This window comes from Acinetobacter sp. LipI_23 (assembly GCF_058243045.1).
The window spans coordinates 1-87,923 of sequence record NZ_JBZAYJ010000002.1; the positions used below are offsets into that span (position 1 = coordinate 1).

At 40.1% G+C, this 87,923-nt stretch carries 74 protein-coding genes, 17 pseudogenes and 1 other annotated feature; of the genes and pseudogenes, 52 read left to right on the top strand and 39 right to left on the bottom strand.

From position 1 onward, the window contains the following. Positions 1-495: 495 nt before the first annotated feature. Positions 496-1,197 carry a VIT1/CCC1 transporter family protein gene (locus tag AC4CVD_RS17160; RefSeq protein WP_002058850.1) on the bottom strand — a complete coding sequence of 234 codons (702 nt, stop codon included), beginning with the start codon at positions 1,195-1,197 and terminating at the stop codon, positions 496-498. 348 nt (positions 1,198-1,545) lie between these two features. On the opposite strand from AC4CVD_RS17160, the gene AC4CVD_RS17165 reads away from it, so the two are divergent. The 3 genes from AC4CVD_RS17165 (at position 1,546) to AC4CVD_RS17175 (ending at position 3,017) form a co-directional block, all read left to right on the top strand. Then, positions 1,546-2,163, top strand: coding sequence for a cytochrome b/b6 domain-containing protein (locus AC4CVD_RS17165; protein ID WP_002054947.1), 618 nt, complete (start codon positions 1,546-1,548; stop codon positions 2,161-2,163). A gap of 265 nt (positions 2,164-2,428) precedes the next feature. Further along, a complete protein-coding gene (locus AC4CVD_RS17170) occupies positions 2,429-2,716 on the top strand; it encodes a BrnT family toxin (protein WP_058870606.1) in 288 nt (95 codons plus the stop codon). After that, on the top strand, positions 2,703-3,017 hold the full coding sequence (locus AC4CVD_RS17175) for a BrnA antitoxin family protein (RefSeq protein ID WP_005098515.1): 315 nt from the start codon (positions 2,703-2,705) through the stop codon (positions 3,015-3,017). Before AC4CVD_RS17170 ends, AC4CVD_RS17175 begins: the two co-directional genes overlap by 14 nt. Before the next feature lie 64 nt (positions 3,018-3,081). Here the strand turns inward: AC4CVD_RS17175 and AC4CVD_RS17180 are convergent, their stop codons facing one another. Beyond that, positions 3,082-4,176, bottom strand: a complete 1,095-nt coding sequence (locus AC4CVD_RS17180; RefSeq protein WP_005245147.1) for a ComEC/Rec2 family competence protein — start codon at positions 4,174-4,176, stop codon at positions 3,082-3,084. Between the two features lie 63 nt (positions 4,177-4,239). On the opposite strand from AC4CVD_RS17180, the gene AC4CVD_RS17185 reads away from it, so the two are divergent. The 5 genes and pseudogenes from AC4CVD_RS17185 to AC4CVD_RS17205 all read left to right on the top strand — a co-directional run bounded on the left by AC4CVD_RS17185 (position 4,240) and on the right by AC4CVD_RS17205 (position 9,549). Further along, on the top strand, positions 4,240-4,989 hold the full coding sequence (locus AC4CVD_RS17185; protein ID WP_005245148.1) for a hypothetical protein: 750 nt from the start codon (positions 4,240-4,242) through the stop codon (positions 4,987-4,989). Between the two features lie 170 nt (positions 4,990-5,159). Further along, the gene (locus AC4CVD_RS17190; RefSeq protein ID WP_490753541.1) at positions 5,160-6,494 is read left to right on the top strand and encodes an ISNCY family transposase; all 1,335 of its coding nucleotides are present in this window, start codon (positions 5,160-5,162) and stop codon (positions 6,492-6,494) included. 203 nt (positions 6,495-6,697) lie between these two features. Further along, a complete protein-coding gene (locus tag AC4CVD_RS17195; RefSeq protein ID WP_490753543.1) occupies positions 6,698-7,048 on the top strand; it encodes a hypothetical protein in 351 nt (116 codons plus the stop codon). An 88-nt stretch (positions 7,049-7,136) separates the two neighbouring features. Continuing rightward, positions 7,137-7,538 (top strand): annotated as a pseudogene (locus AC4CVD_RS17200) (IS30 family transposase); the annotation flags it as partial. A 700-nt stretch (positions 7,539-8,238) separates the two neighbouring features. Continuing rightward, positions 8,239-9,549 carry a replication initiation protein gene (locus tag AC4CVD_RS17205; RefSeq protein ID WP_004758940.1) on the top strand — a complete coding sequence of 437 codons (1,311 nt, stop codon included), beginning with the start codon at positions 8,239-8,241 and terminating at the stop codon, positions 9,547-9,549. A gap of 123 nt (positions 9,550-9,672) precedes the next feature. On the opposite strand, the gene AC4CVD_RS17210 is transcribed toward AC4CVD_RS17205, so the two are convergent. The 3 genes and pseudogenes from AC4CVD_RS17210 to AC4CVD_RS17220 all read right to left on the bottom strand — a co-directional run. Continuing rightward, positions 9,673-10,671 (bottom strand): ParB/RepB/Spo0J family partition protein, encoded by a 999-nt coding sequence (locus AC4CVD_RS17210; RefSeq protein ID WP_004758941.1) that lies wholly within the window; start codon positions 10,669-10,671, stop codon positions 9,673-9,675. Beyond that, a complete protein-coding gene (locus tag AC4CVD_RS17215; protein ID WP_004758942.1) occupies positions 10,671-11,288 on the bottom strand; it encodes an AAA family ATPase in 618 nt (205 codons plus the stop codon). The genes AC4CVD_RS17210 and AC4CVD_RS17215 overlap by 1 nt, the downstream gene beginning before the upstream one ends. A gap of 186 nt (positions 11,289-11,474) precedes the next feature. After that, positions 11,475-11,630 (bottom strand): annotated as a pseudogene (locus AC4CVD_RS17220) (IS5/IS1182 family transposase); the annotation flags it as partial. A gap of 230 nt (positions 11,631-11,860) precedes the next feature. Here AC4CVD_RS17220 and AC4CVD_RS17225 point away from each other — a divergent pair. The 4 genes from AC4CVD_RS17225 (at position 11,861) to AC4CVD_RS17240 (ending at position 16,377) form a co-directional block, all read left to right on the top strand. Beyond that, positions 11,861-12,565 carry an IS6-like element IS1008 family transposase gene (locus AC4CVD_RS17225; protein WP_001067783.1) on the top strand — a complete coding sequence of 235 codons (705 nt, stop codon included), beginning with the start codon at positions 11,861-11,863 and terminating at the stop codon, positions 12,563-12,565. Between the two features lie 137 nt (positions 12,566-12,702). Then, a complete protein-coding gene (locus tag AC4CVD_RS17230; protein WP_000916208.1) occupies positions 12,703-14,379 on the top strand; it encodes a phosphoethanolamine transferase in 1,677 nt (558 codons plus the stop codon). A 1-nt stretch (position 14,380) separates the two neighbouring features. Beyond that, the gene (locus tag AC4CVD_RS17235; protein ID WP_005246441.1) at positions 14,381-15,052 is read left to right on the top strand and encodes a response regulator transcription factor; all 672 of its coding nucleotides are present in this window, start codon (positions 14,381-14,383) and stop codon (positions 15,050-15,052) included. Between the two features lie 5 nt (positions 15,053-15,057). Continuing rightward, positions 15,058-16,377 (top strand): sensor histidine kinase, encoded by a 1,320-nt coding sequence (locus tag AC4CVD_RS17240; protein WP_120385345.1) that lies wholly within the window; start codon positions 15,058-15,060, stop codon positions 16,375-16,377. A 27-nt stretch (positions 16,378-16,404) separates the two neighbouring features. Here AC4CVD_RS17240 and AC4CVD_RS17245 read toward each other — a convergent pair whose 3' ends face one another. The 3 genes from AC4CVD_RS17245 to AC4CVD_RS17255 all read right to left on the bottom strand — a co-directional run bounded on the left by AC4CVD_RS17245 (position 16,405) and on the right by AC4CVD_RS17255 (position 18,509). Further along, the gene (locus AC4CVD_RS17245) at positions 16,405-17,115 is read right to left on the bottom strand and encodes a phosphatase PAP2 family protein (protein ID WP_120385344.1); all 711 of its coding nucleotides are present in this window, start codon (positions 17,113-17,115) and stop codon (positions 16,405-16,407) included. A 39-nt stretch (positions 17,116-17,154) separates the two neighbouring features. Then, entirely contained in the window at positions 17,155-17,541 is a 387-nt protein-coding gene (locus AC4CVD_RS17250) for a diacylglycerol kinase (RefSeq protein ID WP_005404852.1), read from the bottom strand. A 263-nt stretch (positions 17,542-17,804) separates the two neighbouring features. Further along, positions 17,805-18,509: an IS6-like element IS1008 family transposase gene (locus tag AC4CVD_RS17255; RefSeq protein WP_001067783.1), complete on the bottom strand. Its 705-nt coding sequence runs from the start codon at positions 18,507-18,509 to the stop codon at positions 17,805-17,807. Here AC4CVD_RS17255 and AC4CVD_RS17260 point away from each other — a divergent pair. The 6 genes from AC4CVD_RS17260 to AC4CVD_RS17285 all read left to right on the top strand — a co-directional run bounded on the left by AC4CVD_RS17260 (position 18,486) and on the right by AC4CVD_RS17285 (position 23,615). After that, a complete protein-coding gene (locus tag AC4CVD_RS17260) occupies positions 18,486-18,995 on the top strand; it encodes a Tn7-like element transposition protein TnsE (protein ID WP_490753560.1) in 510 nt (169 codons plus the stop codon). The genes AC4CVD_RS17255 and AC4CVD_RS17260 overlap by 24 nt on opposite strands. Positions 18,996-19,281: 286 nt before the next feature. Next, entirely contained in the window at positions 19,282-20,022 is a 741-nt protein-coding gene (locus AC4CVD_RS17265) for an SDR family oxidoreductase (RefSeq protein WP_102077227.1), read from the top strand. 101 nt (positions 20,023-20,123) lie between these two features. Next, on the top strand, positions 20,124-20,960 hold the full coding sequence (locus tag AC4CVD_RS17270; RefSeq protein WP_102077228.1) for an NmrA/HSCARG family protein: 837 nt from the start codon (positions 20,124-20,126) through the stop codon (positions 20,958-20,960). A gap of 311 nt (positions 20,961-21,271) precedes the next feature. After that, the gene (locus tag AC4CVD_RS17275; protein ID WP_490753546.1) at positions 21,272-22,492 is read left to right on the top strand and encodes an alpha/beta hydrolase; all 1,221 of its coding nucleotides are present in this window, start codon (positions 21,272-21,274) and stop codon (positions 22,490-22,492) included. 116 nt (positions 22,493-22,608) lie between these two features. Continuing rightward, positions 22,609-23,274: a TetR/AcrR family transcriptional regulator gene (locus AC4CVD_RS17280; protein WP_490753547.1), complete on the top strand. Its 666-nt coding sequence runs from the start codon at positions 22,609-22,611 to the stop codon at positions 23,272-23,274. Continuing rightward, positions 23,271-23,615 (top strand): efflux RND transporter periplasmic adaptor subunit, encoded by a 345-nt coding sequence (locus tag AC4CVD_RS17285; RefSeq protein ID WP_198080491.1) that lies wholly within the window; start codon positions 23,271-23,273, stop codon positions 23,613-23,615. Before AC4CVD_RS17280 ends, AC4CVD_RS17285 begins: the two co-directional genes overlap by 4 nt. A 570-nt stretch (positions 23,616-24,185) precedes the next feature. Here the strand turns inward: AC4CVD_RS17285 and AC4CVD_RS17290 are convergent. The 5 genes and pseudogenes from AC4CVD_RS17290 to AC4CVD_RS17310 form a co-directional block, all read right to left on the bottom strand. Continuing rightward, positions 24,186-25,334: pseudogene (locus AC4CVD_RS17290) on the bottom strand (type II toxin-antitoxin system HipA family toxin); the annotation flags it as partial. 40 nt (positions 25,335-25,374) lie between these two features. After that, positions 25,375-26,598 (bottom strand): annotated as a pseudogene (locus AC4CVD_RS17295) (IS3 family transposase). Then, positions 26,207-26,323, bottom strand: a sequence feature (AL1L pseudoknot). (Overlaps the previous pseudogene by 117 nt.) Then, positions 26,573-26,767, bottom strand: a complete 195-nt coding sequence (locus AC4CVD_RS17300; RefSeq protein ID WP_490753561.1) for a hypothetical protein — start codon at positions 26,765-26,767, stop codon at positions 26,573-26,575. Before AC4CVD_RS17300 ends, AC4CVD_RS17295 begins: the two are co-directional and overlap by 26 nt. Then, positions 26,767-27,072 (bottom strand): helix-turn-helix domain-containing protein, encoded by a 306-nt coding sequence (locus AC4CVD_RS17305; RefSeq protein WP_000366814.1) that lies wholly within the window; start codon positions 27,070-27,072, stop codon positions 26,767-26,769. Before AC4CVD_RS17305 ends, AC4CVD_RS17300 begins: the two co-directional genes overlap by 1 nt. A gap of 921 nt (positions 27,073-27,993) precedes the next feature. Next, positions 27,994-28,246: pseudogene (locus tag AC4CVD_RS17310) on the bottom strand (hypothetical protein); the annotation flags it as partial. Positions 28,247-28,465: 219 nt separating this feature from the next. Here AC4CVD_RS17310 and AC4CVD_RS17315 point away from each other — a divergent pair. Further along, positions 28,466-28,567, top strand: coding sequence for an AlpA family phage regulatory protein (locus AC4CVD_RS17315; protein WP_419350460.1), 102 nt, complete (start codon positions 28,466-28,468; stop codon positions 28,565-28,567). 27 nt (positions 28,568-28,594) lie between these two features. On the opposite strand, the pseudogene AC4CVD_RS17320 reads toward AC4CVD_RS17315, so the two are convergent. After that, positions 28,595-29,191 (bottom strand): annotated as a pseudogene (locus tag AC4CVD_RS17320) (putative adenosine monophosphate-protein transferase Fic). Between the two features lie 12 nt (positions 29,192-29,203). Continuing rightward, positions 29,204-29,371: a YhfG family protein gene (locus AC4CVD_RS17325; protein WP_457794680.1), complete on the bottom strand. Its 168-nt coding sequence runs from the start codon at positions 29,369-29,371 to the stop codon at positions 29,204-29,206. Positions 29,372-29,645: 274 nt separating this feature from the next. Between AC4CVD_RS17325 and AC4CVD_RS17330 the strand changes: the two genes are divergently transcribed. The 3 genes from AC4CVD_RS17330 to AC4CVD_RS17340 are packed head-to-tail and all read left to right on the top strand — an operon-like array spanning position 29,646 to position 35,667. Further along, positions 29,646-30,110 carry a hypothetical protein gene (locus AC4CVD_RS17330; protein ID WP_000911011.1) on the top strand — a complete coding sequence of 155 codons (465 nt, stop codon included), beginning with the start codon at positions 29,646-29,648 and terminating at the stop codon, positions 30,108-30,110. Between the two features lie 12 nt (positions 30,111-30,122). Next, positions 30,123-32,462: a hypothetical protein gene (locus AC4CVD_RS17335; protein WP_002058482.1), complete on the top strand. Its 2,340-nt coding sequence runs from the start codon at positions 30,123-30,125 to the stop codon at positions 32,460-32,462. 4 nt (positions 32,463-32,466) lie between these two features. Next, entirely contained in the window at positions 32,467-35,667 is a 3,201-nt protein-coding gene (locus AC4CVD_RS17340; RefSeq protein ID WP_151208140.1) for a site-specific integrase, read from the top strand. A 327-nt stretch (positions 35,668-35,994) separates the two neighbouring features. Here the strand turns inward: AC4CVD_RS17340 and AC4CVD_RS17345 are convergent, their stop codons facing one another. The 6 genes and pseudogenes from AC4CVD_RS17345 to aph(3')-Ia form a co-directional block, all read right to left on the bottom strand. Further along, entirely contained in the window at positions 35,995-36,225 is a 231-nt protein-coding gene (locus AC4CVD_RS17345; RefSeq protein WP_150378268.1) for a hypothetical protein, read from the bottom strand. Positions 36,226-36,231: 6 nt separating this feature from the next. Beyond that, positions 36,232-36,387: pseudogene (locus tag AC4CVD_RS17350) on the bottom strand (Tn3 family transposase); the annotation flags it as partial. Between the two features lie 237 nt (positions 36,388-36,624). Further along, complete coding sequence (gene aac(3)-IIe / locus AC4CVD_RS17355; protein ID WP_000557452.1) at positions 36,625-37,485, bottom strand: aminoglycoside N-acetyltransferase AAC(3)-IIe; 861 nt, start codon at positions 37,483-37,485, stop codon at positions 36,625-36,627. Between the two features lie 177 nt (positions 37,486-37,662). Further along, positions 37,663-38,025 (bottom strand): recombinase family protein, encoded by a 363-nt coding sequence (locus AC4CVD_RS17360; RefSeq protein ID WP_052169991.1) that lies wholly within the window; start codon positions 38,023-38,025, stop codon positions 37,663-37,665. Positions 38,026-38,030: 5 nt separating this feature from the next. Then, the gene (locus tag AC4CVD_RS17365; RefSeq protein ID WP_001067855.1) at positions 38,031-38,735 is read right to left on the bottom strand and encodes an IS6-like element IS26 family transposase; all 705 of its coding nucleotides are present in this window, start codon (positions 38,733-38,735) and stop codon (positions 38,031-38,033) included. Positions 38,736-38,891: 156 nt separating this feature from the next. Continuing rightward, positions 38,892-39,707 (bottom strand): aminoglycoside O-phosphotransferase APH(3')-Ia, encoded by an 816-nt coding sequence (gene aph(3')-Ia / locus AC4CVD_RS17370; RefSeq protein ID WP_000018326.1) that lies wholly within the window; start codon positions 39,705-39,707, stop codon positions 38,892-38,894. Positions 39,708-39,836: 129 nt separating this feature from the next. Between aph(3')-Ia and AC4CVD_RS17375 the strand changes: the two genes are divergently transcribed. Further along, a complete protein-coding gene (locus AC4CVD_RS17375) occupies positions 39,837-40,541 on the top strand; it encodes an IS6-like element IS26 family transposase (protein ID WP_001067856.1) in 705 nt (234 codons plus the stop codon). 33 nt (positions 40,542-40,574) lie between these two features. On the opposite strand, the gene AC4CVD_RS17380 is transcribed toward AC4CVD_RS17375, so the two are convergent. After that, on the bottom strand, positions 40,575-41,651 hold the full coding sequence (locus tag AC4CVD_RS17380; RefSeq protein ID WP_044501954.1) for a DUF4158 domain-containing protein: 1,077 nt from the start codon (positions 41,649-41,651) through the stop codon (positions 40,575-40,577). A 125-nt stretch (positions 41,652-41,776) separates the two neighbouring features. Between AC4CVD_RS17380 and AC4CVD_RS17385 the strand changes: the two genes are divergently transcribed. The 4 genes from AC4CVD_RS17385 to AC4CVD_RS17400 all read left to right on the top strand — a co-directional run bounded on the left by AC4CVD_RS17385 (position 41,777) and on the right by AC4CVD_RS17400 (position 45,381). Continuing rightward, positions 41,777-42,391: a recombinase family protein gene (locus tag AC4CVD_RS17385; protein ID WP_000904906.1), complete on the top strand. Its 615-nt coding sequence runs from the start codon at positions 41,777-41,779 to the stop codon at positions 42,389-42,391. A 118-nt stretch (positions 42,392-42,509) separates the two neighbouring features. Continuing rightward, a protein-coding gene (locus AC4CVD_RS17390) for an IS3 family transposase (protein ID WP_223672967.1) occupies positions 42,510-43,642 on the top strand; the annotation gives its coding sequence in 2 pieces (ribosomal slippage) (positions 42,510-42,762 and positions 42,762-43,642; 1,134 coding nt in all). Between the two features lie 99 nt (positions 43,643-43,741). Further along, complete coding sequence (gene aph(3'')-Ib, locus AC4CVD_RS17395) at positions 43,742-44,545, top strand: aminoglycoside O-phosphotransferase APH(3'')-Ib (RefSeq protein WP_001082319.1); 804 nt, start codon at positions 43,742-43,744, stop codon at positions 44,543-44,545. Continuing rightward, positions 44,545-45,381, top strand: coding sequence for an aminoglycoside O-phosphotransferase APH(6)-Id (locus AC4CVD_RS17400; RefSeq protein WP_000480968.1), 837 nt, complete (start codon positions 44,545-44,547; stop codon positions 45,379-45,381). The genes aph(3'')-Ib and AC4CVD_RS17400 overlap by 1 nt, the downstream gene beginning before the upstream one ends. A gap of 130 nt (positions 45,382-45,511) precedes the next feature. Here AC4CVD_RS17400 and AC4CVD_RS17405 read toward each other — a convergent pair. Continuing rightward, a pseudogene (locus AC4CVD_RS17405) lies at positions 45,512-46,498 on the bottom strand (DinB/UmuC family translesion DNA polymerase); the annotation flags it as partial. 218 nt (positions 46,499-46,716) lie between these two features. Here AC4CVD_RS17405 and AC4CVD_RS17410 point away from each other — a divergent pair. Further along, the gene (locus AC4CVD_RS17410; RefSeq protein ID WP_150378074.1) at positions 46,717-47,691 is read left to right on the top strand and encodes an IS110 family RNA-guided transposase; all 975 of its coding nucleotides are present in this window, start codon (positions 46,717-46,719) and stop codon (positions 47,689-47,691) included. A 32-nt stretch (positions 47,692-47,723) separates the two neighbouring features. Here AC4CVD_RS17410 and AC4CVD_RS17415 read toward each other — a convergent pair. From AC4CVD_RS17415 to AC4CVD_RS17435, 5 genes and pseudogenes are all read right to left on the bottom strand, one after another. Further along, positions 47,724-48,044, bottom strand: a pseudogene (locus AC4CVD_RS17415) (Y-family DNA polymerase); the annotation flags it as partial. Positions 48,045-48,058: 14 nt separating this feature from the next. Then, complete coding sequence (locus AC4CVD_RS17420; protein ID WP_000038641.1) at positions 48,059-48,685, bottom strand: LexA family protein; 627 nt, start codon at positions 48,683-48,685, stop codon at positions 48,059-48,061. 111 nt (positions 48,686-48,796) lie between these two features. Next, complete coding sequence (locus AC4CVD_RS17425; RefSeq protein ID WP_002046584.1) at positions 48,797-49,438, bottom strand: SOS response-associated peptidase; 642 nt, start codon at positions 49,436-49,438, stop codon at positions 48,797-48,799. Positions 49,439-49,684: 246 nt separating this feature from the next. After that, a complete protein-coding gene (locus AC4CVD_RS17430) occupies positions 49,685-50,791 on the bottom strand; it encodes an ImmA/IrrE family metallo-endopeptidase (protein WP_150378256.1) in 1,107 nt (368 codons plus the stop codon). 12 nt (positions 50,792-50,803) lie between these two features. Continuing rightward, the gene (locus AC4CVD_RS17435; protein ID WP_001052588.1) at positions 50,804-51,514 is read right to left on the bottom strand and encodes a hypothetical protein; all 711 of its coding nucleotides are present in this window, start codon (positions 51,512-51,514) and stop codon (positions 50,804-50,806) included. An 884-nt stretch (positions 51,515-52,398) separates the two neighbouring features. On the opposite strand from AC4CVD_RS17435, the gene AC4CVD_RS17440 reads away from it, so the two are divergent. The 4 genes from AC4CVD_RS17440 to AC4CVD_RS17455 all read left to right on the top strand — a co-directional run bounded on the left by AC4CVD_RS17440 (position 52,399) and on the right by AC4CVD_RS17455 (position 56,187). Next, positions 52,399-53,085, top strand: coding sequence for a phosphoribosyltransferase (locus AC4CVD_RS17440; protein WP_000484193.1), 687 nt, complete (start codon positions 52,399-52,401; stop codon positions 53,083-53,085). Between the two features lie 393 nt (positions 53,086-53,478). Then, the gene (locus AC4CVD_RS17445) at positions 53,479-54,678 is read left to right on the top strand and encodes a tyrosine-type recombinase/integrase (RefSeq protein ID WP_000059658.1); all 1,200 of its coding nucleotides are present in this window, start codon (positions 53,479-53,481) and stop codon (positions 54,676-54,678) included. A gap of 33 nt (positions 54,679-54,711) precedes the next feature. Continuing rightward, the gene (locus AC4CVD_RS17450; RefSeq protein WP_001986288.1) at positions 54,712-54,933 is read left to right on the top strand and encodes a hypothetical protein; all 222 of its coding nucleotides are present in this window, start codon (positions 54,712-54,714) and stop codon (positions 54,931-54,933) included. 291 nt (positions 54,934-55,224) lie between these two features. Beyond that, complete coding sequence (locus tag AC4CVD_RS17455) at positions 55,225-56,187, top strand: IS30 family transposase (RefSeq protein WP_074947987.1); 963 nt, start codon at positions 55,225-55,227, stop codon at positions 56,185-56,187. A 72-nt stretch (positions 56,188-56,259) separates the two neighbouring features. On the opposite strand, the gene AC4CVD_RS17460 is transcribed toward AC4CVD_RS17455, so the two are convergent. Continuing rightward, a complete protein-coding gene (locus tag AC4CVD_RS17460) occupies positions 56,260-56,511 on the bottom strand; it encodes a hypothetical protein (protein WP_004658363.1) in 252 nt (83 codons plus the stop codon). Positions 56,512-56,705: 194 nt separating this feature from the next. Here AC4CVD_RS17460 and AC4CVD_RS17465 point away from each other — a divergent pair, with 194 nt between their 5' ends. Further along, entirely contained in the window at positions 56,706-56,927 is a 222-nt protein-coding gene (locus tag AC4CVD_RS17465) for a helix-turn-helix domain-containing protein (RefSeq protein WP_326942958.1), read from the top strand. A 206-nt stretch (positions 56,928-57,133) separates the two neighbouring features. On the opposite strand, the gene AC4CVD_RS17470 is transcribed toward AC4CVD_RS17465, so the two are convergent. Further along, a protein-coding gene (locus tag AC4CVD_RS17470; RefSeq protein ID WP_227555100.1) for an IS3 family transposase occupies positions 57,134-58,266 on the bottom strand; the annotation gives its coding sequence in 2 pieces (ribosomal slippage) (positions 57,134-58,014 and positions 58,014-58,266; 1,134 coding nt in all). Between the two features lie 577 nt (positions 58,267-58,843). Between AC4CVD_RS17470 and AC4CVD_RS17475 the strand changes: the two genes are divergently transcribed. The 6 genes from AC4CVD_RS17475 (at position 58,844) to AC4CVD_RS17500 (ending at position 67,056) form a co-directional block, all read left to right on the top strand. Beyond that, positions 58,844-60,082, top strand: coding sequence for an efflux RND transporter periplasmic adaptor subunit (locus tag AC4CVD_RS17475; protein ID WP_092692956.1), 1,239 nt, complete (start codon positions 58,844-58,846; stop codon positions 60,080-60,082). 10 nt (positions 60,083-60,092) lie between these two features. Further along, positions 60,093-63,176: an efflux RND transporter permease subunit gene (locus tag AC4CVD_RS17480; protein WP_092692958.1), complete on the top strand. Its 3,084-nt coding sequence runs from the start codon at positions 60,093-60,095 to the stop codon at positions 63,174-63,176. Next, on the top strand, positions 63,169-63,495 hold the full coding sequence (locus AC4CVD_RS17485; RefSeq protein WP_092692960.1) for a DUF3240 family protein: 327 nt from the start codon (positions 63,169-63,171) through the stop codon (positions 63,493-63,495). Before AC4CVD_RS17480 ends, AC4CVD_RS17485 begins: the two co-directional genes overlap by 8 nt. Continuing rightward, positions 63,492-64,799, top strand: coding sequence for a TolC family protein (locus AC4CVD_RS17490; protein ID WP_092692962.1), 1,308 nt, complete (start codon positions 63,492-63,494; stop codon positions 64,797-64,799). The genes AC4CVD_RS17485 and AC4CVD_RS17490 overlap by 4 nt, the downstream gene beginning before the upstream one ends. 239 nt (positions 64,800-65,038) lie before the next feature. Further along, a complete protein-coding gene (locus AC4CVD_RS17495) occupies positions 65,039-65,701 on the top strand; it encodes a response regulator (protein WP_114837830.1) in 663 nt (220 codons plus the stop codon). Continuing rightward, positions 65,701-67,056, top strand: coding sequence for an ATP-binding protein (locus AC4CVD_RS17500; protein ID WP_016165442.1), 1,356 nt, complete (start codon positions 65,701-65,703; stop codon positions 67,054-67,056). Before AC4CVD_RS17495 ends, AC4CVD_RS17500 begins: the two co-directional genes overlap by 1 nt. Positions 67,057-67,371: 315 nt before the next feature. On the opposite strand, the pseudogene AC4CVD_RS17505 reads toward AC4CVD_RS17500, so the two are convergent. Next, positions 67,372-67,535, bottom strand: a pseudogene (locus tag AC4CVD_RS17505) (IS256 family transposase); the annotation flags it as partial. Between the two features lie 167 nt (positions 67,536-67,702). Between AC4CVD_RS17505 and AC4CVD_RS17510 the strand changes: the two are divergent. Next, positions 67,703-68,407, top strand: a complete 705-nt coding sequence (locus tag AC4CVD_RS17510) for an IS6-like element IS1006 family transposase (RefSeq protein WP_001067784.1) — start codon at positions 67,703-67,705, stop codon at positions 68,405-68,407. Between the two features lie 190 nt (positions 68,408-68,597). On the opposite strand, the pseudogene AC4CVD_RS17515 reads toward AC4CVD_RS17510, so the two are convergent. From AC4CVD_RS17515 to AC4CVD_RS17525, 3 genes and pseudogenes are all read right to left on the bottom strand, one after another. Beyond that, positions 68,598-69,458 (bottom strand): annotated as a pseudogene (locus AC4CVD_RS17515) (IS3-like element ISAba21 family transposase); the annotation flags it as partial. 16 nt (positions 69,459-69,474) lie between these two features. Then, complete coding sequence (locus AC4CVD_RS17520) at positions 69,475-70,503, bottom strand: IS701 family transposase (RefSeq protein ID WP_007116247.1); 1,029 nt, start codon at positions 70,501-70,503, stop codon at positions 69,475-69,477. A gap of 55 nt (positions 70,504-70,558) precedes the next feature. Then, a pseudogene (locus AC4CVD_RS17525) lies at positions 70,559-70,869 on the bottom strand (transposase); the annotation flags it as partial. Positions 70,870-70,943: 74 nt separating this feature from the next. On the opposite strand from AC4CVD_RS17525, the gene AC4CVD_RS17530 reads away from it, so the two are divergent. Together AC4CVD_RS17530 and AC4CVD_RS17535 are read left to right on the top strand one after the other, a co-directional pair. Continuing rightward, positions 70,944-71,774, top strand: a complete 831-nt coding sequence (locus AC4CVD_RS17530; RefSeq protein ID WP_114837615.1) for a DNA methyltransferase — start codon at positions 70,944-70,946, stop codon at positions 71,772-71,774. Between the two features lie 55 nt (positions 71,775-71,829). Beyond that, the gene (locus tag AC4CVD_RS17535; protein ID WP_114837616.1) at positions 71,830-72,069 is read left to right on the top strand and encodes a hypothetical protein; all 240 of its coding nucleotides are present in this window, start codon (positions 71,830-71,832) and stop codon (positions 72,067-72,069) included. A gap of 228 nt (positions 72,070-72,297) precedes the next feature. Here the strand turns inward: AC4CVD_RS17535 and AC4CVD_RS17540 are convergent, their stop codons facing one another. Further along, the gene (locus AC4CVD_RS17540; protein WP_114837617.1) at positions 72,298-72,585 is read right to left on the bottom strand and encodes a type II toxin-antitoxin system RelE family toxin; all 288 of its coding nucleotides are present in this window, start codon (positions 72,583-72,585) and stop codon (positions 72,298-72,300) included. After that, complete coding sequence (locus tag AC4CVD_RS17545) at positions 72,575-72,823, bottom strand: type II toxin-antitoxin system Phd/YefM family antitoxin (protein ID WP_005021145.1); 249 nt, start codon at positions 72,821-72,823, stop codon at positions 72,575-72,577. Before AC4CVD_RS17545 ends, AC4CVD_RS17540 begins: the two co-directional genes overlap by 11 nt. Positions 72,824-72,987: 164 nt before the next feature. On the opposite strand from AC4CVD_RS17545, the pseudogene AC4CVD_RS17550 reads away from it, so the two are divergent. Then, positions 72,988-73,092 (top strand): annotated as a pseudogene (locus AC4CVD_RS17550) (IS3 family transposase); the annotation flags it as partial. Positions 73,093-73,818: 726 nt separating this feature from the next. Continuing rightward, the gene (locus tag AC4CVD_RS17555; RefSeq protein WP_180047190.1) at positions 73,819-74,385 is read left to right on the top strand and encodes a recombinase family protein; all 567 of its coding nucleotides are present in this window, start codon (positions 73,819-73,821) and stop codon (positions 74,383-74,385) included. A gap of 123 nt (positions 74,386-74,508) precedes the next feature. On the opposite strand, the pseudogene AC4CVD_RS17560 reads toward AC4CVD_RS17555, so the two are convergent. Continuing rightward, a pseudogene (locus AC4CVD_RS17560) lies at positions 74,509-75,213 on the bottom strand (IS6-like element IS1008 family transposase). Positions 75,214-75,327: 114 nt separating this feature from the next. Beyond that, positions 75,328-77,106: pseudogene (locus tag AC4CVD_RS17565) on the bottom strand (phosphoethanolamine transferase). A gap of 314 nt (positions 77,107-77,420) precedes the next feature. Between AC4CVD_RS17565 and AC4CVD_RS17570 the strand changes: the two are divergent. Together AC4CVD_RS17570 and AC4CVD_RS17575 are read left to right on the top strand one after the other, a co-directional pair. After that, positions 77,421-78,185, top strand: a complete 765-nt coding sequence (locus tag AC4CVD_RS17570; protein ID WP_218698978.1) for a COG4705 family protein — start codon at positions 77,421-77,423, stop codon at positions 78,183-78,185. A 111-nt stretch (positions 78,186-78,296) separates the two neighbouring features. Next, entirely contained in the window at positions 78,297-79,292 is a 996-nt protein-coding gene (locus tag AC4CVD_RS17575; RefSeq protein ID WP_490753554.1) for a phosphatase PAP2 family protein, read from the top strand. Positions 79,293-79,315: 23 nt separating this feature from the next. Here AC4CVD_RS17575 and AC4CVD_RS17580 read toward each other — a convergent pair. Beyond that, positions 79,316-79,636, bottom strand: a pseudogene (locus AC4CVD_RS17580) (diacylglycerol kinase); the annotation flags it as partial. Between the two features lie 58 nt (positions 79,637-79,694). Between AC4CVD_RS17580 and AC4CVD_RS17585 the strand changes: the two are divergent. The 6 genes and pseudogenes from AC4CVD_RS17585 to AC4CVD_RS17610 all read left to right on the top strand — a co-directional run bounded on the left by AC4CVD_RS17585 (position 79,695) and on the right by AC4CVD_RS17610 (position 87,828). Next, positions 79,695-80,442 (top strand): annotated as a pseudogene (locus tag AC4CVD_RS17585) (IS5 family transposase). Between the two features lie 160 nt (positions 80,443-80,602). Continuing rightward, complete coding sequence (locus AC4CVD_RS17590; RefSeq protein ID WP_489229204.1) at positions 80,603-81,013, top strand: hypothetical protein; 411 nt, start codon at positions 80,603-80,605, stop codon at positions 81,011-81,013. 49 nt (positions 81,014-81,062) lie between these two features. Continuing rightward, entirely contained in the window at positions 81,063-82,430 is a 1,368-nt protein-coding gene (locus tag AC4CVD_RS17595) for a TolC family protein (RefSeq protein ID WP_490753555.1), read from the top strand. Between the two features lies 1 nt (position 82,431). Beyond that, entirely contained in the window at positions 82,432-83,694 is a 1,263-nt protein-coding gene (locus tag AC4CVD_RS17600; RefSeq protein ID WP_490753556.1) for an efflux RND transporter periplasmic adaptor subunit, read from the top strand. Beyond that, positions 83,684-86,842, top strand: a complete 3,159-nt coding sequence (locus AC4CVD_RS17605; RefSeq protein ID WP_490753558.1) for an efflux RND transporter permease subunit — start codon at positions 83,684-83,686, stop codon at positions 86,840-86,842. Before AC4CVD_RS17600 ends, AC4CVD_RS17605 begins: the two co-directional genes overlap by 11 nt. 86 nt (positions 86,843-86,928) lie before the next feature. Continuing rightward, positions 86,929-87,828 (top strand): cation diffusion facilitator family transporter, encoded by a 900-nt coding sequence (locus tag AC4CVD_RS17610; RefSeq protein ID WP_490753559.1) that lies wholly within the window; start codon positions 86,929-86,931, stop codon positions 87,826-87,828. Positions 87,829-87,923 lie beyond the last annotated feature (95 nt).

The following is an 87,923-nucleotide window of genomic DNA, read 5'->3' on the forward strand; positions in this document are numbered from 1 at the left end:
GAATATTTTATGCAGCAGTGAGTTCCGTAATTTTCTTTTTCAACACTGATACTTGTACGGCTGAAGATCGAAAGCTATTTCTGCATCTGCATTGAAGGCTGTTAATACCTCGGCTTTTGGAGCTGTTTTTTTAGCCCCTATGATTAACCACGATTGTTTAACTAATATGAACAAAGTCGTGAAACATTGGTCAAAGAATAGGCGTGAAACATGAAAAATCATAAAAAAAGCCCAATCGGGTGTGATTGGGCTATAAACTAGAAACTACAGCATTGATTTCTAAGGAAAATTATAACACATTTCGTATAAGGTGTATTATGTTAATTTTAAAAATCTTTGAAGCAGATGATTGAGTATCTTAGTTTTGACCTCTAATCAGGTTAGATCATATGTAATATAAGTATCTAAAAGTTAGGAGAACTCATGAATAATAACTACTCAAAACCTATAATAATTTATTGGATTAAAATATTGTGATCAGATACACAAAGTATATTAGGTCACAGCAACATTAAATAGTGATCCGATCCAAGCACTGAATAACATTGCGACAATTCCCCAAATCATAACCCGAACAGAACCTCTCCAGATACTTACACCGCCAGCATAACTCGCCAATGCTCCCATAATTCCGAGAGTTAAAACTCCAATCAGCATGACACCTTTATCTAAATATTGTTCAGGCAGAAGCATCATTGAAATTAAAGGAAATAATGAACCTACAGAAAATGCGAGGGCTGAAGAAGATGCCGCTAGAAATGGCTTGGCAGAGGTATGAACTGAAATGCCAATTTCATCACGAGCATGTGCATCTAAAGAATTATGCATAGTTAGTTGTTTAGCGACATCTTCAGCTAAAGTTGGTTCTAAACCACGTTGTATATAAATATTTTTTAGTTCCTGCAGTTCATGTTCAGGATGGAGTTTTAACTCACGTGCCTCCATTTTCAGATCATTTTTTTCAATATCTTGTTGTGATTTAACGGAAATATATTCACCTGCAGCCATTGAAGCCGCCCCAGAAATTAATCCCGCAACACATGTTACTAATAATGTTTGAGAAGAAGCACCACTGGCTGCTATTCCGACTACTAGGCTTGTTACAGAAATAATCCCATCATTAGCCCCTAGTACAGCCGCACGTAGCCACCCTGACCGTTCAATATAATGTTTTTCGATATGATAAGAATGGCGCACAATATAGTCCCTTGCTGTTATCAGAATGATTATAGTAAATATTTTTTATCTGTAAACCTTAATTGAGCTAGACAATAGAGAATATAAGTCACTACTGATGCATATCCATTACATTTAAAATAACCTTGTTTAATAATGGGTGTTATACGTATTAAAAAAACCGACTCCAATGTTCAGGCTTCGTATAATCCGTATTAAGCTAATTGTAGACAAAATTAATATTCACATGATCTTCCAATTTTAAAATTGCGCTCTAATGAGCGCCATTTTTTTTTGACTGTATTCTTAATATTCACCTCAGCTTGAGCTGCTATTCTGCAACTAAAATACAGTCAACAAAGGTTTTTTATGGCTCAGAACACAGCAACATCTTCTACAGATTTACTGATTCGATTTCTGCATATCGTCATTATTTTGAGCTTTACTGGGGCTTATCTCACGGGGGATGCAGAAGAATGGCATCAAGTGCATATGGCGTTTGGCTATACACTTGGTATTAGCCTGATATTAAGAATTTTATGGCAGTTTCTTGCTTCTCGATTTGCTCATACTCAGCCTTCAGGGGCGAGCCGTCGATTTAATGTGATCAAGCCATTTGTGCAGCGCTATTGGGCGCAACCGCAGCAATGGCTTTCCCCAGCATTTTTAAAAGCAGCCAGTTCCAGCCTGTTTCAGCTGAGCATACTGGGTGCTTTTTGCCTGATGCCCTTAACTGTACTGGCAGGCTTTTTAACAGACTATACGCATAGCCACAGTTTAAAAGAAGTGCATGAACTATTCGCAAATCTGTTTTTAGCTACTGTATTACTACACTTGACAGCACTGACACTGAATAGTGTTCTACTTAAAAAATGGCTAGCAAAGCGTATGTTTTGGGGGACACAATCACATTCATGGTTCACCCTGTTTGCTTCAGTCCTTTCACTAGGCGTGTTGGTCGCTTTCTGGTTTTGGTATTTTAGCTAAGCTTTTATGAGAGCAACACAGATGAAGCTCTATTTAACATAATGGCGGTTACACGAAGTACACTTGTATATTAATATAGATATCAACCACTTAGTAAAAATAGAAAATCCTAAAATGAACAAAAAGCCGACTTTGAAACAAGTCGGCTTTTTTATGATCGATTTTGATAGTTCTTGCCAATAAATTTGACTAAAAATTACGCTTTTCAACTTGAATGATACAATTTTGTGATACATTATTGTATATACAAATTTGAATGTTTTTTATGGAACAGTATTTCGAATGGGATGAGGCAAAGAATCGAAAGAATCAGAAAAAGCACGATGTCTCTTTCGAAACAGCAAGCCTTGTTTTTGATGATCCATTAAGGATCTCAATCCAAGACAGACATACCGATGGTGAAGAACGTTGGCAAACCATTGGAAAAGTAAAAGGCGTACTAATGCTCTTAGTAGCTCACACCATCTTTGATGAAGATGACTGTGAAATCATACGAATCATTAGTGCAAGACAAGTCACTAGGGCGGAGCGAGATAGATATGAGCATGGTTAGATACTCACGCAAAGAACTGAATGAAAAATTCAGCGACAAGCAAGATGCTGAAATTCAACGCTTGCTTGCTAAGGGAACGGTTCCTGACGATCAGCTAGATCTCTCAGATATGCCCGAAATTACCGACTGGAGCAATGCTGTACGCCATAATCAATTCTATCGCCCAGTGAAGCAACAGACTTCCATTCGTTTAGATGCTGATGTACTTGCATGGTTTAAAGCTCAAGGCAAAGGCTATCAAACACGAATGAATGAAATTTTGCGGGATGCCATGCTAAAAGAATTAAAAAATCATCAGTAAAAATGGGAGCTTAAGCTCCCATTTTTAACCTTGTATAAAGTGTATCATGTTAGTTTCAAAAAACTTAATTATCCGTATCATCTACTTCATAAGAAAACTCTAATGGGCTTGCTGAGGTCCAACCAGTTCGTTCAGGCATTCCATGATAGTGTCGTTTTATACTTCCTTTAGTAGCTATAACTTTAAAACCTCTACGCATAAAAGCATTTACAACTCTATCTCTCGGATGTTTTTTAGAACCAGGAGAAGCTGAAACAAGGGCCGTTTTTTGAAAAATACTAGGTTCAGAACCTGAAGCACTACCAATTAAACGATCTAATGATTCTGTGGAAACATTTCGGCGGCTACCATGATGTGGAACTTGCACAAATTTAATGTATTCCTGAATTTGCAAGCCATGATTTTCAGCATATTCAGCAGCTTTAGTTAATGCCTTCACACCACTGTCACCAGTAAGTAGAATTCCTTTATTTAAGATATCCGCATATAAAATTACACTACTATCATTTTCTGCTGATGTTTCAACATTATTAGGTAAATTCTCTTCATTCCATGCTTCACGTAGTATGTTTTTAACGGTTTCAGCGAAGCTTTCCAGACTATCAACAAATTTCTCAATTACTAATTTTGCTTTAGTTGGCGTTTTTGAAAAGTCTGGTACTAATGTGTTTATGTACCATTCTTTATCAGGAGACAAAACCGTAAATGGTCCTATCTGAGCACCAGCATAAGGTTCATATATAGGAATAGATTTTTCTTCAGCCAGTTCATATACGCAATGAGCCATTCTTAGTTTCTCTTTCATACGTTCACTAAGACTATTCGCTGTCATACGTCCATCATGGAATAGATCTAAAATCTCATCACTATATTTCCAAGGCTGATGAATCCAAACTTCCCCAACGTCCATATTTTCTAAGACATAAATTAACCCAGAAACATGGTCACCATCAGGATGTGAATTGATTAAATAATCAATTTTCTGTGTCCCATAATATTTTTTAATATGTGCAACCATAGCTTCACCAGATTTTCTGGTTCCACCATCATAAGCAATAATTTTTTCTATTCCGTCTTCAAAATAATGGAAGAGAATACAATCACCACTCTTTTCACCATTCCCAACAGGTAAAAATTCTATCTCATAACTTGTAATCATTATTAAGTACTCAAATCATTCTGTTAGAATAGATGAGGATACTTTTTTGAATTTCAATTAAAAATGAAAGACTTATTTGGCTATTTTGATGAATACACATTAAAAGCACGATTCTTGCCAGCCTGTATTGCTGGATTACCATTATTAGCTCTTATAGCATCTTATTTTGACTGGAATAAATTTTTAATATCCAATGTCATCGTTGGTGTTCTTATCGGATTTTTGATGGTATTTCTACTATCAAATGTTGCAAGATATATGGGCAAAAAAGTAGAAAAAAACTCATTAGTTGATTGGAAAGTTTTACCCTCAACCGAACTTATGAGACATAGTGATAATTCTTTAAATAAAGTAAAAAAAGATAAGATTCATGAGCTACTTACACAAAAGTCACCTTTCACTATGCCTTCTCCTCAAGAAGAAATTGCTGATCCAAATATGGCTGACAATGTGTACAGTGAAACTATGACTTGGTTAAGAGGAAAAACTAGAGATGAAAAAATATTACTTAATGAAAATATTACCTATGGATTCATGAGAAATAGTTTGGGATTAAAATGGATAGCGCTATTGATATGCTTAATCTCATTCATAATTTTAGTTGCTTTATTTTTCCTCAATTATGAAAGTTCTTTAAAAGATTTTCATCAACTCGGTATTTTTATAAAAAAAGTTAAAATGGCTTTATGGCTAACTTTAGTAGTTAGTCTTTTAATGCCTTTGTATTGGAGTTTAATTATTAATAAAAATAACTTACGTAGAGCAGCAATTAACTATGCAAAGACGTTAATAGACCTAACCTATAAAGTCTGATCCTAGCCAAAATAATAAACAATAGATCCTTTTTAAAAGAATCTATTTAACATAAAATCTCTTATTCGAAATCTGAATGTTAGAACCCATTTAAAGTGTCTATATTCTCACCAATAAAAATGTCTGGTTTATGATGGTTTTTATCACCATGGACTGGATATAAAATATAGATGCTGATCACTATGTCTGACAAAGAAATTCAACGGCTTGCAGTTCTGCAAGACGTTCGAGATCATCGTATTACCCAGGTCCGTGCTGCTGAAATCCTGAATCTTTCCACCCGTCAAATTACCCGGTTATTGCAGAAGCTCAATCAAGATGGTGTCTCAGGTATAGCACATGCCAGTCGTGGTCAACCTGGCCATCGTCGCCATGATGACTTGTTAAAATCAAAGTGCCTTTCCATTATTGCTGAACATTTGCTGGGCTTTGGACCCACCTTGGCGCATGAGAAGCTCAGCAGCATGTTTGACCTGAATATCCCGGTAGAAACGGTTCGTCGCTGGATGACTGCAAATGACCTCTGGATTCCTCGATCCAAGCGCCTGAAACGTCCATATCAGCCTCGATACAACCGTGATTGCTTCGGTGAGCTGATCCAGATCGATGGCTCATATCATGACTGGTTTGAAGGCCGAGCTTCCAAATGCTGCTTGCTGGTTTATATCGATGATGCTACTGGCAAGCTGTTGCATTTGCGCTTTTGTGAGGCTGAAACGACCTTTGACTATATGCTTTCAACCCGAGCCTACATTGAACAATACGGCAAGCCTTTGGCCTTTTATAGCGATAAACACTCGGTATTCCGAGTCAATCAGAAATCGAGCCAAGATAGCAAGATCACGCAATTTGGGCGGATTCTGAATGAGTTAAACATTGATATTATCTTCGCCAACTCACCCCAAGCCAAAGGCCGTGTGGAACGTGCCAACAGAACCCTTCAGGACCGCCTGATCAAGGAGATGCGCCTGGAAGGCATTGGTTCGATTACCGAAGCCAATGCTTGGCTACCCTGCTTTATTGAGCATTTCAATCAGAAGTTCGCTAAATGTGCACGAAACTCAAAGAATTTACATCGACCATTAACCGAATCTGATCTTGAACTGGATGATATTTTTACCTGGCAGGAACCGCGTAAGGTCACCAAGAATCTGACCCTGACCTATGACAAGTGTATTTATATGCTTGAACCGACAGAGCTGAATCATAAGCTTGCTGGGCAATACATTTCATTTCTGGAGTACCCGGATGGAACTATCGCCATCATGTATGAGGGACGGAAGATCAACTACAGCATCTTCAATAAACTGGCTGGACTACAGCAAAATGCAGTGGTTGAGAATAAAAGATTAGGCTCGGTTCTGGCCCATATCCAGCAACAGCATGAAGCATTGGAAAAACAGAATAAACGTTCCCGCCTCAAGAAAAGTATGCCGAGTCGTAAAGCTCAGAAAGCTGTTATTGAACAAAGAAAGTTGAATCCTGTACTTGACTCTTGTCGTTAAAAACACGACATTTTAAATGGTTTATCGCATAGACATTTTAATTGGTGAATAACACTGAATGTAAATCCAAAATAGAAATATAATTTTGGACAATTAACTCTAATATTTTTCGGTCAATATTTTATGTTGATAAAAAACAATAGCTTGAGCTTTTTTAATTTTTGAATTAAAGTTTTATTTAACGAATTATTACTCTGAAATTAATGACTATTATCAAGAACGTTACTGACTTTCCAGAAAATTTTTTTGGCTTTCACCCTGAGGACTTAAGTCCAGATGAAAAAAATAGACCTCTAGGAAAAATTTTCATAAAATTACAGAAGCTTAGAAATGATCTTGGCCTAAAATGTATTCTCATACCAGGATTCGCATTTAAATCAATTTCGATTATCAATATTGAACAAGATGAAAACTATCAGCCAATCACACAGTCCAGCACCATCCATCTTCCAACACAGCAAGAATCTTGTGAAACGAAAGACCAGCTGCAAATCGAACTGGAACGTGTAGAAAACAGTATTGTTCAACTCAATCACGAAATCAGTATTTACTAACGCTATGCCGATCAATTCCCACGGCTGTCGAATGCTCTTCATTATTCCTGCATGAATCACAGCCAAAATAATTTAGAACTACTCGAATGTGAAACGTAAGAGTCTATATGTACATATCGTTCATTTGTGGCAAATGAGAACCTCAACTAAAACGATCTCGTGTCCTTTAGAATGTTTGCGTAGCAGTCATGCTTATAGTGTGACTTTTGATAATGGTAAGGAGTTTTCAGAGCATAGTAGGATAACAGATGCATGCATAGACACTTACTTTGTGGATCCATAAAAGTCTAATCAACGCGCTAAAAATGAAAATACGAATGAATATTTGCCAAAATCCTTATCGTTTGATGATGTATCAAAAGAGCGAATAGAATAGATAGAGTTTGGTCTAAATAATCGTCCTAGAAAGATACTATGTTGGTATACACTCAGTGAAGTGATCGCTGGTTTTTATAGTGTTGCACTTGTTGCTTCAATTCGTCTTATTTAAAATTTTATTAAAAAATTAAATTAAAGGTTTATAAGTATTTATATATGTTTATATATATTTAATAAGGTTTATAAGGATATTTTTATATTTAAATTCAATTGGTTATTCATTAATAACCATACGTTTTGTCCGTTCAACCATACGTTTTGTCCGTTCAACCATACGTTTTGTCCGTTCAACCATACGTTTTGTCCGTTCAACCATACGTTTTGTCCTATAACCATACGTTTTGTCTCAATTTATCCACAAAATTATCAATAGTAAAAATTCTCTTAAAGTGAATATACAAATATTCATTGCAGTTAGCACAATAAAAACTATAACCATGAATTTTTTCTATTCCAAATAAATGATGATGTTTTAAGCACTATCAATACGTTTTGTCCGATGTACATGCTTTTTTATTGAAGATTGGTTTTTCTTTCTATTGATATATTGGATTATTTTACTTATTTTTTTTATTGTAATGACATTAAAAGCATTTAATAGCAATGCTTTGAGCTTATTTGAATTTTATTTTTGATATAACCATACGTTTTGTCCTGTTCTCATTATTTATTAGATTATATGAAATGACCATACGTTTTGTCCGTTGTTGATAATTTTATTAAATATCTGTGAATAACCATACGTTTTGTCCGTAAGCTAAAAGATATATTTTTATTGATCTGTTTGCTTTCATTGTTGATTTCAATACAAAATGTTATTAATGTATGGTTATAAAATTGTAACCACGGAGTTTGGTTTGAAAAGTACAGAATTAATAAAGCCTTCTTCTCGTCGTGTTCAATACACTGATTTAGTGGCTACACGTAATGATATGACCACTGCAAATTACAGTTATGAAGCTAATGAAGAAAAGCTAGTGTACTGTGCTATGGTTGCTGTGCGCAAAAATGAACTAAATAAAAATATGCGCTTTGATCCAGATGAGTTAATTACGATTAGTGCAGCTAATTTTGGTGAATTGATTTCAGAAAAAGATTTAGATAAAGATGTTGTCACAGCAAGTGAGCTATATGAAATTCATCGGTATGGTGAAAAGGCCTTGCAGCGTGTTTATGATAGTTATAAGCCTAAGGTAATGTTGATCAAGAAAAAAGATGATCCTACACCAATTAAGGTACCAATGATTATTTATTGTCATTATAGTAAAGAAACTAAATGCATGCAGATTCGTTTTGCTAGAGAATTTTATAATTACTTCTACAACTTAATTAATCCGACAGGTATGACGCATTCATTTAGTACACACCAAATTCGCTATGTTATGCGGATGCGTTCTAATTATGCCATGCGGATTTATAGGATTCTCAATTCTGAATTATGGAAAGCTGAGTCATTAGGTATTCAGCAAATTCATGATATAAGTTTGGAAAGATTGCGTTTTGCTTTAGATATTGAAGATAAATATAAACTAATCGATAACTTAAAAAGCCGTGTTTTGAATGTTGCTAAAACACAAATTAATAAGTTAAGTAATCTTGAAATTGATTATGAAACGATTAAAAATGGAAAATTTGTTGTAGGTATACGTTTTACTTACAAAATGAAGGAAGAGCATAGAAATCTAATTTTTCAACGTATTATTGATCGATTAAAAGAAAAACATCTTAAAAATGCAATTCCATATAGTGATGATGGATCACACTTTAAAGATAAAGAACGCGTTAAATATATTAAACCAGTCACTAAGTTGAGCTCTAAGCAAATCACAGTTTTAGTGAATTGTGATGTTTTCTTAAACGATTATGGTTATTTTTTAGGTGATTTGGATACGATTACAGCTAAAAAAACGATGCGTAGCTTATTAACAAATAAGTTAGATATATTGAATGATCATAAACTTATTGATCTGGATTACTATTTTTGGATACAAGCAAAACGCAATATGAATATCTTTAAAAAAGATGCGTCTGAAGATAATATGGCAGAGCATGAAGATAAAAATATTGCAGATTCTGATATGGATGAAATTTTAGATCCTGCAGAAGATCAACTACCTTTCTGATGATAACCTTTCTTATGTATCATTTTTTAATCTTATATATATGGTAAATGGTAGTATCCAATATCAATCTATAACATATTGGATACTCAATTATAAATTTCCACTGTGGAAATTTATAATTTTTTATACCTTATCGTCTAAATCAGCAAGAAAAGCTTCTAGTTTTTCAATTTTTTCTTGATTAAATTCAGCATTTAAACTAGTACGAATATTTACGACTGTCTTCCCATTGAGATTTTTTTCAATCTTAATTGAGCCAAATTTAAGACCATTTTTATCTTTTAGTACCATTTTATTAATTTTAGACGTATTTGTGATATTTTGTTCTTGCTTTTTAGCTATCTCTTGTACAGTTAATGCTTTTTCTATTTCGTAAATGAATTTTTTTGATGGACGATTAGTTTCTGTAAATTCATTTAGATATTTTTTCCATATATTAAATGTGGCAGATTCAACCAATTGATGATTAAATTTTAAAACGAGTTTATTTAATTCGGTTAACAATTGTTGTGCAGTTGCACCTGAAATAGCTTTTGGATTTATTTTTAGATCTTCTTTTATATAATCTGGAAGTTTATAAAAGCTCATTAATCTAAAGTATTTAGATTGATCTAGTTGATATTTTTGAGTGATAAATTCTACATTTTGTATAGAGTATCCAAACTCATTACAATGTTTTTGTATGGCGTTGACTAATTCAAAATCACTAAGATTCGATCGATGTAAGTTATCAATCAATGAAATTAAAGCTGTTTTTTCCTTGGATTTATCATCTCGAATAATTGCACGAATCGTCTTATGCTTTAATATATCTCGAACAGCTCTAAACCTTTTTTCTCCACCGACGAGCTCATATCTTTCCTCTTTTTTTATAACAACAATAGGGTAAATTTGTCCATTCGTTGCAATACTCGTGGCAAGAATTTCAACTTCCTGTAAAACTTTATCTGTAATAATACGAGGTTGATGCTCTGAGAAGTCAATAAGTTCTATAGGTACATCAACAATATTATTTTCAATTGATGATATTAACGATACTTTTCCTGTTCCTGCTGCATTAATAAATGCCTGCTCCATTTCAAGAGAATCATTAAAATCGACAATTAATGGTTTTTTTGCCATTACAGGATCTCCACCAAAAATTCATTTAATTCATCTTTTGCTTTGCTGCTACCCATTTCTAATACTGATTTTCCTTCGATCATCGCATCGCGAAATTGTTTGCGATCACGCAAAATTGTATTTAGTGTTTTAACAGACTTGACTTGCTGTAATAGCTCTAAAGCAGCATCAATTTCTGTAGATTTATTATTAGTTGGGGCTTTATTTAACACCACAAATGTTTTTAAATTTTTATTCACTTGTTTTGCTGTATTTACTAATCTTAGAACAAAAGGTAGTACTTCAATATCTGTTTGACTAGGTTGTGTTGGAATAATAAGAACATCTGCTGTTAATAATGCTGAACGAAATTCAGCTGAATCACGCCCTGCAACATCCAATACAATATATTTATTATTTTGTTTTAATTGTTGTAATTCTTCTTTTAAATTATCTTTAAGAGCAATGGTTGTAATAGAATCTTGTAGTCTACGTTTACTCCATTTTATAGAGGATTGTTGATCATCTCCATCTACAAGAGTCGTCTTGCCTTTTTTACTCAGAGCAACAGCTAAGTTGGTTGATAGCGTTGTCTTTCCAACACCACCTTTTTGATTTGCGATTACGTATATTGTCATGGGTAATATATATAAAAATTAAATTTATATTAGCATAATAAAAAAATAAAAAAAATATTTTTAAATTTCCACTGTGGAAATTTAAAAAATCAAATTATCTATAAGCCTAGTTATTATCTTTTTCGGATTCAATAGGCCTTGTTGCACAAAGATTTAAAAATTAAGGTTCCCCATATCACTTCAAATTTAAGTGATAACTTGGGTATGAGGTTGGCCTAATTCCATAAATTTATTTAATACTGCTACACGGGCATGAATCTCATTGACCTGGCTTTGAAAGTTCCTTGCACTCAGTTTATCCCCCAATAATTTGATGCAATGCATTTTGGCTTCCACCAAAGAAGCAATGTACTATGATAAGATTAACCCGTTAGGTCAGGTGGCCTAACTTAAATAAAAAAGTCTCCGACAAACCCGGTACGGTTCAGTCCTGCTTTATCAAGGCTAAAGCAGGAAGGGAAATTTCCTCCAAGCCTTGTTGAGCACAGACAGATTAAATAAAAAAATAAGGCACTGTTGCAAATAGGCTGACATGATAAGCTAAATATCTTATTTATTTCGAGATACAGCAGATGAATCCCTTCCACGGTCGGCACTTTCAAGGTGAAATCATTCTTTGGGCTGTTCGTTGGTATTGTAAATATGGCATCAGCTATCGTGAACTTCAAGAAATGCTCGCTGAACGAGGCATAAATGTGGATCACAGTACAATTTATCGTTGGGTTCAGCGTTATGCTCCAGAAATGGAAAAACGGTTACGCTGGTATTGGCGTAATCCTACAGATTTACATTCATGGCATATGGATGAGACTTATATCAAAGTGAAGGGGCGATGGACTTACCTGTATCGTGCAGTTGATCAACGGGGTCATACGATTGACTTTTACCTTTCCGCTAGACGGAACAGTAAATCAGCCTATAGTTTTCTAGGAAAGATCTTCAATACGGTGAAAAAATGGCAAATTCCACGGGTCATCAATACAGATAAAGCAGCGACCTATGGCCATGCTTTATCACGATTAAAGCGAGAAGGAAAATGTCCAGTAGATATTGAGCACAGGCAGATTAAGTATAAAAATAACGTGATTGAATGTGATCATGGTAAGTTAAAGCGGATAATCAGGGCCACATTAGGATTCAAATCTATGAAGACTGCTTATGCCACAATTAAAGGTATTGAAGTCATGCGTGCACTACGTAAAGGACAAGCATCGTCATTTTATTATGGTCAGCCTCAGGGTGAAGTGTGTCTAATCAACAGGGTTTTCGGTCTCTAAGCACTTTTTAAAGGGAACATCATCGACTCAAATCTCTATTTGCAACAGTGCCGTTTTTGTAGTTCTCAGATTATTTTAAGTCATTTTTAAGATTCAAATTTTAGGCTAAAGCATATTAAAGTCTTTGAACTAAAAAAATGCTTAAGCTGCCTTCTTTTCCCGGTCTACGCCAGATCAAACCCATCAGCCTTGCACGCTTCAACCTGTTACTCGCCATTTGGCTGGGACTGGTCTTAAACTTTGCTTTCTATCAGAAAATCCATCAATTGACGCCTTATACCAACCTCAAGGCAGGCGCATTATTGGCGGCTACAGTCCTGGTAGTTATCGGCTTGTACAATCTGGTCTTGCAGTGGCTGAACTGGAAATGGAATGCCAAGATACTGGCCAGTGTGCTGATCATTCTGGGCGGTTTTAGTGCTTATTTTGTCAATAGTCTGGGGGTTGTTATTACGCCGGACCAGATCCAGAATATGCTGCAGACCGATGCTCGGGAAGTCCGTGATCTCTGGTCAATACGGCTGGTGATCTGGACGCTGGTCTTTGTGATTTTTCCTTTGTGTATCATCTGGATGCTGAACATTCAGCCTGCATCTTTCGGGCGTCAATTGTTGCATAAAAGCCTTAGCAGTCTGCTTTCGGCCGTATTGATTCTAGGACTGTTATTCTGTTTTTATGTCGATTATGCAGCCATCTTCCGCGAGCACCGCGATCTGAAGGGCATGATTTCCCCACAAAATAGCATTGCATCCACCGTATCCTACTATAAAAAGAAAGCACCTAAAGCGAATTTGCCTTTGATTCCTTATGGTGAAGATGCCCATCTGCTGCAGCAGGCTCAAATACAGAAACAACCCAAATTGATGGTGCTGGTAGTGGGAGAAACTGCACGTGCCGAGAGTTTCGCTTTAAATGGCTATGCGCGCAATACCAATCCTGAACTGAGCAAGTTACCAGTAATTAATTTCAATCAGGTCAGCTCTTGTGGAACTGCCACAGCTGTTTCAGTCCCTTGTATGTTTTCGGGCATGTCACGTGAAACCTATGATGAACAGTTAGCCAGCCACCGAGAAGGTTTACTGGATATTGCTCAGCGCGCCGGGTATCAGGTGACCTGGATTGATAATAATTCGGGCTGTAAAGGTGCCTGTGACCGGGTACAAAAATACCAGATTCCGGCACAACTGAAACAGAAGTGGTGTGATGCCGGTGGTGAATGTTTTGATGAAATCCTGGTGGATAGCCTGAAAGATTATCTGGCACATCTGGATAAAAACAACCCGAAACCACAATTAATTGTACTGCATCAGATGGGTAGTCATGGCCCCGCATATTACAAGCGTTCCAAAGCGCCATATCAGCCATTTCAACCGACCTGTAATACCAATGCTATTCAGGGCTGTAGTACAGAAGAATTAAAGAATAGCTATGATAATTCGATTGTATATACAGACCATGTTCTTGCCCAGATCATTGAAACTTTAAAGCAGCAGACTCAATATCAGACCGGTTTCTGGTACCTGTCTGATCATGGAGAATCCACCGGAGAGCATGGTTTATACCTGCATGGTGCTCCTTATAGCATGGCACCGACCCAGCAAACCCATGTCCCGATGCTGATGTGGTTCTCCGATGCCTGGAAGCAGCAGAATACCCAGCAGGTCAGCTGTCTCAAAGGACAGACCGAACAGGCCCGTAGTCAGGATCATCTTTTCCCCAGCTTATTAAGTTTACTGGATATAAAAACGCAAGTGACTGAAGCTAAAAATGATATGCTTGCACAATGCTCACCATCATTAAAGAATAGAGCTTGAAATGCATAAAATACTGATTATTGAAGATGACTTTATGATTGCCGAGTCGACTGAAACATTGCTCAAGCTGCATCAGTTTGATGTGCATTGGGTCAATAATGGGATTGAGGGTTTAAAACAGTTACAGCAGCAGGTCTACGATATTGTCCTGCTCGATTTAGGCTTGCCGATGATGGATGGCATGCTGGTGCTAAAAAATATCCGGCAGAAGTTTCCGAATTTACCGGTGCTGATTATCTCTGCCCGGGATCAGTTACAAAATCGGGTAGATGGGCTGAATCAGGGAGCAGATGATTACTTGATTAAACCCTATGAATTTGACGAGCTACTGGCCCGTATTCATGCCTTAATACGCCGTAGTGGTTTAAAAAATACTGTGACAGATATAAATAAGAAATTATCACACAGTGGGCTGGAACTGGACCTGGAACAGCACATTGCATGCTTTAATGATGAACCGATCGAGTTATCTAATCGGGAATGGTCTATTCTCACTGCACTCCTCATGCATCCTAGCAAAATTTTTTCTAAAAACGATTTAGAAGACAAGCTTTATGATTTTGATAGTGATGTAAGCAGTAATACGGTAGAAGTTTATATCCATCATCTGCGGGCAAAACTAGGAAAAGACTTCATACGTACCATACGTGGGCTAGGGTATCGCTTAGGATGAGCGCCATGCAGAAACGTTATTCCTTGCAAAAACGTCTAGTTATTTATATTTCACTGTTTAGCGTGGTGCTGGGCTGTGTGCTGATCTTTGCTGCATACCGGATTGCGCTCGAAGAAATTAATGAAGTACTGGATAAACAGATGCAAAGCCTGGCAGAGCGCATTTCAGAAAATCATCCGCAGCCCCTGCAAAGTCAAATCGATCTGGCAAAACAATACAGTGAAGAAGATTTATTTGTAGATATCTGGTCCTATACAGATACAGCCACTTCCTTGCATCTGCAGGATGTTCTGGTGGCGCCGGTCAGGAAAGCAGGTTTCTACAAGCATCAAACGCCGTATGGAACCTGGTTAACTTATATTATTCCTGGTAAGCAATTACAGATTCAGGTGAGCCAGCAGCAAAATGTCCGGCAGGAACTGGCGCTGGAGCTGGCAGCCAATATGTTTCTTCCTTATGTGCTTTTCTTGCCTTTTGCAGTATTTGGCTTAGGCTGGATGATCCGGAAAAATTTTCAGCCGCTCAATGATTTTAAAACTGAATTGGCCAGCCGCAAGGCACAAGACTTAAAGCCAATTGCAATGAAAGATTATCCCTTGGAGCTGGAACCGACCATTCAGGAAATGAATTATTTGTTTGGCCGCATTTCTCTGGCCCAACAGGAACAACGTCAATTTGTAGCAGATTCTGCCCATGAATTACGCACGCCACTGACAGCACTAAACTTACAGCTGCAAATTTTGCTACAGCAGTTCCCTCAAAGCGAGTCTATCCATAATTTGAGTCAAGGCATTTTGCGTATGCAGCATCTGGTCAACCAGTTATTGAGTCTGGCCAAACAGGATGTGACCGAAGGTTTAAGCGAACCTGTTCAATTGCTATCACTGAATCAAATGACAGTCACCTGTATCGAAGAACTAATTCAATTGGCGCTACAGAAAGACATTGATTTGGGCGTAGAACAGCAGCAGGAACTGTTGATTCAGGGCCAAGCTTCGGCCTTGCACTCGATTATTTATAATTTAATTGATAATGCAATTAAATATAGTCCGAAGGATGGCGTGATTAATGTATCTATTTTCCAGCAAGGACGGCAGGCGGTTTTACAAATTGAAGACAGTGGGGCAGGGATAGATCCTGCTCAATTCAATCAGATCCGGCAACGCTTCTACCGGATACATAACCATGCAGAAATTGGCAGCGGTTTGGGTTTATCCATTGTAGATAAAGCCACCGAGCGCTTGGGTGGAACACTAGAATTTTCGCGAAGTACCAATCTGAGTGGCCTTTGTGTACAGGTCAAGCTTCCTTTAATCGAAGCCTAAGCGAATAAGCTTCTGGTTTTTTTGGAGTTAAGGTTGCCTGATACTAGAGAGTATAGGAGTGGTCTTTTCTATGGGTAGTTTATGGCTAAACAGCGTATAGCCAATGACATTCATGCACCAGATAATCCAGCCAGTCCATAAATTATGACTCAGGAAATGTGCTCCGCGCATCATTTGTGCCCAGCCCATGGTCAACCCTAAAATTACTGCAGCGATCAGAAGAAAATAAGCACGCTTGCGGTTAGAAATGCGATAAACAAAATAACCAGCCATCAACGCAAAACCACTAGATGCATGCCCTCCAGGAAAACAGTGGCCCGCAGTAGCACTAAAATCCCACAAAATCCCGTTATGGGTAGGTATGGTCATATCCCAGGGACAGGCATGGGCCGACTGAGATTTTAAAATTCCGATCGAGGCCGTGGTCAGCACCACCATGCTAAAAAAATAGCCAAATTCCCAGCGCCGCGTATGCCAGTTCTGCCATTTTAGTGATGCCAACCAGGCCAGTAATAATGTGATATACACCAGAATCAGCAGGTCTTTCACATAGCGATGATTGAGTTCTGCCAGTGCCCATTGTTTTCGAAGTGGAAATTGACCATGATCATCGATAAAGGGATAGATGAGCTGTAAGTCCAGCACTCCTCCAATGTCAAAGAAGTTGAGAAGAATCAAAAAACTGAAGATCAAAAGTAAAGTTTGGGTCAGTAAAAACCGGGAACGGTCAGTGATCATTTTTAAGTTGTCCATTTCAGGCAGTAGCAAGAGCAGAGGTCAAATCAAATGACCAGCCAAAATGATGCCCCAGGTCAGGGCAATTAAACTAAGTGCTACAAACTGAGCCGCACTGCCCATATCCTTGGCATTTTTAGACAGTTCATGCCGTTCCATGGAAATACGATCTACCACTGCCTCTATCGCTGAGTTAATCAGTTCAATGATCAGCGCCAACAGGCACACGGCGACCATGAGCGCTTGCTCAACTCGGCTAACTGGCATCCAAAAGCTTAGAGGAATCAAAATAAGATTAATCAGCAGGATCTGCCGGAAGGCGGCCTCATTTTGAAAGGCGGTTTTCAAACCAGCCATGGAATAACGGGTAGCATTGAAAATACGTTGTATTCCGGAAGTGCCTTTATAAAGTGAACGATCAGGGGACATAGAAATGATTCAGTTAAGACGAAATTTGATTAATTTAAGTTCTTAACCTTAAAACTCTCTTAAAAATGGATGTCGATTTGATCCGCATTTATCTAATCAGATTTATGATCTAGATGTGTATTTCAATCAGCTTTCATATAAAAAAATTAATTTGAATGGATTGGGGAGAATTCACCTTTTGAATGTTTGTGTAAAAAAGCTGTTTATTTATGGCACTGTTGCAAATAGAGATTTGAGTCGATGAAGTTCCTTTTTAAAAGTGCTTAGAGACCGAAAACCCTGTTGATTAGACACACTTCACCTTGAGGCTGACCATAATAAAATGACGATGCTTGTCCTTTACGTAGTGCACGCATGACTTCAATACCTTTAATTGTGGCATAAGCCGTCTTCATAGATTTGAATCCTAATGTGGCCCTGATGATCCGCTTTAACTTACCATGATCACATTCAATGACATTATTTTTATACTTAATCTGCCTGTGCTCAATATCTACTGGACATTTTCCTTCTCGCTTTAATCGTGATAAAGCATGGCCATAGGTCGCTGCTTTATCTGTATTGATGACCCGTGGAATTTGCCATTTTTTCACCGTATTGAAGATCTTTCCTAGAAAACTATAGGCTGATTTACTGTTCCGTCTAGCGGAAAGGTAAAAGTCAATCGTATGACCACGTTGATCAACTGCACGATACAGGTAAGTCCATCGCCCCTTCACTTTGATATAAGTCTCATCCATATGCCATGAATGTAAATCTGTAGGATTACGCCAATACCAGCGTAACCGTTTTTCCATTTCTGGAGCATAACGCTGAACCCAACGATAAATTGTACTGTGATCCACATTTATGCCTCGTTCAGCGAGCATTTCTTGAAGTTCACGATAGCTGATGCCATATTTACAATACCAACGAACAGCCCAAAGAATGATTTCACCTTGAAAGTGCCGACCATGGAAGGGATTCATCTGCTGTATCTCGAAATAAATAAGATATTTAGCTTATCATGTCAGCCTATTTGCAACAGTGCCTTGGTTGGCACGTCTGGTTGCCGCCATATCCACAGGGAAATCCGAAAGCTTCCCACTATTGATGGTTACTCCAAACACTTGCTTGATGATGGCAACCCGCGTTGCCTCGCTTTCCATCGAATTAAAAAGGATGGTCAAGAGTTTGCATTGATAGAAGTGGATACTTCCGACAACAAGAATAAGTTATCAACGCTGCTGTTGAAACAGCAGGATGTGTTGTTTGATTGGGAACGAACAATCCGAGAACTGGAAATTAGGTTATTAAAAAGCTCCTTGGTTTGGCCAAGCAAATTTCTTAAAAAGATATTCGGCAGTGGATTTAAACGCGTTTCTCATCCAAAGTCCCCATCCGAAAGCAAATCGTTGTTGGACCAAGAGACGATCCTTCGTTGGGCTGAAAGGGTTTGTGGAGACATGGATTAATATCAACAGTGTGATTACTGAGCAGAACGCACTACCCTCACGCAAATGGAATAATGAGCAAGATGATTGCCAATCTGTATGAGGTGTGATAGAACGTTCATGTCGAAAGAGTGCAGACCGGATGGTAGCCCGGTCACTACCTACGCAAAGGTGGCAACTCTCCCTCTTTTGGGTATCCGCGACACCAGAACCAGCTTTTTTGCTGGGCTTTTGGTGTGTCTGCGGGAATCCCAACCTCTTGTTGGCACACCTTCTTCAACTACTTGTAACTGAGAGGTGTTCGCCCATGAACCTTACATCAAATACTATTCTTATCACTGGCGGTGCAACTGGTATTGGCTTTGCGTTGGCACAGCAACTTTCTGATCGGGGAAACCTCGTTATTATCTGCGGGCGAAACGAAGCAGCGCTACGCAAGGCACAGGTAGCAGTGCCAACTTTAATCACACGTGTCTGCGACGTTACCGATACTGAGAGTCGCCAATCAATGGTCGAATGGCTAAAAACCGACCATCCTAATCTCAATATTCTCATCAACAATGCGGGTGTTCAGTACCATCGTGATTTTAACCACGATCCTGCTGGAGAATCGCTTGATCAAGAGGTGGCTATTAATTTAACTGCCCCCATCCATCTGATTATTGAGTTATTGCCCCTCCTCAAGCAGCAGGAACAGGCTGCCATTATTAATATCAGTTCAGGCCTTGCCTTTTCACCGATGGCGGATGTTCCAGTTTATTGCGCCACAAAAGCAGCGATTCACTCCTTCACTCTCAGCCTTCGTCATCAGTTGAAATCGACAGGTGTTCGGGTCGTAGAAATTGCTCCGCCTATCGTCGACACTGGTCTTGGTGGCGGTACACGCAGTGAAGGAACATCCAACCGCATGATGGTCACACCGGAAGAGTTCGCTACCGAAACGATGGCTCAGCTTGAAGCAGGCCAGAATGAAGTTCTTGTGGGCGTTTCAGTCGATACGCGACGCTTAGGCGAGGCTCTGTTTGAACGAATGAATAATCGATCTTAAACAGTCCGAGGCCCGCTGTGGCTGTAGCCACAGCGGGCCTAATACCCAGGTTGGCTGGGTGCCAAACAGGATAAATTAGCAGGCGGTTGAGGAGTCATCTCATGACTATTTTAGCAGTAGGCGCTGCGGGTACGTTGGCTGGAGAAATCGTGCCAGCGCTTGTTCGCCGTGGTGCGATTGTTCGTGGACTTGTTCACAGACCAGAGCAAATGCAATTAGCAAAAACGCGTGGAGCATCGGAAGTCGCCATTGGTGATTTATCTGATCCCGCTAGCCTAGATGCGGCGATGGAAGGAGTCGAGGGGGTCTTTCACATCGGCCCTGTTTTCGCTCCAGAAGAGGTGCAATACGGTAAAAATATCATTCAGGCGGCACAGCGTGCCGGTGTGCGGAAATTGGTGTTTTCGTCGGTAATACACCCTGTATTAAACTTGCCTAACCATGCTGCCAAGGCATTGGTCGAAGAAGTGTTGGTCAATTCTGGACTGGAATACACGATCCTTCATCCAACCATGTTGTATCAAAACTATGCCGCGTCGTGGGATCGGATTGTTGAAACAGGTATCTTGGCTGAACCATGGTCCGCTGACACCCGCTTCAGCCGCGTAGATTATCGCGATGTTGCAGACGTGGCGGCTATTGCGCTGACTGAGGATCGTTTAGCATTTGGAACCTTCGAGCTATGCGCTCCCGATATTCTAACTCGTCATGGTGTGGCTGAACTCCTGAGTCAGGTTCTTGGTAAGAAAGTTGGCTATGCCACGCTTGATCGCAACAAATTGGGTAATGTGCCGAAGGACATGCTTACCATGTTTGAGCACTATGACCATAGCGGCCTACTGGGTAATCCTCTCACTCTTCGCTCTATTCTTGGGCGAGAGCCGCGGACACTTCGGGCTTATTTCGAAGAGTTGATGCATATGTTCAGGTGTGAGTGAGAGTAAAAGCTGTAGCTGAATACTCCGTTTTTTCGGATTAAGGAGGTCTACTCCTATTATTAAGGACACATCTACAAAAGGTATGACAGCCTATAAGGAGTGTTCGGAACTAAGTGAAGCAAATTCAGTTGTCGTGAAGTATTAAAACACCATGTTGAGTATTTGCTAGAAATTCATCATTTCCCCTAAATCGGATGAATTATTCCCATCGGAACTTTTAGGCTTTGTGAGTAATATGTAATCACTTGATTAATTTTATCTCTGGGTCTATTCAGGCTCCGTGTTGAGTACTGGTCAGTAAAGGTTAGGCAATGTCGCAATCAAAAATATCGATGAATCAACGTTTTCACATTGGAAGAGTCTTTGGCGTGTTTTCAGCACTAGCGTTAGCGTTGGTGATATTGGTTGGCCTCATCGGATGTTCAGGGTTGAATACCACTGAACAAGACATTCATTCTTTAGCATTTAACATTTATCAACAACAAACCATTAGCGATGTAAAGGCACATCGAGTGTTTCAGCAGATGGCACAAGAAGATGAGCTGATTTTCAACTCCCCGAATGAATGGACACCCAAACATATTCCGGAAGGAAGCAAACCAACTAAGGGAATATTGCTGGTACATGGATTAGGTGATTCCCCTTGGTCGTTTAGTGATCTTGCAGTGGCATTATCGGAACAAGGCTATTTAGTCAGAACGGTTTTATTGCCTGGGCATGGAACGTCTCCTGATGATATGTTGGATGTGAGTGCTGAACAGTGGCAGGAAGTTGTACATCAACAAGCGAAACAACTAGAGAAGGATGTTCCAGGAAAGGTGTACTTGGGAGGCTTTTCGACAGGAGCAAATCTTATTCTTGACTATGCCTATCAACATCCTTCTATTGCGGGTCTTGCATTATTTTCTCCGGGTTTTAAAAGTAGAGTGCCGTTTCAGTGGATAACGCCAGCGTTGTCAAAGGTGAAGCCATGGTTAATGACTCCTGACAGTGATGTTGATATCCAAACACCAGTGCGTTACATGACAGTGCCTACCAATGGATTTGCACAATATTATCGAACCAGCGTGTTAGCTCAAAAACTCCTTGAAAAACCTTATGACAAACCTGTGCTGATAGTGGCGACTGAGCACGATTCGGTGATAGATACGCCATATCTTTTAGAAGTGTTCCAACACAATTTTACCAATCCTAATAGCCGATTTATTTGGTATGGAAAATTGCCTGTTGAAGCCTCAGATACTTCAAGAATACTAGTTCGAACGGATAGAATCGACGCGCAGCGTATCAGTCAATTTTCACACATGGGAGTGCTGTTTTCACCAGATAACCCGCTGTACGGAAGTCAGGGACAATTACGTATTTGTTTTAACAATATGAACGCTGAAGAAAGAAAGGCGTGTGAAAATGGCTCGCCGTTGTGGTTTTCTGCCTGGGGGTATCATGAAGAGGGAAAAGTACACGCCAGATTAACATATAACCCCTATTTTTCATGGCAAAACGCTGTCATGTTTGATGTGTTAGGCGGCTAAAGGTTCAGATAAATTCATCACTTTCGATATTTTTAGGGAATTAAATCGCTGCCATTTTAATCGGTACTCTCTAGAATATTAATCATACGATTAATTAAGTAATGAGAGCCAGATTTATGTCTGATGAACATTCAGCTCAAAATGTTCCTTTGGAACAAAAAAAAGTGGGTCGACCTACTGGCGGTGAAAGTGACGCTCGTAAAAGACTGATTGACGCTTCTCGCCAGTTGTTCATTCGACTTCCTTACGAAAAAGTCTCTACTCGCCTGGTTGCAGAGCGGGCGGATGTCAATATCGCACTCATTCGTTATTACTTTAAAAATAAAGCTGGCTTACTCGAAGCCATGTTGCAAGACACCTTTGCACCCATGAGTGAATTTATACGCAAAGAATCTCGCGACTCCTTCAGTTTTCAGACCAAAATGCGTGTCTACTATCAGATGATGACCCCACATCCTGGTTTTCCTCGTCTTATTGCTCGATTGATGGACCGCCCTGAAGGGGACGAAGCAAGAGATGTTCTCATAAAGCACATGTCGAGTTTTGTTCTACCGGTTATTCAATTAACTAACAGCCAACTTCCAAACTTGAAAGAAGGCGTGGATATTGATCTTGCCCAATTGAGTTGTATCAGCTTGATGATATGCCCTTTTTTACTCCCTGATACGGCTTTCAAATTAATGAATATGGAACGTAATGAAGCGAGCCTAATGGCTTTGCTTGAACATAATGTGAAGTTGCTTGAGCAGGGTATTTTAAAGCAGAGCGAGGAAGATTTATGAGCCGCTTTAGTAGACGATGGTTATTCATTCCAGCGGCTTTAGTGGGGGGCGTTATTTTTGTATTTGCTATCAACAGTAAATCAACGCCCGAATTAAAAGCCGTCCAATCTAAAGAGCGATTAGTGGATGTTATTTCTCTAAGCAAGCAAAGTTTAGCACCACTGGTGGTTGGGTATGGTCGCGTTACCCCAAAAACTGAGTGGCAGGGAATTGCAGAAGTGTCGGGACGTATTATCTACATTGCTCCTGAGTTAGAGCGGGGAAGAATTGTGCCCGCAAACACACTTTTGCTGAGAATTGATCCTTTGGATTATGAGTTAAGTCTCGCGCAGTCTGAATAACACTAAATATAAAAAAAATGGAAGAATAATTTACTAAGTTATTGTTTTTAAGTTGATCCTTGTTTTATATGGGGGTGATAATAACTTCTGATTACTAGTTTTTACCTTAAATATACCGATTGAAAGATTCATTTAAAGGCTATGAATACATGAGTTTTACAGTTTGGCTAGGTCAGCATGAGTACTTTTCACAAGATTTAAGATCGACCATGAACGTGATTAAGTTATAGGGGATTGATGAAATAGTTTTTATGAATTTCTGGCTTTCTGGGCTGATTTTATCAAATTCATGTCTATGCAAAATTGCGACATATTTCTCGTGCTGGTAGTTATCCAGAGTTTGGTCTGCATCTATCCATAGTGCAGACCTTTTTTTGGTGACAGTTTTTTCTTAGTGATTTTCGATCTGGATGTAGTGATTTCACGTTTGCAGAATATATCTTAGCGGTGATCCATCTAATATTCGTGATTATAAAGAGAGCTAATTCACAGGTTCTACAGATTATGTAGCGACTAACTATATCAAAGTCTATTTGCAGTTGATGGTTGGCGCTTAGTTTATATTTACGCTTAGGTTTCAGTTAAAAAATCAATATTCTGTTGAATCCGTGATTGAATCATCTGTAGGGTAGATTCTCGAATTTGATGGGGATACAGGCGCTGCGCAATTTGACTAAATTGAAGTGCAATTTCACGCATGGTCAAGATGATCTCATCGACTTCTAGAGTAGTCAGATTAGCTTCTGAAGTACCGAGTTTATGTATGTCATTTCGGGAAATATTGAGCGCTTCTCCCATAATGTCCATTTGATGATAACCACCTGGACCCTCGCAGAAGGTCACATCATAGGCTGGAGCCAATTTCCATTGACCATTCTTCTCCATGAGAAATGAAAAGTTCTTAGTATGGTCATCCCGATTATTGAAAAGCACATTAAACACAGCACGTTTAAAAGCATGCAATCTTTCTCGTACATCTTGCGTACACATCAAGGTTGCCCGGAGAAAATTGCGATAGTCTAGGCTACCTGGAACTTTATAGTCTGCTCCTGTATATGCAGCCAAACTCTGCATTGGAATCCGCATACCATTTTGACGATCGAATCGTTTAGAAGCAAAAGCCGTTAAACCATTGGGCAAATTAAAGAAATGGGTATCTGGAGTCTCAATTGCACAAAGTCGCAAACATTCTGCATAGACGGCTTCAATGGCGCAGACTTCAGGATGCTCTTGCTGAGCAGGAAACTTAATCAGCCAGGCTTCATGTTGATCAGAATCTTGAGTCGAAAACTCTAAATTGACAGGATCTCGGTAAACCAACGCTTTTGGTCTGGCACCTTGAGGGGAGCCACCCATGACCAATAAATGCTGTAGAAATTCACCACCTTCACCTTTGAGTACTTCTTGAACTTCCTGGGCCAGTTGTTGTAAAGGGATATTTTCTGAGGTTTGCATGTCAGCAACACAAGGTTCAAAGGAGAGGGCACCCATTGCGTGACTACTAATATAGGTCAGACGCTCCAAAGGTCCAATTCGTGCTGAATTTAAGCCAATTTTTTTGAAATATCGATCCATCAACATCATGCCCCAACCATCTGGTAAAGCGTCATAGACTGGACCTGGGAGTCCCATTTGATGAGTAGGAAAACCTTGTCTGAATGGTAGACCTTTTAAAGGCAGCAAGTAAGAAGAGAGCTCAACACCTTGCTGTATTGCTTCTTGAACCGTACCGGGTTTGTCGGAGACTTTTTTATTTAAGTTAGGCCACCTGACCTAACGGGTTAATCTTATCATAGTACATTGCTTCAAACTCAAAAGGCGATACATAACCCAGTGCACTGTGTACACGCTTTTTATTGAACCAATCTACCCAGTTTAGTGTCGCAAGTTGTACATCTGCTAAACCTTGCCAATCTGCTTTTAAATATTCAATCACCTCTGTTTTGTATAAGCCATTCACCGTTTCAGCCAAAGCATTATCGTATGAATCACCAGTTGTACCGACTGATGCTCGTAAATTTGCTGCTTCTAAACGATTGGTATAGCGAATCGAAAGATATTGCACACCCACCCCTGTCGGAATGATGAATCACATTCTTTGGCATGCCTCGATCGTGCAATGCTTGCTCAAGTGCATCGAGCACCATATCTGTATTCATCCGTGTAGATACTTTCCATCCAACAATTGCTCGCGAGAACACATCAATAATAAAGGCGGTATAGACCCAGCCTGAATGAGTTTGAATATACGTAAAGTCACTGACCCATAATTGGTCAGGTCGATCAGCACTAAAATTACGTTTCACTAAATCATCTGCTCGTTTTTGGTCATCTCGGCTACGGGTGGTCTGTTTATTCTTACCACGCCAAACACCTTGTATTCCTAGCTTTTGCATCAATCGAGCAACTGTACAGCGCGCAATAATATAGCCTTCACGTTTCAGTTTTTGCCAGACTTTACGTACACCATATCGACCTGAACTTTCCTTCCAAATTCGTTTAATCTCCTCAGCATGATGCAAGTCATGTAAATCTCGCTTTGCTCGATGTTCTGGATTTTCACAGAGATCTAGAGTCCGGTAATAGGTTGAAGGTGCGATCGGTAAAATTCTACAAATCGCCTCAACACCATATAACGCCTTATTGTTATGGATAAAATCCACCATTATTTGTGTGGGCGGTCGAGCTCCGCCTGGGCGAAAAAAGCGGCTGCTTTACGTAGAATTTCATTGGCACGCTTTAATTCTTTAATTTCACGTTCCATTTGCTTCATTTTTTCTTGATCAGATATCTGTTGTACTTTAATAGGATTTTGCTGATCTAAATGCTTTTGATGCCAGGCACGAAGTGTTTCAGGAGTACAACCAATCTTAGGCGCAATTGCTGTGATTGCAGCCCAAGTAGAAGGATAATCTTTTTCAGATTCAATCAATAATTGAACCGCTCTTTCTCTGATTTCAGGGGTATATTTTAATTTTGTCATCGGGATAGTCTCTCAGAATATTGACTCTCCGACAAACCCGGTACGGTTCATCTGGACTATATTCAAAAGCAATGGTGGGTCTACCTGTCGTGGCTGTTGAACTAATCAGCGTTCCCCATAACCATGATTCGCCCCAACCGTTGTAATAAACATTAAGTCTATTGAGCATTATCCCTTCCTCTTAATACGGTGGCGCTTACTTTGACTCTCATAGCGAAGAATGTCATTCACACTGTTAAGCTGAGGTTTAAATAGTTCCTGAAGTTCGTTTAATCGACCCAAGACCATTGCAATACGGACTAAATTTTCAACAGATACATTTCGTCCCGCTTCAAGATTCGAAACTGTATTCACGCCGACACCAGCGCGTGCTGCTACCTCAGCTTGAGACATCTCCAGAAAGAGTCGTTGCTTACGTAAACGCTCACCTAAAAGAGTCACAACTTCTTCTGGTTTAGTGAAATATAAATCCATTAAATTGGGTCTTAAGAATGAATAATTTAATTAAATCACAAAATAATGGAATTAATCTATAGCTATAGTGTGGCTAAGGAGGGCTTTGTTGCACAGCACATCAGAAGGGTAGGTATAGTCCTTGGGTATCGGTTACAGAAAATCATCAGGATGTACTTTGACTGATTGTTGATACGGAGATTTCAGTATTTTCATTTTTCCTAATAGGTCACATTACTTAGAAAGGGTTCTTCGAAAATTAGTTCATACTTTAAAAATCCTATAAATATTGAGGATATTTTCTTAATGCTTTCAATATAGCATGCGGCTATATGTAACTCGAACGGGCTTAATCTGCCTTTCAGTATAAATTTTTTGGGCGTGAGAGGGGAGAGGTGTGAGGGCAAGCAATTTATATCGTGGATACTTCTAAATTACTTATGTAATAGAAGGTGGTAAACATGGATTTAGAGGTAATAACACTAAATATAAAAAAATTGGAAGAATAATTTATTAAATTATTGTTTTTATGTGGTTATTGGTGATGTTATGAATAATAATAACTTTTTTCTTGATGAATTTTACCTAAAAAAATTGATCAGATAATTTTCTTTAAATGTCATGCATACATAAATTTGACAGTTTGAAGGGATCGGTATGTGCATTTTTCACAAGGTTAAAGATCGACCATAAATGTGATAAACGGCAGAGGATCATTGAAAAATGAATGGATTTAAACACTACATGTATGCACGAAAAAAAGTATCGCTGCGGTTCTGCTGACAGGCTGTATTGAGCATTGAATGCAAATGATGTAGTAATTGTCTACATGCTATAAGACTAGCATGATGAAGAATGAAATGTAGTTGCCAATATCTAACTTGGATTGAAAAGCATAGCGTTGTTATTCGGAGAAGTGAGGTGAGCCATCCTTCTCTTATACTTAAAATGATACTTATTCAACTGATCTCGACTCATGGGCTGGTTCCAATTAGATGGGTAATAACTTCCATCCCCTATTTTTATTACCACATTTCTTGCATTTAATCCCTTCTTTGGAGATTTGATTCAGCATCACTGTTGTCGATTGAATCAAATCAATGACATAGTTCGTTGGTGCAGGAAAAGCAGAAGAGGCTGCTTTATTGCAAAAGAGAACATTTGGATCAAATGGATTGGATTACACAAAAGCCATGATACAGCCACAGAGCAATTCACCTGCATGTAATCTGTAACATCCATTCTGGTCATCAGACGAAGATTAATCTGAAATTTAAGCACTAAACGCCATAAATCTATGTATGGGCAGACTTTTTTGGACATATGTTGATAAACATGCGGCAAGTTACATTGCTTAAAAGTCTATCTAAGTTAACGATCTATTCAATTCTAGATAAGTAATCTGAATATTACGATCCTAAATTACCCGAAAAGTATTAAGATTTCTAAGAATCGTGTTTGTTGGTTTATTGGGGAAATTAACCAGTGGAATGAAGCAAAGATGATGGCTTATTAAGGATTGTGGGCCCCGACTACTTAAATTTTAGGTATTTTGAATAATGCATATTTCAAAAATCTGAATTAATGGATTTAAATTACCATAAAAACCTTCAACATTGGCTTGAATCCATTGTTGTTGAGAGCCAATGCGAGACCAATCAATACCATAACCAAAATGAGCAATCAGATGCTCAAAGAAAATCCGTTGTGTACGTCCATTGCCTTCACGGAATGGGTGTATGACATTAAGCTCACATTACAAGTCGGCAAGTTGAGGGATCAATTGTTGTGATGCTAAGCCTTGAAAGTACCTTTTTTCTTGAAATGGTTTAAGTAATTTATTGGTTTCAATTTCAATAAGGGAAAAATTACAAAAACGGGTGTCACCTTTGGAAATATCGATTTGTCTTAACTTTCCTGCCCAGTCGTATAAGTCGCCAAAGAGCTGCGCATGAATTGATTTTAAGTATTGTGAGTCGTAAGGTGGTTCAGCATATTCAATGAGGCTACTTGCTAATCCAGACAGTTCCAGTTCAGCTTGTTCTAAAATTTGTTCATCACGAATATTGAGTTTATTTTTTAGGATATTTGTGCCAGGGTAACAATACAGGCTGTCACCCATTTCCCCATATTTATCCATACATGCACCTGACTAAGATTCGGGTTGCGAATACTTCTTATATTTTTGCAAGATTTCAGCTTTACTTTGTTGAGTTGTTTGAGCTGTCGTTGTAATGCCTTCAAGCTTTAGGCTGGCTTGATAGTTTTGCGCACGTGTCGCTTGAATATATTTTTTTTTCTGTTCAGTGGTTCTGAGCATTTCGAAACTCCATTGATGCTACACGTGAAGTAAGTATAGCAGAGAATCTTTTTGATCAATGCTGCATACACAGCATTTCAAAATGTAATACAACGGTATTGTTTCATGTAATAACAGAAAACTAAAAAAAAGTGGAAGAATTTTTAAAATTTAGACCACCCATGATAAGTAAACCATATGTATTTGTTGATAATTGTAATTTTGAGAAAATTTAGTTGATAAATTAAATGAATTTTAATATACAAAGATATGCTCATTTTTTATATCGATAAAAATGTTAAAATTTGACTATTTAGTAAAAAATATAGAGATATTTATGGGGCAATTTATCATGCCCTTTTGCTTTGAGCGACAAAATGTTCAATTTAAGATAGTAAAAATTAACTCAGAACTACTGAAAATCAAAAAGATTAAACAGAGCCAGAAAGTAGTAGTACAAGCAAAGTTCAAAATAATCTATGTGAAAATTTGGCAAAAAATATTGCTATTAATGCAAACGGAGCCATGCTTACGTGTACATTCTAATTATGTTGCAATCTTACAGTTGATACATAATCTTGATGATTTTATCGAAAAATCACAGCAACACTTGTGCTTTGAGAGAAAAGCTCAGAAAGAGCTGGATGCTAAATTTTTTGCTAGATTTTTTAAGCTGACAAAGAGTTCAATAAAAGATCAACTTTTACCAAATTGTTCAGATCGTAATGAATTTAACCAATGCAATTTGATAAAAAATTAAGCGAAAGCGAATATGCCAAAGATTGAAACAGAAGAGCAATTCTTAGATTTAGCAGAAAAATTCCAAAAAGATTATTGTTTATTACGCAATCATGTTGTGAATACACAATTTGTCGATCTATCAGATGATTTACGTGAAAAAGCCCATGCTCTATATAAGGAAGCACAACAGATATATGGCTATATATCTAGTTCTAGACAATTAGGTAAATATTATTATCTAGCTTCTTTAAGTTATTTTGCATGCCCGACTACTAGTAATACTCAAGAGCTGTCGTCTGAACGTTATTTGATTCTACAAGCGAGTTTTTTAACATATCGGCAGTATCAAGAATTTGCAAAAATTGATAAAGCTGAGAATAAGCAAAAACATGTTTGTGATCTCTTTCGCTATGTATCACGATATGTTCTGGATTCTAATCATGCTGAATTATTTCAAGAATGCAGTGAGCTACTAAATCGCTATGTCATGTACGAACGTAACTTGAAAAAGGAGGATCGTAATCAACTTTTTAATATTAAAGATTTCAAACAAGTACAAGCCATAGAGTATTTATCGGCTCTATTAATAATTTTTAAAAGACTTGATGATCGTCGTGTTGTTCATCGTCAGCGTAAGTCAAAAAAAAGTAAAGTTTTGCAATGGCCGACGAAAAATGAACTCAAAAAATTTCGTGAAATTAAAACGGGTAAGCAAGTAGATATTGGACATAACGCAAAGATCAGTATTTATGATGCCGCTCTTCACAAAGATGAAGAGGGTGAAGTTGATCTATTAGATCCTGAAATGGAGTTTTATTCAGAAGATGAAAAGTCTAAAAATTTAAATTATATACTCAGCGATAATGCGACGCATCTAATGCGGCATCGCCAGCGCCGTCATGCTCCTTTTGTTACAAATCCACATTATTTGGCGCCAGATATACTGAAGCAAATTGTTTATGTGTTGAGAACCGAGTTATCCGGGCACTGGAGGGATGCTGCAATCGCTGCAGCATGTTTATTGTCACTTTTGACGGGATTATCACCCGTCGCACTGATGGATTTTAACGAGCTTATTCAAGATGGAATTTTGATCCAGAATGGTTCAAGTAGACGTCGCGAATATTTACTCAAATTAAATCTTAAAATTACAGAGCAGAAGATTAAGAGCTTAAATCATGTGCGGTGGAATGAAGTGATGACACATCAACTACATTTACCTTCTGCTTGGTTTGACTATATAGAACAAGCATCGAATCCACTAATTTCATCAACACACATTAATACGAAACTTAAGAATTGGCTTGATAATCGGTTTGTAGGTTCGATCACTGTAGAAAAACTGCAGGCTCAATTATATTTTCATATATATTATGAAACATATAATGAATATCTTGCTCATGTAATTGCTGGGCGGGATAGTCAGCATCACATGCCTGGTATCTATTATGGCGGGCTACCGAAAACTCAACTCAGTAGCACATATCTAGCCTTTTTAGAAAAAGCACTTACACCACATTCCACACATTTTACTGAAGACACGGCTGAACTAAAAATATTGCAACAACAATTCAAAGTGCAATCTGCATTATCTATAGGAAGGATAGGGAGCCAACTGGCACTTGAACCCAATTTTGTGAAAGAGCAATTCCATATTTTACATAGACATTGTCACGAAAACATCCAAGAAGATAAGCACATTATTAATCAACTTAATGCATATGCGTGTTGGATGTGGCATATCAGTTTGTTGAGTTTGGCAAGTCGGCCTAAAAAAAACCTGTTGGGGAATTTGGATGATTATTGTGTTGAGCTCAAGCTTTTATATGTGAATGATAAAAAAAATAGTAAAGCAAGAAAAGATGGTCGTTTTATCCCTTTATCTGATTTTTTCATAAAAACACTGCAAAATTACACTGCCTTTTTAGAACAAATTATTGAAGCGTACGGTTCATTTTTTAGACAAGTCTTTGCAAAGAAGAAGATAACTGTAAATGATCTTTTTGGTAAGGTCATTTTTAGTAAAGATATCTTGCCGATAACTGTCAAAGAATGGCAGAGCAGGAAAATTAAGTTAATCCCTTTATCGAGAAAATGGGTGAATTCATATATGCAAGGAGTCTTTCCAAAGAATATGTATTCGAATTGGTTACGTCATTTTGACATGAACTTTTTGATGCATGAGCAGCAAGAGGGTAAACCAGCATTAGCTTTTCACTTAATTCAGGCCCTGTATGGTCATGACCAACGTGACCGAGAGGCTTTTCATCCGCATTCTTCACTTATCCCGAATGTCTATGTACAGCAAGCCCGCCAGCAATTGCAAGATAATGTCAAATCTTTATCGATTAAACACTTAGAGCGAAAATAGTTGTATGCAAAAAATCAAAGAACTAATAAAACCACAACTAGATGATCTATTTGTTGATATTCATAAAATGGTGAAAAAGTCGCTAGATAGACAGCCTTCTCCACCTGAAGTATTGACGAAAGAAATGCAGCAAAAACTTGATCAGCTGATCGCTGAAAAATGGCATGACATTAAAGATAGTGTTGATTGTTTGAGTCAAAAGTTGAGCCGAGACGAACAATCAAAACTGATGCAATTTACTGAAGATGAATTTAATAAAAGAAGGAAGCAATTCAACCAGAATGTAGATAAAAAATCATACAGAATTAAGCTAAATCCACATACTAAACGGATCGTACTGCCTAGAAAAATTGAGAGTACAGAGTCACGGTTAGAACAGGGGCATCTACATATCCATGTACTTAAGGAATTAAGGCAGTATTGGCAAGATTCATTTGAATATTGGAATGAACCAAAGTACTTATGGGGAAATTTATGCTTAAGTTTTATATATATTTCAGGCTGTGCAGATGAACAGCATTTGATTGCTATTCAGAAGCAATTGCAGGAGGCCATTGAGCTTGGTACAGATCTGAATTGTTTTCGGTTATACCATTCGGACTACAAAAAAATCACTAATCCATTGTTACTACATTATCGTGTTGAAAACTCTCAATATGGCAACGATGTAGAACAGGGAAAGTTGTACCAATGGAAACATGTTTTTTTTAACCCATATGCGCAGTTCATTTTGCAATATTTAAAAAAGTTGAAAGCTACTCAGAAAGAATTTTGTCTGCAACATTCAGTTGAAGATTGTATTTTAGAAAGCTTGAGTAAGATAGGCAGGAAAAAAAGTCTTGGGGATCTGCAATATCAAATTAAACGCCGTGGATTTCGTGCATTTAATGATGTGCAAATGGTACTCGAATTTAATCCAAACCTCAGCATAGATATATTTTTGAGTAATGTGCTTCAGCAAGAGATTAATACTGTTGCTTTAAGGCCATCCGAATTTAGATTGCTGTGGAATAATGATTACAATCAAGTCACAGAAGCAGATAATCGCCCTATTCATTTTGAACAAGAGCAGTTACTTCCTGAAGTTCCGACTGTTCAAAGCAAATTACAAACGATTCCGTATGAGTTGATGTTGTTTGGTCAAAAGAAACGTAAAGGTCAAAAAGTTGAGCGTTTAGATAAAAAGAGGAATAAAGAAGAACGCACGCTACGTTTTTGGCAAGAAACTAGAAGGGTGTTAGAGGAGAAGATAGTTGATGCTAATACGGAGGAAAAGTCTTTAATTGATGCTCAACTACGCTTAATTCACTGGTTAATGCATTTAAAAAAACGAGGGCTTCAATTATCAACTATTGAAAGCTACTTAGGATCGTTTGGCAAAGAATTTATATTTGAGATTTGGCTCAATAAATTAGATTTAAAGCAACAATCCATAGATGACTATGAGGATTTATATCGGCAGCTATTGAAATACAGCAGTGAACGTGATGAAAAAGCAGTTCAACGAGATTCGGTGAAAGGAAAAACCTCTCGTAAGATGCACCAAAGCGCAGAATACCGTTTTGGTCGCCTAAAAGATTTTCATCAATTCTGTATAGAGAATTATGATGCTCCAGGGGTATTGGTGTTACAGAATTCAAGTTTTAAGCATTTACAAATTTGCAATGCACGGCTAGTGAGTCCTTTGCTATTTGGCAAATTATTGGAAAAACTAGAAAATTTAAGTCAAGAGCCAACGGCATCAGAGTGGGTCGATCATCTGAGTTGTTTAAAGCTGATGTATTTACTAAGTTATAGAACTGGACTTCGATTAAATGAAGTTCGTTGTCTTAAAATACAAGATATTATTTGCCCAGAGCTACTTTATAAAGAAAAAGAAAATACAGTTTTTAATAATATCACGCTTCATATCCAAGACAATTCATATCGCCGTCTGAAAACGCGAAGTGCGAATCGTCAAATACCATTGAAAATTGCATTGTCAGAACATGAGTTTTTAGTAGTACAACGTTACATACAACATCGTTATGAGCAATATTTGGTTAATCAGCAGGATGATCTACTTTTTAGTGTGAATCATCGTGTATTAACTGATCAATGTATCAGCAAAATTACAGTAGATTTGTTTAGTCAAATATTAGGTATGCATCATGGCTTTAGTTTTCATACATTACGCCACAGTGCTGCTAACTATCTAGCAATAACTTTGCTCGGTTCAAAAGAAATGATCAAGACCTACACAGATTGTCCTTGGGTAAAAGCAAAAAAGATGAGGGATTTATTGTTTGGTATGAAAGCACGTGCTCAAGAAGAGATTATTCAACATAAATGGCAGGTGCTCGCCTCTTGGATGGGGCATAGCAGTATTGAGCAAACGGCTTCAAATTACCTTCATGTTTTGGATTTATTAGCAGTCGATCGAATTTATAATTCGCCGTGTATCATTTCAAAAAAAGTATTAGAACAGTGTTTTAGTCCAGTGAAGTCAAGTACAGACTACATAAACCTAAATCGTTATACTCAGCAGCAGAAATGGTTTAATTCTTATCAGCAAACACAGCCAGTTACGATGGCTGGCCGACAAGAAAAGAAGTTTAGTATAGAGAAGAGTACTCTGACACCTTTTCAACGTTTGATAAGTTTTAGAGAAGGTCGTTTAAGCGAAGATACCCAAGCTCAAGAATGGATGCAACGATGTCAATGGATGAGCACTAAATGGATGGATCGCCAAAAATTTAATTTAAAAACGAATTATGTTTATAGTAAGAATTTAGAAGAGAGTTGGTTTGATGAACTTTACGAAAAGGCTAAAAAACTGACTCGTCCAGATGAAATAATTCCTCTCCTTGATTTTCATTATAAAGATGATAGGCAGCAAGATGCACTGAAAGAAAAGAACATGGTTAAGGCGCTTAAAATATTATTATTATTTGGAAAACTGCGTAAGAATTTTCTACATTTTCAATGCCGAATGAAAGGTGATGAGCAACAAATTGTTAATTTTATTACTGGTATAGAGCCAATGTTAGGAGATCATCTGTATTTAGAAAAACAAAACTACCCAGTTAATTTGGATGCTCCTGAGCGAACCGTTAAATTTAGTTTTCAAAGAGTTGTCGGCTCTAACAAAAAAAATGTTACTCCGCTGGTTATATTTAATTTAATGTTAAAAATGATGCAAAAAGATGAACTCTGGATCAAATAGCCTAAGCAAACTGAAAAGGGGGAATTGTTTAAAAATCTCTCTGGTTATAAGTAAACTGTCTTTATGAAAAGCATCATACTAACTTTGATTCATAATAAAGGGAATTTAAAAGCTTTAGCATCACAATTTGGTCACTGGATTTTAGACAATAGTGTAAAGATTAGCACTTTGGTAAATCGATGAGCTAAAGTGTTGTAGTCCAAACTCGATCTGACAATTACCCATTTTTTAGTGTGCCCGTCAGGTTAAATTTGAACTGAATTTTTCTCAGCCCAAATTCATTTCCAATCAAGTTATGTTTCAAGTGGCGTGCGAACACTGCACAATTTAATTCACGGTGCCTAAGACAGGTATCAACTTCGGACCAGCCATTCTAGCTTTGCTAATGATTTCCACCAGCTCATCATAAGTCAGTTCAAACTTATCCTCACTATCAAATACATAGACCATATTCTTGCCTTCATGTTCAGGTGGAGTAGGTGGTACAAATCGTTTCGGGATAAGAATTTGTGCGAGTTGTTCGTCAGTTAAGGGGTCGTTTGCGGGAGGGGGCGGAATCCTACGCTAAGGCTTTGGCCAGCGATATTCTCCGGTGAGATTGATGTGTTCCCATCCGAGCGGCGAAACATGGGCCAAGAGATCGGGCGATAGCAGCTTTCCATCGCGTTTCTGGTTTGCAACGACCTCGCCGAGCTTCATGGTGTTCCAGAAGATGATGATGTCCTGCGAGTAATTCCTGCGAATCTCGCTGACCGCAGCGATCGTAAGTCCCCTCCACAAGGGGAGATCCTGATAGTCTCCGCTCGCTGGTATGGGGACCGTTTCTTTCACCACGAACCCGATTTCCTCAGGGTCAAAGATCAGCGATTTCGGACGCCGATCGCGCAGCCGCTCAGCGAGAGTCGTCTTTCCGGCGCCGAAAGGTCCGTTGATCCAGATTATCATTGTCGACGGCCTCTAACCGGAAGGCTCGCAAGAGCGCTGGGCGGCTTCGTGTGCTGGCACGATCGGAGTGGCTCCGAAGTGCTTCTCAAGATAGGTGACGCCGAACGTCACGATGTCCTGCGCGTCGAACAGGTAGCACTGAGCAAAGCCCACGACACCTTCTCGATGGCGACCGAGCTTCACGTAAGCATTTGCTATAGTTTCGACCGCATCCGGCTTTCCTTCGATAGCAAAGCAATCGAGAATGCCGTTTGAATCGTATTCTGATGCCGTTTTCCAGGCGACTTCACCGTTTCTTCCAAGCATCGGCATCTCATACGTCACCCATCGTTTGTTGGGGATATCCGCAACCGCCTCGGCGTAGTGCAATGCGGTAACGGAGTTTAGCGGCGCACCCAACAGCAGGGCCTTCCCGCCAAGGCGGACGAACCGCTCGACGGGCGACCCTTCCCCCAAGGCGTGACCGAGTTCGTGAGGCTCCGTCAGCGTTTCAGCTAGCGGACCAACCGCGACCATCGATGCATCGGGGTGCGCGCTGCGCCGCGCGCCGGGGGCTTGAACCAGAAATTGATTCAGCAGGCCGAACCCACGGTAAGTCCCGGCCGTTGCGGGATCGAACGGCGGCCAGGTACGGCGGGCTTTGTCATCCAACCGAGCGCCATTCAGAGTCTCCTCGTAGGGTGATCGGTCCCACGACGCGTATCCCATCACAGTGCCAGTCGGCCCAACCGCGGAGCGTAACGCGGCAACGACCGTCTCCGCTCCTCCTTCGACCGGACCAATCGCTTTAAGTGAGGCATGCACCATCAACAGGTCACCGGTTTGGACTCCGAGTTTTCGAATTGCCTCCGTTATTGCCTTCCGCGTATGCATCGCGATATCTCCTCTAAACTGCAAAACACTATACGGGGTCTGACGCTCAGTGGAACGAAATTGAATGTATTTAGAAAAATAAACAAATAGGGGTTCCGCGCACATTTCCCCGAAAAGTGCCACCTGACGTCTAAGAAACCATTATTATCATGACATTAACCTATAAAAATAAGCGTATCACGAGGCCCTTTCGTCTTCAAGAATTTTATAAACCGTGGAGCGGGCAATACTGAGCTGATGAGCAATTTCCGTTGCACCAGTGCCCTTCTGATGAAGCGTCAGCACGACGTTCCTGTCCACGGTACGCCTGCGGCCAAATTTGATTCCTTTCAGCTTTGCTTCCTGTCGGCCCTCATTCGTGCGCTCTAGGATCCTCCGGCGTTCAGCTTGTGCCACAGCCGACAGGATGGTGACCACCATTTGCCCCATATCACCGTCGGTACTGATCCCGTCGTCAATAAACCGAACCGCGACACCCTGAGCATCAAACTCTGGCACTGTTGCAAAGTTAGCGATGAGGCAGCCTTTTGTCTTATTCAAAGGCCTTACATTTCAAAAACTCTGCTTACCAGGCGCATTTCGCCCAGGGGATCACCATAATAAAATGCTGAGGCCTGGCCTTTGCGTAGTGCACGCATCACCTCAATACCTTTGATGGTGGCGTAAGCCGTCTTCATGGATTTAAATCCCAGCGTGGCGCCGATTATCCGTTTCAGTTTGCCATGATCGCATTCAATCACGTTGTTCCGGTACTTAATCTGTCGGTGTTCAACGTCAGACGGGCACCGGCCTTCGCGTTTGAGCAGAGCAAGCGCGCGACCATAGGCGGGCGCTTTATCCGTGTTGATGAATCGCGGGATCTGCCACTTCTTCACGTTGTTGAGGATTTTACCCAGAAACCGGTATGCAGCTTTGCTGTTACGACGGGAGGAGAGATAAAAATCGACAGTGCGGCCCCGGCTGTCGACGGCCCGGTACAGATACGCCCAGCGGCCATTGACCTTCACGTAGGTTTCATCCATGTGCCACGGGCAAAGATCGGAAGGGTTACGCCAGTACCAGCGCAGCCGTTTTTCCATTTCAGGCGCATAACGCTGAACCCAGCGGTAAATCGTGGAGTGATCGACATTCACTCCGCGTTCAGCCAGCATCTCCTGCAGCTCACGGTAACTGATGCCGTATTTGCAGTACCAGCGTACGGCCCACAGAATGATGTCACGCTGAAAATGCCGGCCTTTGAATGGGTTCATGTGCAGCTCCATCAGCAAAAGGGGATGATAAGTTTATCACCACCGACTATTTGCAACAGTGCCCCGTCCGGATACTGCCAGATATCGGCGTCCAGGGAGATGTCCTGAAGCGCGGTGTCCGGAATTTCAGGTTTGTGTCTCTACAAAGACTAACTATCAGAAAAACTCATCGAGCATCAAATGAAACTGCAATTTATTCATATCAGGATTATCAATACCATATTTTTGAAAAAGCCGTTTCTGTAATGAAGGAGAAAACTCACCGAGGCAGTTCCATAGGATGGCAAGATCCTGGTATCGGTCTGCGATTCCGACTCGTCCAACATCAATACAACCTATTAATTTCCCCTCGTCAAAAATAAGGTTATCAAGTGAGAAATCACCATGAGTGACGACTGAATCCGGTGAGAATGGCAAAAGCTTATGCATTTCTTTCCAGACTTGTTCAACAGGCCAGCCATTACGCTCGTCATCAAAATCACTAGCATCAACCAAACCGTTATTCATTCGTGATTGCGCCTGAGCGAGACGAAATACGCGATCGCTGTTAAAAGGACAATTACAAACAGGAATCGAATGCAACCGGCGCAGGAACACTGCCAGCGCATCAACAATATTTTCACCTGAATCAGGATATTCTTCTAATACCTGGAATGCTGTTTTCCCGGGGATCGCAGTGGTGAGTAACCATGCATCATCAGGAGTACGGATAAAATGCTTGATGGTCGGAAGAGGCATAAATGCCGTCAGCCAGTTTAGTCTGACCATCTCATCTGTAACATCATTGGCAACGCTACCTTTGCCATGTTTCAGAAACAACTCTGGCGCATTGGGCTTCCCATACAATCGATAGATTGTCGCACCTGATTGCCCGACATTATCGCGAGCCCATCTATACCCATATAAATCAGCATCCAGGTTGGAATTTAATCGCGGCCTCGAGCAAGACGTTTCCCGTTGAATATGGCTCATAACACCCCTTGTATTACTGTTTATGTAAGCAGACAGTTTTATTGTTCATGATGATATATTTTTATCGGCACTGTTGCAAATAGTCGGTGGTGATAAACTTATCATCCCCTTTTGCTGATGGAGCTGCACATGAACCCATTCAAAGGCCGGCATTTTCAGCGTGACATCATTCTGTGGGCCGTACGCTGGTACTGCAAATACGGCATCAGTTACCGTGAGCTGCAGGAGATGCTGGCTGAACGCGGAGTGAATGTCGATCACTCCACGATTTACCGCTGGGTTCAGCGTTATGCGCCTGAAATGGAAAAACGGCTGCGCTGGTACTGGCGTAACCCTTCCGATCTTTGCCCGTGGCACATGGATGAAACCTACGTGAAGGTCAATGGCCGCTGGGCGTATCTGTACCGGGCCGTCGACAGCCGGGGCCGCACTGTCGATTTTTATCTCTCCTCCCGTCGTAACAGCAAAGCTGCATACCGGTTTCTGGGTAAAATCCTCAACAACGTGAAGAAGTGGCAGATCCCGCGATTCATCAACACGGATAAAGCGCCCGCCTATGGTCGCGCGCTTGCTCTGCTCAAACGCGAAGGCCGGTGCCCGTCTGACGTTGAACACCGACAGATTAAGTACCGGAACAACGTGATTGAATGCGATCATGGCAAACTGAAACGGATAATCGGCGCCACGCTGGGATTTAAATCCATGAAGACGGCTTACGCCACCATCAAAGGTATTGAGGTGATGCGTGCACTACGCAAAGGCCAGGCCTCAGCATTTTATTATGGTGATCCCCTGGGCGAAATGCGCCTGGTAAGCAGAGTTTTTGAAACGTAAGGCCTTTGAATAAGACAAAAGGCTGCCTCATCGCTAACTTTGCAACAGTGCCCTCGCGATGACATCGCCCAGCGGCTGGCCATCATCCTGTGCATCGACCAGGGCGCCCCCGATCTCGGCGAAGGATTTCAGGGTGTCACGCACCACCCCCGCTTCGTCTGCGACCTTTGCATGGCAAATACGCTCCGAAGCACGGTAGAGACGGCCGACGATCCGGTCGTGGGTTTCGACCACTGCGTCGGCCAACATCGCCTGCCATTCCGAGACGCAAACAGCCAAGATCGCAAGCCGCCTGTCCTCCGGGAGATCGCGCATGCCGTCGGCATAATACCGTTCACCCTGCCTGCGCAGACGAGTCACCCGATGGGCAGGAACGCCGGCAAGCAGATCCTCGGGGAGATCGATGCGTTGCAGATATTCGAGCCGGTCGAGCAGCCGGTTGGCCGACGAAGAGTTCGAGCCAGGCTCGAACTGGCGCAGCCACACAAAACGGGTCACCCGATCATCAGCCGTCTCCTCGAGCAATGCCAGCAACTGTTCTCGGATCGACATAGGCAGCCGACTGGCGATCCTCGTCTCGATGCGTCGCTCGGCATCGACGAGAGCCGCGGCACAAAGCCGCTCGATCGTGGATGTCGCGGGAAGGACAGTGCGGGTGCGTCGGCACTCGGCTACGAAGCGACGGGCGATATCCTCGTTCGACACCGCCATCTCGGCTTCTCGGAACAACCATTCCTTCAGCTCGCTCGCACCACGTCCGGAGAAGGTGCGGAAGCCGTAGAGCCCCCGTAACTCGGCAAGATGCTCGTGCCGTGTTTCCTCGCGGGCAGCATAGTCTACGAGATCGTCGGCACCCAGGCCAAGCTGCGCTCCGATAAATTCGATGACCTCTGCAGGGATCAGTTCGCCTGGAGCCAGCACCCGGCCGGGATAGCGCAGGACACACAATTGCAGGGCGAAGCCGAACCTGTTGTGAGCGCGCCGACGCAGCCTGATATGCCCAAGGTCTTCATCACTCAGCGTATAGTGCTTGAGCAAATCCGTCTGTGAAGTCGGCAAGCGCAACAGCGCGTCTTTCTGCCGATCGGTTAGAGTGACGCGACGCGGCATACATGTTCCTTTTTCAAAATCTGATAGCGTTCAAGACGCTTTGTTTATGAAGCTGGTTGAGATACATTTCCAGAGGTCAATGCAATCGTGGCCGAAGCGCCGCCTCAAACCAACGTTTGTGATACATGCTGATCGGATATGCCCGCGTCTCCAAAGCCGATGGCTCGCAGTCTCTCGACCTGCAGCACGACGCCTTGCGCGCCGCAGGTGTCGAACGGGACAATATCTATGATGATCTTGCTTCCGGCGGTCGTGATGATCGCCCTGGCTTGACTGCCTGCCTCAAGTCATTGCGTGACGGCGATGTGCTGGTGGTCTGGAAGCTCGATCGCCTCGGACGATCGCTTGCCCATCTGGTCAACACGGTGAAGGAGCTGTCAGACCGCAAGATCGGCCTGCGGGTTCTGACTGGAAAGGGCGCTCAGATCGACACCACGACTGCGTCCGGTCGCATGGTGTTCGGAATCTTCGCCACCTTGGCCGAGTTCGAGCGGGATCTGATCCGAGAGCGCACCATGGCGGGTCTCGCCTCCGCGAGAGCGCGCGGTCGCAAGGGCGGACGAAAATTCGCGCTCACCAAAGCTCAGGTGCGTCTCGCGCAAGCCGCCATGGCCCAGCGCGATACTTCAGTTTCCGATCTCTGCAAGGAACTCGGCATCGAGCGCGTCACTCTCTACCGATATGTCGGTCCCAAAGGCGAGCTCAGAGACCATGGAAAGCATGTTCTCGGACTTACGTAGCAACTCGTTTCTTTTCGCAGGTTGAGCCACAGAGGTGGATCAGGAAATTTGAACAACACTTATAAGTGATATTTTGCTCCCCAAATGATGTTATAAACATCAATATATGGAGTATTTTATGACACGTAGACCAAGAAGAAATCATTCAAATGACTTTAAAGCTAAGGTAGCACTTGCTGCGATTAAAGCAGAAAAAACACTTGCTGAATTGAGTGCTGAATTTGATGTTCATCAAAACCAAATTATTGACTGGAAAAATCAACTGATTTCAGCTTCCTCGCAAGCTTTCGATCAATCAAAAGCTCCAACAGAACCACCCATCGATCTAAAAAAACTACATGCAAAAATCGGTGAGCAGGCATTAGAAATTGATTTTTTAGAAGGTGTGTTGAAGAAACTGGGTCGCTTCAACCACAAAAGTTAATCGATGACTCACTTCAGATTTCAGTATCTAAGCAAGCTAAGCTGCTGAAAGTCTCCCGTGGTTGTTATTACTATCGCCCAAAACCTGTGAGTGAATCAGATCTGAAGCTGATGCGCTGTATGGATGAGTTACATATGCAATACCCTTTTGCAGGTAGCCGTATGATGCGTGATTTATTGAATCGTCAAGGACATCATATAGGACGACGTCATACACGTACTTTAATGAAGAAAATGGGCATTAATGCGTTATATCGTAAACCAAATCTAAGTCAGGCCAATCAAGCTCACCGTAAATATCCATATCTGCTCAAAGGATTGGCTATTCAGCGCAGTAATCAAGTGTGGTCTACGGATATAACGTATATCCCTATGGCAAAAGGCTTTGTTTATTTATGTGCTGTGATTGATTGGCATAGCCGCAAGGTACTTGCGCATAGAGTATCGATTAGTATGGAGGTTACATTTTGCATAGAAACATTAAATGAAGCTATTGAAAAATATGGCCGACCTGAAGTCTTTAATACAGACCAAGGCAGTCAGTTTACCAGTGATGCATTTATTGATGTATTGAAATCAAATGGCATTCAAATCAGTATGGATGGTAAAGGTCGATGGGTTGATAATGTGATGGTTGAACGATTATGGCGGAGCGTTAAATATGAAGAGGTGTATCTCAAAGCCTACAGCAATGTTTTGGATGCGAAGAAGCAATTAAACGCATATTTTGAATTTTATAATTTGAAACGACCTCATTCGAGTCTGGACAAAATGACTCCAGATGAGTTTTACTATGACCAGCTACCACAACAAAATAAGGTAGCTTAACTAGAGCAGAGTATCACTTATAAATAAGCTTTTAGTTGTTCAAACAAGTGGGACCACCTCTCACCTCCGCGCTTCATCAGAAAACTGAAGGAACCTCCATTGAATCGAACTAATATTTTTTTTGGTGAATCGCATTCTGACTGGTTGCCTGTCAGAGGCGGAGAATCTGGTGATTTTGTTTTTCGACGTGGTGACGGGCATGCCTTCGCGAAAATCGCACCTGCTTCCCGCCGCGGTGAGCTCGCTGGAGAGCGTGACCGCCTCATTTGGCTCAAAGGTCGAGGTGTGGCTTGCCCCGAGGTGATCAACTGGCAGGAGGAACAGGAGGGTGCATGCTTGGTGATAACGGCAATTCCGGGAGTACCGGCGGCTGATCTGTCTGGAGCGGATTTGCTCAAAGCGTGGCCGTCAATGGGGCAGCAACTTGGCGCTGTTCACAGCCTATCGGTTGATCAATGTCCGTTTGAGCGCAGGCTGTCGCGAATGTTCGGACGCGCCGTTGATGTGGTGTCCCGCAATGCCGTCAATCCCGACTTCTTACCGGACGAGGACAAGAGTACGCCGCAGCTCGATCTTTTGGCTCGTGTCGAACGAGAGCTACCGGTGCGGCTCGACCAAGAGCGCACCGATATGGTTGTTTGCCATGGTGATCCCTGCATGCCGAACTTCATGGTGGACCCTAAAACTCTTCAATGCACGGGTCTGATCGACCTTGGGCGGCTCGGAACAGCAGATCGCTATGCCGATTTGGCACTCATGATTGCTAACGCCGAAGAGAACTGGGCAGCGCCAGATGAAGCAGAGCGCGCCTTCGCTGTCCTATTCAATGTATTGGGGATCGAAGCCCCCGACCGCGAACGCCTTGCCTTCTATCTGCGATTGGACCCTCTGACTTGGGGTTGATGTTCATGCCGCCTGTTTTTCCTGCTCATTGGCACGTTTCGCAACCTGTTCTCATTGCGGACACCTTTTCCAGCCTCGTTTGGAAAGTTTCATTGCCAGACGGGACTCCTGCAATCGTCAAGGGATTGAAACCTATAGAAGACATTGCTGATGAACTGCGCGGGGCCGACTATCTGGTATGGCGCAATGGGAGGGGAGCAGTCCGGTTGCTCGGTCGTGAGAACAATCTGATGTTGCTCGAATATGCCGGGGAGCGAATGCTCTCTCACATCGTTGCCGAGCACGGCGACTACCAGGCGACCGAAATTGCAGCGGAACTAATGGCGAAGCTGTATGCCGCATCTGAGGAACCCCTGCCTTCTGCCCTTCTCCCGATCCGGGATCGCTTTGCAGCTTTGTTTCAGCGGGCGCGCGATGATCAAAACGCAGGTTGTCAAACTGACTACGTCCACGCGGCGATTATAGCCGATCAAATGATGAGCAATGCCTCGGAACTGCGTGGGCTACATGGCGATCTGCATCATGAAAACATCATGTTCTCCAGTCGCGGCTGGCTGGTGATAGATCCCGTCGGTCTGGTCGGTGAAGTGGGCTTTGGCGCCGCCAATATGTTCTACGATCCGGCTGACAGAGACGACCTTTGTCTCGATCCTAGACGCATTGCACAGATGGCGGACGCATTCTCTCGTGCGCTGGACGTCGATCCGCGTCGCCTGCTCGACCAGGCGTACGCTTATGGGTGCCTTTCCGCAGCTTGGAACGCGGATGGAGAAGAGGAGCAACGCGATCTAGCTATCGCGGCCGCGATCAAGCAGGTGCGACAGACGTCATACTAGATATCAAGCGACTTCTCCTATCCCCTGGGAACACATCAATCTTACCGGAGAATATCGTTGGCCAAAGCCTTAGCGTAGGATTTCGCCCTCTCCCGCAAACGACCCCGTTAATTTAAATAAGTGCATGTTTTTATCCTACTCTTGGTAAGTCAGACCATTTGGTTAAATACGAAGGTGATCTAAGGTTTTGATTCATGTGCCATGTGGCTTCTTTATTGTTGGCAATGCCTAGCGTGACGAGATTCTTCCCAAACCGTTCACTGATGGCTTCGATGGCATCTGAAAGCCTTTCTCGCTCTTGCTTATGTGAATAGTCCGTGAATAGATCGGGCACAAACTTGGATTGATCTGTAATTTCGAGCAGCACGATTCCCGCCTTTTTATACTTAAAGCCTTTCTTAAATATCTGATCGATGCCTTTCATCGCGGCCTTGGTGATGAGCAGTAGATCATCCGTATGCTCATGCATTTGAACGACGATGTAAGGCGAGTAGCGCTCTGTCTTATCAAAGCGACCGGTTTGGATATACACGCCGATCATCTTGCAGATTGAGCCATCTTCCCGCATTCGTTTCACGGCTCTGGCCACATAAAGCCGAACCGAAGCTTTAATGTCATCCATTTCATACACTGGGTTGCCATATGAACGGCTGCTGATGATTTGCTTCTTCGCTACAGTATCATCACTAAGGTCAATACAAGAAAGGCCCTGTAGCTCAAGCACCGTCTTTTCCATCACGATACTAAACTGCTTTTTGATTTCTTTAGGATTGGCATTGATCAGATCCAGCACAGATTGAACACCCATAGTATTGAGCTTCTTACAGTTCTGTCTGCCTACGCCCCAAACCTCAGACACATCAACCTGCGCGAGTAGCGTTTCTGTAGAGCATGGGTCCATATGGGCCAGATTACAGACCCCATTGAAGAACTTGTTTTTCTTGGCGAGATGATTGGCAATCTTGGCTTCGGTTTTAGAGCGACCAATTCCAATACAGCAGGGTAGGCCTAACCAACGCCAAGCCTTAGCCCTCATGTCTTGAGCATATACAGTCAGGTCAAATAGATGCTCGTAAGCTGTGAGCTTCAGAAAGCATTCATCAATGGAATAGACCTTGTATCTTGGAGCTTGTAGTGATTAGCTTCCACTATATGCAAATTGTAGAGTTTGTAATAGACCTAAGACTTTTAGTCTGTGAAAGAGATAAAACCTACAATTTGCCCTAACCACTTGCACAACTCTGGACGGTAACTAAGCACTTTGATGCTGTATTCACAAGAAAAGACGGTGGTTATGCTAAAACAATAATTGGATAAATAAAGCAGGTAAAGATTATGTTTTATCTTGGTATTGATGTTGCTAAAGCTAAAATTGATTGCTGTTTAATTTTAGAAAATTCTGCAAGTAAAAAGAAAACCAAAACTTTTTCAAATACACCAAAAGGTTTTGAGCAACTTCAAACCTGGCTAAAGCAGCATGCTGCAACTTCTACGCAGACCATTATCTTAATGGAAGCCACATCTATTTATCATGAACTCTTGGCTAAATATTTATTTGATGCGGACTATCAAGTCTGTGTAACCAATCCTGCCAGAGCTCGATATTTTGCTCAGAGTATGTCTAAGCTAAATAAAACAGACAAGGTGGATAGTGAAGTTCTAGCTCGATTTGCGATGACTGCCGATCTACATTTTTGGCAACCTTTACCCCAACCTATTCAATTTCTGAATGCTTTGCTAGATAGAAGAGCTGTGCTTTGTGAAGATTTACAACGTGAAAAGAATCGTTTGGAAAAAGCAGAGTCTACCTTCACGATGGAACCTGTACTTCAGTCTATCCATAAGAGTATTAGGCAGTTAAACAAGCACATTCAGGGTATCGACCAGCAAATTGATGCTCATATCGATCAGAATCCTGATTTAAGAAATGATAAAGAACTGCTCAGCAGTATTCCAGCTATTGCAGATCGAACCAGTTTATTAATGCTCAGTTTCTTGCGCAGCCATACTTTTGAAAGCGCTAGTCAAGCGGCCGCCTTTGTTGGCTTGGTCCCCATTCAAAAGCAATCAGGTAGCTCCATTCATGGCAGAAGCCGTTTATCCAAAGCGGGCTCTTCCAAAATACGTGCCGGTTTATATATGGCAGCCATTGTCGCAACTCGGCATAATCCCCACATTAGAGGGATGAATGAAAGATTATTGGCCAATGGTAAAACCAAAATGATGGCGATTGGAGCTGCGATGAGGAAGTTGGTTCATCTTTGTTATGGTGTACTCAAACACCAACAACCTTATCAAGCGGATTATTGAGCATGAATTCTCAATAATTTGCTTGACGTTTCAGACGGTATCTCTTGATCTCCTGGTGCAACATAGTCCCCAAGCAGCTCCATAAAGCGCTTGGACATTTCGCCATATAAGGAGAAATTACTGGATAGCACCTGAATGTTATGTTGTTTGATTAGCTCTTTAATTTGGAATACAGGAACACCCATCTTGATGCCTAAGTCTTTCGCTTCCTGGCTTCTGGCCACGGCACAGCCGTCATTGTTGCTGAGCACAATGGTTGGGCGATCATTCAAGGCAGGATTAAACACACGCTCACACGAGACGTAGCAATTATTCACGTCGACTAACGCGAATATTTCATTTTCACTTTGCATGGTTATTCTTCTTTTTATGAGCGGTGATAAATACGCTTTAAATTAAAAGTCACCACACCCCAGATTGATATGGTCTGACTATCATCAGGAATGATGTGATTGTAATTCGAATTTTCAGCCTTCAACCAAAGTTCTGGAAGCGGATAATCTTCATCTCCAAATATTTCTTTGATTTCAGACTTGGACATCTTATTGGTGATCATCAGCCGCTTAATGGTCGAGGCATTGTCATCAATCAGGGCAACCACGATATCGTAATGCTTGGCTTCAATACTGCGATCAATAATGATTGGATCATTAATCTCTAGGCCAGCATCGAGCATGGATTCACTGTCTACATAGGCAATAAAAGTAGAAATAGGGTTGTGAATCAGGAACTCATTCAGATCGAGTGCTTTGTCTTGCTCATCCTTGGTGCTGAAGGCCGGACCTGCAGGAATACGCTCTAAAGAGACGGGAATAGATACTTTGGATTTGGGTAGGACAGCAGTAAGCCCTAATTTTTCAACAAGCTCATTTTGAACAGCGATTTGTTCAAGCACGGTGTTGATGGTAGGACTTGGTTTACCCTCTGGACCCATGAGCTCTTGTAAAGATGACCATGCGTCGTCAGAGAAGTAAATAGGCAACTTCTTAGACATGAGATACTCCTACGCTACGAGGCGTGTTTGGAAGTAGAATTTGTTTAAATAGGATATTACTAACAGCGTTTAAAATTCAAATTTAAAAAGTTGTGGATAAACAAGGATGCGTCAGAATAAGACGTTTTGTTTCTGCTCATCGCGTGGAAATGTGACGAATTCATCGGGCATTTGAAAGAAATATTCATGCGCATGTTCATGATCGGCTGTTAGCCAGTCTTTTCTGTACTGTTCTGGAATAACGATAATGGATCGCTTCTCATCCTTCGGTGCATGGAATTGTTTCATAAAAGGGTGATGGTCCGAATTGATGGTCAACATTGAAAAGGAACGTACCTTATTGCCATTAATCACTGCATCATCATAGATCCCTGCAACAGTAAAAGGCTGATCATCTTTACGCTTGATGGTGTACCAGTGTGGCTTGCCATTGATGTATTTCGGCTCATAAAATTCTTGTACTGGGACTAGGCAGAACTTGCTGTACTTCCAAGCATGTCGAAAGCTAGGCTTATCTGCTACAGACTCAGTTCTGGCGTTATAAGTATGACTGCTGAACTTCAATTCTTTCGCCCAGCTCGGTAGTAATCCAAACTTTGCAATATCAAGCTCTAAGTGATCTGAGCCGTTCAGAATGATTGGAGCATGATAGGAAGGGAATACATGATCCTTAAGCTCAAGATCAAACTGGCTTGTATCGACACCTAAGAGTGTCAAATTTCTTTTATTTGGAAATAGGTAATTTGAGCACATAGCCTGATCACATAACTAAAGAATTTATCTGAAATTGTATACGATGCTTTATGGAACACATGGGATTTATGGTGTCAGTTCAAGTAGGCTATATGAAAAAAGTCATGATGGGGCAAGTTACATTTTCAGTTAAAGTATGACTTATGGGATGCAAAACTACGTTGGGCGTGAAGTCATAAAAAAATTAATCAGGATTTTGCATAAATAGTGCGCCGTAAGGCGCATTATTTTTAAGGAAGGTTTGTATTACTCGACAATATATAACTTATGTTTTTTCTTCGGGGGCTCAACTTTAGCTAAAGCATCAAATGTTAATTGATTAAAATCTTCTTCAGAGATTCCAATTTCATCAAGCATTTTATTTTTATCAAAAGATGGTTGTGAGGCTAAAACAGAGATAATTTTGGGCAACATCAAACTCTCATCTCGATGAGTTTCTTCAGGTTCATTAATGTTGTAGCCCAACGAATTGATCTTTATAGAGTTACTACGATTAACCCAATCACTAACTAAGCCCAGCTTGTGAGCTTTATAGTTAATAGCCTTCAGGGATGTTCGCCAAATCTTTTTATACTCAATCATATTTTCTAGTGAAAAATAGCGTGGAGCAGTAGAAAGAAATGCATCTGTTGGCATTAAAAATTCAGATGAAAATTGATCCGCTTCAGTTTCGAGAACACGATTATCTTTCTCGACACGAATTTTTTTGTTATGCGTATGCATAACGGTATGACCAAGTTCGTGTGCACAATCGAAGCGGGCTCTTTCGGCAGACTTAAATGTATTTAGAAATATGAAAGGGCTACCACTTTCATCATCAAAAAAAGATAGTGCATCAATTTCTCGAATTTCAGTCGGTAATCTAAAGACACGGATTCCCTTTAGCTCACACAACGAAACAATGTTATTAATAGGTTGATTACCTAAAGCCCATAAACCTCTCAACTCTGACGCTAGGTGATCGGCATACTTAGATTCACCCAAAAACTCAGTAATATCTAAATCAGGACGGTGAAAAGTAGGTAACTTTACTTTCTGATTTAAGTACTTGTTAATATTTATTGCTAAAAGAGTATATGCCTCATTAGCTTTTCTATGCTGTGCTTTAATACGAGCAACCGATCTATAGAAGATTTGGTCTGTTTCATGTGGTTGTGTGTCATTACCTGCAAAGAATGACTTGGGTAAATTTAATACACGGCATATATCATCTTGATCATTTTCATTGATTTCTTTATCCACGTCTAAAAGTTGCTTTACCTTAGAGATAGAGCAACTCAATTTTTCTGCGAAATCGGTATTGCTAAGTCCTCGTAATTCTTTAGCAATACGTAAACGATCTTTATTAAACACATTAACCTCAGATTAAACTACAAGCTGAATATCAAAATCATCTGGTTTAATTTCATTAGATGGTTCCAATACTGGCTTAGGATCAGTTTTTACAGGAACTGTATTATCTATTTCAAATGCAATTCTGCAAGTATGGTCACTTGGTAAAATTGAAATTTTTTTCGCTTTTAAGTCCTGTACGAAGCTAGTTGGGTATGCAAATTCAAAAGGAATATTTGGGATATCAATGTCTTTATAGGCTGGATGTGATGCTGAAGGAAAGTATAAAATCCATGTTCTCAATTTTGTCTCATCATCATAAGCAGACTGATTCTCCTTAATATTATTTAATGTCATTAATCCTTTTTCACAGTGTGCTGATACAACTTGATCAGCTAACCCCAATGCAATATTCCCGCTCATAAAGATAATTTGTATTTTCTTTACTGTATTCTCAATTCTTGGCTGGCTGTCATTGTGGAATATCCAAGCAGGATCAGATTGTCGAAGCAGTAAAGCAATCTGTTCTCCAATTTTTCCCCATCGTGCAATAAAGCGTGCACGGTTATAGTGAGTATTTGTTCTATAGTCAGCATCACCGATCATAATTGCGTTTCTGACTAACTCGAGATCAGGTAATCCTAACTGTTTAGCTTTTTTGATAGCATTTTCACCTTTGAAAAAATCACATGGCGTGGGTTCAGAAGGTTGGATTGATTCTTCATCAAGGAGATTTAAATTCATCTTAAAAGTTATCCTAAAGTAGCGAATGTCTTTTTTATAACATCTTTTGATGTTTTAAAAAAGATATTTTTATAAATGTGTGCTATCTTCACTTACAACTTGATAATAAGAATTTTGGAGAAGAGACGTTGAGTAACTTATTCATTAATCATAAAAATTGTCCTGAATGCGGTGGCCGTATCAAAGGCTATTATTACTACTGTGGGCAGTGTGGTAGTCAAAATGTTGTAAACTGGAAGCACACGGGGATATTTTTGTTGATTGCTGGAAAGATTTTTCTGGTTGCTATGCTTTTTTTGCTAAAAAATTTTGTTCAAATCCATTTTTTTCACAAGTTTCATTGTGCTAATTTTTTAAATAATTCATAGAGGTTGATAGTAAAATGAAAGTTAAAGATTTAATTAAATAATTAGAAGAGTTTGATCTGGAATTAGATGTTTTAATTGCTAATGAAGAGAACAAAATCATTGGCATAAAAACCCTAGCCCGATTCTTTGAAATAAGCTATGTTTCTTTTGTTCATCCAGAGACACAAAGAAATGATATGGAAAGAAATGTTGAATTTACCTTTTTAGGAATGTCGACTAAAGACTCTAGAGTTATTGTTTTTATTGACGTTGTTCCATAATTTTCAAGTAGTCAAAATGAGTATACAATATTCATGTGATGCAAGAAGATACAACTGGATAGGATGGGCCCATAAGTATTTGAAGCTGCCTCGTGTATGATCATGGGGACTGTCCAAACAAACGGCTTTTGAGAGTGCTGCCTGATACGAAAAATAATATCCAAGAGATGCTAGCGGTAAATTTAGTGTAAAATTTAATGCTAGCCATCATTAAAACTTATTTAAAAATATGAAGTTATATCGCACAGATTGGAATATGTTTCCTAAAACGGTTATTGACCGTGGTCTTGGAGATGCAACCTCTCATTACATGTATGAAGCTGCTAAAGCAGGGGATGTTGAAAGTGCGTATATTTTAGCTAAAGATTTAGTTTCGGATGAGGCGATTGCTGAACTAGAAAGAATTATCGATGGTCGGGAAACTATTATAGTACCTGTACATGCTGAGGAAGCAGTCGGTCGTAATATGATTCCTTTAGCTACTTCAGCAGTTATAGCAAAGAAACTTGGGCTTGAAGTTGATACGAATATAGTTCAAGCTATAAAAGTATCAAGAACTGGCGGTGATGGGTGGCATAGATTAGCCAACCCACCAGCATTTGATGGGACAATAAACAATGATAAATGTGTTATTATTGTTGATGATACCCAGACCCAAGGTGGTACTTTTGCAGCATTAAAAGGTCATATTGAAACAACTGGGACGAATAAAGTTATTGGAGCATATGCACTGACGGGTAAACAATACTCATCACAATTAGCTCTAAGTAAAGAAACTCTTCAGCAATTGAGGGATGTATATGGTAATCTTGAAGCATGGTGGAAATCGATTTACGGGTACGATTTCGAAAGGCTCACAGAGTGGGAAGCAAAGTATATCCTCAACTCTCGTAAAACAGCTGACGAAGTCCGAGATAGAATCATTGCGTCAAAACAAACGTGATGCTTATGCACTTATGATGAAAATGAATTAATTATTATTTAATTAAGTTAAAAGACTGCTATATAGCGGTCTTTTTTGTTTTTGAGCTCTACAAATTTTAATGAGTACATATAGTTACTTTTATAAAAATGATAATAAAGGGTAGAGGAGGTCATCTAAGAATTTAAAGCACAAGACTTATTTAACATTGATGACAGAAAAAGTGAGTTGTTGGGAACTTAAAGAAGAGGTGGTACTTATAATGGTTACTAAAATACAAATACTTAAAATATTAAATATATAAAACAATATATTACAAATATATATGATGCGTAGTGTACGCATCATATATATTTTCTTCTATTTTGATATAATGGATCTCGTCAATCCGCTGATAGGTTTCATTTAAATTTCATGAGTCTTACTGAAATTAAAGTTCGCCAAGCTCATTGCAAGGAAAAAACTTGTTTTTTATCCGATGAAGATGGACTTAGCCTGAAGATTGAGCCGACTGGAAGAAAATCTTGGTGCTATCGCTATACAGATCCACAAACAAAAAAACGTCGCCGCATTCAGTTGGGGCTTTATCCTGATTTATCGCTGAAAAAGGCACGACAAGTCAAAGATGACTTTAAAGACAATAATTATTGTTTTGAGCATGATACTGTCTCTAATGTCATCACCTTTCGTAAGGTAGGGGAGGAGTGGCTGCAGTTCAAACTGAAAAATGCATTTAATGATTCACCCCGCTGCGGTGTACTACAGTTAGCAGAAAGATGTTTACAGCAAGATATTTATCCAGACCTTCAGGATTTACCTTTTCAAAACATCAAGCGTTATGACCTGGTTTCAGTAATCAAAAAAATAGAGGGACGCCAAGTAAAAGAACCTGTCAAGAAAGCTTGTAGTTATTTGAACCAAATTTATGACTACGCTGTAGCGATGGGTTATTGTGAATTCAACATCGCGCATGGTTTAAATAAAATCGCCATTAACAGTAAAATCAAGAAGAATTATCCGTATTTGAAAGCGGAGGATATATCAGATTTTAAGAAAAATTTATTAAAATTGGATGCCCATCCGATTATTAAAAAAGCACTGCTGTTCAAATTACATACTGGCGTGCGAGGGGCTGAATTGTTATTGGCTGAGCCTCATCATTTTGATTTAAATGAAAAAATCTGGAAAATACCTGCCTTGCATATTAAACAGTTTCGACGAAAAGTCATATTAGGCCATGAGATTCCCGACTTCTTAGTTCCACTTTCAGATCAGGCTTTAGATATTTTAAAAGACGTCATGCAATGGTCATACGGTGAAAAGTACATTTTTGCTAGCCCACGGAAACATAATCAACCGATTCATTTTAATACATTAAATATGGCTATACGTAAGATGGGCTATGGAAAACATCAATTATCCTCTCATGGACTACGTTCCACTTTTAGTACCATTTTGAATGACTCAGGTTTGTTCCAGGATAACTGGATTGAGGCACAACTTTCACATATTGATAAGAACCGTACCCGTGCCAGCTATAATCACGCTGACTATTTAGCCCAGCGGACTGAAATGATGCAGTGGTGGGGTGATTATTTAAGTACTGCTAAGTGAAAATCGTACTTTTATACATAGACTTAAAACATTATGGGGTTTCAAATGGATAGTAAACAATATACTTGCCGTGTTACATGGTCAGCAGAATATAATGAGTATGTTGGGTTGTGTGCTGAGTTTCCATCATTGTCTTGGCTTGATGCGGATCAGTCTAAAGCATTCTCAGGAATAGAGGAGCTCGTTGCTGATGTTGTCGCTGATATGATTAGCAATAATGAAAAAGTTCCTACACCACTCTCCGGGAAAATATAGTAGGCAGTTTGTTGTCCTTGTTCTCAGTGGTTCAACAAAAACTAGCCCTCGAAGCCGCAGAACGTGGCGTGGACATAAATTGTTTAGTATCAGTAAAAAGAGCGATGTAATTTTAGTACGAGTGAGTGATAGAGCAGGAACCTATGCTTCATATATTCAGTAAATGGTATGTTTTTGAATTAATAGGTATCGCGGATTCAAATCCCAAGTGCGACACATTTGTAGTTAGTTGAAAAAGTTAGGTGTATTAGAATCATTAGACTTTTTCAACTCGCAATTGGAAAGCACACAATGAAGCAATACACCCAACTTTCTCAAGAAGAAAGATACGAAATTTATGCTGCCTTGAAAAGTAAATCTTCAATCTCTACTCTTTCCAGAGAGCTTGGTCGTTCCAGATCAACCCTCTATCGTGAGATCAAAAGGAATACAGGGGAACGCGGCTATCGGGCTAAACAGGCTGATCGGTTTTCAAGTCAACGACGATACCGTTCTTCATCTCAGATGACAGACTTCGCCATATTTTACATCCGTTATCTGATTGCTCTGGATTGGTCGCCTGAACAGATTTCCGGGGCATTGAAACAACGCGGCTGGCTAGATGTCCCATCACATGAGTGGATCTATCAGTACATCTATCAGGATAAATCTAAGGGTGGAGAACTGCATCAACATTTAAGACACCAGAAAACCTATCGCAAGCGGGGTTATAAAAACACAGACCGTAGAGGCCAACTGGTTGATAGAACAAGCATTCACTGTCGCGACGAGATCATAGACAAGCGTCAACGTCTTGGTGATTTTGAAGGTGATACCGTGATAGGCAAGAATCATAAGGGGGCATTATTAACCCTGGTTGATCGCAAGAGTCTGTATCTACATATCGCTCATTTGGGGAAAACTAGAACCTCAGCTAAAACGATCACGTGTGCTTTAGAGTGTTTGCGCCACAGTCATGCATATAGTGTGACCTTTGATAATGGCAAGGAATTCTCAGAGCATTGGCGGATAAAGGAAGCAGGTATAGAAACTTACTTTGCAGATCCGTACAAGTCGATTCAACGTGCCAGAAATGAAAATAGCAATGGTCTGATCAGGCAATATCTGCCAAAATCCTCATCGTTTGATGATGTTTCAAAAGAACGGATAGAACAGATAGAATCTGCTCTAAATAATCGCCCCAGAAAGACACTGGGATGGTATACGCCCAGTGATGTTATGGCTGGTTTTTATACTGTTGCACTTGCCGCTTGAATCCGCCTATTTTTAAATAAAGCTTTCTTTGATTTAGTGCTTTTTATTTAATAAATTAATTTTAAAAACAACTTAGGCTAATTGATAAACACTATCTGGAAAGATTAAAAGAAAATATTTTTTAATTTCTGCTAATTCATTTAAGGCAGGTTCCCTTTCAAGCAGTTGAAATGTCCAAATAAGTACAGCCTGATGATTATCATAGCAAGTATTTACTCCAAGAAAATTAGCCATTCCATAACTTCTATTGATGTTCATTTCTTTAATTAATTGATTTCCTAAGTCACGAGCTTGCTGGCTGATCAATAACTCATTTGGTAACACGGCGGTCATCTCCACAAAATAATCTAATGCAGGTTCAATCCTTATATTTAAAAAGTTATAATTTAGTTGAAATGGATAAAATATACTTTCTATAAGTTGTAATAACCTGCTGTAGGTTAATTTTAGCAAAGTATTACTCAGTCAACAACTTCAAATAACCCACAGCAAGTTATTTTTTGTAAATTAATTTAAATATGATTACTTGTAAGTTATCTAGCCTCATGGGCGATAGAAAAATTTTAAAATTAAGTGAAGTGGTGCATGCAACAGGTATCAATCGCAACACGCTCACAAGTATGTATTATGACCGTGCTGTACGTATTGAATTACCAGTCGCCGATAAGTTGTGTAAGTACTTTAACTGTACGATGAATGATTTGTTTGAGTTTAAGGAAGAAGTTGAAGAAAAATATTAACTTAATACTTCGTTTGATAAGTTTTTCGAAGAAAAAGACTAGCCAATACTTAGTTTGATAAGTTTTTCTCTGCAGATCTAATATTGAATTTTATAAAATATCATTACAAACAGATACTAATTTCATTACTTCTAAAATGAAATCAAGAGGTGGTCCCACATGTTTGAACAACTAAAAGCTTATTTATAAGTGATACTCTGCTCTAGTTAAGCTACCTTATTTTGTTGTGGTAGCTGGTCATAGTAAAACTCATCTGGAGTCATTTTGTCCAGACTCGAATGAGGTCGTTTCAAATTATAAAATTCAAAATATGCGTTTAATTGCTTCTTCGCATCCAAAACATTGCTGTAGGCTTTGAGATACACCTCTTCATATTTAACGCTCCGCCATAATCGTTCAACCATCACATTATCAACCCATCGACCTTTACCATCCATGCTGATTTGGATGTCATTTGATTTCAATACATCAATAAATGCATCACTGGTAAACTGACTGCCTTGGTCTGTATTAAATATTTCAGGTCGACCATATTTTTCAATAGCTTCATTTAATGTTTCTATGCAAAATGTAACCTCCATACTAATCGATACTCTATGCGCAAGTACCTTGCGGCTATGCCAATCAATCACAGCACATAAATAAACAAAGCCTTTTGCCATAGGGATATACGTTATATCCGTAGACCACACTTGATTACTGCGCTGAATAGCCAATCCTTTGAGCAGATATGGATATTTGCGGTGAGCTTGATTAGCCTGGCTTAAATTTGGTTTGCAATATAACGCATTAATGCCCATTTTCTTCATTAAAGTACGTGTATGACGTCGTCCTATATGATGTCCTTGACGATTCAACAAATCACGCATCATACGGCTACCTGCAAAAGGGTATTGCATATGTAATTCATCAATACAGCGCATCAGCTTCAGATCTGATGCACTCACAGGTTTTGGGCGATAGTAATAACAACCACGGGAGACTTTCAGCAGCTGAGCTTGCTTAGATACTGAAATCTGAAGTGAGTCATCGATTAACTTTTGTGGTTGAAGCGGCCCAGTTTCTTCAACACACCTTCTAAAAAATCAATTTCTAATGCCTGCTCACCGATTTTTGCATGTAGTTTTTTTAGATCGATGGGTGGTTCTGTTGGAGCTTTTGATTGATCGAAAGCTTGCGAGGAAGCTGAAATCAGTTGATTTTTCCAGTCGATAATTTGGTTTTGATGAACATCAAATTCAGCACTCAATTCAGCAAGTGTTTTTTCTGCTTTAATCGCAGCAAGTGCTACCTTAGCTTTAAAATCATTTGAATGATTTCTTCTTGGTCTACGTGCCATAAAATACTCCATATATTGATGTTTATAACATCATTTGGGGAGCAAAATATCACTTATAAGTGTTGTTCAAATTTCCTGATCCACCTCTAGATTGTAGCAGAATTACTATTTATTAAAAGTATAAGCGATATTAATTTAATAGTTTTGATTTAATCCAGCGTAATAATTTTTAGGATAAAGTAAAAATAAAAATAATTGATTTCAATCTGAATCAATTCAGATTGAAATCGTGCATGATTAATTTTGCTCTAAAAAAATAATGATTAAAATTTATAAAGTAAAGTAGATGAATGTATTTTCACGACATTGTAGGGATATTTATTAACTGGCCCTTTAACGGAGATGAAATTTTGTGACTGAGTATATTCTTGAATTGATTTAAGCAAACTCATTGCTTCTCGAGATAAGGGGGATATGGTTTTCTTTTTCCGCCTTCATCTGCTCTTTAGAAATAACCGAGATATTATGCTTAGGTGGAAATTACCCTTTAGATCCTGAAAAAATTGGATTTCCAAACTTAATTAGATCTTAAGAACTTAAATTTATCCTGAGAGAAAATATTTTTGAGGGTAGATCAGTGAGTCAACAAGTGAGTGTATTACGAAATAATAAAATATTTCTCAGTATTTGCACATTGGTCTTGGTAATTTTAGGAGTTTGGTGGGCGAGCAGTTCACTATTTAATAAAAATAAAGCGGAAAAATCAAAGCCACAAAATGTAACCGCCAATGAAACAGAAACCATAGATGTCTCTGGTAATCAGATTTTAATTTCGCCCACACAGATTCAACAGGCAGGTATTCAATTACAAACTTTAGGACAAGCGACAAGTGATGTACAACTTGCACTGACTTTGCAGGGGCAAGCGCAGTGGTCACCTCAAAGTAAAGTGGTCTTAACCAGCCCGATAGCGGGGATAGTTCAACAGGTACTGGTGCAACCTTTAGCCGAAGTGGGTCTCCATAATCCTGTACTGGCCATTCATAGCCCTGATTTAATTCAGATTCAAAATGAAATTTTACAAATTCGTGCACAACTGCAATTGGCCAGCCAAAATTTGGCACGTGAACGCAGTTTATATGCTGAAGGGATTATTGCTGAAAAACGTGTACAGGAAGCCCAGAATGTAGTGCAACGACTGAATATTGATTTGAGTGCCAAGCAACGCATGTTGCAGTTTATGGGAGGAAGTAGCAGTCAGGGACTGAATTCCGTAGTGTATGTTAAAAGTCCCGCCAAAGGCAGTGTAGAAAGTTTACAGGTATCTGCAGGTCAATATGTAGAAACCGGCGCAGTACTGGGTCAGTTGGTGAATAGTGATCTACCTTTGCAATTAATGTTGCAAGCCCCTTTAGCGGATAGCAAATATATCCAGATTGGCGATCTGGTTAAAGTTGAGGGGTGTGAAATTACTGGGCAGGTACAAAAAATTGCACCAGCACTTTCAGACAATACGCAATCTCAAAATGTTTTAGTTCAGATGAATGCCAAGGATAACTGTTTAAAAGTACAACAGTTTATTAAAGCGAATATTCAAAGCCATAACCCGACAACAGAAACTGCATGGGTAATACCAAGTACTGCCTTGACTTTAAAAGATAACAAGCACTTCATTTTTATCAAAAATCAAAATGGTTTCTTTGCAATGCCGGTGGAATTGGTGGGTGCGAACCAGCAGCAAAGTCATGTGATTGGAAACACATTAAAACCTGGAATTCAAGTTGCTGTGAATGGTGTCGAACGTCTAAAAGCCGTTTGGTCAGGTTTCGGTGCAGAGCAGGCACCACCTGCCAGTAGTAGCACTGCGATGAAATGAGGTTAGGCACATGTTAAAACGTATTATTGCATTTTCACTGAGTCAACGAATCCTAATGCTGTTATTGGGTGTGGCAATCAGTGTTGCAGGTTATTTGGCATTTACAAAATTGCCGATTGATGCCTTTCCCGATGTATCAAGTACACAGGTTCAAATTGTGATGAAATCTCCTGGCATGACGCCAGAAGAGGTGGAAAGCCGTATTGTGGTACCGATAGAACAGGAAATGTTGGGAATTCCTCATCAGACTGTATTACGTTCACAATCTAAATATGCCATTGCAATCATTACCCTGGATTTTGCAGAAGGGACAGATCCTTATTGGGCCCGACAACAGGTCAATGAGCGTTTGACTGGAGTCATGTCAGCTTTGCCTGGCAATGCCTCTGGTGGGATTGCGCCTATGACGACGCCATTAGGTGAATCTTTTATGTTCACTTTACATGGCCCTATGAGTGATATGGAAAAACGAACCTTGCTCGATCGGGTCGTCCGTCCACAGCTCAGAAAAATTGAAGGGGTAGCGGATGTCAATGTCCTGGGTGGTTTGGCACGTACTTTTGAAGTGACACCCAACCTGGATGCTCTGGCATCAAGAGGTCTATCTCTTGATCAGTTAAAACAAGCAATTGAATTAAATAATGCAAGTGACGGTGCCGGTCGTCTGAATGAAAATGGAGAATCATTACTGATTCGTAGCGATAGTCGTGTCACCAATTTACAAGAGCTGGGTGAGATTATTGTTTCCAATCATCAAGGGACACTGGTGCAAGTGAAGGACATTGCCGATGTCCATACCGGTGCCCTTACCCGTTACGGGGCAGTGACCGAAAATGGTCAGGGTGAAGCTGTTCAAGGGATTGTCCTTACTTTAAAAGGCGCCAATGCACGTCAGGTTGTGCAAAGTGTGCGTGAACATTTGCAGGACATTGAGAAAAACTTACCCCCGGGCGTTACGATCAAGCCTTTTTATGACCGTGGTGAACTGGTGAATCGTGCCATTCATACCGTGAGTAAAACCTTGATCGAGGCGATTGTACTGGTCCTGATTTTATTGCTGTTGTTTTTAGGCAATTTAAGAGCCGCTTTGGTTGTTGCCGCGATTTTACCTTTATCTGCGTTGAGTACCTTCTTAATGATGCGTCAGTTTGGATTAAGTGCCAACCTGATGTCATTGGGTGGCTTAACCATTGCTATTGGTTTGCTGGTCGATGCGGCTGTTGTGGTGGTGGAAAATATCGAAATGCAACTGGCAGATGCACACGAGTCCAAACACCGTTTGTTTTTACCGTCGCTGAACGTCATTTATCGCGCGGTTTGTGAGGTGGCGGTGCCGGTGACCGCAGGAATGATCATTATTATGCTGGTCTTCATTCCGTTGATGACGTTGCAGGGGCTGGAAGGGAAGCTTTTCTCTCCGGTGGCGCTGACCATTGTCTTTGCACTGTCGAGCTCACTGATTTTTTCATTAACAATTATTCCGGTGCTGTGTTCTTATTTCTTGAAATCTCAAGCACATCACACGCCATATATTGTTGCTAAGCTGGAACAGGCATATAGCAAGGTATTAAATGCAAGTTTAGCTCATCCGAAACGTGTTTATGCTTTGGCCGGAGGCGCTTTGGTGGTTGCTGCACTTATTTTCCCACTCATTGGTAAGTCTTTTATGCCAACCATGGATGAAGGTGACACCATATTGCAGCTGGAAAAAATGCCATCGATCAGTCTGCAAAATTCAATTGCACTTGATCTGGACATTCAAAGAAGAATTCTAAAACAAGTTCCAGAAGTGGCCCGCATTGTGGCAAGAACAGGCTCGGATGAACTGGGCCTGGACCCCATGGGCTTAAATGAAACCGATAGCTTTGTCATTTTGAAACCGCAAGATCAGTGGCAGGGACAAAGTAAGGAGCAGATTTTAGCCAAAGTTCGCCATGTATTGACTGACGTTCCTGGAGTCAATCTGACCTTTAGTCAGCCGATTGAAATGCGGACCTCAGAAATGTTATCAGGTGTACGTGGAGATTTAGCAGTCAAAATTTTTGGTACCGATTTAGACCAGCTAAATCAGCTGTCTAAGCAAATTTCTACCGTTCTACAAGGGATCAAAGGCAGTGAAGATGTCATGACGTTGGAAAATTCCGGGGTGCAATATCAGGAATTACGTATTCGTCGTGATATGGCTGTTCGCAATCAGCTAGATAGTCAAAGCATACAGGCACAACTCAAAATGCTCATCGAAGGGCAGCAAATTAGTTCGATTATTGAACAGGGTCGACCGGTTCCGTTGATGATCAAAGGTGATCCGCGTCTGGGGCAATCCAGTTTTGCCCTTGCAAATATGAATTTACCTGTTGAAAACTCAGCGGCTGTACCATTGTCCTCTTTAGCAGAAATGGTCAAGACTGAAGGTGTCGTTAAAATTGACCGGGAAAATGCTTCAAGAATGTCCGTTGTCCGTGCCAATGTGCGTGACCGCGACCTGGTCGGTTTTGTCGAGGAAGCAAAACAGCAGGTTGCCCAGAGAGTTAAATTACCGGCAGGATATTCATTGAAATGGGGTGGCCAGTTTGAAAATCAACAACGTGCAGCAGCGCGTCTGATGCTGGTTGTCCCTGCAGCGTTGACCATGATTTTTTTCCTGCTCTTTACAACTTTAGGTTCTGTTCGTCAGGCAGTACTGGTTTTTGTGAATATTCCCTTTGCTTTAATTGGTGGAGTCGTGGCCTTAGCCATTACCGGTGAATATTTATCGGTGCCTGCTTCGGTCGGATTTATTGCATTAATGGGGATTGCTGTACTGAATGGTTTGGTGATGATCGGTTATTTTAACCAGCTCATTTCACGCGGCATTGCAATTGAAGAGGTGGTTCGTGAGGGAGCTATGCGACGTTTACGTCCAGTGATGATGACTGCAAGTATCGCGGCTTTGGGTTTAATTCCCTTGCTCTTTACCACTGGGCCAGGTGCTGAAATTCAGCGTCCATTAGCGATCGTGGTAATTGGCGGGTTAATTTCCTGCACCTTACTGACGCTGATTTTACTTCCTAACTTGTTTAAACAATTTGGTTTAGTGCGAGATATTCATGTCTGAAATGTGCCAACTCTCTATCAACATCTCCAGTGATATTGCGGAAGAATTAATGAGCCATTTATGGCTCATTCCCGAGATTGTGACAGGATGTACCTGTATCCCGGCACAAGGTTTCGGCAGCCACCAACATTATCGCAACATTCAAGAAAAAATTCGGGGTGCAACTGAGCGTAATTTGATTCTGTTGATTTTACCCCTCGCAACTGTGCCTTTAATTTTAGCCCATATCCAAAAGAAATTTAAATCAAGTGACTGTTTCTATTGGGTATTACCAACCATAGCATCGGGTTATGCTGGTCAAGGAAAGGTGAACGAATGAAACCAGAGATAGCTACTCAACCCCGTTTGCTGGGTAAAGCCTTATGTTTAATAGGCTTGGGCTGTTGTGTGATGATGGCTTCTGTCGTCTCCGCGGAACCCGCTTTGGATCAGGTCTTGCCACCACTCGATGCGATCAAGCAGAGCTTGTCACAGCATCCAACTGTTCGGTCGGCAGTCTCGGATCAGGACTATGCCAATTTTGCAGGACAAGGGCTAAAACTGGGCCATCCCTGGACCGTACGTGCGGGGATGCAGCTTCGTAACACCGATGCCCAGGATGGTCAAACAAAGTCCAATAGTTATGAGCCGAACTTTGGTGTTGAAAAGCAGATTCGTTTGCCTGGCAAATACCGGCTGGATCAGGATTTGGCGCAACGAGGGATGAGTATTGCAGAATTAAAATATGAAGATGCCAAACATGAAGTTGCCAAAACCTTGCTGAATCAGTGGTTTGCCTATATGCGTAGTGCTTTGCAATTGACACGCTTAGAGGAACAGCAGGCAAGAATACAACACTATATGCAAATGACCCAGCAGCGTATCCGTGCTGGAGATGCCCCACGACTGGAACTGATGCTGCTCAGCAATGAATCTCGGCAAATCGAAGAACAATATATGCAGGCTAAAACAGCTTACTACCAAGCACAGCAGCTATTGTCACGTGATTATCAGGGGAAAATTCCAGAACACTGGAGCAGTGATGTCATCAAAATTCGCCCACTCGAATATACACAGACTGAATGGATACAGCAGGTTTTGTCTGCTAACCATGAGCTTGAGTTGGCCAAAACGCAGGCAGCACAGCAAGATGCGTTAGTCAAAAGAGAGAAACTCAATCGGGTAGCTAATCCTACGGTCGGAGTGGGCTATAGTCGTGAGCAGTCAGGCATTGAAAATTTGATGAGTGTGAGCGTTTCAATTCCACTCGCCAGTCGGCAAGTGCGGATAGCTTCTGGTATGGCCATGGCGGAAGCTCAAAAGGCCAATTTTGAGATCGGACGAGTAGAAAACCGTTTGCGTCAGGAAACGCAATACTGGTTCACGCAGATGGAGTCGGCAACTGTACGGAGTGAGCAGGCTCAACAGAATTTGGCACAGTTACAGCAACAACATGGATTGATGCAAAAAGCATATAAGCTCGGTGAATTGAGTTTAAATGAACTGTTACTCCATTCGCAGCAACTGGTTGATGCGCGTGGTCGAATTGATCAAGCCAAAATTGATTATGCAGAAAGCTTGAGTTTGCTATTGCTGAATTCACATCAACTATGGCCTTTACATGAGGATCATCAGGCAGAGTAAAATATAGTAGAGTGCTGATACATCAATGCCCTGTGTGGTCATTATTCGGCTGGTATTCTGTCTTTTTGGGGCCAGAGTATAGCTGATTACTTAATTGAGCAGCACGGTAAAAGCTTGATAAAATAGTATTTTACGAAAATATTTCGGTGCTATGTCTTTCAGAATTCAGCTATAGCTGTCGTTTTCACGGAAATAAAATTTAGGCTTGCAAGAAGTAGAATGAGAGGGGGAGCTCAGACGTGAGAATATTGTTAGTTGAAGACGATGTCTTACTGGCTAAGGCGACAGCACGGGGCTTAGACCAAGCGAATTTTGTTGTTGATATCGCCACCACAGCAGAACAAGCCTATCATTTTTTGGCGAGTTATGATTATCAGTTTATTTTGCTTGATTTAGGTTTGCCAGACAGGAATGGATTGGAAATTTTAAAGTCACTGCGTCGTAAAAAGAATAAAGTAGGCGTTATTATTTTGACTGCTCAGGATAAAACTCAGGAGCGAATTTCCGGTTTAGATGCTGGGGCAGATGATTTTGTAGTTAAACCCTATGATTTGTATGAAGTTATTGCACGGATTCAAGCAGTATTACGCCGTATTTCAGGAGAAGTGAGTGATTTGATTCAGATTGGCAATATTGCGGTTAATAAAGCGACTAAACAGGTACTGAGAGATCACACTGAAGTTGAATTAACCCCGAAAGAGTTTCACTTGCTAGAACTATTTATCCTTAACCGTGGCCGGATCATTTCACGGGAGAGTATAGAAAACTCATTTTATGCCTATGATGCAGATGTGAGCAGTAATGTGATACAGGTTTATATTCATAATTTACGGCGTAAGCTGGGAAAAAATATCGTGCGCACTGTACAAAGCTTTGGATATATTATGGATGAAAATTATTAATGGCCAATTTCATTCGCAGTTATTCACTGACCAGACGTCTATCATTTATTTTAATGGTCATCACCGCCAGTGTCTGGGTGGGTAGTTTAGGTTGTATTTACTGGGGAATGCAGCGTACCGCGAACAATATTTTTGATAAATCACTGGCTGAAACAGCCCATGCTTTACTTTCGACTACTTCAAGTTCACTGGCGGGGCAAATCCCGGATCATACGGTCATCGAGAAAGCTCAAGGGGAGCATTATAATCAGATTATTTTCCAGATCTGGCATCGTAATGGCAAGTTGATTTATCGTTCGGTTGGCGTTGGCACACATCCGTTTGTCCAGCAAGCCAACTTTGGCTGGATTAATATTCACAATCAAACCTATCGCAGTTATTCGGTTTGGGACAGCACCCACACTATACAAGTACAAATTGCACAGGTCTGGACTATCCGTCAGGATATCCAGAGAGATATGCTGTTATTTTTAATAGGGGTTTCAGCATTTTTTTTACCATTATTGTCTTGGCTGATTTTGCAGACCGTACGTAGCAATTTGTCCACTGTATTCAGTATCAGTCAAAATCTGGAAAAGCAGTCGATTGAACATTTAAAACCCATCAACCCTGTCGTGCCCAAAGAAATCGAACCTTTGGTGAAGTCATTAAATACATTATTGAGTGAAGTTGCAGAAAGCATGCAACGTGAAAAACGTTTTACCTCAAATGCAGCCCATGAGTTACGTACACCTTTGGCGGCGATCCGTCTGCATGCACAAGTTTTGCAGAGTGCACGTTCGACTGAGGAGGCACGAGAAGCAGCTGAGGACATCATGATTGGCATTGATAAAACCTCGCGAATGATTACACAGTTACTAACCTTAGCCCGGATTGAACCCAATGCTCATCAAATTCAAGGCTCGGTCGATCTCGTTAATGTGATTCAAAGTACTCTTTCGATGATGGATTTTCAGCTTTGTCAAAAAAAAGTTGACTTACAGTTACAACTGGAGTCAGCTCTAGTTATGGCTCAACCTGAGCAATTGGAAATTATGCTCCGTAATCTTTTAGAGAATGCCATCATCTATCGTAGTTATGAACGCCCGTGTGTCATAAAAATCAGTTGTGGCTGTGTTAAAAATTATAGCTTTGTGCAGATTGAGGATAATGGAATTGGTTTGGATGAAGCACAAATACCTCTGATTTTCCAAAGATTCTATAGGGTGAATCAGAACAGTGTCATTATTGGCAGTGGTCTCGGCTTATCGATTGTTAAGCAAATTGTCGATTTATATCACGGAAAAGTTGAGTTACATCGGACAAATGCTATTGGTGGTCTTATGGTTAGGATTGAATTTAACCAGCAGAACTAAATAATGGCGCTATTTACTGGGCTGAGAAGTAGTTTTCAAAATTGAAGATTGGGGTGCCATAACTACTTATGGCTATATAGCGACAGAGGTAAAAAAGCCTACTGTCCTACACTCATATATTGCAGCATAAGTCTGATAAAAGCAGTAATATAACTTATGCCACTTAAAGTGAGGGTGATATTAGAGTCTGTAACTCATTTTGTGTAAGTCCGATTTTTTATAAATGATCATTTAATCAACCATCGAAATGAATAGTAAATCAATTCATTGCTTAAAGTCATGAGTAGTAATGCCACATAAGATTGGCAATGTCTATTTCTTAGCAGGATTTAATGTTGCGAAGTAAATTACTTCTTTCTTCATAGAATCATCGGAAGAAAAGATTTTTCTTTTCTTGATTGACGGATCACACTATTCAATGACTCATTTGTATAAATTGTATGATGTACTTTAGCAGGATAGCTAATGTCTCCTCTGATACAATGGTTGTCCCTGAAGGTAGTATATGTCAACAAATTCACCAATCTTTACATAATGTAAAAGTCTTTTGGAAGCAGAATAAGGGTTCATCAGATACTTAAAATGGCACTGTTGCAAATAACCACGAATGGTAAGCTGAAGACTGTTTTAGCTAAAGGTGCAGCATATGAATCCTTTCCATGGTCGGCATTTTCAGGGCGAAATCATTCTTTGGGCTGTGCGCTGGTATTGTAAATATGGCATTAGCTATCGTGAACTGCAGGAAATGCTGGCCGAACGGGGTGTGAATGTTGATCACACGACTATTTACCGTTGGGTTCAACGTTATGCTCCTGAAATAGAAAAACGTTTACGCTGGTATTGGCGTAATCCTACAGATCTGAGCTCGTGGCATATTGATGAAACCTATGTAAAAGTGAATGGACGATGGTCTTATCTGTATCGTGCAGTCGATCAACGTGGCGATACCATTGATTTTTATCTTTCTTCTAGACGTAATACCAAATCAGCATATTGTTTTCTTGGAAAAATTTTAAATAATGTGAAGAAGTGGCAAATTCCACAAGTGATCAACACGGATAAAGCACCCACATATGGACGTGCTTTATCACGGTTAAAACGGGAAGGTAAATGTCCACCAGACCTTGAGCACAGGCAGATTAAGTATAAAAATAACGTGATTGAATGTGATCATGGCAAGCTAAAGCGGATCATCAGGGCCACATTAGGATTCAAATCTATGAAGACGGCTTATGCCACAATTAAAGGTATTGAAGTCATGCGTGCACTACGTAAAGGACAAGCATCGTCATTTTATTATGGTCAGCCTCAGGGTGAAGTGTGTCTAATCAACAGGGTTTTCGGTCTCTAAGTACTTTTTAAAGGGAACATCATCGACTCAAATCTCTATTTGCAACAGTGCCTTTTTCATGGATTTATCACGTTCTAAGGTTTTCATAATCTCAACTAAATATAGTCGCTAATTTAAATTGAGTTACTCACCGGCTTTTAAATAGCGGTGATATGTGCTGAATTAGCAGGAGACTTTCACTTGGGATATGCTAGGCAGCTAACCGATAAAAGTTCTCTGCTATTTGATTTGGCGTTTTAAAATCCAAACTCTTTTGAATTCTTCGCTGATTATAAAATAACACAATGTATTTTGTAATATCTGCTTTAGCTTCATCTCTGGTTTTATAGTTGCAATGATGCACTAATTCATTCTTGAGTATGCCCCAGAAACTTTCAATCGGTGCATTATCGTAACAGTCCCCACGTTTGCTCATTGAACCTTGAAAATCACATTTTTCCAGTATCTTTCGATATTCATGGCTGCAATATTGGCTGCCTCTGTCCGAATGAATAATTAAGCCTTTCGTTGGTTTTTGATTACGAATCGCCATAGTCAGTGCATTGCAAACAAGTTGTGCGGTCATACGCTCATTTAAGCTATAGCCAACCACTTGTTTCGTGTACAGGTCTTTTACTGCTGCCAAGTATAACCAACCTTCAGCAGTCCAAATGTATGTAATATCGCTTGACCATGCAAGATTGGGCTTAGTCATTGAAAACTGTTGCTCTAGTAAATTTGCGTAGATCGCTCGATTATGATCACTCTTCGTAGTTCTTTTGAAACGCTTATGACGCTTACAATACAGCTGGTTGAGCTTTTTTATTTGACGTACAGCATACGTACTGATTTTGATACCTTGCGCTTGTAAATGCTTAGTTAATCGAATATAGCCATAGCTTTGTTTAGTTTCCTCATGAGCTATTTTGACCAAAATTGTCTGTTGATTTCGCTGAACCAATCTTTTATTCATGCCTCGTTTTAGCCAATCATAAAATCGTGACACTGAAACGTGAAGTAATCTAGCCATAAAGCTAATCGGGAATAAATGTCTTTGCTGTTTCATATAGGCTAGGACTTACGCACTATTATTTATAGATTCTCTGTGGTAGCAGATGATTTTTATCGAGAATAAAGTCATCAATGAAGTTTTTGATAACTGGTCTAAATAATTTCTTCTGCCAACGATATACATTTTCAAAGATCCGCTCAAACTGGTTCTTTTGTATCTCGACGTAGGCCATCAAGGCTGAAAAAATATGATTCAAAATCAGTTTAGATCGTCTTACTTGAAACTTTTCAATATGACAAACCTGTTTAATCACCCGGTGATATTGCTCTATTTTCCAATGACTTGAATGTAATTCATGAAAACCCTCAAAGGACAATAAATCATCTTCATCTTGATGCACAATATAAAACCTCTGCTGTTCTTTTAACTGAGTCTTAAATAATTGTACAAAGCCAAAATCTTTGAGCCAGACCACTTGACCCTGATGGAAATTTGGCAATAAACGCAGTTGAAACCATTGTCCTTTTTCTGGGGAAACCTTACGGTTACAGTCGATACCAAACATAAATCGAATACCATATTTTCTTATGGTTTTTAGATTTCCAGTCGATGAATACCAACTATCACCTGTAATAAATTGAATCTTTGCACCCCAACTGAGTACTTCACTTAACATATCCATAAAGTAATCATTCTTGGTTTTACTTTCAGATTTGTCATAAATTCGGAAATTAATTGGAATATTTTGACCATTCTGATCTGTCGCATACAAGGTAATGAGATTAATACCCTTGACGGATCGGTGGTGTTTGCCTGACCAAAAATAGCTAACCAAGTCCATATGTTGACTATAGGGTTTATCTAAAACAGTATCATCAATACTGACTATAAGTTTATTATTATCAATATGTTGAATTGCTTCTTGATATAGGTCGTGAGGTGTGTAGTCTTCACGTTCTAGAAAGCGATTTACACTATCATGCGAGATGTTATAAGTCTCGGCAAGTTGTGTGCAGCTAATAGAGTTCGGTTCTGTCATGAGAAAGCCCATATAAATGGGTAATGTACAAGTTGCTGTAGAAGCATGTTTAATTCGTCTGATCACAGATACTTTATAAAGTATTTTAATACTTTTTTGAATCCGTCAATGCGTAAGTCCTATAGGCGTACCTTACTGACTTTCTTTCGCAAAGTACGCTGCTGCCTTTTTTAGAAATTCACGTTCCATTTCAGCTGTTTTGAGCTGTTGTTTGAGCTTTTTATTTTCTTCGAGTAAGGCATTTAGATCAGGTGAATATTGTTTAGTGCCTGCTAAGGTGCCAGTCTTTGCTTTATTATTCCAATTTGAAAGAGTTTGCATTGAAATGCCAAGTTGTCTGGCTGTTTCCGATACATTGCCTTGATTGGCTTCAATCAATTTTATTGCTTCAACTTTAAATTCTGCGGTGTAAGTCTTCTGTTTCTTGCTCATGGTAAACTCCTGATGAGTGTCTATAGTTTACCAAGTTAAAACCTCCTGTTTTCTCAGCACACATCATTCATCTAATGAGTGAATTCCAAGTAATATTAGATAAAGTTTTTGGCGAAGCTAGGTGTGTGAATCAAATTTTACTAAAAACCCATAATTCTTCATTTAAAGCATCAAAAGGCTTTACTAAAACAGCTCATGAGGTAATCCTTTTTTATACCAAAACAGATAACTTTATTTGGAATGATCTGATCCAGACAATCACAGATGATAATTTAGCTAAAAAGTTTCCTCATGTGGATGCACTGGGGCAATTTAGACTCATGCCTTTACATGTTCCTGGTGTGCGAAAACATGGTGAAACTGGTAGGCAATGGAGGGATATGAATCCACCCGAAGGTAAGCACTGGCGTTTTTCTCCAGAAAAAATGGATGAACTTGATCAACAGGGTCTTATTCATTGGTCCAGAACAGGCAATCCACGTTTAAAAGATTATGTTAAAAGTGATACCGGTGTTAGATATACAGACTATTGGGACTTAGCATCAGCAAAAAACTCAACATACCAAATTAAAAATCTGCAAAAAGCCTATGAGGTTATTATTAAATCCAGTACCAATGAAGATTCCCTAATATTGGATGCTTGCAGCTTTGATAGCGTCTGCTTGAATGCGGCAAATAACTTAAATAGAAAATGGATTGCAGTAACACCTAATATAGAGTCCTTTTTATTTACATTGCGTTATTTGGACAAAGACTTTTGCTCGAAAAATTTGGCAAGGGCTATTACAACTCCAGAATTTATCTCTAATGAGTTCGCTAATCCTAGCCCTGTGTATAAGGTACAAAATAAAAAATTCAAACATTTAAGTCTTTTAAATAACCTTAGAGTCATCTTAAGTGATTAAATTTGTAGGAAAAAACTTTGAGCTCTGAACGGCTCGGAGTAGGTCATTAAAAATCTTGGGACAGCTCAGTAATATTTTACTCACGGTTGCACTGCTTTTTATTGCTTGGGTGTGGTTGCTGCATTTTCCTTGGTCATGGGTATTGAAAACAACGATTGTGATGGAGATATTGGCTGTAACTTTTGTAGTGTTGTGCGAATATTCAGGTCGTGAGGTCGATGGAGCAAGTGGCTGGATTACCTTTGTTTATTTGATTTTACACGCCTATGCAGCAGTGATTTTAGGTGTAATGTGATTATTGGTTTGGTTGTGGCAGTATGTGATTGCTTAAATGTTCTGAATGAATCCTGTCTGTATTAAGCAGCACCCCATAAATTAGTTACATATTGGTTTTATTTTAGTTCTTAATTAGTTTCAAATAAGTTGCAATAAACAACTATCCAATCAGATGATACTGAGATAAAAAATGCCCATAAGCACAAATGTATTCATGGGCATATCATGCTTATTGGCATTACATCATTTATGAATGACGAGAGTTGGCATCATCATAGACAGCATTGTTTTCGCGTCTGCCTAAAGCAATTACCAATACAATAATCTCATCATCAATGACTTCGTAAACTAAACGATAGCCAATACTGCGAAGTTTGATCTTGTAGCGGTTAGGATGTCCTGACAGCTTGTTTTTGGGAATACGAGGATTCTCCAAAACCTTGATCAACTTCTTCTTCAATGGTTGCTTAATGCTTGGATTCAGCTTGTTCCATTCTGCTAATGCTTCTTCTAAAAAGTCTAACTTATAGGTCATCAATATTTACTCGAACGCGTTTCTGATTCGCACGAGCATCTGCAATCTTATTCAGTTCCAAGTCTTCTAGTTGCTCCATCATCGTTTCATATAGATCAGCAGGAACACAGTAAAACGCTGGTGTATTACGATTGAGGATTGCTACAGGTTCACCTTTTCCTGCGAGCACTGTATCCATCGGACTCTTTTTGAGTTCAGTAATACTTGCAGTCATTCGCGCATGGATTAATTGAGTCATGGTTAAGTCTCTATAGAATAGTGTTTGGCGTCTGGGTGAATTACTACAAGTAATGCAGGAACAATAGCACACTTAAAAGCATGATTAAATGTACTTTTAAAAACTCTTACAAGAAACATAAATGAATACTAAAAGAGCAATAAATCTTTGAATGTGTAGTTGATTCGGCTAAAGGCAACTGCCTAGATAATGCTGCAATGGAGAGCTTCTTTGGAATACTAAAATCAGAGTGTTGCTATGGTGAGGAATTTAAATCAGTTGATGAGTTGGAGCGAAAGGTGACATGTTTATAGAGAATCTTAAATAACTAATTTCAAAATCATGCGATAACTCACCATCAAAAAAGCCCATTTTTAAAATGGGCTTTCTGAAAATCGCATATGCGATAACTTACAAATGAGTATAACTTTCAGTGGCTTGAAAGGATCTAAAAATCGCCTATACGATAACTCAAAAACCGCATTCGCGGTGACTCACCCGCATTCGCGGTGACGCACTGAGATTATATTTCTACAAACCGCATTCGCGGTGACTCACAGCCAATCCTTTTATTTCTCTATTTGGTCGTTTCTACAAACCGCATTCGCGGTGACTCACAACAATTTTAAAGTCCGGTCCAGCGGTTGCATTCTACAAACCGCATTCGCGGTGACTCACAACAATATTAAGAATATATGCTGTGATTAATTAATAATTTACAGTTTTTTATGCAAAAAATCAAAAAAAATTTAATGAACTAAAATTAAATATATTCAATAACTTGAATCATGAATTAAAAATTTAGGTGATTTTATAGAACTTTACTCGAAACTTACAAAGAAATTCTTATAAGAAATTTTATGTGAATTTAGAGTATACCCTAAAGTGACAATCTGAAAGTTCGTAAAATAATGTACCATTTAAATGATTTTTAATCATAAGTAACATGTAACTTTGGCATTAAAGATTTATAATTTACGAAATTGTTCATTTTTATCCAATTGGGGCATGAAAGAGTGAAAGGTCAAAAAGTAGGGTATGTCCGGGTGAGTTCAGTCGAGCAAAATACTGGACGTCAACTTGAGGGAATTGAAGTCGACCGGATTTTTGTTGACCGTGCTTCGGGCAAAAATACCGACCGACCGAAATTTCAAGAAATGTTGAGCTATGTCCGGGAAGGGGACAGGGTGATTGTACATTCCATGGATCGTTTTGCGCGAAGCCTAAAAGATTTGGTCACTGAAGTAGATAAACTGGTCAAACGAGGGATCGCCATCCAGTTTGTAAAAGAAAATATTACTTTCACTGCCCAATCTACCCCGATGGATAATTTGATGCTGCAACTGATGGGGGCTTTTGCACAGTTCGAACGTGAGATCATTCTGGAACGGCAAAAGGAAGGAATAAAACTCGCCTCTGCTCAAGGGAAGTACAAAGGCCGGGTACATAAATTAAAGCCGGATCAGGCTGAAACCTTACGGCAAGCATGGAAGGAAGGGAAGTACTCTTCAAAAATGGCATTAGGCCAGGCATTTGGAATTAGTCGTCAGGCGGTATACCGCTATTTAAAAGCCGGTGAGTAACTCAATTTAAATTAGCGACTATATTTAGTTGAGATTATGAAAACCTTAGAACGTGATAAATCCATGAAAAAGGCACTGTTGCAAATAGAGATTTGAGTCGATGATGTTCCCTTTAAAAAGTACTTAGAGACCGAAAACCCTGTTGATTAGACACACTTCACCCTGAGGCTGACCATAATAAAATGACGATGCTTGTCCTTTACGTAGTGCACGCATGACTTCAATACCTTTAATTGTGGCATAAGCCGTCTTCATAGATTTGAATCCTAATGTGGCCCTGATGATCCGCTTTAACTTACCATGATCACATTCAATGACATTATTTTTATACTTAATCTGCCTGTGCTCAATATCTACTGGACATTTTCCTTCTCGCTTTAATCGTGATAAAGCATGGCCATAGGTCGCTGCTTTATCTGTATTGATGACCCGTGGAATTTGCCATTTTTTCACCGTATTGAAGATCTTTCCTAGAAAACTATAGGCTGATTTACTGTTCCGTCTAGCGGAAAGGTAAAAGTCAATCGTATGACCACGTTGATCAACTGCACGATACAGGTAAGTCCATCGCCCCTTCACTTTGATATAAGTCTCATCCATATGCCATGAATGTAAATCTGTAGGATTACGCCAATACCAGCGTAAGCGTTTTTCCATTTCTGGAGCATAACGCTGAACCCAACGATAAATTGTGGTGTGGTCAACATTCACACCTCGTTCAGCGAGCATTTCTTGAAGTTCACGATAGCTGATGCCATATTTACAATACCAACGAACAGCCTAAAGAATGATTTCACCTTGAAAGTGCTGACCGTGGAAGGGATTCATATACTGAACCTTTAGCTAAAAGAGTATTTAGTTTACCATTGGTGGTTATTTGCAACAGTGCCCTTTTTATTCAATAATCATGTCCCCAACAGATCCTCATGTTTTATTCATAGTTCATACTTTCTGCTTTAAGTGCTGACCACAATTTTTTAACATATCATTTTTCGATTCAATTACTTGAGTTTTAATATCCAGTAAACTTAATAAGCTGGGGAAAAGATTGTCATGACTCAAGATTTGATCTGATTGAGTACTTAAACATGTCAATTGTTCTGTATTATTTAGCTGCCATGCCTCTGAAAACCACATCAGCATAGGGATATGCGTTTGTTGAGTCGGTGCCATAGAATAAGGTGCACCATGCAAATATAAACCATGTTCTCCAGTCGATTCCCCATGGTCAGATAAGTACCAGAAACCAGTTTGGTAGTCTGTATTTTGTTTTAAGGTCTGAATGATTTGACTTAATACATGGTCTGTATAAACAATCGAGTTATCATAACTATTGTGCAATTCAGTGGTACTGCATCCTTGAATGGCATTGCTATTACACATAGGTTGAAACGGTTGATAAGGTGCTTTGGAACGTTTGAAGTATGCCGGTCCATGGCTACCCATTTGGTGTAAAACAATCAAATGAGATACTGTGTCATTTTTTTTCAGATTCTTTAAATAATCTTGCAAACTATCCACCAGAATCTCATCAAAACATTCACCGCTAGCATCACACCATTTTTGCTTTAATGCCTGTGGAATTTGATATTGTTCGACTCGATCGCAAGTACCTTTACAGCCAGAATTATTATCAATCCATGTGACTTTATAGCCTGCACGTTGTGCAATATCCAGTAAGCCTTCACGGTGATTTGCTAATTTTTCATCATAGTCTTTCCGTATCATTCCTGAAAACATGCACGGAAGGGATACTGCGATTGCAGTACCGCAAGAACTGACTTGACTAAAGTTGATGATATTTAGTTTTGATAATTCTGGATTAGTATTTTTTGCATAGCCATTCAATGAAAAACTTTCAGCACGGGCAGTTTCTCCTACCACTAGAACCATCAATTTAGGAGATTTAAACGGTTGCGCTGGTTGTACGACATGAGCATCTTCACCATAGGCAATAAGAGGTAATTTTTCTTTCGGGCTTTTTTTCTTATAATAAGATAAAGTAGAGGCAATTGTATTTTGGGGCGAGATCATGCTTTTTAGATCACGATGTTCACGAAATATCGCTGCATAATCAACATAAAAGCAAAATAATAAACCACCGATGACGATTAAAGAAACTGAACTTGTTATAGCTTTTTTTAGTATTTGTTTCGGTAAAGACTCTTTCTCAATTTTTAATGTGGCTATTATAGCCAGGGGAAAAATAACAAAAATCAGCGTCCAGATCACCAGACGTATAGACCATAAATCTTTCGCTTCTCGTACGTCTGTTTGCAGTAAATTTTGTATTTGATCGGGGGTAATGATAACGCCCAGACTATTTACAAAATATGCACTTAATCCACCAATAATAATCAATAGCGTGGCAAAAAATTTAGCACTCCATCTCCAGCTGATTAATTGCAATAATAGGTTATAGATTGAAATGATGACCACTAGGCCTCTTGCGAAAGTATCATTTTTAACTATTTTAGACTTTGATATTTATTTAAAAATCAACAATTATCACTGATTAAATTTTGACTAACGCAAGAGGTCTACTATTGTGGCGCCCAAAAGCAACATGGATTTTATGCCCTGATAGGGAGTAAGTTTATTAATTTTTTCAAAAAAACCATAATTTAAAACCAAACCCAGCCAAATCGCGAGAATCAAATTAAATTGCATTAGAGTAATAGTTTTTTTTAAATCTTTAAGTTTTAAAAACAAGGTAGGCATATTTAATCAGTCATAAATTTTTAAAAAATATTTTATAAGTTAAACCTTAAAATTGCATTAAGCAATACGACCATTCGTTAATAATTATAATAAAAAATCATCTATTTAGGATAATTAAACAATGAGCATCCAGCCCCTCACAAATGCATTTAAATGATTAAGATTTTAGGCAGATTTTACTGTATATCTGATAGAGGAATTAAAGTAACTTATTTCTTATCAACAGATAAGAACAAAAAATATCATTTATTCTTAAGCTTAAGTTAATTAAATCAATTTAAAATATCGAAAAAGATCACCAAAGAGTCCAGCTGATGAATCAACAAGAATTAAGTATCGCTACTCACCTTTCTAAAGTTCCTCAAATCACTGCACTTTTCTGGATCACTAAAATTTTTGCCACAACTTTTGGTGAAACTGGAGGTGATGCGCTATCTATGTCTCTAAATTTAGGCTACTTGATCAGTACCTTTATTTTCGCAGCCGTATTTATAGCTTTGCTATTTTTTCAAATCCGTTCTAAATCTTACCATCCTTATTTGTACTGGTTTACCATCATCGCCAGTACGACCGTAGGTACGACACTGGCAGATTTTGTCGATCGGTCTTTGGGGATTGGATATGTCGGCGGAAGTAGCCTGTTGCTCGGTTTGGTCTGCTTGTCTTTATTCAGCTGGTATAAAGTTGAAGGCAGTATTTCACCGCATACGGTGAATTATCCACGGGCAGAAATTTTCTATTGGTTAACCATTACATTTTCCCAAACCTTAGGGACGGCTTTAGGAGACTGGTCGGCAGATACCATGGGACTGGGTTATAGCGGTGGAATTATCCTTTTCGTCGGTCTTATTCTCATAATTTTGGCCCTGTACAAATTCACTCATGTTTCAAGAACCTTACTGTTCTGGAGTGCATTTGTTTTAACCCGTCCCTTGGGCGCTGTGGTGGGCGATTTTCTGGATAAACCGATCGCTTCGGGTGGTTTGGATTTAAGTCGCTTTACTGCTTCAGCTGTCATTTTGATTGCGATTCTATTGTGTATTCACTTTAGCAATAAAACCACTGTAAAGAAGGCTTAAATATATAAAGTCGTATTGATATTGAACATTGATTGGATCTGTGTGCTGACAAAATATGACAGTAAGCCTTGCTCCTGCTAAAAATGCTTTCAATAAGGAAATTTTTTCGCCATGATTCCATTGATTCAAGCCAATCAGCAATTGTTCATCTTGAGCATCCTTGTATTTTCACTGGTTATTCTTTTGTGGGTATTACAGTACTGGATTATTCAGCATGGCAAGCAATTATTTGATTCAGTTGTGCAGTATGGGGGAACGTTTAAACAGCAGGTGGGAAAAAGCAATTTATTCATTCGAATAAAATACAAGTACCCGCGTTTTTTTGGTTTTTTGTCGAAAAGATTTCAACTCCAGCATTTTTATGGCTTACCTCTGACGCTTTTATTTTTAGCCTTGGGCTATATTTTAGCTCTGTTTACCGGACTGGTCGAAGATGTGGTTACTTCAGACTCCATCGTGACAATGGATTATTTTGTTTCCCAACAGATGAATATGCTGCATCAACCCAGCGTCGTTAATTTTTTTATTTTCATCACCAGTTTTGGTTCTGCAGCAATTTCTTGTTTGATTGTGATTTTAGTCGGTGTGATCTGCTGGATCATTCGCCAACCCTATATATTAATAGGGTTGCTGGTCTCCACTATAGGAAGTTCTATATTTACCTTCCTGAGTAAACTCTTATTTCATCGCGTGCGACCAGCAGATGCTTTACTGCTGGAGCAATCCTACTCATTCCCTAGTGGACATGCCACCATTGCTATTGCCTTATATGGATTTCTTGCTTACCTGGCTATTCGTTTTAGCCCAAATTTTATCAGACAAGTCCGTATATTTTTTACGATGTTTCTTTTTGCTGTACTTTTAGGCCTAAGTAGAATTGTCTTAAATGAGCATTACTTAAGTGATGTGCTGGGTGGTTTTTTGGTAGGAACATTATGGTTAATTGTCAGTATTAGTCTGACAGAATGGTTAAGTGCCAGAGGAAAAATTATTTGGCAAATACCTGGGTCAGCTATGCAGACTTATACAGTAAGCCTAAGCATTATTTTGGTTCTGCTTGCTGCGCTAATCTATGCAGAAGTCTATCAATTTCCATTGTTGGCTTAAGTAAAATCAACTTTTAAGATCTTTTAGTGGACAAGTAAAATAATTGACCAAATAATAAAAATAATGAGAAGTGCTGAAAATTGTGCCGCACTTCTCATATCTTTTGCCTTTTTGGAATGCATGTTTTTCAAGCGAAATACGATCTAAAACAGCTTCAATCGCAGAATTGAATAATTCCACAATTACAGCCAGTAAACAGACAGCCACCATCAGTGCCCGTTCTATAGAAGAAACAGCAATAAAAAAGCTCATAGGAATTAGAATAAGATCAATTAATACGATTTGACGAAAAGCTGCCTATTTTTAGACGCTGTTTTAGATCCTAAAAATGAATAGCCAGTGGCTACTAGGGCGTGTCATCAATTACCTTGAGGAAAACCACCTTGTCCCCATTATACTTTTATGACTAAACGCTATGCCTTAAGAGATGATCAATGGGAACAGATTAAAGATCTGTTACCTGGACGAATGGGTACTGTTGGAGTAACGGCCAAAGACAACCGACTATTTGTTGAAGCAGTATTGTATCGGTATCGTTCAGGTATCCCGTGGCGAGACTTACCAGAACGCTTTGGTGATTTTAGAGTCGTGCATACTCGTTTTAGCCGTTGGGCTAAAACAGGTGTGTGGCAGAGGGTCTTTGAAGTGCTGTCACATGACAGTGATAATGAATACGCCATGTTAGACTCCACCATTGTACGTGCTCATCAACACAGCGCTGGGGAAAAAAAATCAGGCGATTGGACGCAGTAAAGGTGGCTTAAGCACCAAAATTCATGCCCGTACTGATGCTTTAGGCAACCCAACAGGATTTTATCTCACTGATGGGCAGGCCCATGACTTAAACGGTTCAGATGTGTTGCTGGACTTATCGTTGAGCCAGACCTGGCTTATGGATAAAGCCTACAACTCCAGGGATCGGGTCATTGCTCCAATTTTAGCGGCGAAGGGTCAAATTGTGATGCCAGCGAAAAGTAATTCTATTGATCAGCGTGATTATGACCGACATCTCTACAAGGCAAGACATCTGATCGAGAACTTTTTTGCCAAGCTCAAGCAGTATCGTGCTATTGCCACACGCTATGATAAATTGGCTCAAAACTTCTTATCAGCGATCTACTTAGCATCAACAATCATCTCCATTAATTGATGACACGCCCTAGCTTGATTATCTAGACCTATGCTTTTTTCAAAAATTCTGTATATCTTTACTTAAGGCTGCAAAAAGTTTAAGGTTACTCAAATTCTGTGATCAGATCTTTGATAGATCTGGACAGCTTCTTATTGGTGTTTTAAATACAGATTTGTGTATGAAGAGAAAAACATTTCTAATCCAGATATTGGTACTCTTATTCACATTCCAGAATATTTGGAGTGTGGCAGAGGCTGCGTGTCTGCATGAAATGCCAAACATACCCAATTCAATACTCTCTAATCCAATCGATTTAGACGAAAAGAGTGATAGTCCTCGTCAAGCACTTTATTCCTTAGAAAACTATAAAGAAATTTATGACTATTGTCAGAAGGTTTGTTTTAACGAAAAGTGCAGTCATTTCTCAAATACAATCGTGATTCAGATTGACCCACCCGATAATTTGAAGCTTAAAACTCATTTTGAGACAGTCCTTACACCATCTTATTTGGGAAGAACTTTTTATAAATCCCCTTATCTGAATCAATTAACACCCCCTCCTGATTTGCCCCTACTATTGGTGGGGTAGTCTTATAAAAGCCCACCACTCCTAATTTCATTATGCATGGGGCATTTTCATGTCAAAAAACAAATTACATCAGGATACCTCCATCCTGAATTTATCCTGGTCAGCATTCCGTACAGGTGTCTTGCTATCCACAATGATCAGCTTGAGTACCTCTGTAGTTGCCAGTACCCAAGATTTAACGCTGCGACAAGCCATTGATCAGGTCAACCAGTATCAAGCGTCCCAAAATTTCTGGGAAACGCAAAATAGTATTAATGCCACTAATATCCAGCAAAGCAAGCTGTTTAAAAATCCTGAACTGTCAGTTGAACAAACGGGCTTTGGTTCAAATAATGAAAAAGAGCTAGCCATTGGCATATCACAACCCTTGGATATTTTTGGTGAGCGAAAAGCAAACCAAAAATTAGCCAGTCTCTCTACAGATAAAACAGCGCTGAAACAGAAGATTTATCAAGCACAAATTGAGCTTGCAGTAAAATATGTATGGTCGCAACTGGCCATTGCCGAACTTGAAAAAAACATTGTCAATGAACAACTTCGGGTAAGTGAAGAAAACCTTAAAGCAATCGAAAAGCGCTTTACTGCGGGCGGTATCGCGCAAGTAGATGTGAATCGCGTACGTTTAAGCCATGCTGAAAATATCCGTCTTTTTAGACAGGCCGACTTACAAGTCCAAGTGGCCACCCAACAATTATCAAATTTATGGGGAACCTCTGATAAGTCATTGCAGGTAAACCTCTCTTCACAAAAGCTCTGGCCAAAATCGACTCATCAGCAGGTTCAAGAATATTTAGCGGAAAACTACGTTGAGAAATATCGAGCTTTACTGGTATTAGAGTCTCAAGCAACGGTTGATCAACTAAGGGCAAAGGCACGTCCTAACCCCACTTTAAACCTAGGTGTCAACCGCACCCAATCCTTGGAAAACTCCACACAAAATCAATTAGTAGTCGGAGTCAGAGTACCGCTTAATATTTTCGATCGTCAGCAAAATGGCATAAAAATCGCGCAAGAAAAAATGAACTTATTAGAGCGTCAGAAAGAGTTTTATCTGAAGCAAAATGCGCTGCAAATAGGCACAATTTTAACCGAGTTGCAGGGTTTAGAGCTGCAATTCAAAGTCGTTGACGAGACTCAAATTCCTTTGGCGACTCAAGTTCAAAGTAAGACGCTACAAGGTTTCTTGGCAGGCAAGTTTGCTTTAACCGATGTTCAGCAAGCCACGCTTCAATTACAAGACATCCGTCTGCGTAAAGTCCAGTTGTTACGGGATGGCTGGCAAAAGGCCATTGAAGCAGAAAGTTTGAGCTTAGGCATTAGCCCAAGTGAAGTCATGTCGAAAGATGCTATTGCACAAATCAATCAAAACTTATGGCAAGACATACAGGCCATGCCTGTCATTGGTGGGGGAAATTAACATGTTCGATCTTAAAAACAGCTTAAAAAAACAGAGCGGAAAAATCTCTCAACCTCTACTGATTGGTTTGGTCATCGGCGCAACCGTACTCCTCAGTATTTTCTTGATCTTAACTGGTAAGAATAAATCGGAAACATCAGATGAACATGCAGAGGAAGAAGGCGCAGAGGAACATGGAAGTGAAGAAGGCAAAGAGGAACATGGCGGTGAAACCGAAGAGCGTGCCGAAGGCGTGAGCCTGACCGCCAAGCAACTGGTTGAACAAGGCATACAGTTATCAGCAGTCGATCAAGGTCCGGTGGTTAAATTAAGTTCTTATCCAGCCAAACTTAACGTGAATACCGACCAGCAAGCGCATGTCTCTCCGAGTTTTAGTGGTCATGTCGAAAATGTCTATGTAGAACTCGGCCAAAAAGTTCAGAAAGGACAGTCTTTGGCCACGTTGCTTGTTCCTGATTTAGTCGATCAGCAGGCCAATCTAAAAATTGAACAAACCAACCTTGAACTGGCGAAACAGGACTTCGAGCGTGAGCGTCAGCTGTGGTCACAGGGTATTTCAGCAAAACAGGACTATCAACGTGCTTACAACAGCTATAAACGGGCGCAAATTCAGGTCCAATCGGCCCAATCACGTTTAAGTGCGTTTGGTGCTGTGAATACCAGTAACGGGCGCTATATTTTGAAAGCCCCCATTTCCGGCGTGATCAGTAAAAAGGATTTGGTGCTCGGAGAAAATGTTCAGTTAGCCGATCAGCTCTTTACTATAGACCGGTTAGATCAGCTCTGGCTTGAGTTTATTGTTCCAAATTCTGAAATTATGGGTTTAGCCCCGAATCAAAAGATCGAATTTAAATCCTTGCAAACTGAAAAGGTCTATCAGGCAGTTATCCAGACTTTAAATACTGAAGCGGATACTCAAACGGGTCGTCTTCAGGTTCGAGCAAAAGTTGAATCGAATGCAACCGAATTACGTCCAAACTTGATGGTAAACGTACTGCTGCAACAAAAGAGTGAAAGTACCGCATTACGGGTGCTTAAGTCAGCAGTTCAGAATATCGATGGAAAGGATGTGGTTTTTGTCGCCACTCAACATGGACAGAAAGTTGAATTCAGTCCGCAGCCGGTGAAATTAGGTCAGTCATCTGGGGAGAGCCAGTGGATTGAAGTGGTAAATGGGCTTAATCAGGGACAAAAATATGCCGCTCAAGGTAGTTTCTTACTGAAATCTGAAATGGAAAAAGGAGAGGCTTCACATGGGCACTGAAAATTCTCAAATATCTAATAATGAGTCAATAAAGCCTGAAGGACTGTTTGATCGGCTGATCCAGTTTTCTATTCATAACGCAATCTGGGTCATGCTGTTTGTTGCAGCCTGGATTGCTATTGGTATTTATAGTTATCAAAAGTTACCGATTGATGCTGTACCGGATATTACCAATACTCAGGTGCAGATTAACACTTCAGCCAATGGCTTTACGGCTTTGGAAATGGAACAGCGGATTACCTATCCAATTGAGAATGCCATGTCAGGCATGCCGAAAATGGAACAAACCCGTTCGATTTCACGCTACGGCTTATCGCAAGTGACCATCATTTTTGAAGATGGCACGGATATTTACTGGGCCAGACAGCTTATCAACCAGCGCTTGCAAGAAGCAATGGGAGAAATGCCTGAAGATGTGCAACCTAACATGTCGCCTATTTCGACAGGTTTAGGTGAAATCTATCAATGGGTGATTAAAGCCGAACCAAATGCTAAAAAACCGGATGGAACCGCTTATTCTGCGATGGATTTACGTGAAATTCAGGATTGGATTGTAAGGCCGCAATTACAGCGTGTAAAAGGCGTTGCGGAGATCAACAGTATCGGTGGCTTTAATAAAACCTATGTGGTTGCCCCGGATCTGAACCGATTGCAACAATTACAAATTCCTTTGACTGATTTACAAACCGCCTTAACAGAAAATAATGAAAACCGTGGTGCTGGGTATATCGAGAAAAATGGACAACAGTTGACTGTGCGGGTGCCCGGCACTTTAAACACGATTGAAGATATCCAGAACATCAGTATTGCCAATAAAAACGGCTATCCGATTCGGGTGGCAGATGTCGCCAATGTCTCAATTGGTCATGACTTGAGAACAGGGGCTGCAACCTATAATGGTGAAGAAACTGTATTGGGTATTGCCATGATGATGATGGGAGAAAATAGCCGTACCGTTGCTCAAGCCATTGATGAAAAGGTGCAATCGATCCAGCAATCGCTACCTAAAGGTGTGGTGATTGAGACTGTGTATGACCGTACGCATTTGGTTGATCGGGCGATCAAAACCGTTCAGAAAAATTTGATTGAGGGTGCAATCCTCGTCATTGTTATTTTATTTCTCTTTCTAGGTAATTTCCGTGCTGCGCTGATCACGGCTTGCGTTATTCCACTGTCAATGCTGTTTACCTTGACGGGAATGGCAGAGCAGAAGATTAGTGCAAATCTGATGAGTTTAGGGGCACTGGACTTCGGTATTATTATTGATGGTGCAGTGGTTATTGTAGAAAACTGTATCCGTCGGCTAGCAGAAGCTCAGAAGCTGAAAGGTGGTTTACTTAGCCGTTCTGAAAGATTTAAAGAAGTCTTCTTGGCTGCAAAACAGGCGCGTCGTCCTCTCATCTTTGGACAGTTAATTATTTTGGTAGTTTATCTACCTATCTTTACCCTGACGGGTGTAGAAGCCAAACTTTTCCATCCTATGGCAATGACTGTGGTACTGGCTTTAATTGGGGCCATGATTTTATCGGTCACTTTTGTGCCAGCCGCAGTTGCCCTATTTGTCACTGGAGAAGTCAAGGAAACCGAAAGTCGCTGGATGCATTGGCTTAAAACCAAATATGAACTGCTTTTAGATAAAGCCTATGAGCTTCGTTTATTTGTGACTATTGTGGCTGCCTGTATTTTAGTGCTTACGGGTGTGCTAGCCACTCAAACAGGTAGCGAGTTTGTACCTCAACTGGGTGAAGGTGATTTTGCTGTTCAGCAAATGCGTTCCCCAAGTACAGGGTTAGAACAGTCACTGAGAATGCAGGAAAATACTGAAAAGTTACTGTTGAAAGAATTTCCTGAAATTAAAGCGATCTTTGCCCGTACCGGTACAGCAGAAGTGGCCACAGATGTGATGCCACCCAACATTTCAGATGGCGTTGTACTGTTAAAACCTCAAGATGAATGGCCTGATCCAAAACAAACGATTGATGAGCTTCGCCAAAGAATGATTACTTTCTTAGCGACATTGCCGGGAAATAACAGTGAGTTCTCGCAACCCATTGAACTGCGCTTTAACGAGTTAATTTCAGGGGTGCGAAGTGATGTGGGTGTCAAATTATTTGGCGATGATATGGAAATTCTAAATCGCGAAGCGAATAAAATTTCTCAGAAAATTAACTCAATTTCAGGCGCGACAGCCGTTAATGTAGAACAGACCAGTGGCTTACCCTTGTTGAATGTAGAGGTGGATAAGTCCAGAGCTGCACAATATGGCTTGTCGGTAAGAGCAATTCAGGATCTGGTAGCTACAAGTGTCGGTGGCCAGAATGTTGGAACAATTTTACAGGGAGACAAGCGTTTTGATTTTGTCATCCGTCTAGATGAATCCCAGCGTAGTCCTGAACAGTTAGCGGTACTTCCTATTCAATTGCCGAATGGTGGTTTAGTCCAACTGCAAGATGTGGCACGCGTTGAAAATATCCTGGGTATTAATCAGGTCAGCCGTGAAAATGGTAAACGTCGAGTGGTTATTACTGCAAATGTAGAAGGACGTGATTTAGGCTCATTCGTAACAGAGCTTCAGAGCACGTTATCCAAACAGGAATTACCAAGCGGTTATTGGATAGATTATGGCGGTCAATTTCAAAATCTGATGTCTGCAAAAGCGCGTATGCAATTGGTGGTTCCGCTCGCATTGTTGACGATCTTTATTTTATTGATGGCTGTATTCCATAATATCAAAGAAAGCTTACTGGTCTTTAGTGGTGTACCGTTTGCCTTATGTGGAGGCTTAATCGCGTTGTGGTTGCGTGACATTCCATTATCCATGTCAGCAGGGGTTGGCTTCATTGCACTATCGGGGGTGGCTGTACTGAATGGCTTAGTCATGCTTACCTTTATCAAAGAGTTGCGACAACAATATGACCTTTATTATGCAACGTGGCAGGGTGCAATTTTGCGTCTTAGACCTGTGCTGATGACAGCTTGTGTGGCGTCCCTTGGGTTTGTCCCGATGGCTTTGGCAACTGGAACTGGGGCTGAGGTTCAACGGCCACTGGCAACCGTAGTGATTGGCGGGATTATCTCTTCAACATTACTAACTTTGGTGCTGTTACCCGTGCTTTATCGTTGGATAAATGAAAAGAAAGTTTCTTAATCCAATAGATTAGTCGATTTACAGCAGAGATATTGGCTGTTATCCAATATCTCTGCTCATCATAAATAGAATAAGGAAAATATTTTATGTCAGAACATCATGATCATAGCCATGCGGTTGTTACTGAAGAAAATAGTAAGAAGTTAATGGTTGCCTTAGGTTTAACGACTACTTTTTTAATAGTAGAAGTTGTCGCTGCTTTTATTACCCAAAGTTTGGCTTTGTTATCTGATGCAGCTCATATGTTTACTGATGTAGCCGCTTTAGCTATTGCTCTTGCCGCTATCAAAATTGGTAAAAAAGCCGCAGATGATAAAAGAACTTTTGGCTATCAGCGATTTGAAATTTTAGCGGCTCTGTTTAATGCGGTGATGCTTTTTGTGGTAGCAATATATATTGTATATGAAGCTTATCAACGTTTTACGAATCCTGCTGAAATTCAAAGTGTTGGAATGATGATTGTCGCGGTCATTGGTTTGGTCATAAATTTGATTTCAATGAAAATCCTTTCTGCTAGTGCTGAAGGAAGTCTAAATATAAAAGGTGCATATTTAGAAGTTCTTAGTGATGCTCTAGGATCGATAGGCGTGATTATCGGAGGAATAGTTATTTATTTTACCCAGTGGATGTGGGTTGATACCGTAATCGCTGTGTTAATTGGCTTCTGGGTCTTACCTCGAACTTGGATTTTATTAAAACAAAGTATTCATATTTTGCTTGAAGGGGTTCCTGATGAGATTGATATTGAGTCGTTAAGAAATGATTTATTGATGCTAGAGGGTGTTGAAGGGATTCATCAGTTGAAAGTCTGGGCTATATCTTCAAAAAACATTCATTTAACTGCTCATTTGGTTGCTCCTAATAGCGATCCAGATCAGCTCTATCAAAAGGCCTTAGACGTTCTAAAACATAATCATAGTATTACTGAAATTACGTTACAAATAGAAAGTAAGGAATGTAATACATTGGAACAGCATAAACATTAAAGTGCTGCTCTTTCTACATAATGGACAGATGACTAGGCTGATAAACCTTACCATTTTCCTGTATTACACTTCTATTTATCACACGCACTTTAAAC

What these genes read in the sequence shown, in the direction of transcription:
- AC4CVD_RS17540 (WP_114837617.1), bottom strand. Translation starts at nt 72,585, where the DNA reads ATGACCTATAAGTTAGACTTTTTAGAAGAAGCATTAGCAGAATGGAAC.
- AC4CVD_RS17365 (WP_001067855.1), bottom strand. Translation starts at nt 38,735, where the DNA reads ATGAACCCATTCAAAGGCCGGCATTTTCAGCGTGACATCATTCTGTGG.
- AC4CVD_RS17600 (WP_490753556.1), top strand. Translation starts at nt 82,432, where the DNA reads ATGTTCGATCTTAAAAACAGCTTAAAAAAACAGAGCGGAAAAATCTCT.
- AC4CVD_RS17175 (WP_005098515.1), top strand. Translation starts at nt 2,703, where the DNA reads ATGAGCATGGTTAGATACTCACGCAAAGAACTGAATGAAAAATTCAGC.
- AC4CVD_RS17325 (WP_457794680.1), bottom strand. Translation starts at nt 29,371, where the DNA reads ATGCTCAGAACCACTGAACAGAAAAAAAAATATATTCAAGCGACACGT.
- AC4CVD_RS17240 (WP_120385345.1), top strand. Translation starts at nt 15,058, where the DNA reads ATGCAGAAACGTTATTCCTTGCAAAAACGTCTAGTTATTTATATTTCA.
- AC4CVD_RS17510 (WP_001067784.1), top strand. Translation starts at nt 67,703, where the DNA reads ATGAATCCTTTCCATGGTCGGCATTTTCAGGGCGAAATCATTCTTTGG.
- AC4CVD_RS17420 (WP_000038641.1), bottom strand. Translation starts at nt 48,685, where the DNA reads ATGTCTAAGAAGTTGCCTATTTACTTCTCTGACGACGCATGGTCATCT.
- AC4CVD_RS17205 (WP_004758940.1), top strand. Translation starts at nt 8,239, where the DNA reads ATGTTATTAATGTATGGTTATAAAATTGTAACCACGGAGTTTGGTTTG.
- AC4CVD_RS17500 (WP_016165442.1), top strand. Translation starts at nt 65,701, where the DNA reads ATGGCCAATTTCATTCGCAGTTATTCACTGACCAGACGTCTATCATTT.
- AC4CVD_RS17545 (WP_005021145.1), bottom strand. Translation starts at nt 72,823, where the DNA reads ATGACTCAATTAATCCATGCGCGAATGACTGCAAGTATTACTGAACTC.
- AC4CVD_RS17265 (WP_102077227.1), top strand. Translation starts at nt 19,282, where the DNA reads ATGAACCTTACATCAAATACTATTCTTATCACTGGCGGTGCAACTGGT.
- AC4CVD_RS17605 (WP_490753558.1), top strand. Translation starts at nt 83,684, where the DNA reads ATGGGCACTGAAAATTCTCAAATATCTAATAATGAGTCAATAAAGCCT.
- AC4CVD_RS17225 (WP_001067783.1), top strand. Translation starts at nt 11,861, where the DNA reads ATGAATCCCTTCCACGGTCGGCACTTTCAAGGTGAAATCATTCTTTGG.
- AC4CVD_RS17440 (WP_000484193.1), top strand. Translation starts at nt 52,399, where the DNA reads ATGTTTCCTAAAACGGTTATTGACCGTGGTCTTGGAGATGCAACCTCT.
- AC4CVD_RS17335 (WP_002058482.1), top strand. Translation starts at nt 30,123, where the DNA reads ATGCCAAAGATTGAAACAGAAGAGCAATTCTTAGATTTAGCAGAAAAA.
- AC4CVD_RS17425 (WP_002046584.1), bottom strand. Translation starts at nt 49,438, where the DNA reads ATGTGCTCAAATTACCTATTTCCAAATAAAAGAAATTTGACACTCTTA.
- AC4CVD_RS17275 (WP_490753546.1), top strand. Translation starts at nt 21,272, where the DNA reads ATGTCGCAATCAAAAATATCGATGAATCAACGTTTTCACATTGGAAGA.
- AC4CVD_RS17340 (WP_151208140.1), top strand. Translation starts at nt 32,467, where the DNA reads ATGCAAAAAATCAAAGAACTAATAAAACCACAACTAGATGATCTATTT.
- AC4CVD_RS17610 (WP_490753559.1), top strand. Translation starts at nt 86,929, where the DNA reads ATGTCAGAACATCATGATCATAGCCATGCGGTTGTTACTGAAGAAAAT.
- AC4CVD_RS17530 (WP_114837615.1), top strand. Translation starts at nt 70,944, where the DNA reads ATGAGTGAATTCCAAGTAATATTAGATAAAGTTTTTGGCGAAGCTAGG.
- AC4CVD_RS17280 (WP_490753547.1), top strand. Translation starts at nt 22,609, where the DNA reads ATGTCTGATGAACATTCAGCTCAAAATGTTCCTTTGGAACAAAAAAAA.
- AC4CVD_RS17180 (WP_005245147.1), bottom strand. Translation starts at nt 4,176, where the DNA reads ATGATTACAAGTTATGAGATAGAATTTTTACCTGTTGGGAATGGTGAA.
- AC4CVD_RS17165 (WP_002054947.1), top strand. Translation starts at nt 1,546, where the DNA reads ATGGCTCAGAACACAGCAACATCTTCTACAGATTTACTGATTCGATTT.
- AC4CVD_RS17485 (WP_092692960.1), top strand. Translation starts at nt 63,169, where the DNA reads ATGTCTGAAATGTGCCAACTCTCTATCAACATCTCCAGTGATATTGCG.
- AC4CVD_RS17250 (WP_005404852.1), bottom strand. Translation starts at nt 17,541, where the DNA reads ATGTCCCCTGATCGTTCACTTTATAAAGGCACTTCCGGAATACAACGT.
- AC4CVD_RS17385 (WP_000904906.1), top strand. Translation starts at nt 41,777, where the DNA reads ATGCTGATCGGATATGCCCGCGTCTCCAAAGCCGATGGCTCGCAGTCT.
- AC4CVD_RS17490 (WP_092692962.1), top strand. Translation starts at nt 63,492, where the DNA reads ATGAAACCAGAGATAGCTACTCAACCCCGTTTGCTGGGTAAAGCCTTA.
- AC4CVD_RS17255 (WP_001067783.1), bottom strand. Translation starts at nt 18,509, where the DNA reads ATGAATCCCTTCCATGGTCGGCACTTTCAAGGTGAAATCATTCTTTGG.
- AC4CVD_RS17210 (WP_004758941.1), bottom strand. Translation starts at nt 10,671, where the DNA reads ATGGCAAAAAAACCATTAATTGTCGATTTTAATGATTCTCTTGAAATG.
- AC4CVD_RS17575 (WP_490753554.1), top strand. Translation starts at nt 78,297, where the DNA reads ATGATTCCATTGATTCAAGCCAATCAGCAATTGTTCATCTTGAGCATC.
- AC4CVD_RS17375 (WP_001067856.1), top strand. Translation starts at nt 39,837, where the DNA reads ATGAACCCATTCAAAGGCCGGCATTTTCAGCGTGACATCATTCTGTGG.
- AC4CVD_RS17590 (WP_489229204.1), top strand. Translation starts at nt 80,603, where the DNA reads ATGAAGAGAAAAACATTTCTAATCCAGATATTGGTACTCTTATTCACA.
- AC4CVD_RS17235 (WP_005246441.1), top strand. Translation starts at nt 14,381, where the DNA reads ATGCATAAAATACTGATTATTGAAGATGACTTTATGATTGCCGAGTCG.
- AC4CVD_RS17455 (WP_074947987.1), top strand. Translation starts at nt 55,225, where the DNA reads ATGAAGCAATACACCCAACTTTCTCAAGAAGAAAGATACGAAATTTAT.
- AC4CVD_RS17285 (WP_198080491.1), top strand. Translation starts at nt 23,271, where the DNA reads ATGAGCCGCTTTAGTAGACGATGGTTATTCATTCCAGCGGCTTTAGTG.
- AC4CVD_RS17445 (WP_000059658.1), top strand. Translation starts at nt 53,479, where the DNA reads ATGAGTCTTACTGAAATTAAAGTTCGCCAAGCTCATTGCAAGGAAAAA.
- AC4CVD_RS17410 (WP_150378074.1), top strand. Translation starts at nt 46,717, where the DNA reads ATGTTTTATCTTGGTATTGATGTTGCTAAAGCTAAAATTGATTGCTGT.
- AC4CVD_RS17305 (WP_000366814.1), bottom strand. Translation starts at nt 27,072, where the DNA reads ATGGATTTATATTTCACTAAACCAGAAGAAGTTGTGACTCTTTTAGGT.
- AC4CVD_RS17190 (WP_490753541.1), top strand. Translation starts at nt 5,160, where the DNA reads ATGCTGATCACTATGTCTGACAAAGAAATTCAACGGCTTGCAGTTCTG.
- AC4CVD_RS17215 (WP_004758942.1), bottom strand. Translation starts at nt 11,288, where the DNA reads ATGACAATATACGTAATCGCAAATCAAAAAGGTGGTGTTGGAAAGACA.
- AC4CVD_RS17270 (WP_102077228.1), top strand. Translation starts at nt 20,124, where the DNA reads ATGACTATTTTAGCAGTAGGCGCTGCGGGTACGTTGGCTGGAGAAATC.
- AC4CVD_RS17230 (WP_000916208.1), top strand. Translation starts at nt 12,703, where the DNA reads ATGCTTAAGCTGCCTTCTTTTCCCGGTCTACGCCAGATCAAACCCATC.
- AC4CVD_RS17595 (WP_490753555.1), top strand. Translation starts at nt 81,063, where the DNA reads ATGTCAAAAAACAAATTACATCAGGATACCTCCATCCTGAATTTATCC.
- AC4CVD_RS17380 (WP_044501954.1), bottom strand. Translation starts at nt 41,651, where the DNA reads ATGCCGCGTCGCGTCACTCTAACCGATCGGCAGAAAGACGCGCTGTTG.
- AC4CVD_RS17195 (WP_490753543.1), top strand. Translation starts at nt 6,698, where the DNA reads ATGACTATTATCAAGAACGTTACTGACTTTCCAGAAAATTTTTTTGGC.
- AC4CVD_RS17300 (WP_490753561.1), bottom strand. Translation starts at nt 26,767, where the DNA reads ATGCTCAATAGACTTAATGTTTATTACAACGGTTGGGGCGAATCATGG.
- AC4CVD_RS17245 (WP_120385344.1), bottom strand. Translation starts at nt 17,115, where the DNA reads ATGATCACTGACCGTTCCCGGTTTTTACTGACCCAAACTTTACTTTTG.
- AC4CVD_RS17570 (WP_218698978.1), top strand. Translation starts at nt 77,421, where the DNA reads ATGAATCAACAAGAATTAAGTATCGCTACTCACCTTTCTAAAGTTCCT.
- AC4CVD_RS17330 (WP_000911011.1), top strand. Translation starts at nt 29,646, where the DNA reads ATGTTAAAATTTGACTATTTAGTAAAAAATATAGAGATATTTATGGGG.
- AC4CVD_RS17400 (WP_000480968.1), top strand. Translation starts at nt 44,545, where the DNA reads ATGTTCATGCCGCCTGTTTTTCCTGCTCATTGGCACGTTTCGCAACCT.
- AC4CVD_RS17450 (WP_001986288.1), top strand. Translation starts at nt 54,712, where the DNA reads ATGGGGTTTCAAATGGATAGTAAACAATATACTTGCCGTGTTACATGG.
- AC4CVD_RS17480 (WP_092692958.1), top strand. Translation starts at nt 60,093, where the DNA reads ATGTTAAAACGTATTATTGCATTTTCACTGAGTCAACGAATCCTAATG.
- AC4CVD_RS17435 (WP_001052588.1), bottom strand. Translation starts at nt 51,514, where the DNA reads ATGAATTTAAATCTCCTTGATGAAGAATCAATCCAACCTTCTGAACCC.
- AC4CVD_RS17465 (WP_326942958.1), top strand. Translation starts at nt 56,706, where the DNA reads ATGATTACTTGTAAGTTATCTAGCCTCATGGGCGATAGAAAAATTTTA.
- AC4CVD_RS17185 (WP_005245148.1), top strand. Translation starts at nt 4,240, where the DNA reads ATGAAAGACTTATTTGGCTATTTTGATGAATACACATTAAAAGCACGA.
- AC4CVD_RS17170 (WP_058870606.1), top strand. Translation starts at nt 2,429, where the DNA reads ATGGAACAGTATTTCGAATGGGATGAGGCAAAGAATCGAAAGAATCAG.